Source organism: Bradyrhizobium sp. BLXBL-03, from assembly GCF_051853015.1.
GTDB classification, from domain to species: Bacteria; Pseudomonadota; Alphaproteobacteria; order Rhizobiales; family Xanthobacteraceae; genus Bradyrhizobium; species Bradyrhizobium manausense.
This window is the reverse complement of the sequence record NZ_CP182470.1, coordinates 3,559,585-3,672,255: the sequence shown is the minus strand read 5'-3', so window position 1 is coordinate 3,672,255 and position 112,671 is coordinate 3,559,585. Positions and strand designations below refer to the sequence as shown.

The 112,671-nt window shown below is 61.6% G+C and carries 110 protein-coding genes, 3 tRNA genes and 5 pseudogenes (2 of these 118 cut by a window edge); 64 read left to right on the top strand and 54 right to left on the bottom strand.

Annotated elements, in window-relative coordinates; translation table 11 throughout:
- The 6 genes from ACNJX9_RS17570 to ACNJX9_RS17545 all read left to right on the top strand — a co-directional run.
- A protein-coding gene (locus tag ACNJX9_RS17570) for an ABC transporter substrate-binding protein (protein ID WP_439409725.1) crosses the window boundary here: on the top strand, positions 1–516 show its 3' portion. The gene continues 459 nt to the left of window position 1, outside the view; only the last 516 of its 975 coding nucleotides appear in the window; its start codon lies off the left edge, out of view; the stop codon is at positions 514–516.
- A 7-nt stretch (positions 517–523) separates the two neighbouring features.
- Positions 524–1,336: an ABC transporter ATP-binding protein gene (locus tag ACNJX9_RS17565; protein WP_057745759.1), complete on the top strand. Its 813-nt coding sequence runs from the start codon at positions 524–526 to the stop codon at positions 1,334–1,336.
- Positions 1,333–2,088: an ABC transporter permease gene (locus tag ACNJX9_RS17560; protein ID WP_439409724.1), complete on the top strand. Its 756-nt coding sequence runs from the start codon at positions 1,333–1,335 to the stop codon at positions 2,086–2,088. The genes ACNJX9_RS17565 and ACNJX9_RS17560 overlap by 4 nt, the downstream gene beginning before the upstream one ends.
- Complete coding sequence (locus tag ACNJX9_RS17555; RefSeq protein ID WP_439409723.1) at positions 2,088–2,354, top strand: hypothetical protein; 267 nt, start codon at positions 2,088–2,090, stop codon at positions 2,352–2,354. The genes ACNJX9_RS17560 and ACNJX9_RS17555 overlap by 1 nt, the downstream gene beginning before the upstream one ends.
- Positions 2,355–2,860: 506 nt before the next feature.
- On the top strand, positions 2,861–3,121 hold the full coding sequence (locus ACNJX9_RS17550; protein ID WP_057745766.1) for a hypothetical protein: 261 nt from the start codon (positions 2,861–2,863) through the stop codon (positions 3,119–3,121).
- Positions 3,122–4,317: 1,196 nt separating this feature from the next.
- On the top strand, positions 4,318–4,560 hold the full coding sequence (locus ACNJX9_RS17545; protein WP_083514114.1) for a hypothetical protein: 243 nt from the start codon (positions 4,318–4,320) through the stop codon (positions 4,558–4,560).
- Here the strand turns inward: ACNJX9_RS17545 and ACNJX9_RS17540 are convergent.
- Complete coding sequence (locus tag ACNJX9_RS17540; protein ID WP_083514115.1) at positions 4,518–4,727, bottom strand: hypothetical protein; 210 nt, start codon at positions 4,725–4,727, stop codon at positions 4,518–4,520. The two genes, ACNJX9_RS17545 and ACNJX9_RS17540, sit on opposite strands and share 43 nt — an antisense overlap.
- A gap of 290 nt (positions 4,728–5,017) precedes the next feature.
- Here ACNJX9_RS17540 and ACNJX9_RS17535 point away from each other — a divergent pair, with 290 nt between their 5' ends.
- Positions 5,018–5,203: a hypothetical protein gene (locus ACNJX9_RS17535; protein ID WP_439410274.1), complete on the top strand. Its 186-nt coding sequence runs from the start codon at positions 5,018–5,020 to the stop codon at positions 5,201–5,203.
- Between the two features lie 168 nt (positions 5,204–5,371).
- Here the strand turns inward: ACNJX9_RS17535 and ACNJX9_RS17530 are convergent, their stop codons facing one another.
- Positions 5,372–5,839: a hypothetical protein gene (locus ACNJX9_RS17530; protein WP_439409722.1), complete on the bottom strand. Its 468-nt coding sequence runs from the start codon at positions 5,837–5,839 to the stop codon at positions 5,372–5,374.
- A 698-nt stretch (positions 5,840–6,537) separates the two neighbouring features.
- On the opposite strand from ACNJX9_RS17530, the gene ACNJX9_RS17525 reads away from it, so the two are divergent.
- From ACNJX9_RS17525 to ACNJX9_RS17510, 4 genes are all read left to right on the top strand, one after another.
- A complete protein-coding gene (locus ACNJX9_RS17525; protein WP_057745781.1) occupies positions 6,538–6,777 on the top strand; it encodes a hypothetical protein in 240 nt (79 codons plus the stop codon).
- A 987-nt stretch (positions 6,778–7,764) separates the two neighbouring features.
- Positions 7,765–7,953 (top strand): hypothetical protein, encoded by a 189-nt coding sequence (locus tag ACNJX9_RS17520; RefSeq protein ID WP_057745930.1) that lies wholly within the window; start codon positions 7,765–7,767, stop codon positions 7,951–7,953.
- Between the two features lie 437 nt (positions 7,954–8,390).
- A complete protein-coding gene (locus ACNJX9_RS17515; RefSeq protein ID WP_220002524.1) occupies positions 8,391–8,621 on the top strand; it encodes a hypothetical protein in 231 nt (76 codons plus the stop codon).
- Between the two features lie 56 nt (positions 8,622–8,677).
- The gene (locus ACNJX9_RS17510) at positions 8,678–8,863 is read left to right on the top strand and encodes a hypothetical protein (RefSeq protein ID WP_157083481.1); all 186 of its coding nucleotides are present in this window, start codon (positions 8,678–8,680) and stop codon (positions 8,861–8,863) included.
- Positions 8,864–8,883: 20 nt separating this feature from the next.
- Here ACNJX9_RS17510 and ACNJX9_RS17505 read toward each other — a convergent pair.
- Positions 8,884–8,957: transfer RNA gene (locus ACNJX9_RS17505), tRNA-Gly, on the bottom strand.
- Positions 8,958–9,279: 322 nt separating this feature from the next.
- Complete coding sequence (locus ACNJX9_RS17500; RefSeq protein ID WP_439409721.1) at positions 9,280–11,700, bottom strand: ATP-binding protein; 2,421 nt, start codon at positions 11,698–11,700, stop codon at positions 9,280–9,282.
- A 331-nt stretch (positions 11,701–12,031) separates the two neighbouring features.
- Here ACNJX9_RS17500 and ACNJX9_RS17495 point away from each other — a divergent pair, with 331 nt between their 5' ends.
- Positions 12,032–12,745 carry a substrate-binding periplasmic protein gene (locus ACNJX9_RS17495; protein WP_057745796.1) on the top strand — a complete coding sequence of 238 codons (714 nt, stop codon included), beginning with the start codon at positions 12,032–12,034 and terminating at the stop codon, positions 12,743–12,745.
- A gap of 22 nt (positions 12,746–12,767) precedes the next feature.
- Here ACNJX9_RS17495 and ACNJX9_RS17490 read toward each other — a convergent pair whose 3' ends face one another.
- Positions 12,768–12,953, bottom strand: coding sequence for a hypothetical protein (locus ACNJX9_RS17490; protein ID WP_439409720.1), 186 nt, complete (start codon positions 12,951–12,953; stop codon positions 12,768–12,770).
- A 205-nt stretch (positions 12,954–13,158) separates the two neighbouring features.
- Here ACNJX9_RS17490 and ACNJX9_RS17485 point away from each other — a divergent pair, with 205 nt between their 5' ends.
- From ACNJX9_RS17485 to ACNJX9_RS17475, 3 genes are all read left to right on the top strand, one after another.
- The gene (locus ACNJX9_RS17485) at positions 13,159–13,545 is read left to right on the top strand and encodes a YciI family protein (protein WP_057745801.1); all 387 of its coding nucleotides are present in this window, start codon (positions 13,159–13,161) and stop codon (positions 13,543–13,545) included.
- 190 nt (positions 13,546–13,735) lie between these two features.
- Complete coding sequence (locus ACNJX9_RS17480; protein ID WP_439409719.1) at positions 13,736–15,793, top strand: ATP-dependent helicase; 2,058 nt, start codon at positions 13,736–13,738, stop codon at positions 15,791–15,793.
- Positions 15,794–15,887: 94 nt separating this feature from the next.
- Positions 15,888–16,919 (top strand): LLM class flavin-dependent oxidoreductase, encoded by a 1,032-nt coding sequence (locus ACNJX9_RS17475; RefSeq protein ID WP_439409718.1) that lies wholly within the window; start codon positions 15,888–15,890, stop codon positions 16,917–16,919.
- 32 nt (positions 16,920–16,951) lie between these two features.
- Here ACNJX9_RS17475 and ACNJX9_RS17470 read toward each other — a convergent pair whose 3' ends face one another.
- The 5 genes from ACNJX9_RS17470 to ACNJX9_RS17450 form a co-directional block, all read right to left on the bottom strand.
- Positions 16,952–18,124: a hypothetical protein gene (locus tag ACNJX9_RS17470; RefSeq protein WP_439409717.1), complete on the bottom strand. Its 1,173-nt coding sequence runs from the start codon at positions 18,122–18,124 to the stop codon at positions 16,952–16,954.
- A 51-nt stretch (positions 18,125–18,175) separates the two neighbouring features.
- Entirely contained in the window at positions 18,176–20,260 is a 2,085-nt protein-coding gene (locus tag ACNJX9_RS17465; RefSeq protein ID WP_439409716.1) for a hypothetical protein, read from the bottom strand.
- A 61-nt stretch (positions 20,261–20,321) separates the two neighbouring features.
- Positions 20,322–20,906, bottom strand: coding sequence for a hypothetical protein (locus ACNJX9_RS17460; protein ID WP_439409715.1), 585 nt, complete (start codon positions 20,904–20,906; stop codon positions 20,322–20,324).
- Positions 20,907–20,922: 16 nt separating this feature from the next.
- On the bottom strand, positions 20,923–22,365 hold the full coding sequence (locus ACNJX9_RS17455) for a hypothetical protein (protein WP_439409714.1): 1,443 nt from the start codon (positions 22,363–22,365) through the stop codon (positions 20,923–20,925).
- A 78-nt stretch (positions 22,366–22,443) separates the two neighbouring features.
- Positions 22,444–23,322, bottom strand: a complete 879-nt coding sequence (locus tag ACNJX9_RS17450) for a hypothetical protein (RefSeq protein ID WP_439409713.1) — start codon at positions 23,320–23,322, stop codon at positions 22,444–22,446.
- A gap of 260 nt (positions 23,323–23,582) precedes the next feature.
- On the opposite strand from ACNJX9_RS17450, the pseudogene ACNJX9_RS17445 reads away from it, so the two are divergent.
- Positions 23,583–23,711: pseudogene (locus ACNJX9_RS17445) on the top strand (LLM class flavin-dependent oxidoreductase); the annotation flags it as partial.
- A gap of 165 nt (positions 23,712–23,876) precedes the next feature.
- On the opposite strand, the gene ACNJX9_RS17440 reads toward ACNJX9_RS17445, so the two are convergent.
- Positions 23,877–23,962: transfer RNA gene (locus ACNJX9_RS17440), tRNA-Tyr, on the bottom strand.
- 207 nt (positions 23,963–24,169) lie between these two features.
- Here ACNJX9_RS17440 and rlmB point away from each other — a divergent pair.
- Positions 24,170–25,000 (top strand): 23S rRNA (guanosine(2251)-2'-O)-methyltransferase RlmB, encoded by an 831-nt coding sequence (rlmB, locus tag ACNJX9_RS17435; protein WP_439409712.1) that lies wholly within the window; start codon positions 24,170–24,172, stop codon positions 24,998–25,000.
- Positions 25,001–25,291: 291 nt separating this feature from the next.
- Here rlmB and ACNJX9_RS17430 read toward each other — a convergent pair whose 3' ends face one another.
- Both ACNJX9_RS17430 and ACNJX9_RS17425 read right to left on the bottom strand, forming a co-directional pair.
- Entirely contained in the window at positions 25,292–25,798 is a 507-nt protein-coding gene (locus tag ACNJX9_RS17430) for a hypothetical protein (protein ID WP_439409711.1), read from the bottom strand.
- Positions 25,799–25,843: 45 nt separating this feature from the next.
- Positions 25,844–26,329 carry a hypothetical protein gene (locus tag ACNJX9_RS17425; RefSeq protein ID WP_439409710.1) on the bottom strand — a complete coding sequence of 162 codons (486 nt, stop codon included), beginning with the start codon at positions 26,327–26,329 and terminating at the stop codon, positions 25,844–25,846.
- 271 nt (positions 26,330–26,600) lie between these two features.
- Between ACNJX9_RS17425 and ACNJX9_RS17420 the strand changes: the two genes are divergently transcribed.
- Positions 26,601–27,023 (top strand): hypothetical protein, encoded by a 423-nt coding sequence (locus ACNJX9_RS17420; RefSeq protein ID WP_057745833.1) that lies wholly within the window; start codon positions 26,601–26,603, stop codon positions 27,021–27,023.
- 160 nt (positions 27,024–27,183) lie between these two features.
- Positions 27,184–27,258: transfer RNA gene (locus tag ACNJX9_RS17415), tRNA-Thr, on the top strand.
- Between the two features lie 331 nt (positions 27,259–27,589).
- Here the strand turns inward: ACNJX9_RS17415 and ACNJX9_RS17410 are convergent.
- The 5 genes from ACNJX9_RS17410 to ACNJX9_RS17390 all read right to left on the bottom strand — a co-directional run bounded on the left by ACNJX9_RS17410 (position 27,590) and on the right by ACNJX9_RS17390 (position 33,734).
- The gene (locus tag ACNJX9_RS17410) at positions 27,590–28,774 is read right to left on the bottom strand and encodes an ABC transporter substrate-binding protein (RefSeq protein WP_439409709.1); all 1,185 of its coding nucleotides are present in this window, start codon (positions 28,772–28,774) and stop codon (positions 27,590–27,592) included.
- Positions 28,775–28,883: 109 nt separating this feature from the next.
- On the bottom strand, positions 28,884–29,582 hold the full coding sequence (locus ACNJX9_RS17405) for an ABC transporter ATP-binding protein (RefSeq protein WP_439409708.1): 699 nt from the start codon (positions 29,580–29,582) through the stop codon (positions 28,884–28,886).
- Positions 29,579–31,420 (bottom strand): branched-chain amino acid ABC transporter ATP-binding protein/permease, encoded by a 1,842-nt coding sequence (locus ACNJX9_RS17400; protein ID WP_439409707.1) that lies wholly within the window; start codon positions 31,418–31,420, stop codon positions 29,579–29,581. Before ACNJX9_RS17400 ends, ACNJX9_RS17405 begins: the two co-directional genes overlap by 4 nt.
- 11 nt (positions 31,421–31,431) lie before the next feature.
- A complete protein-coding gene (locus tag ACNJX9_RS17395; RefSeq protein WP_439409706.1) occupies positions 31,432–32,307 on the bottom strand; it encodes a branched-chain amino acid ABC transporter permease in 876 nt (291 codons plus the stop codon).
- A gap of 95 nt (positions 32,308–32,402) precedes the next feature.
- The gene (locus tag ACNJX9_RS17390; RefSeq protein ID WP_439409705.1) at positions 32,403–33,734 is read right to left on the bottom strand and encodes a substrate-binding protein; all 1,332 of its coding nucleotides are present in this window, start codon (positions 33,732–33,734) and stop codon (positions 32,403–32,405) included.
- A gap of 254 nt (positions 33,735–33,988) precedes the next feature.
- On the opposite strand from ACNJX9_RS17390, the gene ACNJX9_RS17385 reads away from it, so the two are divergent.
- On the top strand, positions 33,989–34,561 hold the full coding sequence (locus ACNJX9_RS17385; RefSeq protein ID WP_439409704.1) for a hypothetical protein: 573 nt from the start codon (positions 33,989–33,991) through the stop codon (positions 34,559–34,561).
- 244 nt (positions 34,562–34,805) lie between these two features.
- Positions 34,806–35,066 (top strand): MarR family transcriptional regulator, encoded by a 261-nt coding sequence (locus ACNJX9_RS17380; RefSeq protein ID WP_439410076.1) that lies wholly within the window; start codon positions 34,806–34,808, stop codon positions 35,064–35,066.
- A gap of 94 nt (positions 35,067–35,160) precedes the next feature.
- On the opposite strand, the gene ACNJX9_RS17375 is transcribed toward ACNJX9_RS17380, so the two are convergent.
- The 9 genes from ACNJX9_RS17375 to ACNJX9_RS17335 form a co-directional block, all read right to left on the bottom strand.
- Entirely contained in the window at positions 35,161–36,819 is a 1,659-nt protein-coding gene (locus tag ACNJX9_RS17375) for a peptidoglycan-binding protein (RefSeq protein WP_439409703.1), read from the bottom strand.
- Positions 36,820–37,098: 279 nt separating this feature from the next.
- Positions 37,099–37,266, bottom strand: a complete 168-nt coding sequence (locus ACNJX9_RS17370) for a hypothetical protein (protein ID WP_439409702.1) — start codon at positions 37,264–37,266, stop codon at positions 37,099–37,101.
- A gap of 145 nt (positions 37,267–37,411) precedes the next feature.
- Positions 37,412–39,655 (bottom strand): alpha,alpha-trehalose-phosphate synthase (UDP-forming), encoded by a 2,244-nt coding sequence (locus tag ACNJX9_RS17365; RefSeq protein WP_439409700.1) that lies wholly within the window; start codon positions 39,653–39,655, stop codon positions 37,412–37,414.
- A 475-nt stretch (positions 39,656–40,130) separates the two neighbouring features.
- Positions 40,131–40,406, bottom strand: a complete 276-nt coding sequence (locus ACNJX9_RS17360; RefSeq protein WP_439409698.1) for a DUF5985 family protein — start codon at positions 40,404–40,406, stop codon at positions 40,131–40,133.
- Positions 40,406–40,663, bottom strand: coding sequence for a DUF5985 family protein (locus tag ACNJX9_RS17355; protein WP_439409697.1), 258 nt, complete (start codon positions 40,661–40,663; stop codon positions 40,406–40,408). The genes ACNJX9_RS17360 and ACNJX9_RS17355 overlap by 1 nt, the downstream gene beginning before the upstream one ends.
- Positions 40,664–40,665: 2 nt before the next feature.
- Positions 40,666–41,040 carry a hypothetical protein gene (locus ACNJX9_RS17350; protein WP_439409695.1) on the bottom strand — a complete coding sequence of 125 codons (375 nt, stop codon included), beginning with the start codon at positions 41,038–41,040 and terminating at the stop codon, positions 40,666–40,668.
- 171 nt (positions 41,041–41,211) lie between these two features.
- Complete coding sequence (locus ACNJX9_RS17345; RefSeq protein ID WP_439410075.1) at positions 41,212–41,724, bottom strand: PRC-barrel domain-containing protein; 513 nt, start codon at positions 41,722–41,724, stop codon at positions 41,212–41,214.
- Positions 41,725–41,809: 85 nt separating this feature from the next.
- Positions 41,810–42,025: a hypothetical protein gene (locus ACNJX9_RS17340; RefSeq protein WP_439409694.1), complete on the bottom strand. Its 216-nt coding sequence runs from the start codon at positions 42,023–42,025 to the stop codon at positions 41,810–41,812.
- Positions 42,026–42,102: 77 nt separating this feature from the next.
- Entirely contained in the window at positions 42,103–42,903 is an 801-nt protein-coding gene (locus ACNJX9_RS17335; RefSeq protein WP_439409693.1) for a Crp/Fnr family transcriptional regulator, read from the bottom strand.
- Between the two features lie 137 nt (positions 42,904–43,040).
- On the opposite strand from ACNJX9_RS17335, the gene ACNJX9_RS17330 reads away from it, so the two are divergent.
- Together ACNJX9_RS17330 and ACNJX9_RS17325 are read left to right on the top strand one after the other, a co-directional pair.
- Positions 43,041–45,134, top strand: coding sequence for an ATP-binding protein (locus ACNJX9_RS17330; protein ID WP_439409692.1), 2,094 nt, complete (start codon positions 43,041–43,043; stop codon positions 45,132–45,134).
- Positions 45,106–45,780, top strand: a complete 675-nt coding sequence (locus ACNJX9_RS17325; RefSeq protein ID WP_439409691.1) for a response regulator — start codon at positions 45,106–45,108, stop codon at positions 45,778–45,780. Before ACNJX9_RS17330 ends, ACNJX9_RS17325 begins: the two co-directional genes overlap by 29 nt.
- Positions 45,781–46,563: 783 nt before the next feature.
- On the opposite strand, the gene ACNJX9_RS17320 is transcribed toward ACNJX9_RS17325, so the two are convergent.
- Positions 46,564–46,686 (bottom strand): hypothetical protein, encoded by a 123-nt coding sequence (locus ACNJX9_RS17320; RefSeq protein ID WP_439409689.1) that lies wholly within the window; start codon positions 46,684–46,686, stop codon positions 46,564–46,566.
- 189 nt (positions 46,687–46,875) lie between these two features.
- Here ACNJX9_RS17320 and ACNJX9_RS17315 point away from each other — a divergent pair, with 189 nt between their 5' ends.
- Positions 46,876–48,126, top strand: a complete 1,251-nt coding sequence (locus tag ACNJX9_RS17315; protein ID WP_439409688.1) for a cation:proton antiporter — start codon at positions 46,876–46,878, stop codon at positions 48,124–48,126.
- 51 nt (positions 48,127–48,177) lie between these two features.
- Here ACNJX9_RS17315 and ACNJX9_RS17310 read toward each other — a convergent pair whose 3' ends face one another.
- The 4 genes from ACNJX9_RS17310 to ACNJX9_RS17295 form a co-directional block, all read right to left on the bottom strand.
- Positions 48,178–49,995 (bottom strand): chloride channel protein, encoded by a 1,818-nt coding sequence (locus tag ACNJX9_RS17310; protein WP_439409687.1) that lies wholly within the window; start codon positions 49,993–49,995, stop codon positions 48,178–48,180.
- Between the two features lie 104 nt (positions 49,996–50,099).
- On the bottom strand, positions 50,100–50,486 hold the full coding sequence (locus ACNJX9_RS17305) for a hypothetical protein (RefSeq protein WP_439409686.1): 387 nt from the start codon (positions 50,484–50,486) through the stop codon (positions 50,100–50,102).
- A complete protein-coding gene (locus ACNJX9_RS17300) occupies positions 50,470–51,327 on the bottom strand; it encodes an FAD-dependent monooxygenase (protein ID WP_439409685.1) in 858 nt (285 codons plus the stop codon). Before ACNJX9_RS17300 ends, ACNJX9_RS17305 begins: the two co-directional genes overlap by 17 nt.
- Before the next feature lie 1,298 nt (positions 51,328–52,625).
- Positions 52,626–53,345 carry a DUF4396 domain-containing protein gene (locus tag ACNJX9_RS17295; RefSeq protein ID WP_439409684.1) on the bottom strand — a complete coding sequence of 240 codons (720 nt, stop codon included), beginning with the start codon at positions 53,343–53,345 and terminating at the stop codon, positions 52,626–52,628.
- Between the two features lie 215 nt (positions 53,346–53,560).
- Here ACNJX9_RS17295 and ACNJX9_RS17290 point away from each other — a divergent pair, with 215 nt between their 5' ends.
- Positions 53,561–54,787 (top strand): ABC transporter substrate-binding protein, encoded by a 1,227-nt coding sequence (locus ACNJX9_RS17290; protein ID WP_439409683.1) that lies wholly within the window; start codon positions 53,561–53,563, stop codon positions 54,785–54,787.
- Positions 54,788–55,049: 262 nt separating this feature from the next.
- Here ACNJX9_RS17290 and ACNJX9_RS17285 read toward each other — a convergent pair whose 3' ends face one another.
- The 12 genes from ACNJX9_RS17285 to fdhD form a co-directional block, all read right to left on the bottom strand.
- Complete coding sequence (locus tag ACNJX9_RS17285) at positions 55,050–55,829, bottom strand: Crp/Fnr family transcriptional regulator (RefSeq protein ID WP_439409682.1); 780 nt, start codon at positions 55,827–55,829, stop codon at positions 55,050–55,052.
- Between the two features lie 99 nt (positions 55,830–55,928).
- Entirely contained in the window at positions 55,929–57,710 is a 1,782-nt protein-coding gene (locus tag ACNJX9_RS17280; protein WP_439409681.1) for a glycoside hydrolase family 15 protein, read from the bottom strand.
- 10 nt (positions 57,711–57,720) lie between these two features.
- Positions 57,721–58,794, bottom strand: a complete 1,074-nt coding sequence (locus ACNJX9_RS17275; protein ID WP_439409679.1) for an SDR family oxidoreductase — start codon at positions 58,792–58,794, stop codon at positions 57,721–57,723.
- Positions 58,795–58,806: 12 nt separating this feature from the next.
- On the bottom strand, positions 58,807–59,187 hold the full coding sequence (locus tag ACNJX9_RS17270; protein ID WP_439409678.1) for a sensory rhodopsin transducer: 381 nt from the start codon (positions 59,185–59,187) through the stop codon (positions 58,807–58,809).
- Positions 59,188–59,189: 2 nt separating this feature from the next.
- Complete coding sequence (locus ACNJX9_RS17265) at positions 59,190–59,630, bottom strand: PPC domain-containing DNA-binding protein (RefSeq protein ID WP_439409677.1); 441 nt, start codon at positions 59,628–59,630, stop codon at positions 59,190–59,192.
- A gap of 10 nt (positions 59,631–59,640) precedes the next feature.
- Positions 59,641–61,296, bottom strand: coding sequence for a GMC family oxidoreductase (locus tag ACNJX9_RS17260; protein ID WP_439409675.1), 1,656 nt, complete (start codon positions 61,294–61,296; stop codon positions 59,641–59,643).
- Entirely contained in the window at positions 61,286–61,954 is a 669-nt protein-coding gene (locus tag ACNJX9_RS17255) for a gluconate 2-dehydrogenase subunit 3 family protein (RefSeq protein ID WP_439409674.1), read from the bottom strand. The genes ACNJX9_RS17260 and ACNJX9_RS17255 overlap by 11 nt, the downstream gene beginning before the upstream one ends.
- Positions 61,947–62,843, bottom strand: coding sequence for a hypothetical protein (locus ACNJX9_RS17250; RefSeq protein ID WP_439409673.1), 897 nt, complete (start codon positions 62,841–62,843; stop codon positions 61,947–61,949). Before ACNJX9_RS17250 ends, ACNJX9_RS17255 begins: the two co-directional genes overlap by 8 nt.
- Before the next feature lie 43 nt (positions 62,844–62,886).
- Positions 62,887–63,981, bottom strand: coding sequence for an enolase C-terminal domain-like protein (locus ACNJX9_RS17245; RefSeq protein WP_439409671.1), 1,095 nt, complete (start codon positions 63,979–63,981; stop codon positions 62,887–62,889).
- A complete protein-coding gene (locus tag ACNJX9_RS17240) occupies positions 63,981–65,756 on the bottom strand; it encodes a thiamine pyrophosphate-requiring protein (RefSeq protein WP_439409669.1) in 1,776 nt (591 codons plus the stop codon). The genes ACNJX9_RS17245 and ACNJX9_RS17240 overlap by 1 nt, the downstream gene beginning before the upstream one ends.
- Before the next feature lie 187 nt (positions 65,757–65,943).
- Positions 65,944–66,327 (bottom strand): hypothetical protein, encoded by a 384-nt coding sequence (locus ACNJX9_RS17235; protein WP_439409667.1) that lies wholly within the window; start codon positions 66,325–66,327, stop codon positions 65,944–65,946.
- A gap of 136 nt (positions 66,328–66,463) precedes the next feature.
- Positions 66,464–67,321, bottom strand: a complete 858-nt coding sequence (gene fdhD, locus ACNJX9_RS17230) for a formate dehydrogenase accessory sulfurtransferase FdhD (protein ID WP_439409665.1) — start codon at positions 67,319–67,321, stop codon at positions 66,464–66,466.
- Between the two features lie 240 nt (positions 67,322–67,561).
- On the opposite strand from fdhD, the gene ACNJX9_RS17225 reads away from it, so the two are divergent.
- The 13 genes from ACNJX9_RS17225 to ACNJX9_RS17165 are packed head-to-tail and all read left to right on the top strand — an operon-like array spanning position 67,562 to position 81,551.
- On the top strand, positions 67,562–69,856 hold the full coding sequence (locus tag ACNJX9_RS17225) for an FdhF/YdeP family oxidoreductase (RefSeq protein WP_439409663.1): 2,295 nt from the start codon (positions 67,562–67,564) through the stop codon (positions 69,854–69,856).
- Between the two features lie 26 nt (positions 69,857–69,882).
- On the top strand, positions 69,883–70,536 hold the full coding sequence (locus tag ACNJX9_RS17220; RefSeq protein ID WP_439409661.1) for a cytochrome c3 family protein: 654 nt from the start codon (positions 69,883–69,885) through the stop codon (positions 70,534–70,536).
- Positions 70,524–73,376: a 4Fe-4S dicluster domain-containing protein gene (locus ACNJX9_RS17215; RefSeq protein WP_439409659.1), complete on the top strand. Its 2,853-nt coding sequence runs from the start codon at positions 70,524–70,526 to the stop codon at positions 73,374–73,376. Before ACNJX9_RS17220 ends, ACNJX9_RS17215 begins: the two co-directional genes overlap by 13 nt.
- A complete protein-coding gene (gene nrfD, locus ACNJX9_RS17210; RefSeq protein WP_439409658.1) occupies positions 73,373–74,740 on the top strand; it encodes an NrfD/PsrC family molybdoenzyme membrane anchor subunit in 1,368 nt (455 codons plus the stop codon). Before ACNJX9_RS17215 ends, nrfD begins: the two co-directional genes overlap by 4 nt.
- Complete coding sequence (locus ACNJX9_RS17205; protein ID WP_439409657.1) at positions 74,737–75,255, top strand: DUF3341 domain-containing protein; 519 nt, start codon at positions 74,737–74,739, stop codon at positions 75,253–75,255. Before nrfD ends, ACNJX9_RS17205 begins: the two co-directional genes overlap by 4 nt.
- The gene (locus tag ACNJX9_RS17200) at positions 75,252–75,782 is read left to right on the top strand and encodes a c-type cytochrome (protein WP_439409656.1); all 531 of its coding nucleotides are present in this window, start codon (positions 75,252–75,254) and stop codon (positions 75,780–75,782) included. The genes ACNJX9_RS17205 and ACNJX9_RS17200 overlap by 4 nt, the downstream gene beginning before the upstream one ends.
- Positions 75,779–76,849, top strand: coding sequence for a hypothetical protein (locus ACNJX9_RS17195; RefSeq protein WP_439409654.1), 1,071 nt, complete (start codon positions 75,779–75,781; stop codon positions 76,847–76,849). Before ACNJX9_RS17200 ends, ACNJX9_RS17195 begins: the two co-directional genes overlap by 4 nt.
- Positions 76,839–77,243: a hypothetical protein gene (locus ACNJX9_RS17190; protein ID WP_439409653.1), complete on the top strand. Its 405-nt coding sequence runs from the start codon at positions 76,839–76,841 to the stop codon at positions 77,241–77,243. Before ACNJX9_RS17195 ends, ACNJX9_RS17190 begins: the two co-directional genes overlap by 11 nt.
- A gap of 56 nt (positions 77,244–77,299) precedes the next feature.
- The gene (locus tag ACNJX9_RS17185) at positions 77,300–78,013 is read left to right on the top strand and encodes an SCO family protein (RefSeq protein WP_439409652.1); all 714 of its coding nucleotides are present in this window, start codon (positions 77,300–77,302) and stop codon (positions 78,011–78,013) included.
- Positions 78,010–78,951: a cytochrome c oxidase subunit II gene (gene coxB / locus ACNJX9_RS17180; RefSeq protein ID WP_439409651.1), complete on the top strand. Its 942-nt coding sequence runs from the start codon at positions 78,010–78,012 to the stop codon at positions 78,949–78,951. The genes ACNJX9_RS17185 and coxB overlap by 4 nt, the downstream gene beginning before the upstream one ends.
- Positions 78,944–80,617: a cytochrome c oxidase subunit I gene (locus ACNJX9_RS17175; RefSeq protein ID WP_439409650.1), complete on the top strand. Its 1,674-nt coding sequence runs from the start codon at positions 78,944–78,946 to the stop codon at positions 80,615–80,617. The genes coxB and ACNJX9_RS17175 overlap by 8 nt, the downstream gene beginning before the upstream one ends.
- Positions 80,614–81,258 carry a cytochrome c oxidase subunit 3 family protein gene (locus tag ACNJX9_RS17170; protein WP_439409648.1) on the top strand — a complete coding sequence of 215 codons (645 nt, stop codon included), beginning with the start codon at positions 80,614–80,616 and terminating at the stop codon, positions 81,256–81,258. Before ACNJX9_RS17175 ends, ACNJX9_RS17170 begins: the two co-directional genes overlap by 4 nt.
- Complete coding sequence (locus ACNJX9_RS17165; protein WP_439409647.1) at positions 81,255–81,551, top strand: cytochrome C oxidase subunit IV family protein; 297 nt, start codon at positions 81,255–81,257, stop codon at positions 81,549–81,551. The genes ACNJX9_RS17170 and ACNJX9_RS17165 overlap by 4 nt, the downstream gene beginning before the upstream one ends.
- 196 nt (positions 81,552–81,747) lie before the next feature.
- Here ACNJX9_RS17165 and ACNJX9_RS17160 read toward each other — a convergent pair whose 3' ends face one another.
- Positions 81,748–82,137, bottom strand: coding sequence for a hypothetical protein (locus ACNJX9_RS17160; protein WP_439409646.1), 390 nt, complete (start codon positions 82,135–82,137; stop codon positions 81,748–81,750).
- Between the two features lie 174 nt (positions 82,138–82,311).
- Between ACNJX9_RS17160 and ACNJX9_RS17155 the strand changes: the two genes are divergently transcribed.
- The 5 genes from ACNJX9_RS17155 to ACNJX9_RS17135 all read left to right on the top strand — a co-directional run bounded on the left by ACNJX9_RS17155 (position 82,312) and on the right by ACNJX9_RS17135 (position 87,091).
- Positions 82,312–84,666 carry a membrane-bound PQQ-dependent dehydrogenase, glucose/quinate/shikimate family gene (locus ACNJX9_RS17155; protein WP_439409645.1) on the top strand — a complete coding sequence of 785 codons (2,355 nt, stop codon included), beginning with the start codon at positions 82,312–82,314 and terminating at the stop codon, positions 84,664–84,666.
- A gap of 209 nt (positions 84,667–84,875) precedes the next feature.
- Positions 84,876–85,277, top strand: coding sequence for an RNA polymerase sigma factor region1.1 domain-containing protein (locus ACNJX9_RS17150; RefSeq protein WP_439409644.1), 402 nt, complete (start codon positions 84,876–84,878; stop codon positions 85,275–85,277).
- Between the two features lie 503 nt (positions 85,278–85,780).
- Positions 85,781–86,092, top strand: coding sequence for a hypothetical protein (locus ACNJX9_RS17145; RefSeq protein ID WP_439409643.1), 312 nt, complete (start codon positions 85,781–85,783; stop codon positions 86,090–86,092).
- Positions 86,093–86,623: 531 nt separating this feature from the next.
- On the top strand, positions 86,624–86,836 hold the full coding sequence (locus ACNJX9_RS17140) for a hypothetical protein (RefSeq protein ID WP_439409642.1): 213 nt from the start codon (positions 86,624–86,626) through the stop codon (positions 86,834–86,836).
- A 48-nt stretch (positions 86,837–86,884) separates the two neighbouring features.
- On the top strand, positions 86,885–87,091 hold the full coding sequence (locus ACNJX9_RS17135) for a hypothetical protein (protein WP_439409641.1): 207 nt from the start codon (positions 86,885–86,887) through the stop codon (positions 87,089–87,091).
- 15 nt (positions 87,092–87,106) lie between these two features.
- Here the strand turns inward: ACNJX9_RS17135 and ACNJX9_RS17130 are convergent, their stop codons facing one another.
- Both ACNJX9_RS17130 and ACNJX9_RS17125 read right to left on the bottom strand, forming a co-directional pair.
- A complete protein-coding gene (locus ACNJX9_RS17130; protein WP_439409640.1) occupies positions 87,107–88,210 on the bottom strand; it encodes a S1C family serine protease in 1,104 nt (367 codons plus the stop codon).
- Between the two features lie 100 nt (positions 88,211–88,310).
- Positions 88,311–88,745 (bottom strand): hypothetical protein, encoded by a 435-nt coding sequence (locus ACNJX9_RS17125; RefSeq protein WP_439409638.1) that lies wholly within the window; start codon positions 88,743–88,745, stop codon positions 88,311–88,313.
- 175 nt (positions 88,746–88,920) lie between these two features.
- Between ACNJX9_RS17125 and ACNJX9_RS17120 the strand changes: the two genes are divergently transcribed.
- Positions 88,921–89,151 (top strand): hypothetical protein, encoded by a 231-nt coding sequence (locus ACNJX9_RS17120; protein ID WP_439409637.1) that lies wholly within the window; start codon positions 88,921–88,923, stop codon positions 89,149–89,151.
- A gap of 243 nt (positions 89,152–89,394) precedes the next feature.
- On the opposite strand, the gene ACNJX9_RS17115 is transcribed toward ACNJX9_RS17120, so the two are convergent.
- Both ACNJX9_RS17115 and ACNJX9_RS17110 read right to left on the bottom strand, forming a co-directional pair.
- Complete coding sequence (locus ACNJX9_RS17115; protein WP_439409636.1) at positions 89,395–90,861, bottom strand: sodium:solute symporter family protein; 1,467 nt, start codon at positions 90,859–90,861, stop codon at positions 89,395–89,397.
- The gene (locus tag ACNJX9_RS17110) at positions 90,858–91,055 is read right to left on the bottom strand and encodes a DUF3311 domain-containing protein (protein WP_439409634.1); all 198 of its coding nucleotides are present in this window, start codon (positions 91,053–91,055) and stop codon (positions 90,858–90,860) included. Before ACNJX9_RS17110 ends, ACNJX9_RS17115 begins: the two co-directional genes overlap by 4 nt.
- Positions 91,056–91,397: 342 nt before the next feature.
- On the opposite strand from ACNJX9_RS17110, the pseudogene ACNJX9_RS17105 reads away from it, so the two are divergent.
- The 3 genes and pseudogenes from ACNJX9_RS17105 to ACNJX9_RS17095 form a co-directional block, all read left to right on the top strand.
- Positions 91,398–91,680, top strand: a pseudogene (locus ACNJX9_RS17105) (DUF3750 domain-containing protein); the annotation flags it as partial.
- A 204-nt stretch (positions 91,681–91,884) separates the two neighbouring features.
- On the top strand, positions 91,885–92,094 hold the full coding sequence (locus ACNJX9_RS17100) for a PRC-barrel domain containing protein (RefSeq protein WP_439410074.1): 210 nt from the start codon (positions 91,885–91,887) through the stop codon (positions 92,092–92,094).
- Between the two features lie 400 nt (positions 92,095–92,494).
- Positions 92,495–93,058 (top strand): annotated as a pseudogene (locus ACNJX9_RS17095) (SOS response-associated peptidase).
- Between the two features lie 56 nt (positions 93,059–93,114).
- Here the strand turns inward: ACNJX9_RS17095 and ACNJX9_RS17090 are convergent.
- Positions 93,115–93,636 (bottom strand): hypothetical protein, encoded by a 522-nt coding sequence (locus ACNJX9_RS17090; protein WP_439409633.1) that lies wholly within the window; start codon positions 93,634–93,636, stop codon positions 93,115–93,117.
- Positions 93,633–95,471, bottom strand: coding sequence for a DNA ligase D (ligD, locus tag ACNJX9_RS17085; protein WP_439409632.1), 1,839 nt, complete (start codon positions 95,469–95,471; stop codon positions 93,633–93,635). Before ligD (ACNJX9_RS17085) ends, ACNJX9_RS17090 begins: the two co-directional genes overlap by 4 nt.
- Before the next feature lie 176 nt (positions 95,472–95,647).
- On the opposite strand from ligD (ACNJX9_RS17085), the gene ACNJX9_RS17080 reads away from it, so the two are divergent.
- Entirely contained in the window at positions 95,648–95,917 is a 270-nt protein-coding gene (locus ACNJX9_RS17080) for a hypothetical protein (RefSeq protein ID WP_439409631.1), read from the top strand.
- 135 nt (positions 95,918–96,052) lie between these two features.
- On the opposite strand, the pseudogene ACNJX9_RS17075 reads toward ACNJX9_RS17080, so the two are convergent.
- Together ACNJX9_RS17075 and ACNJX9_RS17070 are read right to left on the bottom strand one after the other, a co-directional pair.
- Positions 96,053–96,975, bottom strand: a pseudogene (locus ACNJX9_RS17075) (Ku protein).
- A gap of 435 nt (positions 96,976–97,410) precedes the next feature.
- Positions 97,411–97,596, bottom strand: a complete 186-nt coding sequence (locus ACNJX9_RS17070; RefSeq protein ID WP_439409630.1) for a DUF3606 domain-containing protein — start codon at positions 97,594–97,596, stop codon at positions 97,411–97,413.
- Positions 97,597–97,748: 152 nt separating this feature from the next.
- Here ACNJX9_RS17070 and ACNJX9_RS17065 point away from each other — a divergent pair.
- The 5 genes and pseudogenes from ACNJX9_RS17065 to ligD (ACNJX9_RS17045) form a co-directional block, all read left to right on the top strand.
- Positions 97,749–97,851: pseudogene (locus tag ACNJX9_RS17065) on the top strand (DNA ligase); the annotation flags it as partial.
- A gap of 34 nt (positions 97,852–97,885) precedes the next feature.
- A complete protein-coding gene (locus tag ACNJX9_RS17060; RefSeq protein WP_439409629.1) occupies positions 97,886–98,377 on the top strand; it encodes a pyridoxamine 5'-phosphate oxidase family protein in 492 nt (163 codons plus the stop codon).
- A gap of 998 nt (positions 98,378–99,375) precedes the next feature.
- Positions 99,376–101,058, top strand: coding sequence for a PHP domain-containing protein (locus tag ACNJX9_RS17055; protein WP_439409628.1), 1,683 nt, complete (start codon positions 99,376–99,378; stop codon positions 101,056–101,058).
- The gene (locus ACNJX9_RS17050) at positions 101,058–101,621 is read left to right on the top strand and encodes an MOSC domain-containing protein (RefSeq protein ID WP_439409627.1); all 564 of its coding nucleotides are present in this window, start codon (positions 101,058–101,060) and stop codon (positions 101,619–101,621) included. The genes ACNJX9_RS17055 and ACNJX9_RS17050 overlap by 1 nt, the downstream gene beginning before the upstream one ends.
- Positions 101,622–101,633: 12 nt before the next feature.
- The gene (gene ligD / locus ACNJX9_RS17045) at positions 101,634–102,587 is read left to right on the top strand and encodes a non-homologous end-joining DNA ligase (RefSeq protein ID WP_439409626.1); all 954 of its coding nucleotides are present in this window, start codon (positions 101,634–101,636) and stop codon (positions 102,585–102,587) included.
- A gap of 25 nt (positions 102,588–102,612) precedes the next feature.
- Here the strand turns inward: ligD (ACNJX9_RS17045) and ACNJX9_RS17040 are convergent, their stop codons facing one another.
- Positions 102,613–103,437: a ribonuclease HII gene (locus ACNJX9_RS17040; RefSeq protein WP_439409625.1), complete on the bottom strand. Its 825-nt coding sequence runs from the start codon at positions 103,435–103,437 to the stop codon at positions 102,613–102,615.
- A gap of 71 nt (positions 103,438–103,508) precedes the next feature.
- Here ACNJX9_RS17040 and ACNJX9_RS17035 point away from each other — a divergent pair, with 71 nt between their 5' ends.
- From ACNJX9_RS17035 to ACNJX9_RS16985, 11 genes are all read left to right on the top strand, one after another.
- The gene (locus ACNJX9_RS17035) at positions 103,509–104,285 is read left to right on the top strand and encodes a hypothetical protein (RefSeq protein WP_439409624.1); all 777 of its coding nucleotides are present in this window, start codon (positions 103,509–103,511) and stop codon (positions 104,283–104,285) included.
- Positions 104,275–104,547 (top strand): hypothetical protein, encoded by a 273-nt coding sequence (locus tag ACNJX9_RS17030; protein ID WP_439409623.1) that lies wholly within the window; start codon positions 104,275–104,277, stop codon positions 104,545–104,547. Before ACNJX9_RS17035 ends, ACNJX9_RS17030 begins: the two co-directional genes overlap by 11 nt.
- Positions 104,548–105,769: 1,222 nt before the next feature.
- The gene (locus tag ACNJX9_RS17025) at positions 105,770–107,113 is read left to right on the top strand and encodes an extracellular solute-binding protein (protein ID WP_439409622.1); all 1,344 of its coding nucleotides are present in this window, start codon (positions 105,770–105,772) and stop codon (positions 107,111–107,113) included.
- 42 nt (positions 107,114–107,155) lie between these two features.
- Positions 107,156–108,184, top strand: coding sequence for an ABC transporter ATP-binding protein (locus ACNJX9_RS17020; protein ID WP_439409621.1), 1,029 nt, complete (start codon positions 107,156–107,158; stop codon positions 108,182–108,184).
- A 16-nt stretch (positions 108,185–108,200) separates the two neighbouring features.
- Positions 108,201–109,130, top strand: a complete 930-nt coding sequence (locus ACNJX9_RS17015) for a carbohydrate ABC transporter permease (RefSeq protein WP_439409620.1) — start codon at positions 108,201–108,203, stop codon at positions 109,128–109,130.
- A gap of 1 nt (position 109,131) precedes the next feature.
- Positions 109,132–109,977, top strand: a complete 846-nt coding sequence (locus tag ACNJX9_RS17010; protein WP_439409619.1) for a carbohydrate ABC transporter permease — start codon at positions 109,132–109,134, stop codon at positions 109,975–109,977.
- Between the two features lie 589 nt (positions 109,978–110,566).
- Complete coding sequence (locus ACNJX9_RS17005; RefSeq protein WP_439409618.1) at positions 110,567–110,797, top strand: hypothetical protein; 231 nt, start codon at positions 110,567–110,569, stop codon at positions 110,795–110,797.
- Positions 110,761–111,150, top strand: coding sequence for a hypothetical protein (locus tag ACNJX9_RS17000; protein ID WP_439409617.1), 390 nt, complete (start codon positions 110,761–110,763; stop codon positions 111,148–111,150). Before ACNJX9_RS17005 ends, ACNJX9_RS17000 begins: the two co-directional genes overlap by 37 nt.
- On the top strand, positions 111,151–111,603 hold the full coding sequence (locus ACNJX9_RS16995; RefSeq protein ID WP_439409616.1) for a hypothetical protein: 453 nt from the start codon (positions 111,151–111,153) through the stop codon (positions 111,601–111,603).
- Positions 111,604–111,624: 21 nt separating this feature from the next.
- On the top strand, positions 111,625–111,978 hold the full coding sequence (locus ACNJX9_RS16990) for a hypothetical protein (RefSeq protein WP_439409615.1): 354 nt from the start codon (positions 111,625–111,627) through the stop codon (positions 111,976–111,978).
- Between the two features lie 570 nt (positions 111,979–112,548).
- Positions 112,549–112,671 carry the beginning of a DUF4118 domain-containing protein gene (locus ACNJX9_RS16985; protein WP_439409613.1) on the top strand. It continues 714 nt past the right edge of the window, so the window shows 123 of its 837 coding nt (coding positions 1–123); its start codon is at positions 112,549–112,551; its stop codon lies beyond the right edge, outside the window.

Genomic DNA, 112,671 nt, shown 5'->3' with positions numbered 1-112,671 from the left:
GCCAAGAACGGACTGAAGGACGGTGACTACACCATCGATCAGCTCGACATGGGCCAGCACGTCAATGCGATGACCTCGGGCAGCTTCGACGGCGGATACACGCTCGAGCCGAATGCATCCATGATGATCAAGGCCGGCGTCGCCCGCTCGCTCGAGGCCGGCGTGATCTCGAAATACATCCTGGGCAGCGAAAGCGCCAATGCCTACGCGGCCGGCTGCGCGGTGACCAGCGACTTCGTCCAGAAGCGGCCGGATGTCGCCAAGCGCTTCGCTGCGGCCTGGGCCAAGGCGATCGCATTCATCAACGCCAATCCGGACGAGGCCCGCAAGCATCTCGCCAAGAACACCTTCACGCCCGATAACGTCGTCGACATGGTGCCGATGCTCGGTTACGTGATGGCATCGGACATGAGCAAGGAGCAGATCGCCGATCTGCAAACGCTGGCGGATTTCGGCGCGTCGATCGGCGTCATCCCCGAAAAGGTCGACGCCACCAAGTTCCTGCAGAAGTTTTGAGCCCCGCGTGAGCAGCGCCGTCCCGAGCCGGCCGACCGGCACCCACGACGAGTCGCACAGGACCGCGCCTCACGTCACCATCCGCGGACTTTGCAAGGGTTACACGGACGCCGTCATCTACGACAATTTCGATTTCGACATTCCTCGCGGCAAGCTGATTTCGGTGTTCGGGCCGAACGGATGCGGCAAGAGCACGCTGATCAACATGATCGCCGGCCTGGTGCCGATGGACGCGGGCGAAGTGCTGTTCGACGGCCGGCCGGTCAGCAAGGTCAAGTTCGGCTATGTCTTCCAGAACTATCGCGAAGCGCTGTTCCCCTGGCTGCGCGCCTTCGACAACATCGCCTACCCGCTCAAGCTGATGGGCATTGCCAAGCGCGAGCGCGACCGGCGCGTCGAGCGCCTGGTCGCGCATCTCGGCGTCAAGGTCGATCTGTCGCTCTATCCCTATCATTTGTCCGGCGGCCAGCAGCAGCTGGTCTCGATCATGCGCGCGCTGATCGTCGAGCCGGAAATCCTGTTCCTGGACGAGCCGTTCTCCGCGCTCGACTATGAAATGACGCTGTTCATGCGCGAGCAGCTGCAGCGCGTGTTCATGGAGACGGCGACGACCATGGTGCTGGTGTCGCACGACCTCGAGGAGGCCGTCTATCTGTCCGACCATGTTCTGCTGCTGTCGCGGCATCCGGCCCGTGTTGTCGAATTCGTTCCGTTCGACGCCCCCCGGCCGCGCACCGATCGCACCATGTCCGACCCCGGCTTTGTCGCCACCAAGGCGCATTGCCTGAAACTATTCCAGCGCGAGGTGCATCGCGGATGAAACGCGCCAATGCCCTGCTGCCGCTCGTCGGCATCGCCATCCTGCTGGCGATCTGGTCGCTGGTCAGCTTCCTCAAGCTGGTCGATCCGGTGCTGTTGCCCTCGCCGCTTGCGACTTTCCGCACGCTCTGGGAGGGCATGCAGTCCGGCAAGCTCGGAGTCGACTTCGTCCGGACGGTGGTGCGGACCATCACCTCGACGGCGATTGCCGCCGTCATCGCCATCCCGCTCGGCATCGTGCTCGGCTCATCCGAAAAGGTCTACCGCTCGGTCGAATTCCTCATCGACTTCTTCCGTTCGACGCCGGCCTCGGCGATGTTCCCGCTGTTCCTGGTGCTGTTCGGCGTCGGCGATCGCACCAAGATCTCGGTGGCGGCGTTCGGCGCGGCCCTGGTGATCCTGTTCAACGTCGCCTATGGCGTCATGAATGCGCGCAAGACGCGGCTGCTGGCGGCCAAGGTGATGGGCGCGTCGCGTGCGCGCGTCCTGTTCGACGTCATGCTCAGGGAATCGCTGCCACAGACCTTCGTCGGATTGCGCAACGGCGTGTCGCTGGCGCTGGTCATCATCGTCGTCGCCGAGATGTTCATCGGCTCGACCGACGGCCTCGGCCAGCGCGTGTTCGAAGCCCAGCAGCTGTTCGACATGCCCGCGATGTATGCCGCCATCTTCGCCGCAGGCGCGCTGGGCTATTCTCTCAACCTCATCTTCCTCATCATCGAGCGCCGCTTCGTCCACTGGGCCGGACGCTGATGGCCCACGGAAAGCGTCGGAAAGACGCGTCGGAACGCGTCAAGCAGCCCAGTGGTCACGGTGAAATCTGGCCGCTCGCCAAGTCTCTCGCCATGTCTATTGCCATGTCTATTGCCGAGTCTCTGAAAAAGCTGGAGCGGGTGAAGGAATCGAACCCTCGTATTCAGCTTGGAAGGCTGTGGCTTATTCATGGGCGCGAGAGACTTAGCTGTAAAACCGCTGTTATCCGCATCAAGTCGTATCAATGGGTTAGCGGCGTGGTGTAAAACTTGCCGCTCTTTCGGCCCTAGCTCTGAGACAGGAAGCTTTCCGAGAAATTGGTGCTGCCCAGCGCCACCCTGCGCGGGTCACTTTCGCTTGTTCGAGCCGTCTGGTGTGAACTGCCTCACACATCGCCGGCATAGCCCTTGCTAAGTCAATGTTCGGAATTGCACTTCCCAACGTTTTTAGAGGGATTGCAAAAATGACTATGTCTAAGGTTGCTGTCGCAATTTTCGCTGCCTGTCTCGCCCTCGGGCTTCTTCTGACGTTTGCATCAGATTTCGGCGCCGATTTGGCTCTCACGGCCATGACGTTTTTTGGATAATCGGTTAGAGACCCGCCGACGTGGCAGCCGGCGGGTCGCGTCGTAGCTTACCGCCTCAACCGCCGGCGATGGGTCATGAGCCGCTGCCGGTCGCCGTACGGTGAGACTCAGCGCCGGTGCTTCATGGTCTCGGGCGCTCGCAACAAGAAATCGACCACGGCTTCGATCGGGGGAAAGGAGAGTGAAATGGCGAAAGACGTCCTTTTTGACGTGGTCCGCACGCTGATTGCCTTCTCAATGGTTCTAAGCAGCACCAGCGCTCAGGCGCAAAACTGCCGACAATATCCCCCCGGCCCCTTCCGCCTTCAGTGCGCCGAAGCAATCCATCCGCAGCTCGAAGCAAAGAGAGAAAGGTGCAAAGAGGAGGCCATGTCCATGGGCCTCAGCCGGAGCGCGCTGGATTCCGGCATGAAGGATTACGTGCATGCGTGCATGCAACGCCGATAGCCTCTCAAAACCCACCAAGCTAGACAGGAATCCAGTCTGCCCAGATGCCGTTGATAACCGTTAGGCGATGCGGCCCCCGCTGGAGCGCGGCCCGACGATGTTCGCGCGGATTGGGTTTATGCCATGCTGATGATCGTGGTGCTTCTGGTCATCTGGCAGATTCTCGCTCCGCTTTGAGGCCGCCGCCGAATCCGGGAATTTCTTACGTCCCCGACTGATCTCTTCCCTGCGCCCAAGCCGATCGATGCTTCGGACCCCTGAATGTTTGCTGTCGCGAGAGGAGAGAATAATGCGCGTTTTGTCGGTAGCGTTCTTCGCAGTGGCTTCGCTAGCTCAGGCTCACGCACAAGATCAAGAGAAGGTCAAAAGGCCTGTGTCGGCCTGCAACTATATTACCGGCGTGGGGGATACGTACACAGTGCCCGCTGGTGAGGCGCTTTGCTGGCGCGTGCCGCCCCCATCATACAAAGAATACACACTGCTCCAGTGCGACGGGCCGTCGTTCCAGGAGCTTCGCCGGGTGAAGCGAGGCGATCCTCGCTGCAGCAAATTCGAGGAACGACAATAGATCTCGGCTCGATGCTGGCGGCAATCAGCGTCGCCAACACACCCCTTCAAGGCAGAATAAACTACCCCGGCTGAGGCGGTTAAGAAAGAACTGCGCTCGTGCGTTTTAAAACTAGCGCCACAGCAGGGTAGTTGCGTTTGGATATGCCGTCCCAGCGCGAGCGGCCTCCGCCTCGTTCTATCCTTCGCCGCCGACTACTCGGCAGACAAGAGGCCACAGCGTGGCGGGCTATCCGCCACAGCCTAAGCAGGCCGTGGGGCTGTCCAGCCATCGCCGGGTGGCCTCGTCGGTCCAACCGGGGACGGCGAAGCCGGGAGTCGCCACGCCTTGACCGGGAGGGACGAGTTGACTGTGGGGAACGAACACTTGCGGGCGCGCGCGCAATGGTGGTGTTGAGCGTTGCACCGTGGCAGCATTCCCCGCAACACTCAAATTAAGCAATAGGCCCAGGACCAAAACCGACCGCATCATCGCTGTTTCCAATCGAGCGTTCCGAGCCAGACATGTGGTTCGGACGTCAATCATCCCCAAGTGCTGATGGTTTCACCATCGTTCAATTCAGTGGGATAACGCTGTGATGCCAGACTGTGCGACCGAGATCTCTGGCGACCAATCTGCAGAGGGACCAATGACCGTCTTCATATACGTCAACACCGCCAAGCAGGTCGGCGACAAGGACCACATCAAGGTTTTCGCTACTGTGAATGCCGCGGAAATGTGGTTCGAGCAGAACGATCCGGAAGGCGTCGCTTTCGAATACGACGTGATCGAAGAGATAGGCCCCCAACGTGAACCGGTGGGCCGAAGAGGCCGCCAACCGAGGCGGCCTTACTCTTGCGGCGGCTGTAATTCGCTGCGGATCAGGTTCTGAACATCGGCGCGTTCCATTGGATCTTCATCCGGAAACGGCTCCTGCGCCTTGCGGCCCAAGATTGTGTCCGGAGCGGGCTCGCTCAGAAGTTCGCGCGACTTCTGCGCGACCTGGCGCATATGCTCTGCCTGATCGGCGTCAATGGGAATGGGTCGAAAGACCGGCATGGCGGCGCTCCCTGTTATGCAGGCGGAGCGCTCTCGGTCTCTCAGCCACCGACGCCTACGGGCAGAGCCTCGGCCGGTGATGGTCGTAAACTACCACAGACCGCTTGGTTCAATATTGAACTTGGGAACCCTGCTGGGGCAAACATGACCCCAACGGCGGCAGGAAAAAACGACGGCCGCGGTGTGCGCTTCTGAGCCTTGCCAGCCCGCCGCCGGGCTGGCGGAGCGGCCCCGGCCTTACCCCCAGCCCCAGCCGGGGCCGTCTCTCCGCAGTCAGTTGGAGTACGCGTATGCGTGCCTCGCCCTCGACCGTGCCGCTCGATAGACTGGACCGCGACATCTATCTGGTGCTTGAGGACTTCGGGGCCCGCGCCGGTTGCGCATGGCGCGAGCGGCTCGCGCTGCTTATGGGCACCTCGTTGCGCGGGGGACGCACATTTATCACGCGGACGGGACGCAACGAGGATCAGTTCTAGCCGACTGAGGAAGAAAAGACCTTCGCCACGTAACCTTGGAAGCCTAATGCTCGCTGTCCGTAATCCGCCGGTCCGCGGCGAGCCGTCGTCGCGAGCCTGGGCGGGTTAGCCCTGCGGATTGCGCGAAGAGGAATCCGCGCGGCGTAACCCGCCCTACGCCTCTGCGCGCTATGCGCCTTCCGTCTCGGGCTCCAGCTCCGGCCTCGGAGACTCGCCGACGGAGACTTCTGCCATTCTGCGCTTGACCTGTTCGCATGTCTTGCGAACGTCTTCGGTGAACAACGCGCATTCTTCGATGCGCTTGAATATCTTCCGTCCTTCTTCACGATACCCGGCCGCCGTTTCGCGCATGAAGGCTATCGCATCATGGACCTGCGCCGTCAGCGCCTCGCATTTTTGTGCGGCGTCGATCAACTCGGTGCCCATAGCCTCGATCTCCTTTGCGGCGGACTCATAGTCGCGAATGACCGCCTCCGCGCTGAGCGCGCCAACGCGCGTCACCCCCGCGGTGTGCTCGACATAATCAGGCAGAGCAATGGAAGCGACAGAGCTTCCCGAGCGTATCGAACTAATGTCCGCCTCAAGTTGAACTAGATTGACACCTTCCCGTCTGTGCAATGGTTGAACACTTGCCATGATTGACCCTCCCAAATAAGCACCCAGAACCCCAAACGGGACTCAGTGTATAACGGGGATAATCGGCATTCTAATCCGATGTATCCTTGACGGCCTCAACTTTGCCATTTTTTCCCAGCGGGCAGCGCTGCACCCAGCGATAGTGAATACCACAGGCGCTCAACCTTCGGGTGGCGCTTCGCGAAGATGGCAGATTTCGCAAGGATTCGGCGGATTGCCAATCAATAACGGGTACGGTGGTCAATGTTGAGCATGCTTTTGGACGCGATCTACGGCGAGGTCATTTCAGCCTCGGTTACCGGCACGAAGGCCCAGGGACCGACCAGCAGCGCACCTTCGAGCACCCCCGTCACGAGCGCTGCTTGGTTGCCGGAATTGATCGAGGCGCCGGATAACGTCGCTGCGCTTCCTCCTGCAAGGCGCGGTTGCGGCTTCCTAACGCACCAGTTCAAACTACGCTGCACTGAGTGGCTGCGAAGGGCCGCAGTGAGCTCCTTCGATCCGTCCTAGATGCGCTACTTTGCGCGCGACCTTTCGACGTCGTGCTGATGCCGCCCAGGACTTCCGCCGCCGCGCGCTCGTCAAGGGTTAGTTAGGACGATCTTCGCGTCTTGATGGGAGCCGTTGGCCCGCATGTTGCCAGTTACGGCTCAGGACCGCGCGGCGATCGTCAGTCCGTGCCAAACCGGAGCAGACAGATGGAGACGTCATCCCGTTTCGAGACTCACACCGACAAGACCGCTCTCAAAATGAAAGTGTTGGTTGCCGACCTTCAAAGGCGGATCGAACTGCTGGAAACCGACATCGCCCATGAAGAAGCGCGGACCCGGGTCCATGACGTCGCTGAGCCGACATACTCTACCCTTGCCCGAAACCTGCGGAATCGGCGGGACAACCTTCTGGCGACGATCGCAATCCTGAAGCGCCAGTTGGACTAAAGGGAGCGGCGAGCTGTCTGACGCCGAATTACATCCCACGACGCGCAGTAGCTCGCGCGCGTTCCTGGCGCCTTAGGGTTCGATAATTCGGACACGTCGGCGCGGTTGACCGATTGCCATTCTCAGTTGTTGAGGGACCTTCCGAAGGTTCGGCCGCCGTCGGAGCAGGACAATTGTCGGTAAGGATAAGATCCCGACCTTGTGCAAGCGACGGTCACGTTGCCGGACGTAAAAGTGAATACCTTAATGTGCTGCTTGGGCGGCTTGGTCACAAAGCACTGAATCTGGCTGTTACTGACTTGCTTCAGCTGCGAATTGGCCTTCACGTAGTTCAAAAATCCGGGACAATCGTTGGCGAAAGCGCTCGTCGGAAGGATGATGAAGATTGAAAGAATGAGCTTCATAACTCCTCCTGTGTAGATCGAGACCTCGGCTCCGCAGACCGAAAGGAGCACTGCAATCCCTCCAACGCTGGGACGCTGTGAAGCAGTTCACAAATGAGTGCACATATCCGCGAGCGTGAACCGGCGGGCCGCGCCCCATCAAGGGCCGCTCAGTTCAGCCTCCACCGTTCCTTGTGCAGCCGGTAGTTCATCCCAGAGAACGGTGGGGGTGCCGGGGTGAGGCTCGCCAAGCGAAGCCGGCGGGTGAAGTAGTTTTGGCGCCAACCCTCAGACTTGTCCCTCGGCGCGCGTTGGAACGTTTCGGCTCGCGCCGAGTCCTAGAAGTGCAATCGGTCCGTTGTTGCTTGTGGATCGAACAATGGAAAAAGCTCTCGCCTGCGTCATTTCGGCAGTCATCGTAGGCTTCGGCGTCTGGATTTTAGTCGTTGGCGTCGGCTCCAGTTCGCCTGCCCTGTGGACTGTCGTTGGCCTGGTCCCCATCGCGATTGGGCTGATAAGCGCTTTCGGTCCTTCCTGACAGGGCTCGGGCTACTTCGGGAACGGAATGACACCGAGATGCTTCGAGTTGAGTCCAGAGGCAACTATGGATCTGACTGAGGTCGAGCGCGCTTTCCTGAAGCAATTGTCCGCTGAGCCGTGGATCAGCACTCCGCTGTTCGATCATGAGATCGTCGCTCGACTAGTGGAGCTTGGTCTCGTCGAGGCCAACCCGCTAGCTTCAGGTGAAGTCGAGTACAGCATTACTGCCGCGGGCCGGGCCTCCTTATCCTAGACCTAACAGACGCGCCGCCTCATTGCGCTGGGGAAATCCCGCGACTAGGTCAGCTTGTCTGTGTTGTTCGAATCGATCCGCCGTGCTCGCTCCCAGTAGCTCAAATTTGCGGGCCTCACGCGCGTGAGCCAGTTCGTCTCAATGCTTCTGCTTGCCGTCACCTTGACCCTAACTTTGTGCTTCGGGGTTGCAGCATGGCGCCTGTCGACCAGCAGAGACGCCGACATTACCTCCACGATTCCGCACCAGGAATACGGCTGGCGCGCCGCACCAAGGGACTGAACGCCCTAATGCTCGACCCTTGGTTGAGAGGAGCGAGACTACGGCAATTTCTTTGCCGTAACTCTGCGACTCGTCTGCGGGACCATTAGGGTTCATGCCGCCGACCTAATGACGTTAGGCTGCCCGAGCAAGCACAAAATATAAGGGAGGGCGCGATGTCCATCGACGACCGCCACCGTGACAAGAACGGTGAGATCAGCAAGAAGCACGGCAACACCCTCATTCGCACACTGCGCAAGATTTATGGCAACACCTTTGCCGCCGGCCACCCGGAGACAGCAAAGTTGGCTGAAGTGCTCCATCATCTCAATGAGACATCGCTAAGCCAGCTGGTTCACGACCAAAAAAACGGGCACCTCGAAAAGAAAATCAGAAAAGTAGAATAGCTCGCCTCCGTTCGGCTTTCGATGTCTCCGATCTTCAGGGGATGGTCATCCGAACCATGCGTGGCCTGCTTGATGTCGCCGGCATCCCAATTCGATCGATCGCCGAGATCATGGCTTGGGACGAAGAGAGCGTTGAAAAAATCATTCGGCGGTACGTCAACCGCACGGCCTTGACCAAGGCGCTGATTGAGCAAATGAACGAGGCCGGAACAAAAACTGTAAAACCGGCTGTAAAACTATAGGCCATAATCCGGCTAAGCGTTGGAGCGGGTGAAGGGAATCGAACCCTCGTATTCAGCTTGGAAGGCTGCTGCTCTACCATTGAGCTACACCCGCGTAAGTCGCTCCCTAACACGGCCGGGCGGCGGTCTCAACTGCCGCGGGGGCGCTTTCGACGGCTTTCCGCCCGTGCGCACAGGGGCCGGTTCCGCACCGCCGCCCCTTAACAGGTACAGCCGTCCACCCTATATTGAGGGCTCCCGCAATCAACGAAAGGAGGTGATCCAGTGTCTTTTTCCAAGCGCTGTCACCTCGCTGGGATCGCCCGCTAGGCTCTAGCTAGGGCTTGGCATCGGGGCGCTCTCAGCCCTGGACCAGCGAGCAAGAAATCGGGCGCGACGGGGATTTCCCCGCCGCGCCTTTTCTTTTGTCGGGCCATTTACGCGGACCTCGCGCCCTTCTCAGAGCGCTCGCCCCCGAGCACCTCCCGGATCTTCCGCGACAGGTCGGCCTTTCGATAGGGCTTGCGCAGCAGCGCCACGCCGGGATCGAGCTGCCCCCCGTGGACGATCGCGTTGTCGGTATAGCCGGAGGTGTAGAGCACCCGCACGTCCGGCAGGCGGAGTTGGATGGCATCTGCCAATTCCCGCCCGTTCATGCCGCCGGGCATGATGATATCCGTAAACAGAAGATCGAAACTCGCGCCCCGGTCGACCAACGCCAGCGCGGTTGCGCCATCGTTGGCCGTCAGCGTGCGATAGCCGAGGCTGCCGAGCTGGGCGATGACGTAGCCTTGCACCAGCGGATCATCCTCGACCACGAGAATGGTCTCGTGTCCACGCGTCGGCGCCGGCATCGTCGCCGGCCCCGTCCTCGCCGTCGCATCGCCTGCCGATCGCGGCAGGAACAGCCTGATCACCGTGCCGCGTCCCTCCTCGCTCTCGATCGTGACGGTGCCACCGGTCTGCTTGGCGAAGCCGTAGACCATGCTCAGCCCAAGTCCGGTGCCGCGACCGACGCCCTTGGTGGTGAAGAACGGCTCGAACACGCGCTCGCGAATCTCGGCAGGAATGCCGTGCCCGGTGTCGGCCACCGCGATCATGACGTAAGCGCCGGCTTCGCCGTCATCATTGTCGGTGCCGTTGAATTCCCGGTTTGCGGTCTCGAGCGTGAGCCTGCCGCCATCCGGCATTGCATCGCGCGCGTTGACGGCGAGATTGACGATCGCCGACGAAAGCTGCGACGGATCGGCCATGGCCGGCCACGCATCGTCGTCGAGACGCATCACGATCTCGACATGCTCGCCGAGGGTCGGCCGCAGCAGCTTCGCCGTCTCGGCGACGAGAGCGTTGATATCGATCTCTCGCGGCTCCAGCGGCTGGCGCCGCGCGAAGGTCAGGAGCTGCGAGGTGATCTCGGCACCGCGCGCGGCCGCGTCGTCGATGAGCTGGGCGACCGCGGCGAGCTCGGGCTTGTCCGCCAGCCCTTCCTGGATGATCTCGATGGTCCCGGTGATGACCGTCAGCACGTTGTTGAAGTCGTGCGCGACGCCACCCGTGAGCTGACCGATCGCATCCATCTTCTGGGACTGGCGAAGCCGCTCCTCGGCCTCGCGCTGTGCGGTGAGATCGGTGGCCGAGCCGCGATAGCCCATGAAACGTCCGTCGTCGCCGAACACAGGCTGGCCGTTGACGCTGAAATAGCGCGGACGCCCGGCCGCATCGCGGCCGCGATATTCGAACTTCCGGAACGGCTCGTGACGATCCAGCGTCGCCATGTGGTCGCGCCATTTCTCCAATTCGGCGTTCTGCTCGAAGGCGGCATCCGGACGTCGCTTGCCGATCACGGCCTGGCGGTCCATCCCGAAAGCACCGGCCCGGTCCGAGATGTAGGTGAAGACGTGATCCGGTCCGGTTTCCCAGAACCAGTCGGAGGCGGTCTCGGCATAGTCGCGAAAGCGCTGCTCGCTCGCGCGCGCATCCTCTTCGGCGCGCTGGCGGATCTTCAGGTCACGATCGAGGATAGCATTGGCCTCGCGCAGCTCGTCATAGGCATGCCCGAGGTTGGCGCACATGGCATTGAATGCGTCGACCACCTTGTCCAGCTCGTCGGGGTCGGAAGGCGGCCGGCGCTCCAGATGCAATGGCGGAGGCGGCCGCGCCAGATTGTATTTGCTGACGGACTCGGCGATGGCGACCAGGTGCCGCGTCACCAGAAGGTGGAACATATAGATGATGAACAGCGAGACAAGGAACGTCTTTGCCGCCTGACTTGCCAGGATGACGAGGGCCCGGTTCAGCAATTGCTGATAGACGTCACTGAGCGTCGCCTCGACATGGAGCACGCCGATCGGGCGCGCGGTCCCTTGAACCATGTAAGTCAGAGGATAGTCGCGCGTGACGACCGAGCGGCGACCTCGTTCGCCGACGGCGACACTGATAGGATTGGGCCGATCGGCGATCTCGCGGACCTCGGCGGCGCGCAGACCAGGCAGCCGCAGGATTCCTTCGAGCTGAAGCTTGAGCTGGTTCTGGTCGAGACTCCACAGACTCTCGCCGAGGCTGCCGGTGGTGCTGCGACCGATCTCCCCGAGCCTTGTCTCGATCATGCCGACTTCGCGATCGTAGTCCAGATAGAGCTGGAGCGCAGTCAGGGTCAGCGTCACGAGCGATGAGAACAGCAGCACGGCCGCAAGCAGGCGTGGCCCGATACCGCTGCGCGACCAGTTGAATGCCCGCGACGACAAGGTCGCGAGCATCGGGGACGCGAATGCAGCTCCGATGCCGCTCAAATCCTGCTTCGCCGCCGCCGGCGCGACAGCGCGGCTGCGATCCGGACTCTCTTTACCTGCGTTGCCCATGCACCCCGTCCCGGAAAATGGCGGCACTCCTCTTCGGCCTGCCGATCGCAGCCGCACGCGATTTTACGATTTTGATCTCCCTCAGCACGCGGTGCGCGCAGCAATCCTGTCGGCCCTTGGGCGATCTGAGGTCGGCGGGGTCATATCTTGCGCCCAGCAGCAGGATGCCAGCGCAAACTACCACTTCGCGTGCTAGAATGTCATCGGTGATATCCCGGATTCGCGCCCATGGCGGGCGAGCGGTGAGCGTTCTGGCTTCGCGCAACCGCCATCTCCGGTAGATCACGCTCGTATCGGAACTCAAGGGTAGCAAAACGGCCGAGGCGCGCTCATGTGGCGGATCATCTTCGTCTGCCTGTCGCTGTTTGCAGCCGGCTCGGCCCAGGCGCAGTCGGTAATCCGGCTGGCCCGGATCGCCGACATCCCGGATCAATATGTCGGCGGCGAAATGCTTCGCTCCGTCTACGCCAAGCTGAACATCAAGCTCGAATTTGTCGACGTCCCCGGCAAGCGGGCGCTCGCGCTGTCGAGTGCCGGCGAGGTCGACGGCGAAATCCAGCGCATCGGAACGCTGTCGCGCGACTATCCGACGCTGCTGCAGGTGACGCCCGCGATCAACTACATCGAGCCGTCCGTGTTCACGACCAAACTCCATTTCGTCGTGGACGGCTGGAATTCGATCCGGGACTACCGCATCGGCATCGTCCGCGGCGTCGGCTCGTCGGAAGCCGGCACGCGCGGCATGGACCGTGTCACGGCAACAGCTGGCCTCGAGAATATGATCGCGATGCTCGATGCCGATCGTTTCGACGTGGTGGTCACCGACCTCTTCAGCGGGCTGGCCGCGGTCCGCAAGCTCAATCTGCAAGCAAGAATCTATCCACTCTCGCCGCCGCTCGAGCGTATCAGCATCTTCCATTACCTGCACGAACGCCACCGCGACCTCGTGCCGAAGGTTGGACAGGTGATTGCGCAGATGGAGGCGAGCGGCGAGTTGGCGGCGCTGCGCGAAGCCCTCGTCAAGCAGGTGCTGAGCGCGCCCTGACGATGCCGGCTGAAAGCGCGATTCAGAAGCCGAAGATGGCGAGCACGGACGGGCGTTTGCCGCGGCGGCTCTCGACGATGCGCTCGCCGCCATTCTCGACCGAGCTTCCGTAATAGCGGTGATGGCCTGCCTGGTCGTGCAGATCAGCCGGCTCCAACTTCCCCGCCCGCCGCGCGTCGCAGATGATCTTGATGGTCTGACCCGACATTGCCGCCTCCGATAGCCCTTTGATTGCTCTTGGTGGCCATCAGTCGCCCCGCCTTTGGCCGGCGTTCACGCCACCGGCCGGCAATCGGGTTTCAGAATGGTTTCGTCAGCATCGCCGCGACGCAATATTGGCGCACCGCTATTGCCGGCATCGGCGGCGGTGCTACATCCTTCCGGCGGCGCCCCCAAGAACGAGCGAGGTAACAATGCTTTACGCGATCCTGGCCTATCACGTGGAAGATGAGATGTTGTCCTGGACGCCGCAGCAGGACGCCGCCGTCGTGGCCAAGGTCATCGAGGTTCAGGCGCCCCTGCGGGCCAGCGGACATCTCGGGCCGGCCGCTCGTCTCGATGACACCAAAAAGGCCCGCACCTTGCGCGGCCCCGGTGCCGGCATCGTGCTGGACGGCCCGTTTGCCGAGACCAAGGAGCAGCTTCTGGGCTTCCACCTCGTCAACTACGACACGGATGAAGAGGCGATCGCGGCTGCACGGAAGCTGCGTGAGGTCAATCCGAGCGCGGTTTACGAGATCCGGCCCGTCAAGCTTTACGTGCCGGCCGATGGGTTCGGCGCGACAGCAACTGGGGGATGATGGACAGAAGCGCCATCACGACTTGCCGGACGTCGGCGTATCCATGCGGGGCCGGGATTCGGCCATGTCTGCAATCCCTCGGATTGGAACTTGAGCTGCCCTCTCCCCTAAATCCTCGCGCCACTCGCGTCCAGCCGCATTGCGATTCGCGCGGGGATCGTTGATTCTGACCGCTTCATCGGGGCGATTCGTGACGTCATATCTGGACACCCTCAATGCGGAGCAGCGCCGCGCCGTGGAGCATGGCGTGGCCGACGGCACGACCGTGGGCGCGCCGCTGCTCGTCATTGCCGGCGCCGGTTCCGGCAAGACCAATACGCTGGCCCACCGCGTCGCGCATCTGATCGTCGCCGGCGCCGATCCGCGCCGCATCCTGCTGATGACGTTCTCCCGCCGCGCCGCCGCCGAGATGGCCGGCCGCGTCGAGCGCATCGCGCGCAAGGTGCTGGGTGAGAACAATGCCGCGATCATGCGCGATGCGCTGACCTGGGCCGGCACCTTCCACGGCATCGGCGCGCGTCTCCTACGCGAATATGCCGAGCGCATCGGCGTCGATCCCGCCTTCACCATCCACGACCGCGAGGATTCCGCCGACCTGATGAATCTGGTCCGGCACGAGCGCGGGCTGTCGAAGACCGAGAGCCGCTTTCCAGCCAAGGGCACCTGCCTGTCGATCTACTCGCACTGCGTCAATGCCGAGATGGAGATCGAGAAGGTGCTCGGTCAGCACTATCCCTGGTGCACGGGCTGGGCGGCCGAGCTGAAGGGGCTGTTTGCGGCTTACGTCGAGGCCAAGCAGGCCCAGCACGTGCTCGATTACGACGACCTCCTGCTCTACTGGTCGCAGATGATGAGCGATGCGCTCATTGCAGAAGAGATCGGCGGCCGCTTCGATCATGTGCTGGTCGACGAATATCAGGACACCAATCGCCTGCAGTCCTCGATCCTTTTGGCCCTGAAGCCTGATGGACGCGGGCTCACCGTCGTCGGCGACGATGCGCAGTCGATCTATTCATTCCGCGCCGCCACCGTGCGCAATATCCTGGATTTTCCGCAGAGCTTCTCGCCGCGCGCCGAGACGATCACGCTCGACCGCAATTACCGCTCGACGCAAGCGGTGCTGGCGGCGGCCAACGGCGTCATCGGCCTTGCCCGCGAGCGCTTCACCAAGAACCTCTGGACCGATCGCACCTCCACCCAAAGACCGCAGCTCGTCACCGTGCATGACGAGACTGACCAGGCCCGCTACATCGTCGAGCAGGTGCTGGCCAATCGCGAGCAAGGCGCGCTGCTCAAGCACCAGGCGGTGCTGTTTCGCACCTCCTCGCATTCGGGTCCGCTGGAGATCGAGCTGACCCGCCGCAACATTCCGTTTGTGAAGTTCGGCGGGCTGAAATTCCTCGACGCCGCGCATGTCAAGGACGTGCTGGCCTTGCTGCGCTTTGCCGAGAACCCGCGCGATCGCGTCGCGGGTTTCCGCATCCTGCATCTATTGCCTGGAATCGGCCCCGCTACCGCGCAGCGCGTGCTCGACCAGATGGCAGAGAGTATGGACCCGCTGCACGCGCTCGCCCATCTCCCGGTGCCGGCGCGCACCGGCGATGACTGGACCAGCTTCGTCCGCACGGTCGAGAATTTGCGCTACTCGGAATGGCCTGTGGATCTCGAGCGCGTGCGTCTCTGGTACGAGCCGCATCTCGATCGCATCCATGAGGATTCCGAGACGCGCCGCGCCGATCTGATGCAGCTCGAGCAGATCGCGAGCGGCTATTCCTCGCGCGAGAAATTTCTGACCGAGCTCACGCTCGATCCGCCGGATGCGACCAGCGACAAATCCGGGCCGCCCCTGCGCGACGAGGATTATCTGATCCTCTCCACGATCCACTCGGCCAAGGGCCAGGAGTGGAAGTCCGTGTTCGTGCTCAACGTCGTCGACGGCTGCATGCCCTCCGATCTCGGCGCCGGCACCTCGGCCGAGCTGGAGGAGGAGCGCCGCCTGCTCTATGTCGCGATGACGCGCGCCAAGGACGATCTACATCTCGTCGTGCCGCAGCGCTTCTTCGTGCACGGCCAGGCCGCCAAGGGCGACCGCCACGTCTATGCCTCGCGCACCCGCTTCATCCCGGAGCAGCTGGTCTATCTGTTCGAGCGCGCGGCCTGGCCGAAGGCCGCCGCGGCTGGCCCGCGCGCTACATCGCAAGGACCGAAGATCGACATCGGCGCGCGGATGCGGGGGATGTGGCGGTAAGCCAACCAAACGGAAACCGAGCATTTCCGAAAGCGCGCTTGTGGTTCGACGCCCGGCACTTAACTGTCCGGCATTCCCCGCAGAGACCTGATCGATGACCGCACCGCTCGAATTCGGACTGGATACCTTTGGCGACGTCACCAAGGATGCCGCCGGCAACATGCTCCCGCACGCGCAGGTCATCCGCAATCTCGTCGACGAGGCGGTGCTGGCCGACGAACTCGGCCTCGACTTCATCGGTCTCGGCGAGCACCACCGGTCTGACTTTGCGATCTCATCGCCCGAGACCGTGCTGGCCGCGATCGCCTCGCGCACCAGGCGCATCCATCTCGGCTCGGCCGTGACGGTGCTGAGCTCGGACGATCCCATCCGCGTGTTCCAGCGCTTTGCGACGCTCGATGCACTTTCGAGCGGACGCGCCGAGGTCATCCTCGGCCGCGGCTCGTTTACCGAATCCTTCCCACTGTTCGGCTTCGACCTGCGCAAATACGAGGAGCTGTTCGAGGAGAAGCTCGATCTGTTCGCGGCCCTGCTGTCGCAGCAGCCGGTGACATGGCAGGGCAAACTGCGCCCGCCGCTGAAGGACCAGCTGGTCTATCCACCGGTCGAGAACGGCCAGCTCAAAACCTGGATCGGCGTCGGCGGCAGTCCGAAATCGGTGGTGCGCGCCGCGCATTACGATCTGCCCCTGATGCTTGCCATCATCGGCGGCGATCCCGAGCGCTTCGCGCCCTATGTCGATCTCTATCACCGTGCCTTCAAGGAATTCGGCCGGCCTGCGCAGCAGATCGGCGTGCATTCACCCGGCTATGTCGCCGAAACCGACGAGCAGGCGCGCGAAGAGCTCTGGCTTGACTACAAGGCCATGCGCGACCGCATCGGCCGCGAGCGCGGCTGGCCGCCGATGTCTAGCGACGAGTTCGTCAGCGAGGCCGAGCACGGCTCGCTCTATGTCGGCTCACCGGAAACGGTGGCACGCAAGATCGCGAAGACGGCCAGGACGCTCGGCCTCGCGCGGTTTCAGTTGAAGTACTCGGCGGGACCTCTGCCGCACGAGAAGTTGATGCGAAGCATCGAGCTCTACGGGCGCAAGGTGGTCCCGATGGTCAGGGAGATGATGGGGTAGTCCTTTGCGATAGGTCACCCCGGACCACCGTATCACCCGAACCCGCCCATATCGATGACCGTGAGATAGGTATCGATGCTGGCCTTCGCCGCGGCGGCCAGCGACTCGAACTGGCCCACGACGGTCTGCTCGGTGGAAATGGGACCACTGAGCGCGACGGTCTGTGAGACGGTCGTTCCCGCCGGGGGACGCGTTGGCTTCAACGAGGCCGTGGCCCCTCCGAACACGTCGTTCCACCAACCGGAATCGGCTGGAGCCGGCACCTCAGGACCGACATCGAACAGTTGCTCCTTTGCTGCGGCGATCGCAGCGCTCTTGACGGGGTTGCTCAATTCGATCCAGGCTTTCAAGCTCGGATCCACGCTTCGGCTGTCGCCTTCGGTGATGTGAGTGACGACCGCACCATTGCCGAGGCCCGTGCTGTAAGCCGTATTCGGGATGGCCCCTGCTATCGCGCGCGAATCGCCCTGTGGCAGAGCAGACGCGAATGCGTCATGAAGCTTTGCCGCATCAAGAACGATCTCCACTGACAGCTCGGCTCCGCCTGTGCTGAATTGTTGGGTGAGCGTGTTGGTCACGACAAACGGTGGCGAGGATCCGTTCCTGAGATTGCCGACAATTTCCTCCGTAGCCGCCGCGTTGCAAGACACCAGAAAGGTGGTGCGCGCGTGCATTTCGATACTTCCGATCTGGCTGGGTTGAACGGTCAGGAAGGCCGAACCGGGCTCAGGCCGCGGGACCGTGCATGAGACGGTGTTGTGCAAAATGGGGACCATGCGCAGCTCTGGATCGGGGTCGGCGCTCTCGTGGTTGAAGAGCGCAGCAATCCTGTCGGGCGGCGGCACCTGACGATGCGACATGAGCTCCGCCAGAATCGAATTGAGCATGGCGTCACCGAGCGCGAAAGTGGTGCTGAAAGTGCATGATCCACCAACGAATTCGACCTGGGGAGCACCGGCAACGCTGCTGCGCTTGACCATGGCTCTCATGGAGAAGTCAGGGCGACCCGAGCCTGGTCGACTGGCCAGGAAGACCCTTGCAGGCTGAAAATAGGATATGGCGGCCAGGCCTGCGTCCCTCAGCTGAACATTGTTGGCGTCCGGATAGATCGGAACATCGAGCCTGGCACCACGGCCATCGTCGAGGCTGATCGCAACGAAGTCGGGACCGAAAATCGGGCCAGCCGGAAGAACGTCGTCCGTCATGATCTGCCTCCTTTAGAACGCCGGGTTCGGCGCAACTCAGTCCGAATCGCCTCACGCGATCGTATTGTTGGTGATGGTCAGGGTGGGCTCGTCGACGAAATCGTGGGTGACGGTGACGGTGCGTTGGCTGCTGGACGTGGTGATATCCAGCGTGACTGTCGTCTCGAGGCCGGTGATGGCGGAGCCGACAGGGATCAACACGTTGACGAAGTCTATCGTGTGCGAGGCAGTCAGGGTCAGCCGTGGCACAGGCAGAGCAGGCGCTTCGGCAAGGCTGAACGCCACGTCGATGGCAGTGATCCCGGCTGCGGCGAAGTTGATCGCAGCGTGAACAGTGAGGGGATGCTGGACCTGCTGCACGGTTTGAGTATTGAACGAGATGAACTCGAGCATCGCCTTCCTGGGAATCGGATCGGGCACGACGAGGGAGCGGACGACTGCGACGGAGGTGGCGCCAGTTGCGTCTGCGCTCAACGTGGTCGACTGGCCCGTCGCAAGGACCTTGTCGTTGAGTGCGGTGACACCAAGCTGGGGCAACAGCGCAAATCGCTGCAGGGTGAGATCGAACCGGCCCTTGTTGGTGACCACGGCAGTGGGCGGCGATCCAGGCATGATAACGGAGGTGAGATCGTCGGAGCCGGCAGTCTGGTGCAGGTTCAGCGTCGCCTGGGTCTGAACCGGCTGGTTGAAAAAATCGTCGAGACGGACGGCCATGTTCGCGAACAGGGGTGCCTCCCCGGCCGTTTCGAGTTCGGCCAGGAACAGACTGACATTCGTGAGTGCAGGTGTGGCCTGGTCATCGGCGATGTCGACCGAGACCCTGACGGTGTGCGGGGTGATTCCGTCGGCGAACGCTGCCGTCGCCGAGGGAAATCCATTGAGCATTGACGGATGGCGCGGGTCCAGTCCATCCGGCAAGGTCAACCGCAAGCCGCGCCCTGCGGCCTCGGGCGCACCCGGCAGCGCGGCCGCGAGCCTGGCCCAATCAATCGGGTCCACCACCGGAGCAACGGTGAAGGTGAAGTGGAAGCGGCTGCCGGTGAGATTGCTCGATGGATCGATGATGGAATCGCATTTGGCGGCAAGGCCCGTGGCTCCGTGCACGATACCGTAGTTCATCGGCAGCGCGACGACGGTGCCGCTGACCTGGCCAAGATAGAGCCGCCGAAGCGACGGATATTGCGCCTGGACATCTCCCAGCGAGGTGAGCTCGCGATATTCCGAGCGGACGGTGGCGAATTCGCTGAGATCGCCGGCGTCGATGATGGGCCGGGTGTGGCCGTCTCGCGTCGTGATCCTGAACCGTGCGCGATAGGCATCGGTCGCGAAGGACAGACCCAGCGGCAGTGACCGCGTTGGCGGGGATGGAGGATAGTTCGCCGTCACCGGAAAAAAATGATAGCCGCCGGGGAAGACATTGAGCTGCTCGATCACTGGCGAGGTTCCGTCGCCGAATGCCTGGAAGTGCCAGCCATGGAACAATGGGGTCGGATGCGGAAACCCGACGTCGGGAATGACGGCGAACACCGTTTGCCAGGCGCTGTAGTTCAAAGACAGTTCGAGTGTCGCGCCGCCGAGATCGGTCAGCCGCTCGTAGGCCGCCTCTACGGCGCCCTGTGACAGAGCAAATGTCGCCAGGTAAGTGCCGTCGGATTGAGGCGTCACGGCGCCTTGCATGGTCAGCGGGTGCACCGAGCCGTCCTGAGCCGTGACCGGCACCGACAGAGTCGCGGCGGGATGCGGGTCAGGCACGATCGTCACGCGCGCCGGGGCGTCCGGGCTCGTCAGCACATGCTTGACGTTGGCGGGAATTTCAGTCCGGAACGAAAGTGCCAGCGTCGCCTGATTGACCGGCTTGCCATCGGGGGTGACTTCGCCTGCTTGCTGAACCACATCAAAGCGAAACGCCGGGTCCGCGTCGACCAGCTTGAAATCCGGCAAGAACCAGCCTCTCTGCCTGTCCGCCGACAGCAGATTAGCCGGAAACACCTCGTCCAGCCGCGGCAGATCCATTGCTCCCGCCGGCAATTTTATGCCACCCGCATCAGCGAGGGCGGTGCCGTTGCGCCTTACGATCCATGGCGCCTGCCTTGCGGCCAGGAACATGTCGAAGGCTATGTTGATCTCTTCTTCCACGGCATCCTCCCAAGCTGACGACAGCGCAGGCATGACGCGCCATGCCCAGGGGCAGAGCCGGTCACGCGGGTGCGGTCTGGGCCGCTTTCACATAGGCCTCGATAAGGGCCTTCTTGTCAGCGGGCGCGCTCGGCAACGGCGTCTTCAGCTGCGGGAAGTACTTGATGTGTCCTTGTGGGATCGCCACCGAAACAGGCTCGGGCGTCGAGTAGATCACCGGGTCATCGGTGAAATTGGGACCATCGACCTCGACCGTCATCGTGTACGTAAATTTGGTCTCCTGGATGTATTTGTCCGAGAATACCTCCCAGATGGCGTTGGTCACATTCGCCTTCGTCACCACGATCTCCGGGTAGGTATCGTTGCCGATCTTCGGCGTGATCGTGACGCTGACGTTCGGCGGAAGCTTGAGCGGCGTAACCGCAAACCGGACGAACACATATCCGACTGCCGCAGCGGTGAGAATCGGTCCATGATCGGTGGTGAGCTCTTCGATCTCGGCTATGGCCGGATCGTGCGGGGCGATCGACGGGGAAAGGTTCACCCGGGGGTCAAGTCCATCGAAGACAAGTTTGCGACGCAGTTTGACTTGGTCCTTCGGCCAACCTTGCACCGGGTTGTCCAGACGCAGGAAAGAATAGTTCACGAAATCGCTGCTGTTCTCAGCCTTCCAAATCGCCGGCGAAACAGGCCCCCTTGGGAACGCTTTGTCCCTGCACATAGTGCTGGCCCTGGTTCAGCATCCGCAGATTGACTTGCCCATTCTCGACCGGACTGGAAAAGTCGGGGTAACCGGCTTCGAGCTCAACAGCGACGAGCGGGTCCCGCAGGTCGGTACCATCCGGCAGCTTTTCGCCAAAGTTCACCGCGCAGGTGCCGACCACCTGAACTTTCTTGAAGAATTCGCCGATATCAATGACGAACAGGTACTTGTTGAGGTTGGCGCGCACCGCCGGCAGCAGGTCGTTGAGGTCTCCCGTCACTGCGGTTTCGACCGAGATGGTCTCGTCGAGGATCAGCGTCTGTTGGAAATGCACACCACGTCGCTCATGATCAGACTTCAGTGACACCGCAGCACCGCCGAAGACTTCGCTGAACCAGCCGCGCCCCGACGTCGCGGCCTTGGAGTCGGCCTTGGACGGGTCCCAGTCGAAGATCTCCTGCTTGACCAGATCCATCGCGGTCTTCTTCATGGCGTCGACATTCTCGTTGACCCACTTCGCCGTGGAGGCATCGAGAACGGATCCGTTCTGGGTGATGTGCGTTGTCACACCTCCTGAGGTGATGCACGAGGACCAGGCCGCGCTGGCGGAAATTTCGTCGACGCCGAGGAAGCCGCCCGCCTGGACCGCGAAGGAGAACGAGTCATAGACCTTGTCGACGTCGACATTGACCTCGACCGTCACGGCGTTGACGTAGAACGCCTCCTTGAGGATGTTGGTGACGGTGAATGGCGGCGAGGCGCCCGCCTTGAGCGCTGAGGCGATCTCACCCGCGGCGAACAGATTGCAGGAGATGAGAAAAGTGCTTATGCCGTGTTGCTCGATGCTGCCCTTCTGGCTGTACTGAGCGGTCATCAGGATCTTGCCGCCGGTGACGCTGGGGTCTTGCACCGCGCACACCACGGTGCTGTTGGTGATGGGCACGATGCCCAGCCCGGGGTCGGGGTCACCCGATTGATGATTGAAGAAGCGACCCAACCGCGGGATCGGCGCGGGGTGCTCGCGGCTCTTCAGTTTGGCGATGACACCTTCGATCACGCTCGGCGGGATCGCGAACGTGGTGGAGAACGTGCAAAAGCCACCGCCTATCTCGGTTGAGGCGCCGGCGAGCTCTTCAGGAGTTATGTTGGCTTCCTCCGAACCGAGACCTTTGAAGAGAGTCATCTCGAAATCAAAGTCTTGCGGCGAGCTCTGCTTGCGCGCCAGGAAGACCTGGGCAGGCTGGAAGTAGTACTGGGTGGGCAACCCGGCTTGCCTCAGCTCGGGATTGTGCGCATCAGGATAGACCTGGACATCAAATCTCGTTCCTGTCTCATCGTTGACCGTGACCACAACGAAATCGGGGCCAAACAGCGGTCCGACGCCGGAAATAAAATCGGCCATATCAAGCTCCTATGAAATATGAGTAGGCGAAAACAAATGCGTGCGTGAAGGCTCGGTATTTACTGCACGGCAATCCGGTCAGGCGCCGGTCGGCTGCGGCCAGGATAGATTGGGATATGCGGCGAGCAGACCGGCGTTGCCGTCGTCACCCGATTGCCTGCACGCTGCTGCCCACAATTCGGTGACCGCGGTCGCGGGATCTCCGCTGCATTTGGCAATCAGCAGCGTCACCCGGTTGCGAAGGGCGATCCCGCTCTGCCCGTCGGCGAGCTGGTCCTGGGCCTGCTTGCGGGCGTCATCCCACCACTGCTTGTCCAACGCGTCCTGGTCGGCACCCTGGAGGCTGCCGGAAAAATTCGGCTCCGGAGGGACTCCCATGGCCATCGCGTCATAGGCCACGGTGTAGCACCATGACCGCATGGCCGCTCCGCGCTCTTCCGTCTGGAGGGCTTTGATCACCGCGAGCAGCATCTTCACCGGCTGGATGAACCAGCTGGTTGGCGACAGTTCGCCCTTGAGCGCCTCGCCGAAAGCGGATGCAAGCTCGAACAGCGCGCCATACTGCTTGTCGACCACGGCGGCGACCCCGAACGCGCGCAGGATGCCCTTGGCTGCTGCCAGGTCGCGGATTGCACTCACCCCCTCGAGGACTTCGCTGAGCTCTTCGACTGTCGTCGGCGGTGGTGTGGGAGGATCATCGGATGAGCCGGACAGCGGCGCTCCCGTAGTAACGTCCAGCGGATTGCCATTAACGTCGTTGAGGGTCATGGTTCCGTCGGTCTCGATATTGAGAACCGCGAAGTCAGGGAAAGTGACCATTGCCCTTCCGTCGGATTCGTCGACGCGGACGGTACCGTCAGGCCAGGATGTCGTGACCGAACCGTCGTCGTTCTGAACGATAGATGCGCCGTCGCCATCGACGGGGCTAATGTGGGCGAGCTGCTCTCTGGTTGGCATGACTGATCACCTTTCTCGTATCGTCACTCCGCATGTTGACCGTCCGGAATGTTAGGAGCGCCGGACATCAATGCGTGTCGGCTAGCTCACACATGGCCCACTATTTCCAGTGTAATGAATGTCGGGCTGCAGCCAGTGATCAACATGCGGGCAGACCGCAATGATCGCTACCTTAGGTAAGCGCTAGAAAATCATCGAGGCGATCGCCGTCTCTGCCGGGAGTGGATCGAGAGTCTGCTGCGCGACAGCACCACAAGCCGGCCAAGACATTCGGCCTTGCGCGGTTTCAATTGAAATACTCGGCGGGACCGCTGCCGCACGAGAAGCTGATGAAGAGTATCGCGCTTTACGCGCGGAAGGTGATGCCGATGCTCAGGGAGATGATGGGGTGGCGGAAAGTTCGTCTTCGCTTACGCTCACCAGAGACTCTTCTTCGCGAACGCGTGGCCCGAACCCGACTCTTGTCCTGATCCGACGCCAAGGCTTCGGAGGGCATCCTGCTTCGCGCAGTGGAAGGCTGCAAATCCTGCGTAGCGCGTTAGCGCGAAGCAGGATGGTGGGGGAGGCAGGACTCGAACCTGCGAAGCCATGAGGCGGCTGATTTACAGTCAGCTCCCTTTGCCACTCGGGACACTCCCCCGCTCGACGGCAGCACAATCGGGCCGGACCTTGCCGGCGGACCGAAAACGGCCATGGAACGTGAAGGCCGCGACAGCCCGGATGGGGGCGCGACCGGGCGCGTTTATGGGCGAAGCTGTGGGGCAAAGTCAACCGAGGCGAACAGCTAAAATCGCCCTTGGAGCCACCCAAATTGCCATATTCCGGCACCCGTGACACAAGCGAGCCCATGAAGGACAAAAAATTTGCTCCGAGGGGGCCCCGCGGCGGGGCTAAACCCTTCAACAGAACAGGAAAATCGGCTGGCCGGCCGGCCTGGCGCGAACGCGATTCGCACCCCGACGGCCCCGTCATCCTCTATGGCTGGCACACCGTCACCATGGCCCTCGCCAACCCGCAGCGGCGGATCCGCAAGCTGACGCTGACCGAGAACGCCGCGCGGCGCCTGGCCGATGAAAACATCGCGAGCCCGGTCACGCCCGAGATCGTCCGTCCCCAGGAGATCGACCGCCTGCTCTCGCCCGACGCCGTGCATCAGGGGCTGCTCGCCGCGGCCGATCCCCTGCCCTCGCCCGACATCGAGACCCTGAAGCAGGAAGGCATGGTGCTGGTGCTCGACCAGATCACCGATCCGCACAATGTCGGCGCCATCCTGCGCTCGGCCGCGGCGTTCGCGGTGAAGGCGATCGTGACCACCGCCCGTCACAGTCCGGAAGCAACCGGCGTGCTGGCCAAGGCCGCCTCCGGCGCGCTGGAGCTGGTGCCCATGGTAACAGTGCAAAACCTCGCGCGTGCGCTGACCGCTCTGAACGAGCGCGGCTTCCAGACCGTTGGCCTCGACAGCGAGGGCAGCGAGGATCTCTCGGACGTGGCATTGCGCGAGCCGCTCGCCCTGGTGCTCGGCGCCGAAGGCAAGGGCCTCAGGCAATTGACGCGCGAGACCTGCAGCGTGGTGGCGCGGCTCGACATGCCCGGGGAGATCAAGAGCCTCAACGTCTCGAATGCCGCGGTGCTCTCGCTCTATGTCGGTGCTGTCAGGCTTGGCTTGATGAAGCGCTAGGCGCACATTCCGACGATGCCATAATACACCTGTTTTGCCCGACGGATCAACAGCATTTCGTTTTTTCTTAAGATTCGTAGCCCGGATGGAGCGCAGCGCAATCCGGGACCGTCGCACCAGAATCCCGGATTTCGCTGCGCTCCATCCGGGCTACGCTCGAATGATTTTTACTGGCGCGTAACCCATTGATCGCGCTGTCCGCGGCTACTGTGCATGGGGTTGTTTTGGAGACAAGGCAAAGCGCCCGTCCGCTGAGCGAACGGGCGCTTCTTTGGCTCAGCCGATCAGAGATCAGTAATAGCGCCGCAGCACGCGATGGCCGCCATAGTACGGCTGATAGCGATGGGCGTAGCCATAGCGCGGACCATAGCCGTAATGCGGACGCGGCAGATAGCCGTAGCGCGGGCCGTAGCCGTAGCGATACGGACGGTAGTACGGGCGGCGATAGGGATAGGCAGCCGGCGCTTCGACGGCAGCCGCGCGATAGCCATAGCCGTAGCCATAATTGGCGGGGGCGACGACCGCGTCTTCCTGGTAGGTCGGATACGGCGCGAAGGCGCCCGGACCGGTGTAGGTCGGACCCTGGTTGACGTAGTAGTACTGCGAGGTCGGCTGGGCGAGGCGCTCATAGCCATAACCGTAAGCAGCGCCGTAGCCATAACCACCGCAACCGGTGTTGCAGCCGGAATAGACCGGCGCAATTGGCTGGCACGGGCTGAAGCCGCAGGCCATGGCGGGCGCAGCGCCCGCAAACATCACGGCAGCCGCCGCGACCAGTCCCGAAATCATCTGACGCATTACTCTCTCCTGTTGATGTCCGTCTTGTTGGATTCCGACGTTTCTTTAGCCCGGCGGCCTGCCGGGCATTCCTGTGCGCGGCCGGGGCCGTGGTGGTCGCGGATAGTCGTTGATCTCGGGCGCCAGGATCACCGGCGGCGGGTTGACCGGCACATCCATTTGCGGCGGCAGCGGCGCGGACGATGCGCCCCAGCTCTGGTGGTAGCTGTCCGCCGGCTTCGGCAATTTGCGGTTCGCCGGCGGCTCGACCTCGAGGCGGCCGTAGCCGGGCTGCAAGCCCAGGCTCGGATAATAATGGCCGACATCGGAGGGCTGCCGTTCCGGGACGTACACCCCGCCATAGATCGTGGGCTGCACCTGGACGTTCTTGCCAAGGCCCCAGACGCCTTCGACCACGGCGTAGGACGCATCGATGTTGTTGATGATGATGGGCACGCCGGGACGGCCCGGCACGACGAGATCGAAGCCGCCGCCGGCAAAGGCCGTCGCGGGCAGTCCGATCAGAAAGATTGCGAGCGCAGATGCGCGCATGGAAGAGCCCCGGTTATCCGGCCCGCAAACTATCCGATCGCGACGCAGAGAGGGTTAAGGCCAGTTGAGCAAATTCAGGTAAGCCTAACGCGTAAGGATCTCGCGCTGCTCAAATGCTGCGACGCGCACTAGCGAAGTGTTAACGGCGGCAGACCTTGTTCCATTCACTCACGTGCGTTTGACCGACGTTTGCGGAAAATCAGCCTGCTGCTTCGGAACGACCGCTGCGGCACGACATTTAGCTCCCCGTCAATTCGAAGGGAGACAACTAATGACGATCACGAAACTCCTCGGCGCGACGGCGATTGCAGCAACCATGGTGACCGGCTCCGCGATGGCGCAATCGGTCGTCACCAATCCCGAGCGCTGCTCGGTGCAATCCACCGATCCCTCCTGCCAGAATCTCGGACGCCACGGATATCGCCATCACCGGGTGAGCTACCGACAGAGCAATGGCGACTGGAACAGGACTCACACCGGCTTCTGGCCGACCGACGTTGCGGGCGATGTCGCGGGCGCCGCGATCGGGACCGCCGGCGCGATTGCAACAGCCCCGTTCCGCGCCATGGACAACAGTTACGCCTACGACAATCGCGGTTGGGACACCCGCACCTATGCCCAGCGCAACGGGTTCGTCTGCACGCCCGGCACCTGGTTCAAGGGTGACGACGGCCGCCGGCATATCTGCCAGTAAGCCAAGCCGTTCAGGCAGCGGACAGGCGGCCCAGAGCCGCCTGTTTCGTGCCCGCGGGATCGCGCTCGGTTCTGGCACTTTCCGATCAAGTCTGGTATTGCGACGCGCGGGCGCGCAGCCCGGCGCATGCCGGCCCTCCGCCTGCCTTTCTCGAGGCGTCGCCGGCTTAGCTCAGCGGTAGAGCAGCGGTTTTGTAAACCGAAGGTCGGGGGTTCAATCCCCTCAGCCGGCACCAGTGTTTACAATGGCTTAGCTCCAAAATGTAGCCCGACTGGTTTCCTTTCTTCCCGAAACGGGACCCTCAGGGCTACAAGGGGCTACATTGGAGGCGACCACTGGACCAATACCACCGTTCTCGTGCACTCGACGATGGGCTTGGATCGGCAGCAAGCCTGCTCCGCCAACCCGTGTCCGACAGAGCGTCCTCGATCTGAAGCTGGCCGCTCTGATTGCGTCTCTGGAAACGCCTATGCTCAAGGTGCTCCGGGAAAGCAGTTCGCAAGAGATTGGCGCATCGTGGATGCTCACGTTTGAGCAAGCATCTTTTCAAGTCGACCGTGTGGCTATCAGTGCGTAACCAAGGGGCAAGCTGATTCGGACAACTTCCCGAAGGCCTCTTCGCCCGACATAGTCTGGACCAGCTTGTAATAATCCCAGGGCTGTTTGGACTCCTCGGGCTTCTTTACTTGCATGATATACATCTCGTGCTCCATCAGGCCATCGGCGCGGATCTTGCCGTTGCCGGTGAACACGTCATCAATCTTCATCTTCTTGAGCTCGGCCATCACCTTCTCTGAATTGGTCGAGCCGGCGGCTTTGACGGCTTTGAGGTAGGTCATAGTCGCCGAATAATAGCCCGCCTGATTCATTGTCGGCTCACGCTTGGTCTTTTCATAATAGCGCTTGGCGAAGGTGCGGGTCTTGTCGTTGAGATCCCAATACCAGGCAGTAGTGAGATAGAGGCCGTGTGCAGTCTTGAGGCCGAGGCTGTGAATGTCGCTGATGAAGGCGAGCAATGCGGCAGGCTTCATCGTCTTGGCGATGCCGAACTCGTCGGCAGCCTTGATCGAATTGGTGAAATCGTTGCCGGCATTGGCGAGTCCAAGCACCTGTGCGCCGGCATTTTGCGCCTGGAGCAGATAGCTCGAAAAATCCGATGTGGAGAGCGGAACGCGCACGGCGCCGATCACCTTGCCGCCATTGGCCTCGACTACTTTCGAGGCGGAGTCCTGCAACTGGGTGCCGAAGGCGTAGTCGGCCGTGAGAAAGAACCAGGTCTTGCCGCCCTGTTTCACCATGGTCTTGGCGGTACCGTTGCCGAGGGCCGTCGTGTCGTAGACGTAATGCACGGTATAGGGTGTGCAGTCCTTGCCGGTCAGTGACGCGCCGGCCGCGCCGATGGCAATGAAAGGAATCTTCTTTTCCACGGCGACATTGTTCATCGCCAGGCTGACTCCCGTGTTCGATCCGCCGAGAATCATCGTAACGCCGTCGCGATCCGCCCATTCACGGAACTTTTGGGCACCGACGTCGGGCTTGTTCTGGTGATCGGACACCATGAACTCGATCTTGTTGCCGAGCACGCTGCCGCCGAAATCATCAATTGCCATCTTCGCAGCCTCGACGCCACCGGGGCCGATCACGTCCGCATAGAGTCCCGACATGTCGTCGATATCGCCGATCACGACCTTGTTTTCTGCAGCGTGTGCTGCCGTCGTCGCTGCCACGCACGCAGCGAGCAACCAGGTCATTGTCCTTGTCGCGATGTAATTCATTATATGGTTCCTTTCATCTTGGACATTTGTCCGACGTTGCGTCAGCTCTAGACAGCGTCTGGTCCAGCACCGCCGATGGGAGCAACTAGACGCCTAAGTAGCGCTGCAGCAGCTCAGGCTGGGCCTTGAGCTCCTGCGCCGGGCCCTCGTGCACGATATGGCCGTTGTTGATGATGTAGATCCTGCTCGCCAGCGCCAGTGTCGCCGCCAGGTTCTGCTCGACCAGCACGATGGTCTGGCCGGCGGCCGCGAGCTCGCGGCAGGCCTTGACGAGATCGTGGACGATGACGGGGGCGAGACCCTCAAATGGCTCGTCCAGCAGCACGATCTTGGGATCGCGGACCAACGCCCGCGCGATCGCCAGCATCTGCTGTTCGCCGCCGGAGAGCTCGGTGCCGCGGTTGCTGCGCCGCTCCTTCAGCCGCGGAAACATCTCGTAAATGCGGCCGAGCGGCCAGCGTTTTGGCGCGGTGATGCCGGCAAGCAAGATGTTCTCCTCCACCGACAGGCTGCCGAAGATGCGGCGCTCCTCGTGCACGAGCTGCATGCCGGCTTGCGCGATCTTGTGGCTCCGGCGGCCGGCGATATCGGTGCCGTCGAACTTCACGGTGCCGCTACGCGGCGTTACAACGCCCATCAGGCTCTTCAGTGTCGTGCTCTTGCCGGCGCCGTTGCGGCCGAGCAGCGCCACGACCTCGTGACGTTCGACGCGCATGGTCACGTCGAACAGGATGTGGGAATCCCCGTAATAGCTGTTCAGGCCATTGACCTCGATCAGGCTCATGCGGCCATCTCTCCGTGCACGCCGCCGAGATAGGCTTCCTGCACTGCGGCGTTTGTCCTGATTTCCTCGGGCGTGCCGGAGACGAGCACGCGGCCCTCCTGCAGCACTGTCACCCGCTCGACCAGCTCGAACAGCGAATCCATGTCGTGGTCGATGATGATCATGGTTCGGCCGCGCGCTATCGATTTGAGCAGCTTGACCGTCTCGACGCGCTCGCGCGGGCTCATGCCGGCGAGCGGCTCGTCGAGCAGCAAGAGGCGCGGAGACGTCGCCAGCGCGAGCCCGATCTCCAGCCTGCGCTTTTCGCCATAGGCGAGCTCGGAGACGGGCGTGTCGGCGCGGCGGGTCATATTGACCAGCGCGAGCGTGTGCTCCACCTGCTCCGTCAGGCCCTTGACGCCGCCGAGCGTGCGGAACAGATCGAGCCGGAATTTTCCGCGCAGCTCGGCGAGGGCTGCGATCGTCAGGTTCTGCCGCACGGTCAGCCCGGTGAAGAGCTGGTTGACCTGGTAGCTCTTGGTGAGCCCGAGCTGGCAGACGTCGGTGACTTTCAATCCCGTGATGTCACGCCCCTCGAACACGATTTGCCCTAACGTCGGCGCGATTTCGCAGGTCAGCATCTTGAAGAAGGTCGATTTGCCCGCGCCATTGGGACCGATGATGCCGCGCAGCTCGCCCTGATTCACGCTGAAATCGATGTCACTGTTGGCGACGAGGCCGCCATAGCGCTTGGTGAGTCCGGTGGCTTTCAGGATAGGGCCGGAATAGGCGGGATGCTCGACCTCCTTGGCCCGCATCGGCGCGGGCGGAGCTTGCAGTGGCCTCTCGACCTCAGCCTCCTCCGTCTCCGGGGCCCTCCGCGCCCGCTTGCCCGAGACGAGGCCGTAGAAATCGACAAGACCGCCGATGATGCCGCCGCGCAGGAAGCAGACCAGCAGCACGAACACGACGCCGAGCACGAGCTTCCAGGCCGCGCCGAGACCCAGCGCAGACTGCAGGAAATCCTGCAGGAACAGCCAGACGGTTGCGCCGACCAGCGGGCCGAACAACGTGCCCCTTCCGCCGATCGCCGTCTGCATGACGAGCTGGCCGGAGGTGTCGAACGTGAAAGCGTCGGGTGGCATGAAGGCCTGGAGCACGCCAAGCAGGCCGCCGGCGAAGCCCGCATAGGCTGCGGCGATCACGAAGGCCGTCAGCTTGTAGCCGTGGATGTTGTGGCCGACCGCGGTGGCGCGCAGCGGATTGTCCCTGATGGCGCTGAAGATGGCACCGACCGGCGAGCGCACGATCCTGAGCGCAATGACAATGCCGACGAAATAGCACAGCGCGATGAACTGATAGAGCGACCAGCCGTCGGTGAAATGGATGGTGGTGAAGCCGAGATTGAAGCTCGGCATCGGCACGCCCGGCAGACCGTTCTCGCCGCCGGTGAAATCGGAGAGAGGATTGAACTCGACGAAGAAGAACACTTCCGCGATGGCCACCGTGATCATGGCGAAGTAGATGCCGGTGCGGCGGAGCGCAATCAGGCCGATCAGATAACCTGTCGCCGCCGCCGCGATCATGCCGATGATCAGCGCGCCCAGCACGTTGCCGAAGCCGGCGCGGGTCAAGAGGTAAGCGGCGACGAAGCCACCGGTGCCGTAAAAGGCGGACTGGCCGAACGACAACAGGCCGGTGAAGCCGAACAGGATGTCGAAGCCGAGGCCGAAAAGGCCCCAGACCAGGATCCGGTTCACCGTGTTCGGTGCGAAGCCGAAATGAGGCAGCACGAAGGGAGCCACGATCAGGCCGATGGCCGTCAGTGTCTCTATCAGGAACGGGCGTTGCTTGAGCATCAGCGGATCACTTATTCGCGGCCCTGCACGCCGAGCAGGCCATGCGGTCGCACCACGAGCACGAGCGTCATCGCCGCAAACAGCATCACATAGGCATAGCCGGGGTTGAACATGGAGGTGACGCTGATGATCTCGCCGGCGATCAGGCCACCGAGAATCGCGCCGGGGAACGAGCCGACCCCGCCGATCACCACCACCACGAAGGTCTGGACCAGGATGTCGTCACCGATGCCAGGGGTCAGCGACACCACCGGCGCATTGACGATGCCGGCAAAGCCCGCCGCCATCGCGCCGATGCCGAACACGATCATGAAGACGCGGTAGACGTTGATACCGAGCGAGTCGACCATCACCGAATCCTCGATGCCGGCGCGCACGATCATGCCGAGCCGGGTGCGGTAGAGAATGATGAACAGCGCGCCGAGCGCGACCGCGACGATGCCGACCACGGCGAGGCGGTAGGTCGGATAAAACATGAAGCCGAGATTGGTGATGCCCTGGAATAGCGCCGGCGGCGGCACGATCTGCGACTGGCTCGAAAAGATCAGGCGCACGAGCTCGACGAAACAGATGCCGAGCCCGAACGTCACCAGCAGCTGGTCCTCATGTGGGCGGTGATAGAAGTGCCTGATAATGACGCGCTCCATCAGGACGCCGAGCAGCATCACGAACAGCGAGCCCGCGACGACCGCGAGGATGAACGATTCCGTGTACTGGTAGGTGACGAAGCCGGCATAGCCGCCGATCATGAACATCGCGCCATGCGCGAGGTTGAGCACGCCGAGCGTGCCGTAGATGATGGTCAAACCGGAGCTGATCAGCGCGAGCAGGGCGCCGAGCGCCAGCCCGTTGAAAAGCTGCGAAACGAGATTGGGCCAACTGATCATGCATTAATCGCTGTCGTGACGCGGCGTCGCGTCAAAAAAAGGCGACGCCGCAGGTCCGGAGGGCGGCCTACGGCGTCACAGGGGTTAGTTCGGGATCAGGTGTAGTCGCCGAGATGGCAGCCGAAGGCATCCGGCTTCTGCATCAGGCCTTCACCCGGGACGATCTCGACGACGTCGTACCAGTCTTCCTTGTTCTTCATGTCCTTCTGCTGCTTGCCCTTGACGATGATGACGGGACGGACGCACTGATGATCCTCGGGGCGGTAATGCACGTCGCCGACCAGCGAGGGAATGGTCTCGCCCTTCTCATAGGCCTTGATCACATCCGGCGGATCGAAGCTGCCGGCTTCCTCGCACATGCGGGCCCAGTGCGCGAAGCTGACATAGGCGTTCTCGGCGCCCCATTCCGGTTTGTAACCGTACTTCTTCTCGAAGGCCTCGTTGAACATCTTGGCTAGCGGGAACTTGTCTTCGATCGTCCACCAATAATCGGTCGCGGCATAGACGCCCTGCATCAGGCCGCCGGTCTCGCGTGCGATGAAGGGCACCTGGTAGGGCACAACCAGCTTCATCTTGTCGAGCACGCCGAATTGCTTGGCCTGCTGGGTCGACAGCACCGCGTCGTGGCCCCAATTGACGTTGATCAGTACGTCGGCGCCGGAATTGGCGACATTGAGCAGATAGGACGAGTAGTCGGGCGCGCCGAGCGGCGCAACCTGGTTGGTCGCGGTGGTCCAGCCGGCCCCCGCCAGGAAATCCTGCATCGACTTCGTCACGGTGTGGCCATAGGTGTAGTCGGGCGTCAGGTACGCAGCCTTCTTGCCCTTGCCGAACTCCTTCACCATCACCGGTCCGATCGCGGCAGCCGCGGTCTGGCCGAAGAAATTCTGGCGGAAGCCGTAGCGAACGCAATCCTTGCCGGTGGTGTCGTTCGAGCCGGAGATACCGCAGACGAAGATCACGTGCTCGCGCTGGGCGAGCTTGTTGAGCGCGACCGCGACGGCGCTCGAAGTGCCACCGGTGATCATGATCGCCTTGTTCTCGCTGATGAAGCGCTGCTGTGCCTGAACGGCCTCGTTCGGCTTGGCCGCGGAATCCGCAACGCCGAACTTCAGTTCCTTGCCGAGCACGCCCTTGCTGGTCTTGGGTGAGATCTTCTTAATCAGCTCGTGTCCTTCATTGATGTGCTCGATCGCGAGCTGATAGCCCTTGAGCTCGTCCTCACCCTGCACGGCATAGGTGCCGGTGCGCGGCACCGAAATTCCTATAAAGGCGGTGGAACCCGAGACACCGGCGGGATAGGTGCCGATCGGTTTATCCTCGGCAAAGGCCGGCATCGCCGGCAGCATCGAGCCGCCAATGAGACCGGCCGTGGTCTGGAGCAGGCTACGGCGCGAGAGGCCGCGACGGATGATATCGTCAGTCATGATCATTTCCTCCGAATGTCGTTCCTGCTTGCTGGCAAGACACGATTTGTCCGGCTGGAACCGACCCTGAGGGGCCGTCCGCGCCGGGCACGTCACGTCCGCGTGTAGCTCTTGGACATAACCATTGCTCGTGAAGCCCCTCTGTCAATTTGTCTTTGGTCGAACGAAAAGAATTATCGCGTGAAAACATCTCGGAACACGATATATATTAGTCTTTGTGAGTAGACTGCTTGGCGGAATCAGCGAGGCAAACGATGCGGCAGACGACGGCAAGCGTTCGAAAGAAACGATCTTGGTCGCAGCAGACGGAGCGTCAGGAGCCTTCGTCTGCCGGGGAAGCAGTCGACCAGCGTACGCTGACGCAGTCCGGTCAGGCCTCCCGCGAGCCTTGCAAATGGCTGGCCAGCGAACGGAGACCGGCCCTTGGCTCAGTTCAGGTCAAGCACACGCCGACGCCCATGAAGCGATTGAGTGTGCGTGCTCAGAATGTGCTCAAGGAACTCGCCGTCGAGCTCACCGGTGAACAGCAGCCGAAAGGGAATTGGTCGCCGTCGCGCGAATTGCTGCTCGCGCTGACGGCTGAGCGCCTCGCGACTGCCCGCAATTGCGGCCCCCACACTCTGCGGGAGATCGTCGACTGGGCCCAGGGCTGCGGTGTGACGATCAAGCCGGTGATCCAGCCGGGCGGGTCGCTGTCGCAGATGTGGGGCGAACTGATCGCCAACGCCTCGGCCGGCGCATTGACCAGTGCCGAGATCGTCGGCGCGCTCGAGCGGTCGATCCGGGCAAGAGTGTCCGCATTCCGATCGCCTTTCAGGTCGTTCTAGTTAAAATCCTGCTGTCCAGTATCGAATAGACTGCCAATAGCTGTGCATCGCTCGAGGAACTGCCTGACAAACCACCAAGCAATACTTTAGACTAATCCCGTCTTGCGGGCGGCGGTTGGAACGTCATGGGATGGTTCGCCTGAAGAAGGCGCAGCGGGTCGAAAAAACGCCGCGCACTCGGCGGGCGGCTCGCCGCGCCATGCGAGAGTCCGACTACGTGGCGCTGGCCCAGTTCCGATTTTAAATTCGGAGCTTTCTCGCGTTCAGCGAAGCAGCCGCCGCGCGGCAAGGACTAACCCCGACGCAGCATCAGGCACTCCTCGGCATCAAAGGGTTTGTTCCTGCAGGGCCGGCGACGGTGGGGGACGTCGCACGGTTTCTCCTGATCCGACATCACTCAGCTGTCGAGTTGATCAATCGGCTGGCCAAGCTTCGACTGATTAGCCTTGTTGCGGACCCCGAGGATGCTCGACGCGTGCACATCAAGCTGACCACGAAAAGGTGAACAGAAGCTTCGGGCATTGTCGCAAAAGAACCTTGAGGAGCTTCGTCGCGCGAGGGGCCCAGCCGAAGCAAGACCCCTTGCGCGCGGTCGCCGCCTATTTCTTGCTCGAACCCGAATCTGTCGACGCGCCCGCCGGCGTACTACGGTTCGCAGACGCCTGATTAGCTTCCGACGAGCTTCCACTCTGCGACGGCTGATTAGCCTGACCAATCGTATTCGACTGATTAGGTGGTTTCTGTCCCGTCGTTGAAGACGGCCGGTTCTGCGCCTGGCCGGAATTCTGGCTGGACGCCTGCCCGGCCATATTCTTCTGGTTCGACGGCAGCGTCGTTGGTGCGGTGCCGGCGTTTTGCTGGTTGGACGGTTGACCCGCTTGGCCTTGAGCGGAGCCGGTCCCGGATTGTCCCTGAGCGGCGGCGGCTTGGCTGCCTGCGGGTTGCTGGGTCTCAGCCGAGTTCTGGGCATTGGCCGACGAGGATTGTGACTGGATCCTTTCGGTTGCCTGCTGGCTCAACCGGCTGGAGACGCCAAGCGACGATACCGTGCGCATATCGATGTTGCCCGTCACCGCGATCCCTTGCTGCCGCTGATAGACGGTGACTGCCTCGCGCGTCTCCGGGCCCCAAATGCCGTCCGCCTCGCCATGCAGAATGCCACGGTCGATCAACACGCGTTGGATGACGCGAATGTCGTCGGCCGGCAGATCGACGACCGCTGCAGTGCTGCTGCCGCTGCTCGCGCCGCCACCATGGTTGGCACCGCCGGCGAAGTGGGCATTAGGACCGACCGGCACCACGTCGACGATGCGACGATCACGGTCGACAATCACGACCTCGTCTTCCACGACGAAGAAGCTATCGTTGCGATATGCGGGGAAAACATCGATCAGCGCCGGATAAGTCGAGACCGAGGCGACCGTCACGCTGGAAGGGACGGCGATGCCGGTGCGAACCTGGAAATTGATCGCGTTCGCATTGACGTGCGGAGCCTTGCTGGTCTGCAGGACCGACTGTTGCAGCGTCGTGCGCTGCTCCGCCGTCACCTGCTTGCCACTCTGGGTCTGGGTGCTTGCCGTGGCCTGATGGACCTGACCCTGCGCGTCAGTGCCGCCCTGTGCCGCGTCCTGGCTGCCCGAGCTCGAATTCTGCTCCTGTGCAGTTTGGCCGGGTCCGCTCTGCTGGTTGTTTGTCTTGTTATCAGCCTTAGCGTCGCTCTTGCCCTTCTCCTGCGTACGGCCGTCCGCTCGCTGCTCGCTGTCACGGTTGGACTTGGTCTGACCGGCTGCTTGATCCTTCTCCTCTTGGCCGTGTTGCTGGACACGGTCCTTACTACTATCGCGCTCCTCCGTGCTGGCTGCATGCTCCTTGCTGGAGTCCCCTGAGTGGCGCCTATTTTCGCGGTCAGCCGTCTGCCCGTTGCCGCTCTCCCGCGAGCCTTCGGCGCGGCCACGCTCATGCGAGCCGGATTGTTGGCTCTGCGCGCGACTGGCCTCGCTGCTTCCTGCGGAGGGGGCTTCGGCCCGCCCAGTCTCGCGAGATTCTGATCCTCGGCCTTGTGTCATTTCCTCGTGGTGGGAAGCGCCTTCCCGACCGGAAGCGCCGCTGCCCGTCCCACCGGCATGGCCATCCGACATTCCTTTTTCAACCGTTCCGCTCCCCGCCGCTCCTCCGCTCACGCCCTGCGCAGAGGCAAGGCCTATGCTGGCGAGCACTATCGCTGTCGTGGCCAAAAACCTGCTCTTCATTCCTTTCATAGTGCAAATCCTCCTCTCGGTTGTTCGCTCGTTCCAATTGGATGAGGCGGACATATCGACGCCGCTCTGCAATGCGGATGTCCGCCGCTGAGCAACCGGCCGAGGAGGGGATCGTTCCTGGTAGCTAGGACCTTGGCTAGCTTCCCGAAAGTCCGCCGAAATTGATCCTCGGGCGCTTCGCTACACGCAAGACAGCGCATGCCAGACAATGGCAACATGATTGTTAGGTACGAAAACGGCAGAAGACTCCGGGACGCCGCTCGGCAAGCGATCGACGGCCTATCCTGTGAGCAAACCCGACATCAAAGCGGCCGCGCCAAGACCGAGAAACGAAAGGATGACCGGCGGATAGAGGACCACCGCTGCTTCGAAACGTAGAAATTTCGGCTGTTCACCCGCGCGGTTTGGGCGTCCGATCAGGATCAAGACGGCAGCAGCTGCGATCATGACAGTTCCGATAACGACATTGATGCCCGTCTTGCTTTCCCTGCCCCGTCGCCAGGTGTTCGTGAACCATAACGTGCACGCTGGCTGCTTGCCGTGGAAAGAAGGACGGTGCGCTATGGTACCGTGTTTCTTCGAAAGATTGAGTTCAGGGAACAGGGCAAATCAGTTCAGCGTCCAGTCGGGCCTTGGCAGCTAGACCAAGAACACGCTCGCGGGTCCGACTTCTCGCCGCGTCAACCAGCATTGTTCCTGCCCAGCGATACACGTTATGCTCCTTGACTTGCTGCCGCATGAGCTTCATTCGCTCGGCCTGTTCCTGGACCGGCATCATCAGTGCGACTTCAATCGCCGACGCCATTTCTTCCGTGTCATAGGGATTGACGATGATCGCTTCGGACAATTCTCGCGACGCGCCAGTGAAGCTTGACAAGATGAGGACCCCGGCATTGTCCTCTCGCGAGCTGACGAATTCCTTCGCAACGAGGTTCATCCCGTCGTGCAGGCTGCTGACGACGCAGACATCGGCTGCTCTGAACAAGCGAAAGACGTCCGAAGGCTCGTAATGCCGCGCGATCAGGTGAATCACGGGTCGGCGACCGGGATGCCGCTGATTTATCTCGGCGGCCAGCGCCTCTGCTTCGGCTTGGAGCTTCGAATATGAAGTAAGTTTGCTGCGCGTCGGCGCGGCGACCTGAACGAATGCAAGCCGGTCTCTCCAGGCCGGATTTCGCGACAGGAGCGCATCCACGGCACGCATGCGGTCAAGAATGCCCTTGGTGTAATCGAAACGTTCGACGCCGACGATGAGCCGGGTGCCTTCCTCGAGCCCGAACTGCGCGACGACACTGGATCGGCATTCCGATGGAGCAGGCAGCTTCTCCAGCTCTCTCGGCGGCCATTCGATCGAGATTGGATAGGCGCGGATCCCAGTCTCGTGTCCCCCAAGAGTGACCGCCTGCACCTCGCGATCGATCCTACTTTCCACGAAGCGATCGACACCCTCGATGAAATTGTTGCAGTGGAACTGAGTATGGAATCCGATAATCGTGCTGCCGAGCATTCCCTCGATGATCTCCCGCTTCCATGGACATATGCCGAAGGTCTCTGCATTCGGCCAGGGAATGTGCCAGAACGTGATGATCGTCGCCTTCGGCAAGCGCTCGCGGATCATTCTCGGAACGAGCGCGAAGTGATAATCCTGGACCAGCACGACGGGGTCCTCGGAACGCGCCTCCCCGACGACGGCATCGGCAAAGCGTTGGTTGATCTGACGGTACATCTGCCAATCGCTCAGCCTGAATGTCGGCCGCACAAACACGATGTGGCACAACGGCCAGAGCCCTTCATTGGCGAAACCGTAATAGTAGCCGTCCTGCTCTTCCTCGGAGATCCATATCCGTCGAAGCGTATAAGCAGGGGCAGCCTCGGGCACGCGGATTCTATCGTTCTCGTCGACGGCCTCCCGATCGCCGCTGCCGCTGCCGTGGGCGATCCACGTGCCGCCGCAGGCCCGCATGATCGGCTCCAGCGCCGAAACCAAGCCGCTTGCCGGCCGCTGCACCACCCTCCCCGTTTCCGACGCGTTGTGGATGTAGGGCTCCCGATTGGAAACGACGAGAACCTCGGCCCCCGGCAAGATGCCTTTCAGCACCTCTTGAAGCGACTTTGGCGTCCACTCAACTTGGTTCGTATGCGGGACGTGATCGGCATGGCGCAACAGCTTGTGAATTTCGCGATCAATCGACGAGCCTCTCAGCTCCAGCGCCCCTCCTCTAGCACCTTGACGCACCTCATCGACCGCGCGTCGAAGGGCGTCCATCCACCCTCGCATCATCAGAACGGCGAAGATGATCGTGCCGACGGTCAGAACCAGAACGACGCTGGCAAGCGCAGCGAGGAGATATGCCAGCACTTGGCTGGATCGTGCGGCCGCGAAGCTGAGATCGGTCAGGATGACGAGATAGGACCGGCCCCGGCTGCTTTGGACCGGGAAGGCAGCGACGAGGATCCGCCGCCCGCCGCTGCTTATGCTCGCGAAACTTTCGCTATCGGACTTGGCAGACTTCTCGCAGGAAAAGTTCGCCGGCATTTCCGGCGTCGGCGCGATCAACGATCCTGCCGGATCGCAAAACCCGACCGCGAGAATCTTCTTGTCGAGGGCCACCCGCTTAAAGAGATCCGCGAGGCGATCCCAGGCCCGGTCTTCCACGTCACGGCTAAGCAACGGCCCGATGGCGTTGAAAACCAGCCTGGATCTGGCCTCGACATCGCTGCGCGACCACTGCTGTACGATTCCACCGGTAAAGGGGGATATACCGAATGCCACGATCGCGGCTACCGCCAAGCCGAAGATGCCATAGCGGAAGAACTGCTTATACGATATGGGCATCGCTCCGACTTTACCCCAGCCGCTCCCGGAAAATTGCTCAGGCCTCACATCGAGCGCAGCTGTCGGGGCACATCAGAGTTGCCTTATCTGCTAGATGACATTGTATGGCCGGCCGCCAAACCGGCCTGGTCGTTAACGGGGCTCGACAACCTGCTTGCCCGGCGTGATGCCACCGCGCTCTGCGTTGCAGCTAAGACAAATCGTGCGCGCCACCTGCGCCCCCCGGACGGCCAGTCGTTCATGCCTGTGTGGCGTCCTTTCCTCGCAAGACAGGCAGTACGCCTGCGGAAATGCGTTCTGTCCCGATTGGTTAGATGTGCTGATCATGAAATCCCCCCACCGCATTATCTTGCCACGGCCACCATTGATCAATCGGGAGACAAGGCAGATCGGCGTCAAATGGTACGGAACTGTACCAACTAGTTCGACGCCACGCCAATCTCGAGCTGCGGCCGCCCGGCATGAGATGCACGTCTCATTCTCGCTTCTTCGGCAACGCGTTCTTCCCAGCGATGGAAAGTGCAATGAGGGTGAACGTGATCAGCCGCGGGATAAAGTATATGGGCTCGCTCGCATTCGTCACTTGCACCACCGCCAAGACGAACCTCGCAACGGCATCGATCGCAAAAGCTGCGGCGAAGAACAGGAAAAGGAGGTCCGCGGTCTTACGCCAGAACTTCAGAAAATATATGCTCGCCAGAAGCGACGCGAAGGCCGTCGCTCCCGATAAAACTGGATTCAGATGGTCCATCACTCTGCCTCCCACACCATGCCGATCAGCAAGACGGTCATCGCGAAAAGCCCTATCGATAGACGCAAGGTGGAAAGATCGATCTGAGGAAATACGATCTTGTCGATCCACAGAGCAGCATTTTCCAGGGTCAGGCCCGCGAAGCAGATCGCACTCCATAGCAGCAGTTTCGACCTGCTACCGACATATGCCCGAACAAGCAGCCAAGCACAGAAGCCGCTCGTGATTGCGCAAAGACTGTAAATCACCGCGGCCATCGCTAGTCCTTTCGAATCCTGAAGGCGTCGGAGAACTCCTGGATGCGACGCGGCTTGCCGTGAATGATGTTGGTGATTCGGATCAGGTGGCGCGAATATGCCCTCGCCAGGCGATCCACCACGGGCCGCAATTCGCTTTGGGGGGCAAACGTGTAGATCTCTCCGTCGCTGCGCAGAAAACCGTCCCGCTTGAGGGACGCCAAAGCATTGGCCATCTCCGCCTTGCCTGCGTAAAGGCGCGCAGCAAGAGTTTCCATCTCCCAACTCTCATTGGGCCATTTATGGAGAAACAAGAGAGCTTCCAGCTGCGCCACAGAGTGGATGTAGCGGCGCACCAGCTCCGTTACGTCTTCCGACAGCTCTTCATCAAGCATCATCGACCTCAGCCAGCGCCGTGCAAGCTGATCGATTCAAACTGGAAGTTCAAGACTGCATTCGTATCAACGCAAACGAACTAGATCACACTCTCGAGGACAGCCGAAAAGGCGGCGCCCTCCTCGATGGCACCGCCTCACCAGCCAGCGATAAAAGTGCGACCGTGATCGATCTCAGTACTTGAATTCTGGCATCTTCTTCAGTTGGTCCTTGTCGGCATTCAGCACCACGTGATCGGGATACCAGTTGCCATTGCGATTTGCCGACGTCGACGCGCTTCCCGTCGTCACCGAGCCTGCGTTTCCGGTCTTGCCGGCAGCATCGTTCGACGCCGTATTCACCGGTTCTTTCGAGAATTTCAGCTGATCGAAGGCTACGGCAACATTGTGCTCGCCCATTCCAAGAAAGCCGCCCACCCCGATCACCACTTCGGCAACCCGACCGCTGGAATCCAGGATCAGATCGTTGATGTCGCCGATCTTCTCATTGCTGTTGTTGTAGACGTTCACGCCGACGAGTTTCGATGCACGCCATTCGCCTTGCTTGTGCATTGACGCAGTCGAAGCGGTCGTCGACTGCAAATTGGGTGCTGTAGCAGTCGTACCATTCTGGGCGGCCTGCGCCATGGCCGGTGCGGCCAGCAGCATCGCTGATGCAATAATGCAGAGCATTTTTTTCACAACGATTTCTCCTTCTGTTGTCGGATCATCGTCAACTCGTGTCGCGATCGGAAGTTTCGTATCGCCCGATTCGAGCTACGCCGGCGCACCTTCATCCGACCAGCTTGAGGCGGCTGCGCATCTTTTGGCGAAGCATTGCGCGTGTGACGGAAGGATTGCAAATGATGAACTCGACCATGGCGATGATGTCATCTCTGGTCCGATGGCAGCCGGGGTTCTCGTAAGCAGCGAGGATTCGTTGGGCCTCCTCCAAGGCGGCCACCAGGACCTCAGCGTCAGTTCGCATCTTGATCTCTTGCGACGACATTCCCCGCCTCTTTGCTAACCTATTACGAACTGTCGGCACTGTTCGCTACCGTACGAGTGAACCAGACCGCAGCTGCGCTACCGAGAATACGCGATACGCAGGGGCGGCACCGGACAAGGGCGGTTGTGCGCCGCGAGAATGATGCTCTGACAATCGCACGACATCGTCTTGAGCCTAGTCGAATCCATCACAACCAATCCCGCTCTCCTACATGTGATCACACCTTCGCGCACCATATCTCCCAGAGCAACAGTAACCCCGGCGCGCCTGACCGCGAGCGCATTGGCGATATAGCTGTGCGTGAAAGGCACCTCGAGAGACCCGAACCTGTCACTTGCGACCAGCAGCCAGCGCGCCAGACGCTGGTGCAGCGAGTGCCTGGCATTGCAAGCCGACAATTGCGAGCTGTGAATCAGCGTCGCCTGCACATAGCCGAGAAGCAGCTTCTCGATCTCGACGTCTCGTTTGATCAAGGGGATCAGCTGCTCGGACGGGATACGCAGCGCTTGACCCGACACTCGTACGCTGCAGCGATGCGGCGAAACTTGGATACCGAGGACAAGAGGCAAGCCGACGAAATCCTTCCTTCCGAGGGTATGGATCTCGACGGGCGAGCAGTCGCCTGCCCGGGTCGTGACGGAACATCCGCCCGACTCGATGAAGTAAGCGTATCGCAAAGGTACGCCGCGATCGTGGAGAACTTGTCCCTTTTTCAGAGGCACCGTCTCGCAGCTATCGAGCAGGCGAGACCGCGACGACGCCGACAGCCGTGCCACGAGCTCGTTGCGGCAAAGGTCGCAAAGAGCGTCATGTTCGCTGGGCGGCCCCACGTTGAGTTTGTCATCGAGCAACAGCCGCGGCGCTGATGAATGTTCCATGTCAAGCCAGATTCTAGACCGCAACAATGAATGCCTGTAGCATGAGACGGATCGAGGCATCCTGCGAGTCAGGGTGACCATCGGCCGTGTCGGGAAAAGCCTGACTTGCATCAGAAGCATCGAGGAAGTGCCGAAACGTGGTCGTTTCGCTGTCTCATTTTAAGCCTGCCAGCTTGGAACGGCCGGCGTCGAGCGCCCGGCGCGCGGCCCGCCGCCCCCTGATCCTTGTCTTTATTGCCGCAGCCATGCCCTTGGCGCTTTTTGCAGGGTGGGTCGTATTTCTCAACGCTCAGCAACAACGTCGTGGCTCTCAGACGGCCGCGGTGGAGACGCTGGACAACGTCGTCAACCGCTTGGCTTCCGAAATAAGTCTCCAGCTCGAGATTGCCGAAACTCTTGCAGCTTCCGCCACGCTCGATAAGCCGGATCTTGATGCATTCTATCGCGAGGCCACCCGCATCAACGAAGCGCGCCTGCTTTGGCAGACGATCCAGCTCGTCGATCCCGATGGAAATCAGGTGCTCGACGTTAGCCGCCCGCTCGGAGACGGAATGCGCGTCACCGCCGATCGCGAAAATTTCGAGCAGATCCTGAAGACGAGGAAGCCGGCGATCGGCGGAATTGGCCCCCGAAGTCCTCTCACCGGCAAGCGCGTGGTTGCGGTCAGGGCCCCGGTCGAACGCGACGGGCAGTTGAAGTTTGTGTTGACCGTGGCTCTGGTGCCCGATGCGATCAACCAGATCTTGAAAAGCGCAGGAGCACCGGCAGGTTGGGTGGGCTTCGTCGTCGACGGCAAGGGCAATATCGTGGCCCGGACCTTCGGCGAGCAATCCGAACTCGGGCAGTCCGCAAGCGCCACGGTGCGCAAAGCGATCGCCTCCGCGCCGGAAGGAAATTACGTCAAGACCACACCCGCCGGCGACCAGGTCGATTCGATCTACAAGGTCATTCCAGGAACCAGCGGATGGTCGGTTCATTTTGGAATACCGACGCAGGAGCTCAACGGTCCGGTGCAGCGCTCTGCGATGTTTCTCGCCGGCGGAGGAGTCCTGAGCTTCGTACTGGCCCTCACACTGGCGTGGTACACGATCCGCGACATCTCGCTTCGCCGGCGAGAGCAAGAGGCGCAGGCAGCATTGGCGCTCAGTGCCAGTGAGGAGCGACGCAGGCTGACGATCGATGCGGCAGACCTCGGCGTATTCAGTTGGGATTTTACGACCAGAGAAGCGCTGGTATCGCCCCGCGCACGCGAGATGCTCCAGATCGAAGGCTCGCGCTCCGACGGCGACATGAGCCTGCCCGTCGAGCGGATGCTGAGCGGCATCGATCCTGCTGACCAACAGAAGTTTGAGGCGTCGCTGCTCAGTTGCCGTTCGGGTAACGTCGCAATCGCCGATTTTCGTACCGCTCCACCTCATGGCAGGTGGCTGCGAGCCAGCGGACGCCTCTCCAGGCTCGACGAAAACAATCTGGACGTTGTATACGGGGTCATCCTGGATATCGATGAGACCAAGCGAGCCGAGCTGGAACGGCAGCAGTTGCTCCGACGTCTTTCGGAGGCGGAGGAGAACGAGCGCCGTCGGATCGCAAGAGAGCTCCACGACCAGATCGGCCAGACGGTCACGGGGCTCCTTCTCGGCCTGAAGGGCCTCGAGCCGTTCTTCGGCGCAAGCCAGAAGCGCAAGCTCGGTTTGGAAAAGCTCAATTGGCTGCAAGGGCTGGCAAGGGGGATCGGCCGGGATATCCATCAAGTCGCCGCGGATCTGCGGCCGACGGCTCTTGACGATCTCGGCCTGTACAAGGCTCTCGAAGCGTTTTGTGCCGAAATCCAGCGCCGGTTCGGGATGAGTGTCGATTTTCAACCGCTGGGCAAAAGGAATCGCCTCGGCCAGGACGTCGAAATAGCGGCCTATCGGGCGGTCCAAGAGGCAGTCAACAACGTGGTCAAGCATGCCCGCGCGCGAAACGTCAGTGTGGTGATTGATCGGCGGGCAACAGAGCTGAGGATCGTCGTCGAAGACGACGGCAACGGCTTCGACCTTAAGGGGTTCTCCCGTAGTGACGGCCGCCATGCAAAATTGGGCCTCTCCGTCATAGAAGAGCGCTTGACGCTGTTGGGCGGATCGTTGGCGATCGAATCCGAACCCAGCCACGGCACATCGCTATTCATGAGAATTCCGCTGCCAGTAGAGGAGATGGGCTATGTGCCCGATCCGGATCACGTTGACTGACGATCATCCGCTCGTCCTGGCCGGTATGAAAGCCTTGCTTCAGGACGTGCTGGACATCGAAATCGTTGGCGAAGCCACCGATGGACAGACCGCGCTCGACGTCATCCGGCAGACCACACCCGACATTGCCATCCTGGATATTTCGCTGCCGGGCGTCAGCGGGCTGGCAGTCGCCCGCACGCTGGCAACTCAATTGCCCCAGGTCCGTCTGCTCGCGCTGACCGTGCACGAGGATCACGCCTACGTCCAACCCATGCTGCAGGCGGGAGCCCGTGGCTATCTGTTGAAGCGCTCGGCGGCCGACGAACTCGAGCGCGCCGTCCGCGCGATAGCCGGAGGCGGACTGTATCTGGACCCCGCAATCGCGGAGAAGGCTCTTCCGTCTAGGCAGGGCGCCCATTCGTCTTCGGGCACCGCCGCAACCAGCGAATTGACTCCGCGCGAAAGCGAGGTTCTCAGACTGATCGCACAGGGTTTCAGCAACAAGGAGATTGCCAATCAGCTGAGCATCAGCATCAAGACAGTCGAAACCTACAAGGCGAGGGCCGTGGAAAAACTTGGGCTGTTCACGCGGGCCGACATCGTGCGCTATGGCGTCGCATTAGGGTGGCTAGGTCATCCTGGGAAAGGCGTGGATCAAGTCTGAGCCATCCCGGCGAAGTATATGGCGGCGATTGACGTCAGGACTTTCCCGACCAAGTGCGCTCATCTCCCGACTGCCCATTTGTGTCGCGCAGACTATCTTTTTTGTGCGAGTTACACCAACGCTGCTCGTGTGATGGGACCGGCCGTCGCGGCTCCGCCCACTGGAGCCGATCAGCTAACGGGGGCACGTATGAGAAACGTACTGTTCCGAGGCCGCATGGGGCGACGGTTGTTTGCACGCTACGAAAAGTTACCCAAGCTTGCGGGCCGGCAGCGGTCCCACGTCGATGAGAGCACGGTCAGAACCGCCGGCATTTGCCTCGCTTGCGTCTACGTTGCCTGCCTGCTGTTCTCGGCCTTTGCTGTTGCTTGATTGCAAAACATCGAACCGACTATCGGCCATAAACGTCGCCGGATCAGCTTTTGAAGTCCGACGAGACAGGAGACTGTCTCATCATGGATACTATGTGGGCGCTGCTCCTGCTCGGCATGTTGGTTGTGGCCGTCGGCGCTGTGGCCTTGAAGGTCGCGGCTCGACGCTTATCGCGGGCTTTGCGGCGTCAGCTTCCGACGTAAGCACGTTGCCTTCAGAGCACAGCTGACTTTCAACAACATCTGCCCGCTTTGTGCGAAGCTCGTCAGTTTGGAGGGCCGCCGCATCGGCGGCCCCCTTCGTTCGCGCCTATCGACAGAGACGCACGTGCTTGACGATTCGCCGACCGTGATACCCGCGCTTGACTATGGTCTTCACCGTGCAGAGCCTCCGATGATGGTGATGATCATCCTAGAGCGTCTCGCTCGCTGCCGTAGCGTCGACCGGAGGTGCCGCCGTCGCGTTCGCATGAACCAGGAATTGTGTTGCCCCAAGCGAAGCTGCATCCGCGAGACCATAGGCGAGTTTCTTCATGATTTTTCCTTGTCGTATGCCCACATTGGCAGTTCAATGTTGATCCAATGAATGCGGAGTGAATGAGGATGTAGTCAATATACGTCGCGATCATTCATCGCGGACGCCAAACACAACGCGCCGATATCCCGACGCGCCAAGTGTGCGATTGAGACGCGCCGAAACTCTCGCAAGAACGACGGAACACCTGTGCCCTCATTGATGGATATCGCCGCCGTTCTGCTGACGCTCTCAGCAGCCTTCGGTTGGCTCAATCACAAATTCCTGCCGCTGTCCCGCAGCGTCGGCCTCCTCGTGATGAGTGTGCTGACATCATTGCTCATGATCGGCCTGGATGCAGCAATTCCTACAGTTCACCTGCTGGAGCAGCTTTCTGACGGGCTTCGGCAGATCGACTTTGCGGAAGTCGTAGTCAACGGCATGCTTGCATTTCTGCTGTTCGCCGGCGCTCTCCACGTGGATCTCGAGACACTCAGGAGCCGTGCATTTCCGGTGCTTCTTCTGGCTGTTTTCGGCACTTCAATCTCGACGGCCCTTGTCGGACTGATGTTCTGGACCATTTGCGGGTTCATGGACCTACCCGTCTCGCTGGCGTGGGCATTCGTGTTCGGCGCCTTGATCAGCCCGACGGACCCTGTCGCCGTCCTCAGCACGCTTCGCAACACCAACGTGCCGAAAGAGCTGCAGATCGAGACGGAGGGCGAGGCGTTGTTCAACGATGGGGTCGGGATTGTTCTGTTCACGATCATGCTTCGCTTTGCCGGCCCCGGTGACGGCGCTCAAGTGTCCGCTGCCGATGTCGCTGAGTTGCTGGTTCGCGAAGCTGGTGGCGGAATAGCGCTGGGATTGGTGACCGGCTATGTTGTCTATCGCGCCATGCGGCTCATCGACGATTATGCGATTGAAGTCCTAATCTCTCTCGCGCTCGTGACCGGAACCTACGCACTTGCGCTACATCTGCACGTCAGCGGCCCCCTCTCTATGGTCACCGCAGGTCTGCTCATCGGAGACCGCGGACCGCGATATGCAATGAGCGAGACGACCCAACGCTATCTCTTCGCGCTCTGGACGCTCATCGACGAGATCCTCAACTCGGTCCTTTTCCTGCTTATCGGGCTCGAAACCTTGATATTGCGCTTTGATGTCCGCAGCTTCGGTCTCGCGGCAGCCACCGTTCCCATGGTTCTCTTCGCCCGGTTTGTCGCTGTGTCAGTCCAGCCGTTTCTGTTTGGATGGACTCAGCTGCTTTCCCTGCGCAACGCTCCCTTTCTCACTTGGGCCGGCGTTCGAGGCGGGATTTCCGTCGCACTGGCGCTTTCGGTGCCGGATAGTCCGGCCAAGGCCGCCATCCTGGCTTCGACCTATGCAGTCGTCTTGTTCAGCATCATCATTCAAGGCTCGACTTTGGGATGGGTCGCAAAGCGGACGGTAGGACAATAGGTCTCGGCTCAATGGCCTGAGCGCCGGGGCGACGCGGCTCGATTATGGGGCTCAATCCTCGTAGCTGTCGATGACGGCATCTGCAATCACCCTTTTCGTGAGGACGCCGACGATATCGCTCACCCGGGGGCGCGAAGCGGAGCGGACAACGACCGCCGCACCCGCCCGATGGCGTTTCAGCCTGGCGAAAACTAAGCTCAAGAGGTCCTGGTCGCGGCAAATGACCATCCGCCGCTCGACGAAATGCTCGACGACGAGAGCCGGATTCGACTGCGACTCCGGCCATAAGCCCGAACGCGGCGGAATGAGCCCCACAATCCGACCTTCGCGCTCGACAATGATAGGAAGTGCGTGATCGATATCTTCTGCCGCCATTGCCTGTTCGAGTGTGGTGCCAACCCGGGCAACGATAAAGCGCTTCTCCATTATGTCTTGAGCCTGCTTCACGAGATAGAGATTGATATGTCGTTCTTTGGGAATGCGATGCCCGCGGTGCCGCAGTTTGACCGTGTAGATCGTTTCGTTGACGAGGGCCCTCCTGACACCCGCCGCCAAAGCCACCGCGACGATCACAGGAACGATGATTGCATAATCACGGGTCATTTCGAAAATCATGACGATTGCAGTCATGACGCCTCCCGTCCCCGCGCCGACAATCGCCGCCATCCCGACAATCGCCGCCGAAGAGGGCGTCAGCCCCGAATGCGGCAATATCGGACCGCTTGCGGCGGCAAAAGCGGCCCCAAGGGTAGCGCCGAGGTAAAGCGATGGCGAAAAGATTCCACCCGACGCCCCGCAGCCCAGACTGACCGTAGTCGCGAGCAGCTTCAGCACGAAAAGCAGCGCCAAGAGCCCCGCCGCGGCCATCTTGTGATCCAATATCTCCTGAATGACCGAATACCCCACCCCGTCGATATACGAGTGTCCGAACGTATGGGTCATCAGCACCATCATCAGACCAACGGAGGACATGCCAATGATGTTCTGCACATACTCGTTCTTGGATAACCTCGGAAAACCGTCTTCCATCAACACGAGCAGACGGATGAACGCCCAGGCCGCGGCTCCAGAGATTACGCCGAGCGTGATGAATGCTATCGCTTCCTGCCCATTGAACGATGCAACCATGCTGAACGGGACATCCGGCACTGCAAAGGCCGGATCCGGACCGATCAGCACGCGCCCGATGGTGGTCGCAGCGCCTGTGGCGACGACGACCGGAAGGAATGTCCGGTTCGACACTTCCGGCAGGAGAATTTCAAGAGCAAACAGCACGCCGCCGAGCGGAGTGTTGAAAGTTGCGGCAATGCCTGCACCGGCACCGGCGGACAGCAGCGTGATCCTTTGCCGGGTTGAGAGACCAATGAGCTGGGCAAAGGCTGAGCCGAGGGCGGAGCCTATCTGTATGATAGGCCCCTCGCGGCCGACGGCGGCGCCGCTTCCGATGGAAACCGCTGACGCCAACGCTTTTACCAAAGCGACGGAGCCGCGAATTTTTCCGCGCTTGTAGAAGATGGCGTCCATCACTTCCGGTACGCCATGACCTTTCGCCTCCGGAGCGAAGCGCCTGACTAGAAAGACGACGATGAGACCGCCGATCACTGGAGCAAAAAAGACATACGCACCGAAAGGACTGGGACCCTGGCTGATGTTTGCGTCGTAAACGATACTTAGCGCGCCCTTATACGAAAGGTTGTGCACGACGCTGATCAGAGCGCGAAAGCCAACGGCGCCAAGTCCAGTCATGACGCCAATGACCAAGGCAAGACCACAAAGAGCGAGAAGGCTGACCTTGCGCTCCTCCGCAGACGAGTTGACCCGGCCTCCGATCAACGCCTTTTTGGCGCCGTAAGTCAGAACTGAAGGCATCTCGTCCCTATTGCTCACGATACAACGTCATCAACTGCTGGCTCCGAAAACCGGTTCCTGGTGACGAATCGGGCTAATTCGGTCGCAGCGCGGCCGCTGTAGTTCTACATGCTGATAGTTGGGTCTCTGTGTTGGGCGCGCATCTGGTGCTCGGGCCAGCGATAGCTGGGGAGTTCCAGCTCGTCGGCGATGTCTCTTCCGATTACCAATCTTACCAACCCGGGTACGGAGAAACTCCGGACCACGAGGTTGCGAAAGATCATCCCCAAGGGCGTCCGCGGCGCCAGCGCTCCGGCAAAGCGTTGGGCGCCACGCTGCTTTCGTTCGATATAGCCCCGCATCAGGGTCTCGTAATGAGCAAACGCCTCGGTATATCGGTCACCAGCGTCAGCGAGTTCGCCGGCCAACACATAGGCTGAAATCATCGCCAACGCCGACCCCTGGCCTGCCAGCAGCGATACGCAGAAGGCTGCATCACCGATGAGAGCCACCCGCCCTCGTGACCAATTCGGCATCCATCTGACTGACGGCGTCGAAGTAAAGCTCGCCGGCGCGCTCGAGTTCGGCAAGCATCCGATCGCACTCCCAGCCATCTTCGCCATAGATTCTTCGCAGGAACATCTTCTGCGCCTCTGGCGCTTCCGGCAACGTGGTGCGATCGGCGGCGAACACGAGGAGAAACAGAGTCCGATCGTCGCGCAGCGTGAAGCGACCGATCATCCGTCCCGGTTGGCCGTGGATCAAATAGACGTCTTCGTCGCGCGGTCGATAGCCGCGAGCCTCAAAGGCCGCCACCACATAGCCCAAATAGCGCTCGAACTTCCTCTGCGGTCCAAAGACGAGCTTGCGCACCGCCGAATGCAGTCCGTCGGCGCCAATGAGAAGATCGAACCTGCGCTTGCCACCATGCTTCAGCTGGACCTCGACGCAATCGAGTTTCTCTTCAACGAGCGTGATCTCGTCTCCAAAAATGGCTTCAACGTCGCCGTCGATCCGCTCATACAGCAGATGCGAGAGGCGACTGCGCTGAAGGGTGATGTATCGTCCGCCTGTCAATTCGGCGAAGACGGCGGTACCGAAGCCCGCCAGCCGATGGCCGGCTTCATCCACGATCCTCAACTCTTGGACGTGGTAGCCGTCGCGATTGATTTCGGCAAGTAATCCCATCCGCTCGGCAATGGTGTAGCCCAGCCCCCAGAAGTCGATGACATAGCCCCCGCTGCGCAGAGCAGGTGCTCGCTCAAGGAGTGTTGGTTCAAAGCCCGCCTCCCTCAGCCAATAGGCAAGGGTCGGCCCTGCGACCCCGACGCCTGAGATTAGAACACGCCTCATGCGCTCTCCTTATGACTCTATCAGCCATTTCAACGCTCAGTCTGGCCCCCGGGCCGGGGCCTGGGGATCCAAGTTTTGCGTCACGGCAAGAACAAGTGAGGGAGCCACGGAGTAGTATGATGAAGCCTAGCGACGCCTAGACCGGTAGCCAGCTCAGTCCGAGGGTGGCGCCGGTTGGATTCAGAGGAGGACGATCTCTCTCCCGCCGGTACTCACGATACTTTCCCAGACGGTTCTGGGGACGCTTTTTGGTCTGATCGGATTGATCGTGGCCACGCCTTTGATGGCCGTTTTGCTTGTTGCCGTCCGCATGATCTATGTCGAGGCCTTCTTGGAGCGTGAGAGTAAGCAGGTCACATGACCAAGAACACCTTCAAACCGTGCGAGCGGTATTGTAGTTGGTACGGTGTCGTACACTCCCCAATCTGCCATCGGCGATCGGCGCGACATAGTGTCCGCGGCTCTTGACTCTAGAAGCCAAGATCGAACGCTGATGTTGAGACCGCACTCTGAAATCACAGGAGCCACAGATGCGGAGACTCACACTTGCCCTTTCTCTCGCCGGTTTGATCGCGATCTCTCCACTCTGCAGTACGCAGGCCGCACCATTGACAGCGCTCTCGGCGGCGGCGCGCGCGCCGGAGCTTCAGTCGGCGGTGCAGGACAATGTCACACAGGTGCGCTGGCGTGGCGGCTGGGGGATCGGCGCGGGATTACTTGCGGGAGCGCTGATCGGCTCCGCCATTGCTGGCCCCTATTATTATGAGCCGCCGTACTTCGGCTACCGGTACGCCTACAGCCCATATGGTTATCGTGGATACTATCCAGCATACACCTATACGCCTTACTGGGGCGGATATGGCTGGGCCCCGCGACCGTACGCCTGGGGACCGCGCCCTTGGCGTTATAGCTACGGCTGGTCGGCTCCGAGGCCGTGGGGATATACGGTCCGGCGCCTACACCCATGGCGTCACAGCTACGGCTGGGCTCCAAGGTCCCATCGCCATCATCATCGCGGCGTAATCCGCGCGCATCATCGGTGGTAACTCGTCGATCTAACGCCAAGGTGCCCGGCGCCCAACGCCAGCGGACGCGCGTTGGGCTGGCCGCGCTTCCGCAATATGTTCAATGCCCTCACTGCCCCGCGCCGTGCCATCGACAATAAGCCCTGATTTTTCGGAGCCCAATGTAATCGCGAAAATATGCTGCAGCAGACTACAATTTCGAGAGAGCGGTCGGTGAACTTTCGGCGAAGAGTTCGGTTGCGTTCCGTAACACGTGCGCGGAGTTCACCAATCCTACATTCGCTCTTTGACGCCGGCTTCTATCAGGTACCAATTCACAGGATAACTCGTGAGAAATCCCGCGATCATCGCGATCTGCATCATGAACCAGAACTCCGGCATTGACGGCTCCAGCCTCACACTGAAGACATTCCTGAAGATCACGAACTGCGCAATCGCCATGAATCCGTACATGCCGACTTGCCATGCGGTCAGGGACAACGTGTCTGCCTTCACGGCTTGAGCAATCCCCGCCATTGGCGACAAGTCGCGCATTGGCTTGATGGTGAAATATTGAAAGGCGACGCCGAGCAAGAAAGCGAAGAGATAATCTACGATCCAGACCGCAAACATTTTTTCTGAGAACAGGGTTTTCCAACCAGCCCAGATCGCAATGACTGGAAACGCAAGCGCGAGACTTTCAGCGATAATGTCGCCCAGAGTACATCCGGCTCCACAGTGCATGGCACCTTTGGCGACCATGACGGGAAACGGAGTCGGCTTTCTTCCGTTTGATGGCTTGCCCCTAGTCGCATCGCGCGCCGCGAGGCGTCCAAACCTGTAGTACAGCCACAAGGTCAGTACGGTACCGAACAGACCGTTGACTGGCCAGACAAGATTCATGATCCACATCCGCTGGGGATGGCGCATTGTGTCGATCGCAATGAAAATTGTGCATGCAAATCCGAGGACCAGACAACCGAGCGCGAGAGCGTGGAGCCAGTGCGGAACCATAAGGACATCTCCCTTTGGAGAAACGAACGACCTCCATTTCAATTCGTTCAATGCGACTGGGCGCCGCTGCAGCATCTCCGCGAAAGGTTGGGCGTCATCCGCCTCAGCGCCCGCCCAGAATCAGTTGACTTCCGCGACATGCGGGTCGGACTGGCCGGGCGGCTGAGCGATTTTGCGCCATCGAAATGCAGGGGTCATTCAAAGGAGTGTAACAGATGATTACTACCCCCAAGCGCTTCAGCGCACTGGTTGCGCTCATTTCCCTCGCCGCCTCGATGGGATTCGCCGAGGCGGCTGGTAAGAACTACGACACGGGCGCGACTGACGCGGAGATTAAAATAGGCAACATCATGCCCTATAGCGGACCAGCCTCTGCCTATGGAATTATCGGGCGTGTCGAAGCTGCCTATTTCCGCAAGGTGAACGACGAGGGTGGCATCAATGGCAGAAAAATCGACTTTATCTCGTACGACGACTCCTACAGCCCGCCAAAGACAGTTGAGCAGGCGCGCAAGCTGGTCGAAAGCGACGGCGTACTGCTGATCTTCAATTCACTTGGTACGCCGACGAACAGCGCAATCCAACACTACATGAACCAAAAGCAGGTTCCGCAGCTGTTCGTAGCAACTGGCGCAACAAAATGGGCAGATCCTGAGCATTTCCCTTGGACCATGGGTTGGCAGCCGAGCTATCAGGCTGAGGCCCGCATCTACGCTCGCTACATTATTCAGCAAAAACCCGACGCGAAGATCGCCGTGTTGTATCAGAACGATGACTACGGCAAGGACTACTTGAAGGGGCTAAGCGACGGTTTGGGAAATAAGCCAGGCATGATCGTTGCGAAGGACAGCTACGAGGTGTCTGAGCCGACGATTTCGTCGCATATCGTCAATCTGAAGGCCAGCGGTGCAGATACTCTTTTTGTGATCGCAACACCCAAATTCGCCGCGCAGTCGATCAAAGAGGTGCGTCAGCTCAAATGGGATCCCTTGTTTATTCTGAACAATGTGAGCGCCTCCGTCGGCTCTGTTCTCAAGCCAGCTGGTCTGGAGAATGCCAAGGGCCTCATTTCGGCGGCCTACATGAAAGACGAGACCGATCCGAAATGGTTGAACCAACCCGACTCGAAGGAATGGGCTGCGTTCCTCGACAAGTACATGCCAGAAGCTGACAAGACGGACGCCGGAGCGGCGGTTGGATATGCGGTTGCGCGTACGCTCGTTCACGTAATCAAGGCGTGCGGAGACGATCTCACCCGTAAGAACGTCATGAAGCAAGCAGCAAATCTCAAGAGTTTCGATCCCGGCCTGCTTTTGCCCGGAATAACAATCAGCACCAGCGCGTCCGATTTCGCCCCCATTCAGCAACTTCAACTCATGAGGTTCAATGGCAAGTCGTGGGAGTTGTTCGGTCCCGTGATGAATGGCAGCACGGGCTCGTAGGCTCTCTCAAAATGGGCGGCCTCCTGTTGTTCTGCAGGGGGTCGCACAATTCTGATGAAAGGCGTCTGACAAGTTCGAGATCCGCAGACGGTACATGCAAAGTGACACTGAGGCCCGTGGTCGGCACAAAAGCCGGCTGTTCCATTGAGACTTCTCTCTTCACTCTTGGAGGTGGTGGTTGCCGTCAGCTGGCAGTAATGGCATCAAGCCATCTCTCTTGCCGTGGAACGTGGTTCGTCAGGCCCAACCAGAAATTTAATCTTTACTCTTGCAGGCAACAGCCGATCTGGCGATCATACTCGCGCTGTATCAATCCAGAACACGAACATGCCAGCTGCTCCAGCTGAGCCCGGTCGACCAGAGTTATGGCGGCCCGTGTGTTGCGAATGATCCCAGCCTGTTCGAAGGTTTCGAGGCACTCACTGACACTGGCACGACGAATCCCGAGCAATTGAGCTAAGACGGCATGCGTGATCGGCAATTCGCTGGAGTCCATCGCGTTTGCCGCAACGAGAAGCCAGCGGGCAAGTCGCTGCTTCACGGAATGGAGCGAATTGCACGCACCCACTTGCGCCGTCTGAAACAAGACAAGGTTGATGTAACGAAGGATCATGCCACGAAGAACCACAAGGTCGTGAAGGGCCTCGTGGAAAGCGGCCACGGGAATTCGCAGCGCCGTTCCGCCCACCTGAACGACGCGGCGGTGCGGCGGCGTCGGATCGTCCGGCGCCAGCACGGAAGGGGCCCCGATCATTCCCTCGGAGCCGACCAACCACGCCTCGACAAAGCGACTGGATTCAACTTTGGCGGAGACTGACACGAGCCCATTTTCAAGGAAATAGACGTGCTCCATCGGCAACCGCCAATGATGAAGGACCTGACGGGGCTTGAGCTCGATGTCTGTCCCGATCGAGCGAAGCGCAGTCAGCTCCGAGCTTGGAATGCAACGCAACAGCTTGTTCGATGCAGCCTCGGTCGGCCCGAGGCCTTTAATGGCAATCGACCGCAAAGGAAGAGGGCCCTTCGCCTGACCATCCTGCATTGGAGCTGTTTCTCGATAACCCGGGGACCGACTGGAACCGCCCCGGCTCTGGGGAGAGTACGCTGTCGGACCGCCGCGGTTCCTCTTTGACATGTACGACTATTGTCCATGTCCATCACCCGGGTTCGAGGCCTTATTCTCCAATCGAAGAGCGGCGCGGACCAACGCCAGATGGCTCAGTCCCTGGGGAAAATTGCCAGCAAGCCGTCGATCCCGGACGTTGAACTCCTCGGCCAAAAGTCCTAAGTCACTGCGGGCTCGCAAGAGATGCTCAAAGGTCCTTTCCGCTTCTGCGCGTCTTCCCTGCATGAGCTGGCATTCGGTAAGCCATCCGCTGCACGCAAGGAATGCGCCCTCACGGATTGCGCTTGACGACCGGCGGTGGACGTAACCCTCGTGGACCAGTTCGCGTTCTATCGCGGCGATCGTCCTTGCGACGCGCTCGTCCGTGACAGGCAAAAATCCCACCAGAGGGAGGTTCAGCAAGCTCGGATCCAGTCCATCAGACCCGTAGTATTCGACAAATGCCCCCCGTTCGGGGTCGACTCCCTTCTCGCATATTTCGCGATGCATCCGGTTCCGCAGGCCTATCATCCGGTCAAGGAACGAGTCGTCTGCGGTCTGGTGCAGATCGCGGCGGCGAACGAACCGATCCACCGCGACCCAGGCGGAGACCTTGGAATAGGTATAGTGCTGCGGACTTCCTCTCAATTCCCACAACCCATGGCCGGGCCGGTCCCAGACCAGCTCGACGTGCGCGATCACGGAAGCGACCAGATCGGCTTCACGTTCGGTCGGCGCTACGCCCGCTTTCGCTGCGGCAGCCACGCAATCCAGGAGTTCGCCGTAGATGTCGACCTGTCGCTGCGCCGCAGCGGCATTTCCAATTCGCACCGGTTTTGCGCCTCTGAACCCCGGCAGCCAGGGTGCGGTCCATTCCTCCAAGCGACGCGAGCCGTCGACCCGGTACATGATCCTGATCTTGTCGGGTTCGCCACCCGCAGCGCGGAGAAGCCAATCGCGGAACGCCTTAGCTTCATCGAGATAGCCGGCATCAAGCAGAGCCGTTGTCGAAAACGCTGCATCGCGCAGCCAGCAATAGCGGTAGTCCCAATTCAGGTCCTCGGCCGGTGCCTCGGGCAGAGATGTGGTTGGAGCGGCAATCATGCCGCCCGTGGAGCGAAAAATCATCGCCTTGAGCGTTAGGAGGGAGCGTCTGACGGCCTCTGGCCATCGTGTTTCAATCGAGAACTTCGCGATCCAATTGAGCCAATACTCCTCCGTCTTTCGCAGCGCTGCCCCCGCGTCAAGCGGCCGAGGTGGTGCACACGTTGCGTTGCCGTATCGGAGACAAAATGCGATCTGCTCGCCTTCACTCACCTCCACTTCCGATACGATACAGGAGCCTTGCAGCGAAAGCTGTGCCGGTGCATGCAGAACGACAACATCCGGTCCCACGAAGGCGACGGCCTGTTGTCGATCGATCTCAACTGCAGGTCTCAAGGATCCATAGTCGAAGCGAAGATCCAGCTCGCTGCGCAGCTTGACCTTTCCCGCAAGGCCCCGAACGATCCGGATCACGGCAGAGGCGTTGTCCTCGATAGGCATGAAATCGATCAGACGGACACGACCTGTCGTCAATTCAAACTCCGTCTCGAGGATGAGCGTATCCGTGCGATAGCGGCGATGCGATGAAGTGCCGGCTTCGACCGGCTTGAGCTTCCAACAACCATGCGCGTCCGTGCCGAGCAAGGCCGCAAGGCAGGCGTCCGAATCGAAGCGAGGCCAACACAGCCACTCGATCGAACCGTCGCGATGAACGAGGGCAGCAGTCTGACCGTCTCCGATCAGGCCATAATCCTCGATGAACTTCGTCGGCACGAGGAAGCTCTCATCCAAGTGGGGCGTTGCGTTGACGTCGACGATATCCGGTTCTCGGGCTTCGAGAGCCGCGACCTGCCGCCACGGCCAAGGCAGCTGTCCCCAACAGCGCCACGATCGGCGCAAGCCGCAACATGCTTGCCGGCCCGGCAAAGACGCTATCGGTCGCCTCCGAAGCGAAGCTCCCCCTGGTGCGATGAAGGCCGCGTACGGGCTGCTCGAGGTTGTCCCGCCGGCTTGGATCGATCGGGCGATCCGTCTGTTGGCCACTGATACAGGTTTGTGCGAGATAGCGATCCAGCCCCCCCGGCAAGATCATGTTGCCAAGAATAACCTTTAGGGTGCTGAAACCGATCCAATACTCCCTCGCCGGCCTTTGAGCTGCATCGTACACTGTATTCGCGATGACCTCGGGCTCGACCACGGGGGCCACCGGCCTCGGCGTCCGCGGCATATGCGCCCTCGCCCAATCAAATTGCGGCGTGTTGACCGCCGGCAGCTGGAGCATCATCAAATTGATCCTGCTCTGCTCGTGCCTCAGCTCGCTTCGCAGCGAATCTGTGAAACCGCGAATGGCGTGCTTGGCCCCGCAATATGCCGACTGGAGCGGTATGCCTCGGTAGGCCAGCGCCGATCCGATCTGGATGATCGTGCCCCTGTTTGCAGGCCGCATGTGGCGCAGGGCGGCCATCGTTCCGTGCACGAAGCCGAGATAGGTTACCTCGGTGACACGGCGGAATTCATCGGGCGTCATTCGCCAAACCGGCGAGAACACCGTCACCATCGCGTCGTTGATCCATATGTCGATCGGACCCAGCGTCGATGCGATACGGTCCGCGGCCGCAAAGACGGCGCCGGCATCCGCGACATCCAGAGGCATCACGACCGCCCGTCCTCCGACGTCCTCGATCTCGCGCCGCACATCCTCGAGAGCTTCAGCATCTCGGGCGATCAGACCGATGGAGTAACCGGCACGGCCGAAACGATGGGCGATGGCCCGGCCAACCCCGGCGGATGCCCCTGTGACCACGACAACCGGACGGGGACGGACCGGCCCCTCACGCAAGTTCGCTTCGCCATCCATTAGGACACCTCCTCACTGCGGTACGGCCGGGTAGGCAATGGTCGACAGCAGCGCCATCCCTGGCTGGCGGGAGTCGAGCCTGGTATGCTGCACGATCACCGGCTCGCTCGCCTCGATAATTGAAGCGTAACTCGTATCGCGCGGAACCGGTTCGGGGTCCGTCAAATCGTTGAAACGGAGATGCAGAGTTCGCTTGGCCGGCACCTTCACCCGGTAGGGACCGACCGGAGCCCTGTTCTCGAAGAAGAGCGTAATTCGGACGTCTGCGTCGCGATCGCCCGTGTTCAGGAAGCACGCCGCCTCATGGGACACGAGATCGTGCGCGTCGCTGACGCTGTCGCTTGGGATATAGCCTTCCGGGATGGCCCACATTGTGCGACCGATGCTTTGCATTGTCATCGCTCCAGCTTGATCAGCGCCAGCCCCGTCGCGGGATCGTGCGCTTTCTGAAGATGCGCGGGGTTCTCGGTTACGATCACCTCGAGAGTGGGACGCACCCGACCCAATCCAAGGTGGCCGGCGAGAGCGGTGCCGTCGCGCCGTCCTGCAACGAGATGGACGTGCACTGAAGGTTCGCCCGACGGCGAATCCGCGATATCGCCGACGAGCGAAGCGACCTCCACTTGTTCGTCCACGCGGTTCTCGAGGTACGATTTCCTCTCCCAATCGAAATATTTCAGCACAAGCCTGCTGAAGGCTCCGATGCCGGTGATTTGGGCTGCAGAGATCCGCTGCGCCACTGCAAACGACTTGAGGCTTTCCATTGCCTCGTCGCCGCTGTCGAGGACGACTGCAAAGGTTCGCTGCGCGTCGTCGTTAAGGAGCTTGTGCCTCATCGGTATCCTCCTAGTTCAATCCGATCTCTCCCAATCGGGACAGAGCCCGAATTCGATCCGCCGTGCGGCAAGCGATCGCCTGGATCGTGAGCGACGGATTCGCGCCGCCCACCGTCGGAAACACCGAGCCGTCGCAGATCCACAGATTGGGAATATCCCAGCTGCGGCAATCCGCATCGACGACGCTGTTGTCCGGCCGATCGCCCATCCGGGCCGTTCCGTTGAGGTGACAGGTGTCGTCTTCCTGCACCCACAAATTCCTGGCGCCGATGGCGCCCAGAGCGCGGCTCATGAAGGCGATGGAGTGATTGATCAGGCGCTTGTCGTTGTCGCACCAGGAGTAGGTCACGCGCGGAATTCTCAGCCCGTATTGATCGACTTCGTCGGCCAAAGTGACGCGGTTGCCTTCCTGAGGCAGCATCTCGCCAACGATCTTCAAGCCCACGACGTGGTTATAGCGCTTCATCGCCTCGACCAGTCGCGTCCCCCACAGACCATGCGCCGTCGCTTGCGTGTTGGCCCACAGCTGCGGAAGGGGGCCTTGGCTCATGTAGGCGTAGCCACCAAAGAAATCCTTGCCCTCATCCTCGTAATTCCAGTGCTCGGTGATAGCGAGGGACGGAGGTCCCTTGTACGAGCGGACCTCCTCGTCCATCTCGCCCCATACCGCCTGGTTTGCCTGTGCCATGAGGTTCTTGCCGACAAGTCCGGAGCTGTTTGCCAGGCCGTCCGGAAACTTGTCGGTCGCGGAATTCAGCAGGAGCCGCGGCGTTTCGATCGCGTAGCCGGCCACCACCACGTTGCGCGCCTTCTGGAAGCGCCACTCGTTCTGGCGGTGATAGTGAACACCGACGGCGTGGCCATTCGCGTCGGTCTCGATCCGGCCGACCATGGCGAGATCCCGGATCTCGGCGCCGGCGGACAAAGCGCGCGGAATCCACGTCACGAGCGCGCTTTGCTTGGCATTCGTCGAGCAACCGGTCACGCAGAAGCCGCGATAGACGCAAGGGTGTGCGAGGCCGCGCGGCGCAGAGAGGGTTGCGAGCGGCGTCTCGGTCCAGCCGATACCAAGGGCTTCGCAGCCGCGCGCGAGCGCGCGGGCAGCAGCATTGAGCGGATGGGCCCGATAAGGATAGCGCGGACGCGGCGGTCCCCAGGGGTAGTTGACAGGGCCGGAGATCTTGAGGGCTTGCTCGACCTCCGTGTAGTAAGCCCACATCTCGCGCCAATCGAGCGGCCAGTCCGCACCATAACCAAGCTTGGTCCTGGCTTTGAACCATTCCGGCCGGAACCGGAGCGACACCATCGCAAAATGCACCGTCGAGCCTCCGACGGCCTTGCCGCTGTTGTTGCTTCCGAGCTGCAGGGGATTGTCGCCATCGACGATACGATCGTCCGTCCAGTAAAGCTTGGTTTGCTCGGACTCGTCGGAAGCGAAATCCTCGAGCGGCCGGAAATAAGGGCCGGCATCCAGGGCAACCACAGAGAAGCCGTATTCGGCCAGTTTGCAGGCGAGCGTCGCGCCGCCGGCCCCGGTTCCGACGATCACGAAGTCGACCATTTCGTGATCGGCGTATTGCTTCATGCTGACCCAGCCGCCGGGGCGGAACACGTCCGGTGCGCGGCCGTTGCGGGCACGGGGACTATGCCGGGGATCATCGGACATTGCGATTGATCCTCAGAGCGTCAGCCTCCCGGCCCGGCTTGGCCTCGGCCGCCTCCCAGGGATCGCGATCATTGAAATCGAGGCGGACGTAGCCGCGCGGGCTGGCGGGGCCACCCCACCCGATTTCGCTCCAGGCCATCGGATGGGAATAGTACGCAAGAACGATGTCGCGCAGCAGGCGATGTTTGAAGAACGTCCGCGACGGCATGCCCGACCATGCGGGCGACTTCAATTCGCCCGCCTCGCAGCGCCTTAGGAGATCGTCCTGATAGGACCCGGCGATTGCTGCGAAGCCACGGTCGTGGCGGGCTCTGGCCTCGGCATCAAGGGCCCTCAGTCCCCTTCGCCAAGCTTCCCCGTCGCGCGGCAGGCCGGCTGCGCGATAGCCGTCCAGAATGCCCTCTTGCAGCTTCAGATCCAGCAGCGCAGCAACTGGAACAGGCGATTTCGCCGCAGGTTGCGGCACGATGCGATCGGCGACAGCCGTGAGGATTTCGAACTCGTCCGCGGTCAGGAATTGCGGCTTGCCAGCTGCTTTCAAGCGAGCCGCGATCACCTCCCTGGTCTTGTCGTTCCAGGATAGACTCCGCCATTTCGCGAGGACGTCATAACCGGGGTATGGGTCGCCTGCAGCCCGCTCGCCCTTCCGCTCAAGCATCTCGTGCCTCCTTCATCAGCTCGAGCGCGGCGAGCCCGGCCAATGCGAGGCCTGCGAAACTTGGCGGCGCCGGGAGCGGCGGTCCGTTGAGAATATTCTGGCTCCAGTTGCGCCAACCGCCCATGTTTCGCGAGATCCCGTACGCGTGGAAGCCCACCCCCGCAAAGCCCATCGCAGTGAGCAACCGCATCCACCATCGCGCGAGGCGGCGTGTCCGCCGTTCGCGGTTCAACGCAGCACCGGCGAGTAGGCCGGCCCCGATGGGCGGGAGAGTGACGGGAAGAGTCATAAAGGGGTTGTGAAAGGCTCCGCGAAAATGGAGCAGCCCGGCTTCTCCAGTCGTCCCGAGCAGCCCCAGTGCCGTGACCGTGGCGATCGTCTCGCCCGCCGGCAGGTTGAAGACCCGATGCGGGCGGCGACGTCCATTGGCGCGCACCCGTTCCGAGCAAAAGCCCAGCACTCCCGAGAGCAGAATGGCCATAGGTGCGCCGAGGGGAGCACCGTAAAAGAGGTTCTGCCAGCTCCACCCGCCCGCCTTCTTGGTCACGTTATAAACGTGAAAGCCTGTCCCAAGCAGGCCGGTGGCAGCTGCCAAAAGGTACGACGTATCACGCGCTTGATGCGCGACCGGGCGCCTGTCTGCCGTGCCGTGCAGGCTCATTGTCAGCGTCAGCCCGGCGACCACGAGCGGGATGAGCATGGCCTTGTTCTTGAACGAACCCCGGTAATGCTCTACGGCGCTGTCGGCGAGCACCGACGCAGCCAAGGTGCCTGCCGCACGATTGAGCCTTCGAGCCGCAAGAACGGTCTCGGCCTCGCGCTGGCCTAAGCGGAAAAACGAACGAGCTGCGGAACGCAGACCGGCCTGCTCGCGCTTCGCCTCACCCAACACGGCTTGGGAGAAGCCACCTGTTCTCCCTCTTCTCAGCTGGTTAGATCGCATAGCGTGCAGCATCCGCATCCTTGAATATCAGACCATTGCCCGGCCGCGACAGGTCGGGCCGGATCGCGCCATTGCGTGGAGTGGGCGCGCCATCGAAGAGCATTTGCTCGATCCGAACGTGGTCGTGAAACCATTCCAGATGCCGGAGCCGCGGCGCCGCGCAGGCGGCGTGAAGATGCAGAGCGGGTGCGCAATGGCCCGACAGGTCGATGTGGTGCGCCTCGCAAAGCGAAGCTATCTGCAAGAACCCCGTCACGCCGCCGCACCGCGTAATATCCGCCTGCTGCACGTCGACGGCACCGGATCCGAGCATCACGCGAACATAGTCGGTTGTATATGCATACTCTCCCGCAGCAACGTCCATGCCCGCCGGGGTACGGGCACGGACCGCACACAAGCCTTCAAGGTCGTCCGACGACACCGGCTCCTCGAACCATTTGACGCCGTGCTGTCCGAACACGTCGGCAAGTTGAAGCGCCTGCTTCACCGAATAGGCGCCGTTTGCATCGATGAACAGGGCGGCGCGCTCGCCGATCGCGCGGCTGACGACGCGTACCCGGTGCGGATCGAGATCGGGCTCGGAGCCCACTTTCATCTTGACGTGCTTGCAGCCGTCGTCAGAAACCCACCCGCCGAGCTGATCCGCCAGCTCGCTGTCGGAATAAGTCGTGAAGCCGCCGCTTCCATAAATCGGGACGGCCGTACGGTAGCTTCCGAGGAGCTGAACCAGCGGCACATCCAAGAGCCGCGCCTTCAGGTCGTACAGCGCCGTGTCGACGGCTGAGATTGCGGTCGCAGCAAGCCCTTCGCGGCCCAGATTGCGGACGGCGGGCTGCATCGCGCTCCAGACTGCCTGAGGCGCCAACGCGTCCTTCCCACGGACGATCGAGGTGAGCTTCTCGGCGATGAGGGCGACGATGCTCCGATCGGAATACGTGTAACCGATCCCGGACTTGTCACCGGCTGCAATCTCGACCAGCACCAGTGTTGTTGAATCCCAACTCATCGTCCCGTCCGCTTCGGGTCGATCGGTCGGGACCTCGAAGGCGCGCGCTTTCACCGCCTCGATCGTAACCTCGACCATTATCCTTTCCCCGGCAGTACGGTCGTCAACAATTCCTTGGCGCTGTTCTTGAGAACGTTCCCAAGCTCCGGCTCGGACGGAATCATACTGACGAAGTTTTTGGCGTCCTTCAGGGTGATGTGCGGCGGCAGGGGGGGAACGTTGGGATCGGTGTATGCCTCGAGTACCACCGGACGATCGGCCGATAGCGCTTCGTCCCAGGCGGCACCCACACGTTCGGGATCGTCGACGAAGATGCCCTTGAGACCAATCAACTCGGCATAACGATGGTACGGAAAGTCCGGGATGCTCTGGGTCGACAGCGTCTTCCCTGCCCCGAGTTGTATCCGCTCCTCCCAGGTCACTTGATTGAGGTCGCGGTTATTGAGGACGAGGACGATCAGGCGAGGGTTTGACCAGGTTTGCCAATACTTCGAGATCGTGATCAGGACGTTTAGTCCGTTCATTTGCATGGCGCCGTCGCCCATGCAGGCGATAACTGTCCTGTCCGGATAAGCCATTTTGCCCGCCAGGGCGTAGGGCGTCCCGGCACCCAATGAAGCCAGGCCTCCGGACAACGAGGCTTTCATGCCCCGACGCATTTTCAGGTCGCGGGCATACCAATTGGCAACCGAGCCTGAATCCGCGGTAATGATCGCGTTCTCAGGCAAACGGGGCGAGAGCTCCCAGAATACGCGTTGCGGATTGAGCGGCTCCGCCGAATCCATGGCGCGCTCTTTGAGCGTCTGCCACCATTCCCGCACGCCCTCCTCGATTTCACCACGCCATGAAGATTTTTGTTTCTGCTGAAGATGCGGCAGCAGCGCCTGCAACGCCACGGAGCTGTCCCCGACGATGTTGACTTCCATAGGGTAACGCAGGCTCAACCTGGCGCCGTCGATATCGATCTGAACGCCGCGCGCCGCGCCGGGCTTCGGCAGAAACTCGCTGTATGGAAACGCCGAACCGACCATCAGCAAGGTGTCGCAATTCTTCATGAGGTCCCAACTCGGCTTGGTGCCGAGCAGTCCGATCGAACCGGTTACAAAGGGGAGTTCGTCCGGAAGGGCTGCCTTTCCAAGGAGGGCTTTGGCCACCCCCGCCTGAAGGCGCTCGGCCACGGCGATGACTTCATCGGTCGCGTTCAAGGCGCCTGCGCCAACCAGCATCGCAACTTTCTTGCCGCTGTTCAGGACCTCGGCGGCGGCGCGCACCAGATCCTCGTCCGGTCGCCTCGCCGGCTCGGCATATCCGACGCCCGTGTGGGTCGCACCATGCGCGAGAGGCGGATCCTGGTAATCCAGCTCCTGAACGTCTTTCGGTAGGATCACGCAGGTAACGGCGCGCCTGTTGTGAGCAATGCGCACGGCCCGGTCGATCAGGTGACGCACCTGCTCGGGCACGCTCGCTTGCGCGACGTATTCGGCAACGTCCTGAAACAGCACCTGCAGGTCGACTTCCTGCTGATAGCTCGCCCCGATCGCGCTCCTTGCCTGCTGGCCGACGAGAGCGACCACGGGGACGTGGTCCATCTTGGCGTCGTAGAGCCCGTTGAGAAGATGAATTGCGCCAGGTCCTGAGGTCGCGTAGCAAAGTCCAACCTGACCTGTAAACTTGGCGTGACCGGAGGCCATGAAAGCGGCCATCTCTTCGTGCCGTACCTGCACGTACTCTATTTTGCCCTTCGCACGCTCGAGAGCAATGTCCAACCCGCCGACGCCGTCCCCGGGGTACCCGTAAACCCGGCTTAAGCCCCATTCGGACAGCCGGTGCCAAACATATTCACTGACATTCATTGGATTTTCTCGATAGTTCTGGCGCGGAGGATGCCCGAGGCAACGTCCAAGATCGCCGTAACGTTTCACCTCGGCAGCGCCCCTCATCACAATGTTCGTACGGTCGCGTACGTCACGGGGCCCGCCCGCAAGCAGCGAACATCGCAGAGCAATGTCTTGCCGCGACGTCCGCCGCGAGTGCGAGAACTTACTTCGAATTTGCGTTGTTGCTCGAAGGGCTGGAGCCCGTTGTCCCGTGAGAGCTGCTTGCGGAGCCCGATCCGGTCGTCGTCGTGTTCAACGCTTCAAACACCGACATGCCATGCGGGCCGATCGTCATCACCATCGGGTTGCCCTCCTTTGTTTTGGCCTGGACGACAAAGGATTCGGCCACGACTTTGATATCAGTGAAGCCTGCCTTCTGCAGATCGTCCTTTATTTTCTGCGCTGCCGCGGTCTGGCCCGAATTGGAAGCGCTTTGTGAATTGGTCGACGATTGCGAGTTGTTTGTAGAATTCGTGCCCGTTTGAGCGAGCGCCGGGCTGGAAACCGTTACTGCGAGCAACAGAGCCATCAAACGTGTGGTCTTCATCAGTTGTCTCCTGTGGGTTGGATGTGGAGTACTGCTACAGCGCTGGCCGGCTCTAGTCGTTCCTTGCGAACATTCGGGGGGATACAAGGTCGGTACGAAAGCGCACGAAGGCGCCAACGTCCCTACGCTGCTCGATTCAGTTGGACTGGGATCCAGGGGCAGCGAGCTCGACAGCAGCGGAAACGCGCGCGCGCTCTTCAAACATCAGTCGACTGGCGTGGCTGAAAATTTCGTAGCCATCGTCGCGCGCGACCGCAACGAGCGTGACGCCGGCCCGCTCGGCGGTCTCGATCGCCAGTGAAGTTGGCGCGGACACGGCGACGAGGAGCGGCGCACCCATTCGGGCGGTTTTCTGCACCAGTTCGACCGAGACCCGACTGGTCATGAGAACAGCGCCCTGCGCCGTCTCCAGACCGGCCCTGGCCACCGCACCAGCGAGTTTATCGAGCGCATTGTGGCGTCCGACATCTTCTCTGGCCAGTCGGACGTCATCGCCGTCCCAGAAAGCCGCGGCGTGCATCGCACCCGTCGCCTGATGATGTGGCTGAAGTGACCGCAATGAGCGCATTGCCTTCAGAATGCCGAAGGGACGAAATCCAGCTTGCGTGGATATGAGCGCGGGCTGCGCACAGGCCTGCTCAAGACTTTCAACCCCGCACAAACCGCAGCCGACTGGGCCAACCATCGCTCTCCGCCTATTGGCGAGGCGACTGGCGTCCGCATCTCGGAGCCAGATGCGCACTTCGCATCCGAGTTCGAGTTCGACAAGCTCGATGCTGACGATATCCTTGCGGCCCGCCACGATACCCTCGCTCAAGCTAAAGCCGATACCGAAGTCGACGAGGTCGACGGGCGAGGCCATCATCACCGCATAAGTCGAGCCGTTATAGGTGAACGCTATCGGACACTCTTCCGCGACCCTTCGCGAGGACGGTATGGGATCGCCCCCCCGCCACAGCAGTTCCGGTTTGTCTAGGCTGCAGCGATCATTCATGGCCGGCTCCGGGACAGTGTCTGAGCAACCCCTGCCGCCCACCACAGTTCCCCCGATATTCATGTTCGCTTACGGGCCTACGCGTAACCTGATCAACGTGTTGCGACAGCTAAATCTTTGTACGTTAGCGGGCGGACTATCGCTCGCGAACATCCGGCCGCTTCACGCGCCGAGGAACCTGCATGACCAACATACGTTGGCGATGCGTTGGCTGGGTGGGTTCCAAAGAGAAGCAAGATCATGGCGCGACCAAACGAAGCCGGTGACGAAAATGCCGAGACGGTTCACTACGATGGTCCAGCCGGCGGATGGGGCTCTCTCGAGGGGATCGCGCGCATCTTCGGCAAAGAGTGGGACTCGCCGGCTGCGTTAAATACCCTCCGTCGGCAAAATAAGCCGAAGGGCTTCATGTGTGTCTCGTGCTCTTGGGCAAAGCCGGCGGACTACCACACCTTCGAATTCTGCGAGAACGGCGCCAAGGCGACGCTATGGGAGCTGACCTCCCGGCGCTGCACGCCGGAATTCTTTGCAGAACACACGGTGACAGAGTTGCTCTCATGGAAGGATTACGATCTCGAGCAGCAGGGTCGCCTGACAGATCCGCTGCGTTACGACAGTGCCACTGACAAATATGTGACCTGCTCCTGGGATGAATCGTTTCAGGGCATCAGTTCCCAACTGAAGGCGCTCGATCCTAAGTCGGTCGTGTTCTATTCATCGGGCCGCGCCAGCCTTGAAACTTCCTACCTCTATGCCCTGTTCGCGCGGGTTTACGGCAACAACAACCTGCCTGACAGTTCGAACATGTGCCACGAAACGACGTCCGTCGCGCTCAAAAAGCTGATTGGCGCCGGCGTTGGAACTGTGGTCTTCGACGACCTCAGCAACTGCGATGCAATGTTCTTCTTCGGGCAGAATACTGGATCGAACAGCCCGCGCTTCCTGCACCCACTCCAGGACGCGGCTAAGCGCGGTGTCCAGATCATCACCTTCAATCCTGTGCGCGAAAAGGGCCTCGAATTCTTCATCAATCCCCAAAATCCGACGGAGATGCTGACCGGAAAAACTACCCAGATCAGCAGCCAGTACCACCAGGTGAAGGTCGGTGGCGATATCGCCGTCATCGTCGGAATCTGCAAGCATGTCTTCGCCGCGGACGACGCGGCCAAGCATCAAGGCAAGCGGGTCATCGATGCTCCCTTCATCGAGCAGCACACGCACGGTTTCGAAGACTTCGAGGCCAAAGTCCGAGCGACTTCCTGGGAGGAAATCGAAGCCGCTTCTGGCCTGAGCCGAGCGGTCATCGAGGGGGCCGCGCAGGTCTATGTCGACGCAGACCGCGTGATCGGCATCTATGGGATGGGCCTGACCCAGCACGTGCACGGATTCCAGAACGTGGCGATGCTCGTCAACATGCTGCTTCTGAAGGGAAACATCGGGCGAGACGGCACCGGGATCTCGCCGGTGCGTGGGCATTCTAATGTGCAGGGTCAGCGCACCGTCGGCATCTCGGAAAAGCCTGAACTTGTCCCCCTCGACAAATACGCCAAGCAGTTCGGGTTCGAGCCACCGCGCGAGAAGGGCTTGAATACCGTTGAAGCGTGCGAAGGCGTTCTCGCCGGGAAGGTCAGGGCCTTCGTCGGATTAGGTGGAAACTTCGTGCGAGCCATTCCCGAGCGGTCGAAGATGGAAGAGGCTTGGCGCGGTTTGGACCTGACTGTTCAGATTGCGACCAAGCTCAACCGCAGCCACCTCGTACACGGCAAAGCCGCCTATCTGCTGCCGTGCCTTGGCCGGACCGAGGAGGATCTGCAGGCAAGCGGGCAGCAAGCCGTGACTATCGAGGACACTTTCAGTTGCATTCAGGGCTCGATCGGGCTGCGCAAGGCAGCAAGCGAGCATCTCAAATCCGAGGTGGCCATCGTCGCTGGGCTCGCCAAGGCGACCCTGGCCCCCAATCCGAAGCTCAAATGGGATGAATGGGTCGGCAATTACGATCTCATCCGCAACGAGATCGCCGAGACTTATCCGGACGAATTTCACGACTTCAACGCGCGGATGTTCACGCCCGGCGGATTCTATCGCGGCAATTCGGCCCGCGAACGGATCTGGAAGACTGAAACCGGCAAGGCCGAGTTTACTGCCCCGGAGACGCTCAGTTCGACCGGCTTTTCTGATGCGCCCGGGCGCTTCCGACTGCTGACCATGCGCAGCAACGACCAGTTCAATACGACGATTTACGGCTACAGCGATCGGATGCGGGGCATCGAGGGCACCAGAGACGTGCTGTTGATGAACCCGGACGAAATCGCGCGCGCCGGCCTCCAGGAAGGGCAGATGGTCTCGCTGGTCAGTGACGCCGAGGATGGTGTCACGCGAGAGGTCGGTCCCCTCAAGGTAACGCCGTTCAAGCTGCCTGACGGCTGCGTCGGCGCCTACTATCCGGAAATGAACCCGCTTATCCCGCTGTCTCACCACGACATACATTCGAAGACGCCGGCCGCAAAATCAGTTCCTGTGCGAATCCGCGCGTGAACGTCTTAGCGCGGCTGGGGCGATAAATGCAGCTCTTTCGTCCCGGCGCAAACACGATTGCGATCTTGATCATGGCGGCGATTGGAGCAGCGCCGGTGCTTGCGGTTGGACTGTCCTACGAGGTGATGCGATCACCCTATGTCACTAACCAGAACATCACCCGGAATCAGCCGGTGCCGTTCAGCCATGAGCATCACGTTTCCGGTCTCGGACTCGATTGCCGCTATTGCCACACCTCCGTGGAGAAGGCGCGCTTTGCCGGCATTCCTCCGACCGAGACTTGCATGACCTGTCATTCGCAGATCTGGACCAATGCGCAGATGCTGGCGCCGGTACGGGAGAGCCTTGCCAAAAACAAGCCGATGGCGTGGACGCGCGTCAACCGGCTTCCGGACTATGTCTATTTTGATCATTCGATCCACGTCGCAAAAGGAGTGGGATGCACCACCTGTCATGGTGACGTCGGACAGATGCGGCTGACGCGACCAGCAGCTCCTCTTACGATGCAATGGTGCCTCGACTGCCATCGCAACCCTGAGCCTCACTTGCGTCCTCGCGAGGCGGTTTTCGAGCCGAAATGGCAGCCGCCCAAGGACCAGGCCGAGGTCGGGTCGAAGCTTGTTGCAGCCTATCACATCAACACCGGCCATTTGACGGACTGCACCATATGCCACCGCTGAAGGAATTGCCGACGCGGCCAGAACCAACTCGGCGCAGCAAGCTGAACAGACGCCAAGCGCTCAGCCTGCTCGCGACCGGCATGGCGAGTAGCCTGGCGGCTTGCAGCAAGCCGGATGAGCACATCCTGCCCTATGTCAAAATGCCGGAGAGCATCGTTCCCGGCGAACCGCTGAAATTTGCCACCACGCTCGGGCTTGCGGGAATCGGGCGCGGCGTCATCGTGACCGCGATCGACGGCCGTCCGATCAAGGTGGAAGGCAACCCGCGTCATCCCGGCAGTCTCGGCGCCACCGACGTTTTCGCCGAGGCCGCCGTGCTGTCCCTCTACGATCCGGACCGGTCGCGCACCATTCTGCGCGATGGCGCAATCGCCTCGCGCGAAGCGCTGCAGGGCGCACTCGTTACTCAGCTCGCCGACGCCCGCAACCGCCAGGGCGACGGCCTGCGCCTGCTGACAAGCCGCACCACGTCGCCGACCGTTCTCCGCCAGATCGACGCCCTGCTCCAGGCGTTCCCCGCGGCGGCGTGGCACGCCTACGAGCCGACCGACGACGACAACGCGCGCGAGGGCAGCCAGCTTGCCCATGGCCGGCCCCTTCACGCCGTGACCGATCTCGCCAAGGCGCGAGTAATCGTCGCGCTCGATGCCGATCCCATCGGACACGGGCCCGACCAGATACGAAACGGCCGCGGCTTCGCTATGGGCCGAAGCGAGGCCAACAGCTTTTCGCGTCTCTATTGCCTCGAAAGCGCTTTCACGCTGACGGGTGCGAAGGCCGACGAACGGCTTGCGCTGCACCCAGACGCCATCGAGCGCTTCGCGATGAGCCTCGCGGGAGAGCTTGGTGCAGCTCGAGGTACGGGCGAACTTCCCGATCGCCAACGCGAGCTGCTCCGCAAGATTTCGGCGGACCTCGGCGCACACAAGGGCGAAGCGGTCGTCATGGTCGGACCGACCATGTCGGCGGAGGTGCATGCGCTGGCCCATTGGATCAACGCGCAGATCAATGCGCCGGTTCGTCTCATCGAGCCGATTGATCGCACGCCGTCAGGCAGGCAGGCCGACACGCTCGAACAGCTCGCGGGCGATCTCGTCGCGGGGCGCGTCCGCCAGCTCATCATCGTCGGCGCGAACCCGGTCTACGACGCGCCCGCCGATCTGCAGTTCGGGGCGCGGGTACAGCGAGCGCCGTTCCGGCTGCACATGGGGGAGTATATCGACGAGACCGCGGCCCTCGCAACCTGGCACGTGCCGCAGCACCATCCGCTCGAAGCCTGGTCGGACCTGCGCGCCAGCGACGGCACTGCGAGCATCGTCCAGCCCTTGATCCGGCCGCTCTACGGCAGCTACGGCGTCCACGAGCTGCTGGCCTGGCTCACCGGGGAGCAGGATGCGAGCGCGTATGATCTGGTGCGGCAGACCTGGCAAGGCGCGGCTTCCGGCGACTTTGAGGCGTGGTGGCAGCGCGCGCTGCACGACGGCCTCATTGGCGGCACAATCGCCGCAGCCGTCGCGCTCGCTGCCCCCCCGCAACCGCCCATGCCAAGCGGCGAAGCGCAGGACGCTCACGCCGGAGACATCACCCTTGTCTTGCGCCCCGATCCCTGCCTGTGGGACGGCTCATTCGCCAACAATGCGTGGCTGCAGGAATGCCCGAAACCGCTGACCAAGCAGGTCTGGGGCAATGCGCTCGCGCTGCATCCCGAAGACGCGGCCAAGCTCGGGGTTGCCTCCGGCGATATCGTCACGATCGGTGCCGGCGACCGTACGCTCGATGTGCCCGTTCTGACCGAACCGGGGGCCGCCGCCGGGGTCGGCACGCTCACGCTCGGCGCAGGTCGGCACAAGGCGGGCGCGATCGGTGACGGCGTCGGCGCCAATGCCTATGCGCTGAGAAGCGCCGAGCATCGCTGGCGCGTTCCGGGCGTCTCGGTCAAGCGGACCGGACGCCGGGAGCCGATCCTCACCACGCAGAACGTGGTGCGAACGCCCGACGATGTCCGCGAACTCTATCCATTGTACCAGCTCGGCCATACGCCAGCCGCGGCGGCTTCGGACGACACGCCGAGCCTAATGCCGCACAGCGTCGGAGCAAGCGATGGCCACGCCTGGGCGATGGTGATCGATACGTCGGTTTGCATCGGATGCAACGCCTGCGTGGTGTCGTGCCAGTCCGAGAACAATGTTCCCGTGGTGGGGCCAGAGCAGATCGCGATGGGGCGCGACATGCACTGGATGCGGGTGGATGTCTACGATCACGGCGCCGCGACCGGATTACCGCTCGGCTTTCAACCGGTGCCCTGCATGCATTGCGAGCATGCGCCATGCGAGCCGGTCTGCCCGGTCGCGGCCTCCGTCCACGATCATGAAGGCCTGAACGCGCAAGTCTACAATCGCTGTATCGGGACCCGTTTCTGCGAGGCGAACTGCCCGTACAAGGTCCGGCGCTTCAATTTCTTCGGCTACGCCGACGGCGAGGAATACGCCAATCTCGGCGCGGACTCCTATCGCGGGCAGAAGAATCCGGAGGTGACCGTTCGCGCCCGCGGCGTCATGGAAAAGTGCACCTACTGTGTCCAGAGGATCAGTGCGGCGCGGCGCAGCGCGGAGCGCGAGAATCGTGCGCTCGGTCCGGACGATGTGCGCACCGCCTGCCAGAACGCCTGCCCGACACGTGCCATCAGCTTCGGGGACCTGAACCAGGCTGAGGCCGAAATCAACCGCGGCAAGGCCGACCCGCGTCACTATGCCCTGCTCGGTCACCTCGGCACGCGTCCGCGCACTACTTATTTGGCCGACCTGCGCAACCCCGCGCCTTCCGCGGAGGGGCGGACATGAGCGACGTCCTTGCGCCGCGACAGCCGCCCGCGCATCGCTGGATTTCGGCGGAGCGCGCCGACGACGTCGCGATCACCCAAGCCATCGCCGACCCGCTGTTCACCGGGTTCGGCAAGCGATGGTGGCTCGCGCTCCTCGCCACCATTCCCTTCGTGCTCTGGCTGCTGGTCGCGATCGTCTGGCTGTTCTATCGCGGCATCGGCATATGGGGCATCAACTCCACCATCGTATGGGGCGTTGCCATCGCCAACTACGTCTGGTGGATCGGCATCGGCAACGCCGGAACCCTGATCTCGGCGATGCTGCTGCTGACGCGGCAGCGATGGCGCGCTTCGATCAACCGCTTCGCGGAAGCCATGACGCTGTTCGCGGTTGCGATCGCCGGGCTTATGCCGATCATCCATCTAGGCCGGCCGATTTACGCGTACTGGCTCGCCCCCTATCCGAACACGATGGCCCTGTGGCCGCAATGGCGCAGCGCGCTGGTCTGGGACTTCTGGGCCATCGTCAGCTATCTGCTGTTCTCGATCCTGTTCTGGTACGTCAGCCTGATCCCCGACCTCGCCACCATGCGCGACCGCGCGCCGCGCCGGGGAGCCCAGCTTCTCTACGGCGCGTTCGCGCTGGGCTGGCGCGGCTCGGTGCGCGAATGGTCGCGCCTCCAGACGCTCCACACAACGATGGCTGCGCTCGGCGTGCCGCTGGTCTGTTCGGTTCATTCGATCGTCGGCCTCGACTTCGCCGCCAGCCTCATGCCCGGCTGGCAGGAGAGCATCTTCCCGCCCTATTTCGTGGTCGGCGCGATGTATTCCGGCTTCGCGATGGTGGTCGTGCTCGCAGCGGGGATCCGGTGGGGGCTCAGCCTCCAGGCCATCATCACGCCCCGGCATTTCGACGCGATGGCCCGCATCCTGCTGATGGCCTCCATCGTGATGTTCTATTCCTATGCGACCGAGTGGTTCATGGGTTGGTATGGCGGCGAGCACGCCGACCGCGCCGTCGTGCAGTTCGAATTCACCGGCACCTACGCGCCGCTGTACTGGGCGCTCCTGGCCTGCAACTGCCTGGTACCGCAGCTCCTTTGGTGGCCGTTCGCGCGACAGTCGCTGCCGGTACTCATTCTTGTGGCCATCGCGATCAACATCGGAATGTGGCTCGAGCGTATCCTGATCGTCTGGAACACGCTGTCGCACGGCTACATGCCTTCGCTCTGGCGCAGCTTCCATTTCACGTTCTGGGACTGGAGTTTCCTGATCGCGCCGCTCGGCCTCTTTGCCTTCCTGTTCCTGCTGTTCATGCGGCTGATTCCGGGCGTGTCGATGTTCGACATGCGCGAGCTCGCTCACGAGGAGGCCGCCGCATGACCGCGACGCTGGTGGCGCAGTTCCTCGACGCCGAAAGGCTGCGAGCGGCGCTGCGGCGCGTGAAGAGCACGGGTCATGCCACGTTGGACGCCTTCACCCCCTACCCGATCGACGGGCTGGCCGAACAGCTCGGCGTCGCGCGCTCGCGCATCAGACTTGCGATGCTGATCGGCGGGCTCACGACCGCGGCTTTCGCCTTCGGCCTGCAATGGTACAGCGCCGTGATCGATTATCCGATCGACAGCGGTGGGCGGCCGCTCAATTCCTGGCAGGTCTTCCTGCTCGTGCCGTTCGAGGTCGGTGTCTTCGCCGCCGCCCTTGCCGGCGTGATCGCCTTTCTCCGATCGTGCCGCCTGCCGCGGCTGCACGATGCGCTGTTCGAGATTCCGGGCTTCGAGCGCGCAACGCAGGATCGCTACGTCCTCGTCGTCGCGTCCGAGGCCGATCCCAACGACTTGCGGACGGTGCTCACCGAAGCCGGCGCCGTCGTGGTGACGGAGCTGCGCACGCCATGACGATCCGCCGGCTGCTCTGTGTGGTGATGCTCGCGGCTGCGCTCGGCGGCTGCGGCGATCACTCGATGACGCAGCAGAACCGCTACGGCACGTTTACCAAGGCAGCGCTGTTCAAGGACGGGACCGAAGCCCAGATTCCCCCGAAGGGCGCGATCGCGCAGGGCGAGCTCGATCGCGCGCAGCAGATCGCGATGCCGCCCGCCGTTGACATTGCACTGCTGGCGCGCGGCCGCGAACGTTTCGGCATCTACTGTTCGCCCTGTCACGGGCTTTCCGGCTACGGCGACGGCATGATCGTGCAGCGCGGCTTTCCCGCCCCGCCCTCGTTTCACTCGAGCCGCCTCCGGCAGGCCGACGCCCGGCACTTCTTCGACGTGATCACCGACGGGTACGGCGCGATGTATTCCTATGCGGCCCGAGTGGAGACGCACGACCGCTGGGCCATCATCGCCTATATCCGCGCGCTTCAGCAGTCGCAGCAGACCGATGTGGCCGAGGTCCCGCAGCTGAGGAGCAAGCTGCCATGATCGCGGCACTGCATCGGCAGACCCTCGCCGCAGTGGGCAACCGGCATACGGCGGCTGGGCTTGCGTTGCTGACACTTACGGCCCCCTTGGTACTCTTTCTGGGGCGGCTGGGTGTTTATCCGCCTCTGCTGCAGGGCTGGTTGCTGGCTTTCGCCATCTGGAGCTGCGTCCCGGTCGGCAGCATGAATCTGCTGCTCATCCACCGGCTGACCGGCGGGGTCTGGGGGATCGCCGCTGCACCGGTCCTGCGTCCCCTCGCCGCCATGATGCCCCTCGTTGCGATCGCGTTCGTCCCCGTCCTCGGCGCTCTGCCGTTGATCTATCCGTGGGCCGTGAAACCCGGCGAAATCAAGCCGGACGTCGCGGTTTGGTATCTGAGCCAGACGTCATTCATCCTGCGGGCGGTGGTCACCCTGGCGGGGTGGTCGGTTCTTGCGGTGATCTTTGCGTCCGGTCTCGGCGGGCGGCTGCTGGCCGGGCTCGGCCTCGCCTTCTTCGGGCTCACCATCAGCATGGTCGCGGTGGACTGGTTTCTGTCGATCGAACCCCATTACGTGTCCACCGCTTTCGCGTCGATGATCGCGATCCAGCAGTTGCTTGCGGCTCTCGCCGTGCTGGGCGTTGTCGGGATCGGGAATGTGGGAGGCCGGGCAAGGAGTGACATTGGCAAGCTGCTGATGGCGACGCTGCTGGGCGTCGTCTATCTCGCCTACATGACATTCGTCGTGGCCTGGTATGGCGATCTGCCCCACAAGGCCGAATGGTTCCTCAAGCGCGGCACCGACATATGGGCTGCAGTTCTGATGGCGACCTTTCTTATTGGCGCGGTTCTGCCGTTCACGATGCTTCTGTTCGCGGACGTGCGCGCCAGCCGCGCCGGCCTGCGTGCAGTTGGTGTTCTCCTGCTGCTCGGGACCGGCCTGCACTTCGCCTGGCTGATCCTGCCTGCTTTCGCCCGGCAGCCCGCCGTTGCCCTCGCCGGCCTTGGTTCGCTCGTCATCCTGACCGCTTCTTCCGTGCTGTTCGGTCGAGGCATCACATACGCATGGGGGCGCCATGCCGGCTGAGGAGATGGGACATCGCGCGCTACCGCAACCGGCCGATGTTGACAACCGCGTTGTGCTGGCAGTCGTCGGCGGCTTCCTGCTGTTCGTGGCGGCGGCGATCGCAGGACTCCTGCTGTTTCTGAATGCGCAGGTGCCAAGCGACTTCGTTCCGCGCGTCGAGCGGCGGTTTCCAGCGCCGGAGCTGCAGACGTCTCCGCAGACCGACCTCGCGCGGTTCGAGGCCGAGCAGCAGGCCCGGCTTTCGGGTTATGCCTGGGTGAATCGCGACCATAACCAGGCGCGCATCCCTATCGACGAGGCGATGCAGCTCGTCGCGGCCCGCGGCGCGCGCGCCTATGACGCGGTCGAGGTCCACCCCGATCAGCCGCCCACTGCGAGCGGAGGCAAGCCATGAGGCGGGCTCTCCTCGTTCTCGCGCTGGTGCTATGGCCGGCGCTCGCGCAGGCTGGATTGACCGAGCAGGAGATCGGGCGCGTCGCCTTCGACCCGCCGGCCGATGCACATGTTCCGCTCGCCTTGCCATTCACCAATCTTGACGGCCATGCCGTTTCGGTTCGCGATGCGATCGACGGCCGCCCGACGCTGCTGATCCCCGCCGACTTCACCTGCCGGCAGATCTGCGGGCCGGCGCTGACGATCGCCAGCTCTGCCTTGCGGCAGACCGGCCTTGCCGCAGGACGCGACTACAGCCTCATCATCGTCGGGATCGACCCGCGCGACAGCCGCGATGACGCGCGGCGCTTCACGGAGGGACAGACCGGCCAGGCCGGGACAGCGGTCCTGACCGGAACGTCGGACACGATCCGCACGCTGCTCGACAGCATCGGTTATCACACGGCGGTGGACCGCAGCCGCGACGCCATCGCGCATCCGGCGGCGTTCGTCACGCTCGCACCGGACGGCCGAGTCGTTCGGGCGCTCTCCAGCCTGGCGCTGCAGCCCGGCGATCTGCGCCTCGCGCTGCTCGAGGCCGGCAACGGCCGCATCGGCGGGCTCCCTGGCCGGATCGCGCTGCTGTGCTACGGCTTCGATGCGGTACACGGCATCTATACCAGCAGGATCGCCGCGATCCTGCAGCTTCTCGGCGCCACAACGATCGCCGCCATGGCCGGGCTGATCGGGCTGTTGCTGGTGCGCGGCAAACGACGCGGAGCTTCGGCATGAACTCGCCGTTCAGCCTGCCGGAGGCCAGCACGCACGCCGTCACGGTCGATCACATCTTCTACCTCCTGCTGGCGCTGTCCGCTGCGACCGTCGTGCTGGTGTTCGGGCTGATCCTGCTGTTCGCCGTGCGCTACCGGCGCGGATCGAAGGCCAAGCGCGGTCCGATGCCCGAAATTCTCAGCCGCGAGCTCGAAATCGGCTGGACGCTCGCGACGCTCCTCACCTTCGCCTTCCTGTTCTGGTGGGCCTCCTCCGCCGATCTCAGCAGCCTCGCTGCGCCGTCGAACGCGTTGGAGATCCACGTGGTCGCGAAGCAGTGGATGTGGAAGACGCAGCATCCGGGCGGCGCCCGCGAGATCAACGCCCTGCATGTGCCGCTGGATCGACCAGTCCATCTCATGATGACTTCGCAGGACGTGATCCATTCCTTCTTCGTGCCGGCGTTCCGGGTCAAGAAGGACGTGCTGCCCGGTCGTGACACCGATATCTGGTTTCAGGCGAGCAAGAGCGGCACGTTCCCACTTCTGTGCGCCGAATATTGCGGCACCAACCATTCGATGATGCGAGGCAAGATCGTGGTCATGCGCCAGGATGACTACGCCCGGTGGTTGACCCAGCAACCTGAAGGCGACGACCTCGCGCATGAGGGCGCCAAGCTGTTCGTGTCTCAAGGATGTGCGGGTTGCCACGCGACCTCGTCCAACGTTCACGCACCGCGTATGGCGGGCCTCTATGGCAGCGCGGTGCAACTGGCGGACGGTCGCACCGTTTCCGCCGACGACGCCTATATCCGCGATTCGATCCTGCAGCCGAAGCGCGACGTCGTGGCCGGCTTCGAGCCGATCATGCCGAGCTTCAAGGGGCTGCTCGATGACGGCGAGATCCAGAGCCTGACCGCCTATATCCGCTCGCTCGGGGAGGAGCAGCAAAATGACTGACGCCCTGCTCGCCGGAGAGCTGCCGCTGCCGCCGCGCCCGGACTATCTCCGCCACAGTTCCACGATCCGGTCCTGGCTTGCCACCACCGACCACAAGCGCATCGCGATCCTCTACGCCGTGACCATCACGGTCTTCTTCTTCCTGGGCGGCGCTGCGATCACGGCCGTGCGTCTCGAACTGTTTCAGCCGAACGGCTGGCTGATGACTTCGGACAGCTACAACAAGCTGTTCTCGTTCCACGGCATCATCATGGTCTGGTTCTTCCTGGTGCCGTCGATCCCTAACACGTTCGGCAACTTCCTGCTGCCGCTGATGATCGGGGCGCCGGACGTCGCCTTCCCGCGTCTCAATCTGTTCAGCTGGTACCTGACCATCGCGGCTGGCGGGTTCACCGTCTACGCCCTCGTCGCCGGCGGCGTCGACACCGGCTGGACGTTCTACACGCCCTATTCCTCGATGTTCTCCAACACCCACGTGTTTGCGGCGGCCGCCGGCGTATTCGTGGTCGGCTTCGCCAGCATAGCCACCGGCGTCAACTTCATCGCCACCACCCACATGCTGCGCGCGCCGGGCATGACCTGGTTCCGGCTGCCGCTGTTCGTCTGGGCGATCTACGCGACGTCGCTGATCATGGTGCTCGCAACGCCCGTGCTCGCGATCTCGCTGCTGCTGGTGATCGCCGAGCGGGTGTTCGGCATGCCGATCTTCGATCCCGCACGCGGCGGCGACCCGATCCTGTTCCAGCACTTGTTCTGGTTCTACTCGCACCCGGCCGTTTACATCATGGTCTTGCCAGCCATGGGCGTTGTGTCCGAGATCATTCCCTGTTTCGCGAGACGGCGGATCTTCGGATACGACTTCATGGTCTACGCCATGCTTGCGATCGCCGGCGTCGGCTTCTTCGTCTGGGGGCACCACATGTTCGTATCCGGGCAGTCGGCCCTGGCGAGCCTGGTGTTCTCCTTCCTCTCCTTCATCATCGCGGTGCCCTCCGCCATCAAGGTCTTCAACTGGACCGCCTCGCTCTATCGCGGCCAAATCAGCTTCGAATCTCCGATGCTCTATGCGCTCGGCTTCGTCGGACTGTTTACGACCGGCGGGCTCTCCGGACTTTTCCTAGCCTCGATCCCGGTCGATATCCATGTGACCGATACCTATTTCGTGGTTGCTCACTTCCATTACATCATGGTCGGCGGCTCTGTTTCCGCCTTTTTTGCCGGCCTGCATTTTTGGTGGCCCAAAGTGACGGGCCGGCTCTATCCGGAGAGCTGGGCGAAGTTCGCCGCCATTCTCATGTATGCCGGCTTTAATATGACGTTCCTGCCGCAATTCTTTGCCGGTTATCTCGGCATGCCCAGACGCTATCACACCTATCCGGCGGAGTTTCAGATCTACAACGTGATGTCGTCGGCCGGCGCGGCGGTGCTTGCGCTCGCCTATTTGCTACCGCTCGGCTATTTGACGTGGTCGCTCTTTTACGGCGGGAAGGCCGCCAGGAACCCGTGGGGCGCCACCGGCCTCGAATGGACCACGAGTTCGCCGCCGCCGCCCAAGAATTTCGACCGGCAGCCCCGCATCGACCGCGCTCCCTATGACTACCACGCCGAAGGCATGTCCGCCGGGACGGATGCTCCGGAAATGCAGAACGCGAGAGAAACGCGATGAGCGATGAAAGTGCACTGCTGAGAGAACCCTGGTTCGACTTCGGCCGGCAGCGCGAAGCTGGCAAGTTCGGCATCTGGGCCTTCCTGGCCAGCGAGACGCTGTTCTTTGGTGCATTGTTACTGACTTACACCGTGTGCCGGATCGAGCACCCGGACGCGTTCGCGGCCGCAGGCCGCCAAACCAATGTCTGGTACGGTACGATCAATACCGCCGTGCTGTTGACCAGCAGCCTGACGATGGCGGTCGCCGCGCAGGCGGCCGAGGAGTCTGCGCGATTGCGACGGCTTGTCCTCGCGTGTCTCATGATCACGGCGATGCTTGGTCTCGCGTTCATCGTCATCAAGGGCTTTGAATACAAGGAGGACATTGACAAGAACCTGGTACCGGGAGCCGGATTTGCATTGCCTCAGCCCGGAGCACAACTGTTTTACGGATTCTATTGGCTGGTCACGGGTGTGCACGCGATCCATCTTTCTATCGGCATTGGGCTGGTCAGCCGTTTGGTCTGGGTGCTCTACCGCCGCGAACTCCCTGCGAAGGACAATCCCGAGATCGAGGTCACGGCCTTGTATTGGCACTTGGTCGATATCGTATGGATTTTCCTCTACCCGCTCATCTACTTGCCGGGACGCGCGTCGTGAGCAGGCGAGGCGCATCAGGTGACATCAGCCGCCTATGGGTGAGGAACCTGCTGATCTGGGCCGCGCTACTCGTTCTTCTGCTGCTCAGCCTCATCGCGGCTTACATCCCCATGGGCCGCATCACGACAGCAAGCGGCATCGTCATTGCCATGGCAAAATCGACATTGGTCGTCCTGCTCTTTATGGAACTTGCCTCAGCGAAGGCTTTGATTCGCCTCGCGGCAATCTCGGGGCTTGTCTTTCTGATCGCGATGTTCGCATTGACCTTCGCTGACGTCCTCGCACGACCCTGAGCGCATGACCCACTCGGTGAGCAACTATACCGCCGGTCGGACCAAGACGCTTCGATGCAGCCAGGTCCAAAGGCAGATTCGAGGAAAAGGAGGACTTTCCGCCCTCGCGGACGTGACTGCACCAGTTCGCTTCGGGGAGGCGTGCTCGTGATGGAAGCACGGCGTAGGACGTTACCCCAGACAGGATTCAATCCCCTCACGAACTTTGAAACTCCTTCATGTCGAGCCGCAGGCCGGCTTTGCTTGCCCGATCTGTCGTGACGTAAGGCAGGCCATAGTAGCTGAGTTTCGGGCTCCACCGCCCGGTTTCACCAGGGTAAGGAAAGGCGTAGGTCCCTCCGCCGGCAGACGCTTCGCGGGATATCACGACTGCCGCAAGCTTGCCGCTGCTGTCGGAAACCAGATCGGAGACATAGCCATAACCTTGCCCCGCCTGCAGCCGCGCGTAATCATCGATGACTTTCGAAATCGAGAACTCGTGCGGCTCTGCCGGTGCCTGACCGGGATCGACAAAAAGACCGTATTCCCGCGACCTCAAATCGGAGAAACCGGCAACGACAGCTCCTTCGTGAAGCGGCCGCAGCACTCGCTTGAAGGGATCCGCGAGATGAACTCGGGCTCGTCATAGTTCGCAAACGTACTCACTTGTTGAGGAACCAAGGTATTGGGCTCGCCTTAGATCTTCAGCAAAAGTATGGGTACCGGCATGGCTCAGACGTATCGCGCAGCAGACTGGGCAGGATTCATTCTCGGAGGCGTCATGATCCTCATCGGCCTCGTACTCGGGGCCGGCGGCGCGTGGCTGCTGTGGTTGGGGGGTTCGTTCTATTATCTGCCCAGCGGACTCATGCTGATCGTCTCGGGTGTTCTGTTGGCGCGCCAGCGCGTCGAAGGCGCATGGCTTTACCTTCTCCTCTTCCTGCTCACCCTCGCATGGGCGTTCTGGGAAGTTGGCGCCAATGGGTGGGCGCTGGTCCCGCGGACGGTCGGTCCGGGTGTGTTGCTGATCTTGGTTCTGGCGCTCACCCCGAAGCTCCACCCGATCCGTCACCAATATGAACCTGCGGCGACCATCGTGGTCGGATTGCTTCTGTTGGTGGCTACCGCTTTGTTGATGACGGGGGCCTTCAGGCCGGCAAGCGCCGCACCGTCTGTGATGCCGTCGCCGACAAACGCGATGGCCGATCCTTCCCCTCTGAAGGCTGGCGCCGATTGGCCTGCCTATGGCGGCAGCTACAGCGCGCGCCGCTATTCGCCGCTCGACCAGATCAATGCGACCAACGTCGCTAAGCTCGCCAAGGTATGGACTTTCCATACCGGCGACCTGCCGACAAAGAACACGAAAGGCACCTACGGCGCGGAGAACACGCCGCTCAAGGTGGGGGATACACTCTACGTGTGCACCCCCAAGAACCTCGTTCTTGCCGTCGACGCCAAGAGCGGCAAGCAGATCTGGCGATTTGACCCGCGTGTCCCGGACGAGTTCATTCCGTACACCGCGGCTTGCCGGGGTCTCGCCTATTACGAGCTTCCGAATGCCCATCAGGACGCCGCCTGCACCCAGCGCATCATCGAAGGCACGCTCGATGCGCGCCTCATCGCGATCGATGCGAAGAACGGCAAGCGCTGCGAGACATTCGGCTATGACGGACAGGTCGACAGCGCGACGGGCGTTGGCCGCCACGATCCCGGCATGTTCGCGATCACGTCGGCGCCGACGATCGTTCGCGGCGTGATCGTCATCGGGCACGAGGTGCTCGATGGCCAAAAGCGGGACGCTCCCTCCGGTGTGATCCAGGGATACGATGCACAAACCGGCGCCTTGCGCTGGGCCTGGGACATGGTCAAGCCGGACGTAGGCGCGCCGCCGCCGATGGGACAGACCTATACCAGGGGCACGCCCAACATGTGGACGACCGCCTCCGGCGACGAGGAGCTGGGCCTCGTCTATTTGCCGCTCGGCGTTTCGGCCGTCGACTATTGGAGCAGCAGCCGCTCGGATCGCGAGAAGGAATTCGCGACGTCCCTGGTCGCGCTCGATGTCACGACCGGCAAGCCGGCCTGGCACTTCCAGACCGTGCACAATGACGTCTGGGACTACGATCTCGGCTCGCAGGCCACGCTGGTCGACTTCCCGACCGACAAGGGCGCGCCGGTACCCGCGCTCGTGCTGCCGAGCAAGCGCGGCGACATTTTCGTGCTCGACCGGCGCACTGGCAAGCCGCTGGTTGGCGTCGAGGAGAGACCCGTACCGCAAGGCGGTGTCGAGCCGGCGCAGCGCGCCAAGACCCAGCCATTCTCGCTTTACCACACACTGCGGAAAGCCGACCTCACCGAGCAAGACATGTGGGGCATGTCGCCGATCGATCAGATGATCTGCCGCATCCAGTTTCGCCGGGCAAGCTACAACGGCATCTTCACGCCGCCCACCGCGAGCCCGCACTGGATCGAATATCCGGGCTACAATGGCGGCTCCGATTGGGGCGGGATCGCCGTCGATCCCGTTCGCGACGTCATCATTGCCAACTACAACGACATGCCAAACTACAACCGGCTGGTACCACGCGACGAGGCGAATCGTCTCGGTTGGGCGCCTCGGGACCAGGCGCGCGGCGAAATCGGGGGACAAGAAGGCGCAGGCGATCCGCAGTTCGGTTCGCCCTACGCCATTAACGTGAATGCCGGGTGGCGGCTGCCCGGCACCGGATTGCTGTGCAAGCAGCCGCCCTACGGCGGAATCCGAGCGATCGATCTGAAGAGCGGTAAAACGCTCTGGGATCGTCCATTGGGAGCAGCGCGAACGAACGGACCGTTCGGCATCCCGTCGATGCTGCCGATCACAATCGGCACGCCTAATAACGGTGGTGCTGTCGTGACGGCCGGCGGGCTGATCTTCATCGCAGCGACGACCGACAATCTGATCAGGGCAATCGATATCAAAACCGGAAAAACTGTCTGGAAGGACGTGCTACCTGCCGGCGGCCAAGCCACGCCGATCACCTACGAGGCCGGCGGCCGCGAATATCTCGTCATCATGGCCGGCGGTCATCATTTCATGGAGACGCCAATCGGCGATTCCTTGATCGCCTACTCGTTACCGAGCACCGGCTCCTGACCGTTGGTGGGCAGAGGAGCTCGACGAGGCTTGGCTTGAGCTGGATGATTGTGGGGCTACTTGGGCTGGCGGCCGGTTTCATCCCCGGCACGCCTGGCAAGACGACCGTGTCGATGGGCCGATGATCGGTCCCCCACCGTACCAATCCAACGAACAAACGTTGCCGGAGTGTCGTTAAATGCCAGCAGAGGCTCTAGAAGGAATGGGATATGCAAGTCTCGAGATCGAATGGTTCCCCCGCTTCGATTTTGGAGCTGGGCCGACAGCGCGGTAAATTGAGCACAGCAGACCTCCAGGAATTGCTTCCCATCGCGTCGATGTCGAGCCTGGAGATCGCGAGAACTATCTCCGATCTGGAGGATCAAGGGATTGAGATCACGGTCGACACGGATTTGCTTGCAGGGCGGCCGCGAACGCCGACCCAATCACAGCTCGCAGCCGATCCGATACAGGTTTGCGCTGGAAAGAGCCAGACGCCGGATTGCAAGGTGGGAAATGTCTCGACCCAAGAAACTACAGACGATGCGCGCGCTGGCAGATTAGAAACCATGTCAATCGCAATCGCTGGATTAATCGTCTGTGCTGCCGGGATCTTACTCGTTTGGGCTTGAACGCGGAAAGGAGTCAAGGAAACAGCGAAAAACGCAAAAGTGACCCCGATGGCCGCCGAAACGCTGGTGAAGGCAGGTTTGCTACCGCTTGGGTTGGCAGGCGTAGCAATCACCGGGCACCCGTTCGGTTCAAAACCGCTGTCGACAGGAACACCCAGCACCAGGATGATGGTGATGGCTCTGGTCTGTAGAGCTTTCTCAGACGAGCTATACTGACGTTGTAGCCGAACCTGAGGAGGATGAGGTCAGGGGTCCTCGCTAGGGCAGCGGTTGCAAGAGGCGAAATCATTATCCACAATGATGCGTGTGATGGCGCAGGCTCGCCGACATTGCCTCACGTGAAGGCATTCCGACGGCGCTCTGCCGCAGTGATATCTCCACTCCGCGTAGGCAATCGAAGTCATCACCTCTTGAGCAACCATACCCGCGTACATTAGTTGCCAGATATGGCTTTCGTCTCATCACAGCAGCGCGCTTCGGCCGCCTCTCCACGCGTACCTCCCGTGCTCGACCCGGAAGTCCCGATCGAGACGACCGACCAACTGCGCATCGCAATTGATCAGGGCGGCGGCCGCGATAAGGTGGATGCGGCGGATCCCAGCGCGGCTCCACTCGGGACGGACGATGAAGCAGCCGGATCGCCAGAGAACGCAGCGCAGGTCCGCCTAGCTGCTGCGCAAGAGGTGCGAGGCCGGCGTGCCGCAGAGCGGCAGCGGAATTCTGGCATCGGCAGCGCCTGGTGGCTGATCGGATATTCCGTGTTTATGGCTTTGAGTATCCTCGCCTATCTGTTCTGGGCCCGAACCTCGCGCTAGGGGGTGCCGTGCTGGACTCCCATTACAGGTCCGACCGCTCCGGAAGCACCAAACATCGAAATCACCCACAATCACCCTGCCGCCACCCACGAATGAGGAAACTGTAACGAGAATCCCAGCGCCTGACGGCGATGGAGAATGAACTGGCCCAACTACCGATTTCGGCCCGGAACGAGCTGCCTGACATGATCGCCCTCTTCAACAGCGGGCGGCGGACTAAGGCTCCGAGCAGAACACTAGGCAGCTTCACCAAGCGGGCTTGCTGATCTCCGTCGAAGCGCCTGCGCAAGAGCCTGTCATCGCAACCAGTCACCTTGGAAAGTCTGCCCTGCCGGCCTGATCCGCGACTGGCAGCTGCCGGACGGACGCGCCCGCGTCCAGGCCCCCGCCAAAGGAGATGCCAACGACGTCAACGTCCTGCGAAGATTCGCCGAGGCCGTTCTTGCCGCCGAACCGAGCGCGGCGGGAGCGGCAATCAGCTATTGCGAGTCGGCTCGGACGGTGACGAGGGCATTCGTGGAGGCAGGAGCGATGGCGCTGGTCGCGATCGCCGTCCTGCTTGCGATTGCCTTGCGGCGCGTTACCGATGTCCTGCTGACGCTCATCCCGCTGCTTGTGGCCGGCACGCTCACCCTGGAGCTCTCCGTGCTGCTCGGTCCGCAGCCCAATTTTGCCGATATCGTCGCGCTTCCGCTCCTGCTCGGCGTGGGAGTGGCTTTCAAGATCTACTACATCATGGCTTGACGAGCGGGCAAAACCGGGCTGCTGCAATCGACGCTGACGCGAGCCGTGGTGTTCAGCGCCCTGACGAACGCGGCTGCGTTCGGCAGCATGTGGGCTTCCAACTACCCCGGCCTGTCGAGCATGGGAAAAATGATGGCGCTTGCGCTCGCGTGCACGATGGCGGCGGCTGTGCTGTTTCAGCCGGTGCTCATGGGGCAACCACGCCAGATCAAGCCTCATTCGGAGGTGCCGCCTCTGCGCGAGGCGGCCGAATAGCTTCAGCAAACGGCCTCATCGCCGGGCGAGCTGAGAGATGTCAGCGATGGATAAGTTGACCCTGCGGGTTCGACCTGCGCGGTCGATGGTTAGCTCGATCTGTTTGCCGATCCCCTCATCGTCAAGGATGGAAGTCAGTTCTTCCATGCTGTGGACCGGCTTGCCGTTCGCTTCGGTGATGACATCCCTGATCAGTCCACCCTCGCTCACGCCTTCAATTCCGGCCTGTGCGGCCGGAGAGCCCGGTAGCGTTCGGAGGATGATCACACCGTCAATTCCGAGGCTTGTGGCTTCCTCCTGTTTTGCTGCCACGACGCCGATGCCCGCCAGCGGGACATGTCCGTTGCGGATCAACTCGGCCGCAACCCGATTCACGATGTCGACGGGGATGGCGAATCCGATTCCCGCCGAAGCACCGGAGCCGGAGAGAATAGCACTGTTCACCCCGATCAGCCGGCCGGCGCTGTCGAGCAGCGCACCGCCGGAATTTCCCGGATTGATCGGTGCGTCGGTCTGTATCATCCCCTTGACCTCGCGGGCAGTGACCGACGGCAGTCTGCGACCGAGCGCACTCACGATCCCTGAGGTCAAGGTCTGGTCGAGACCATAGGGGTTTCCGATCGCAAACGTGCTTTGGCCTACCTGCAGATCGGCCGAGCGGCCAACAGCGATGGGATGTAGCGGCGAGTTGGGCCGCTCCAGCTGAAGAACGGCGAGGTCGTAATTTGGCGCCGCGCCCACGACACGCGCTGCGACGAATTCGCCGGATGTGAGACGAACTCCGATCTGTGCGGTGCCATTGATGACGTGATTGTTAGTGATCACGTGCCCCGCAAGGTCCCATACGATGCCCGAACCGGACTGGACTACGCTTTCCTGTTCGTCGGAGAGCATCGATGCGCTAGGCGTGCCGCGAGCGAACACGTGGACGACCGAAGGGGACACGGTCTTGAACAGCCGGACCGTCGCCTGCTCGCTTGCAGCGAGGTCGGCCCGGGGTGTGACAGTGCGTGGAGCAGAAGCGGAGAACCACAGCGCCGACACAAAGGGCTGCATCACCCAGATGGTTGCCAAGGCCAGCAACCAAACGATGGCCAAACGCAGAAAACGAACGGGCACCCTGACGCCTCCTTGCCCGCATCTCAATCTCAGGGCACCCTGATCGTTCCTTGCGGCCGTTCAGAACGGCGCGCCGCGCGTTGGCCGCGCCGGAAGCGGCTTACTTCTGCGGGCCGGAACTGTTGGAACTCGCCCCCCCAGAGCCCGAATTGCCCGGCGTTGCGCCATTGGCGCCCGATCCCACAGTTCCCGCATTTGAACTGCCTCCCGTCATGGCTTCGAACACCGACATGCCATGCGGACCAATGGTCATGACCACGGGATTACCATCCTTGGATTTCGCCTGCACCACAAAGGACTCGGCCACGACCTTCACATCGGTAAAGCCTGCGCTTTGCAGATCCTTCCTGATGCTCTCGATCGCCGCCTTATTCTCCATGTTGCCATTGCTCGGGGCAGTGTCGCTCGGGCTCTTCTGGTCGTTGGCGGCGGAAGCCGCATCAAGCTGGGAGCTATTGGCCGGCGCCGCGGTTTGAGCAAACGCCGGGATTGCAAGGCAGGTGAACAGCGCTGCTGTAGCGACGAAGGTTCTCATCAGACTTCTCCTGGATTGTTCTTTGGCCCCTCGGTCCACAGACCGTAGAAGCGCGCTGCAGGGACAATCGTTCCTACGGCATTAGAAGGAGATCTCGCTCGCCACCTGACATCCCGGTACTGTTGATAGGAACGCTTGCTTGCTCCGCGGCTTGTGGCTCCGAGGAGAACTGAACATGACTTATCCGAACGACAACTATCCGAACGACAACCGGCTCGTGACCAACATGAACCGACGGAACAACTGGGGAGGCTGGGCGGCCCTAGCCGTCTGCGTGATCCTGGTCGTTGCAGCCGCGGTCTATTATTCAGGCCGGCACAATACGACCGCATCGAACCAAAGCACTTCGCCGCCAACGACGACTACCGGATCGGCCACGAGCAATCCGGCAGCGCCTAAGAAATAGGGCGCGCATTCTGGTCGCTCGTGAAGGTGAAACGTTGGCCTGTTCGCGAGGGCCTCTGGCTGGTCGTCGGGGATGCATTCACGGTTTGAGTGCTCCGCCCAAAGCGGAGATCGCCCCAAAGAAGCGCATGCGCCTATTCTGGCCAAATAGCCTCGATTGGCGCAACACATCGGTTATTCTTCGCACCCAAATATTGATTGCTTGGCGCAGATCGAGTGAAGATCGTCTAAACAAGTTGTCATGCTATTCCGCGGCAACGCGCGCGGAGTCGGTGGCTTGCTGGGTCGCGGCGCTCACTATGATCAGCACGATGAAATTCAAGATAAGCGCAACAATGCCTATGTTGAGGTCTTGGATCTGCGGCGGCAACCATGGCAGCTTGTGGAAATTCAAGCCGGTCAGGCTGACGACGGCAACGGTGGCAACGCCGGCGACAATGCCCGCCATGGCGCCTTCCCGCGTCGCGATGTTGCGTTTTGCGAGGCTGAGCACGAGCGATGGAAACAGCTGAGTGACCAGACTGTAGCCCATCAGCAGCAACGCCACGATGGTCTCCCCACCCTTCAATGTGAAGAACACCGCGACCAGCGCCACCACCGGCACCAGAAGTTTTGCCAGCAGAGACACTTTTCGGTCGTTAGCCGACGGATCGGCGGCGCGATAAAGATTGTTGGCGATCAAGGTCGCGGCGGTCATCAGGATCATCGATCCAGGTACCAGCGCGGTCAACACGCCGGTTGCGCCGATCACACCGACAAACCACGGATCGAATGTCTTCACCGAGAGCTTGAACAGTGCCAGATCGATGTTGGGGCCAGTCAGCCCCGGAACTTGAAGGATCGCTGCGAATCCGACAAAAAACACGAACAGCAGGATGAGTTGATAGAGCGGCAGCACGATCGCGTTCTTGCGAATGACCCTGGCGCTCCTCGCCGTATAGATCGAGCCGAAACTGTGCGGCCACATGTAGAACCCAAGCGCCGTGAGCAGCACAGTCGAGGAGAACCACCACAGGCTTTCGCCGTGCGGCGGCAGCACGGTGAATCCTGGCTTCGCATGCTCGATCGCCGAGAACATCGACGCCAGGCCGCCGTAATAGTGATAGGGTAGGTACACTCCCAGGAAGATGACGACGACGAGGATCAGGAGATCCTTAGCGACTGCAGTCCAGGCTGAGCCGTGCACGCCTGAGACCATCACATAGGCGGCCACGACAATTGCGCCCGTCCAGATCGCGACGGTGGAAGAGATCGCCCCATAGCCGGCGACCTCGACGATGATACCGAGCCCCTTGAACTGAAGAACAAGGTAGGGAATCAGCGCCACGATATCGACGATCGCGACGATGACCCCCAGTGTCGGGCTATCGTATTTGCGCACGAAGAAGTCCGATTGGGAGTAGAGCCGGTGCTCTTTGGCATAACGCCAAATCGGCGGCAGCATGAAATAGGACAGCACATAGGCCAGCGTGCCATAGGCGAGAATGTAATAAGCTGGCGCACCCTTGCCGTAGGCGTAGCCGCTGCCCCCGAGGAAAGTGAAGGTGGTGTAGATTTCTCCGGCGAGCAGCAGGAACACGAAGATCGCCCCGAAGCCGCGCCCGCCCACCGTCCACTGTTCGAGGTTCATCTCCTTGCCGCGGCGGGCGAGAAAACCCAGCGCGAGCGCCAGCAGCGCGGCGGCTGCAATGAAGGGCAGCGCGCCGTTCACTTGTCTTCTCCCCGATTGGCGGGATCAGCCGCGTAGATCACGGCCATGATGAGCGACGTGATCAGGATCCACATCACGATCCAGGCCAGCAGAAACGGCAGGCCGAGGATCAGGGGATCCAGCCGGTTGACGAAGAACGGGCCGATAATCAGCGCGACGAACGGAATGATTGCAATCCACCGGATGTTGCGCATGGACGAGCACTCTTGTTCCCGGTGAGAACAGATGCATTTTGTGAAAGTTCCTGCGCGTGAGGAGGGCTCGCAAATAGCGGGCGACTTGCGGGCGACCAGCGCCACCCTCATGGCGCGCTGCCGATGCTCTCCTGACTGTCCTAAGTTTATCTGCCGGTGTGCCAATTAGACCAGCCCATTTGGCGCCAATGCACAGGTCCGCCTGACCAATAGGGCTGAACTGGGACTTCTACACACCGTGACCTAGCACCTCTGCGCCTCCGAACTATATCTTTGCCCATTAACCCGTTCGCATCCCCCCGTTGAAGAAACCCTTGCTCGTCTTCCTTTGTATTCGCGCCTATCGCAGCGTCGGCGGCTCGCTATTATTGGCTCGGCGATGGCCGGGACAACTGGCAGACAGCAGATCGCTCCAGCGCTGGCCTGTTGCCGTTGGCGTCAACGCATCCAGAAGCGCTGATCCGAGTGTTCGCCGCACGCACCGTACGCTGGCGCAGCATCTTCGCTGTTCACACCTGGATCGTGGTGAAAGGAAAAGGACGCGACGTCTTACACCCGATACGATTATACGGCATGGGGCGATCCGATCCGCACCAACGGCTTCGTGCCCGACGGCCGTAGGTTCGCGTTCCTAATTTCGCAGCGCACGATTAGAGGCGCCGCTCATACTTGGCCATTCCCTGGGCGTTATGGATGCGCTCACGTTTTCGACAATACGCCGACTTCAGTCCATGTTTGGTCTGTTTTGCCTCCGCTTGGCATGATAGGCGGAGCGCGCAATATCCTCTCGGAAATTGCGCTGCTTCCTGAAACGCTCGAAGGTTTCGTAATGCCGCTGGTGAAGGATCGCGCCTTGACCATCCTTCGCGAATACGAGCAAGCAAAGGATGAGCTGCTTGGCAAGGCCGCTGTTCTCACCGATGGTACGGCTGGAACTGTCGACGGGCTAATGCTGGACGAGCTTCACGGGCTTCGCGTCTCGATTACTGGGCACATCGGCAAGTGGCCGATTTCGAAGATCAAGATGATTCAGCAATAGCGCTGGAGCGGCTTCTCGCGCGCTAGGAAAATCTCGCTTGACAAACACTTGACGGTGCAATGCGAGACCACACTAACCCCCGTCGGCTTCTCTCTGGTCAGATTCAGCGCGATTATGGTTCATGTCCCCGCGCATTGTTCCTATCCCCCGGTCAGCGACCTGAGAAAAGCTCAGGCCAAAAGCGTTCGTTCTGCGGACGGTCTCCACGACACCTATTTCGAGCAATCGAAACTGGTGCGGAGCGCTGCGGAGGCCAAGATCCGCGAAGCCGAAGGAGCGACCTGGCCTGGACCGAATTTCAGCTCACCAACCAGAAGCGTGCCGCGGATGATGCCGATGACGCAACGCCGGTCGTGGCGAAAACGACCCAGGCCATGAGAATGACCGTTCGCAATCGCGCATGTGCCCTTTGTCGAGAAAAATGACCGATTCTCCTCGCACCATCACCGACGCCGACACTGCGCGATGGGGAATGCCGTCCTTGTCAAAAGCGCTCATGGATGCGACCAAGAAGCGCGCTGAGAAGCTGCAAGCCAAGGGAAGACGGTCGACTTCAAGGAATTGCTGCGGATGGAACCCGATGGTGGCACGACGAACATCCGGAACGTCAATAGCAAGCACTGGACCCGCTGGTTAGGCGTTGAAAATCGCTGCGTGGTGCCGTTCAACAGCTTCAGCAAATTCAACAAGGCCGAAGGCGGCGACATCTGGTTCGCATTCGATGAATCTCACCCCCTCGCCTGCTTTGCTGGCATCTGAACCAACTGGACGTCCGTCCGAAAGGTCAAGGAAGGCGAGACAACGAATGACCTTTACGCATTCCTGACGACTGACGCCAACGCTGAAGTCTTCGCTGATGGCCGCGCCTCCGGACGAGGCCCTGAAGTTGCAGCGGCCCCTTCCGAACGGCACGCTCCGGATCGTCGCCCGCGGCGTGAAAGAAGATCCCGCGCCGCCCGCCTAATTGAGGGACCCGCCGGCGGCTAAGCTAACCGTAGTCGACTGCCACCAACCGCCCATTCAGCACGCCGAAGCTGTCCCGCTTGTATTCCGCAGGTACCATCCCCGCGTCGGGCTCGGCATTCCCGAGCACGAGCGAATGGAGCGGCTGGCCGAGATCGCCCTGGTGCCGGCCCCCGCTAAGGCATCGAAGTTCTCCTCCACATACCATTCGCCCCGCGTGACGAACGCGCGGTAGTTCAATTGTTGCCACTCCGCGTCGGTCAGCGGTCTGGCACGCGGCATCACGAGAAGAAACCCACCCGGATTCGAAAAGCTGACCGGACAGAGCTCGGGCCAGCGTTCTGCGGCGAATTTCGTTTCCTGCATGTTGCTCAGCAGCCCACGCAACAGATAGTCCCACCACCAGTGCCGCCCGCCCCAGGTCCATCTTCCAGGAAGCTTTAAAACCTGGCAGCGCGTGAGAACGATGGTCCGCACCGCACCGAATCGGCGAACCGGGAGAAAGCGTTGCATTGCGCGCCGCACTCGGCTGGCTCTGCGCAGAGGCTGTGCGCCCGAGAAAAACTCGCTGATGCTCATGCGCGGGTGCGCTCCCTTCTGCTTCGAGCGGCCTGCCGGAACGGATGCTGCATCGTGAATGCGTCCGGTGGGATGCCGGCTTCGACACGCGCCCAGGTGACCGGAGCGGCGATAGGGAAATTCGCCCGCGCCCGGGGCGAATAGGTGCCGATCGCGGTGGTGCCACGACCGTTGCGCAGATAATCGAGGAAGATCATGCCCGTGCGTTTCGCCTGAGCAGACAGGATGTATCGATCCGGGAAGCGCGAGGCCAGGTCGGCAACCAGGCGGCGGGTAATCCTGTGCGCCGCGTCATGGCTGATGCGGTCCTGAAGCGGCGCCATCAGATGGATTCCCTTGCCACCCGTGAGCTTCGGCCAGGGGTCGAAGCCTTCCTCGCGCATCAAGTCGCGCATCAGCAGCGAGCTTTCGACGATCTCATTCCACGCAATGCCTTCACCAGGATCGAGATCGACCACGATGCGGTCAGCCCGCTCGATGTCGTCTACGGTCGCATTCCAGGGATGCAGTTCCACGGCTCCGATTTCGACCAGCCCGAGCAGGCCTTCCAGGCTGTCGACCCAGAGGCGCGTCCCCTCTCCTCCCTCACGTTTGCGAATGCGCAACTGGTGCACGGCCGCCGGTAGATGCTTCGGCAACGGTCCCTTGTGATAAAAGGTCGTGCCGTGCACATGCCGCACCAGCTTCAGCGGCCGATGCCCGAGATGCGGCAGAGCCTTCTTCCAGGTTCGGGTCCAATAGTCGGCGAGTTCGTCCTTCGAGGGAGCAACAGCATCCGGAAGAAGCTGCAGGATGTTTTCACGGGGCACCCCGATCCGTGGGCGGGCGACTGACGAGGGAGCCAGGCGCGGCGCGCGAACCTTGGCCGGCGCGAGATCGTCGCGAAGGCCCTTGAAGACGGCGGCCCGCAACAGACCGTCGTCAGTCAGCGCTCCGTATTCGACCTCGGCATTGACCTCCGGCTCGAGCCACGTCGCTTTTGGCTTCTTGACGGGAATGCTGAGAGGCGAGGTCTTGCGGATCAGCGGATCGATCCGTTCCCGCAGTTCGCGGGCACTCGCCTCGGTGTAGCCGGTCCGAACCTTGCCCGCATAGAGCAACTTGCCCTCTTCGCGCCGCCCCACATACAGCGAAGCGACCTTGCGTGGACGGGCACCAAGCTTCTCCACGAATGCGACGATCGGAAAGGTTTCGCTCTTCTTGCACTTGAGCTTGATCCACGCCTCCTGGCGCCCCGAACGGTAGGGAGCGTCGAGCCGTTTCGCGACCAAGCCCTCGAGGCCCATCCTGCACGCATTCCTGAAGATCTCATCACCGTCCGCCTGGAGATGTTCGACAAAGACGAAGGTGTCCGGAGCGTCCGTCAGCACCTGCTCAAGAAGAGCTTTCCGGCGCTCGAAAGATGCAGCTCGCAGATCGTAGCCGTTGAGATAGAGCAGATCGAAAGCGTGGTACCGCAGATGGCCGCTGTTCCGCCTCCCGAGCTCACGTCTCAGCTGCTGGAAATCGGGTAGCCCGTTGCTCCCGTACACGACAGCTTCGCCATCGATCACGGCGGATTTTGCCTTCAGGCGACTGGCTGCAGCGGCAATCGGGCCGAACTCCGCAGTCCAGTCGAGTCCGGTCCGAGAGTAGACCTTTGTCTCGTCGGGCCGCAGATGGAGCTGCGCCCGGTATCCATCCGCCTTGATTTCGTAAGCCCAGACATCTCCGTCCGGAGGGCGGGCGCGCTGGGTGGGATCACAGAACTCGATGAATGCAGGACTCGGAGCCTTCCGCGCGCCGGGGACGCGCGCAAGCGAAGGAGACCTGGAACGCAACGCTACAGCACACATGCGGACTCAATGGAGGCGGCCGGTCGTGGTTCCGACCGCTCGGCCGTCGCGAGCGCCACACACAGGATATGCGGAACAGGTGCAAAACCAACCTACCGCGATTTCGAATCTCTGCCTTGTGTTAGCAGCGCGGAACGAACGAGCGGACGCAAGGATTCGCCCGGTAGGAGCGATCGATGCTGATGACGAAGGAAAGACGGCCGGCGATCCGCACACTGGGCGGCTGGGCGACCAGCGTATTGCAGGAGGCCGGCGCCATTCGCGAGTGCGAGGAGCATGGCTGGATGCAGGACCGGGACGACCCGCATGCCCGGGAGCACGCCTTCGAGATCGCCCGGCAAGAACCGCCGAACGGCTTATCGCCCGAGGCGGCCGTTGCGGAAGGACGAGATGTCCTGGATGGGATCGGCAACACCTGCCCGGAGTGCCGGCCCGAAGGTGATTAGGCTGTTTGGTCGGGCCACGGCTGTAGGCCGTTCGAGGTCGGGCGGTTTCAAGCCCGGTCTGGGCAGCTCCACCGCTGCCGCTCGAGACCATGGTCACAGCAGCCAGGGCGCTTCCGGTGATGAACACGCTCGCCGTCAGGCCGACTTCCGCTGCGGCCTGGCCGACGGTTTCTTCGCCACAGCCTCCTTCGGCTTCTTGCCTTCGATTGGCATCAACATTTCCTTTTGCGCGGATGCCGCCTTGCGCCCCTTCCTGGCGGGCTTGGCGGCCTCCGCCGGCGCGGCTTCCTTGCCGACTGATCGGCGTAGCGCCTCCATCAGATCGACGACGTTGGTCGCGGCCGGCTTGGATTTCGGAGTGATCGCCTTGCCGGCGCGCTTCTGGTTGATTAGGTCGATCAGCGCGGTCTCGTAGCGATCCTCGAACTTCTCGGGCTCGAACCGGCCCGCCTTCTGGTTAACGATGTGCCTGGCTAGGTCGAGCATATCCTTTGTGACCTTCACGTCCTGGATTTCCTCGAAATACTCGGCCTCGCTGCGCACCTCGTAGGGGTAACGCAGCAGCGTGCCCACGAGCCCCTTATCCAGCGGCTCGAGCGCGATGATGTGCTCGCGGTTGGTCAGCACGACGCGACCGATGGCGACCTTGTCCATCTCGCGGACGGTCTCGCGGATGACGGCAAAAGCGTCGTGGCCCACCTTGCCGTCGGGGCGGATGTAATAGGGCGGATCAGGTAGCGCGGGTCGATGTCGGCCCTATCGACGAACTCGTCGATCTCAATGGCCCGCGTGGACTCCAGCGCGATCTCTTCGAGCTCCTCTTTCGAGACTTCGATGTACTGGCCTTTCTCGAACTCGTAGCCCTTGACGATGTCTTCGTTCGGGACCTCGTCGCCCGTGTCGGCGTCGACCTTGAGATACTTGACGCGGTGGCCGGTCTGCCGGTTGAGCTGGTTGAAGGAGATCTTCTCGCTCTCAGAGGTGGCCGGATAGAGCGCGACCGGACAGGTCACCAGGGACAGACGCAGGAAACCTTTCCAGTTGGCGCGGGGAGCCATTTACGCAGAACTCCGGTTCGAGGACCTAGATTCAAGACGAACGAGGGTGACCGGTTCCGACATGCCGTCCCCCACCCGAGATTTCACCCGGCGCGCCTTGAAGCGCCACGAGAATCCGGGAGCGGCTCCCTTGACTCGGTTAGAACAACACAGGACATAGGTGGATGAAAGCCGCTCCCGACGGCGTTCGCGCGGACAGGAGGCCCTTCGCCCGGCGACGTCGCCGAAGCCAAGCTGATCCGGAAGTTCGGCGAGGTACCGGACGATCTCAGCACTCCGTAAGAGAACGTCGCCGAATTGGTCGAGCTGCTGCGCGCTCACCCACCCGAGCGCGGGGTCGTGCTGCGAGGATAAGGAGGGCCAACAAGACGTCTCTTAAGGTATGCTTGATCCCGAGGGGAGCGCCGCGAACTGAAAGAGAACCGGCCGCTCGCTTCAGCGTCCCAGCCGTTTCTCGACGCGCTTGCGGCTGTTGCCGACCTTCTTCACGGCTTTCTTCACGGCAGAGGCTGATCGACCGGTTTTCTTCGCTTCATAGCGGACTTCATGGTCCTGTCCTTTGGCCACCCGTGCTCGGTCCTGCTTCCGTCCACGCGCGGTCTTCTTCTTCGCTGCGGCCATCGGCTCCTCCTCTTGCGAACGTTGACATTGATGCAACGCCGCAACGATTCGCGGGTTCCCGAAACTAATCCTGCGGTCCCGGCTTTGAGGCGTATGTGGCGTGGAGTTGCTTGCGTGGCGCTTCAGCGGAGTAGAAGCGGATGGCCCCCAACGGGTTCTGGGTCGAGTCCAAGCTCCTTGCCGAGATCGAGTACCGCGCCTAGTCGGAAGGAAAGGTCCGGCACGTTGTTCAAGGGACTGCGGGAGGACCTCTGACAGTCGGCATAGACCGCAAGAAAGGAGGTATGACATGAAGCAGAAAGGCGACAACAATCGCGTGTGGGACATCATCGAAAAGGCCGGCGTGTGCATGCTGACGACGCAATTCGGGGGTGGGCTACGTGCGCGCCCCCTCGAAGCAAGGCCCGACCGCAACGCCGGCTTGATCTTCTTCGTTACGGACATCCATAGCCCGAAGGAGGATGAGATCGCGTCCGCTCCCGATGTCGGTATCGTCTTCATCGATGCGGATGAGAAAGCCTACCTCTCGATCACGGGCCGTGCCTTTGTCTTACGCGATGTCGACAAGACGAAGGCGGTGTGGCGGAAGACCGACGAGGTATGGTGGCCCAACGGTCCGGGCAGTCCGGACGTGAGCTTGCTCCGGATCGAGCCTTCCACGGCGGAATTGTGGGATGGGCCGGCAAGTGCAGCGGTCACCGCCTTCGAGTTCGTCAAGGCGAGGCTGACAGGGCAGGAGCCGAACCTCGGCGAGAACCGGAAGTCAACCGTCAAGATGTGAGCAGGGCGGAGGCCTTACAACAGGTCACGGCCGATGCACGAACGATGATCTTGTCCTGCCGGAAGTCCGTCTCCAGCCACGCCGGCAGCCCATCCACCAGGACTCATCGAGTGTTTCAGTCAGGACTTCGAACACGATGATCTCGTCACGCACCGTTCTGTCCCCCTCCCGGCTCAAACCCTGGGCGGGAGACCGGGTGAATGCCGTCAATCCTCCGAAGCGCTCGGTCAGTCTGTCGCGGAGCGCTGAAAACCTCTCGGGATCGAACGGCCGGCCTTCGTTGTCGTTCAGGGGAAGAAGTATCTCGACCAGGTGCAATGGAGAGAATTCCTTCAGAACCGCAGCATTCCGAACATGAAAAGCAGCGCGACCGTGATGACGGCGGAGATCAGCAGAGAGCCGAAACAGCCCAGGCGGTTAGAAAAGAAGAAGAACATAGCCTGCCGTCGCGATCGGATGCGACGCTAACCAGCCGAACCCGAAGTCGTTCCGGAAAGCCGATCGCACTCCTGCCGCGTCAGGGGACCCCGGACCGGCTGTCCGATAAATGTCGCGCTTGGGGCTTTCGTAGAGACCTCTCGCGTCATGCCGTTCAAGAAATGTGGCCTGGCGCCATTCCCGATAGGTGCCCTGTAAGAACCAAGCCTCAGCCGAGGCGTTGAGTCACTGATGTCGGACGCTTTTGACTATTTCCGTGCCCATGCCGTCCGGGCCCTTTGCAAGGCTCGAAGAATGCGTCGCGGAAGAATGAAGAACCTGCAGATGATGGTAGGTAGAGTGTATCACCTGCTCACCAAGGAGGCCGCATACGGACCGAACCTACAGCATCTAGACGAGTTTCGGGCCGCGCAGAAGCTCGAGAAGTCGCTCGAGTGATGGCGTCGCGGTCGACCAGCCGGTGGACGTGCGAAGGCGTCGCGGACGCAACAACTCCGTCTCGATTGATGGCGCACGTACAAACCCCTCGGAAGGATAGGCCGCAAGAGGAGGAGCGTTGAGTGCCGGCCGCTGACACCCAAACTGTGGTCAAGCTCCTACGAGAATACGCGCAGCGAACCGCGTTGCGCGGAGGCAATCCGTACCGTGCCAAGGCGTATTCCCGCGCGTCGGACAGTCTCGCCGCCCTCGCAATTCCGCTCCACGTCATGATCGAAGAAGGCCGGCTCACGGAGATCCCGGGCGTCGGTGATGCGATCGCGGACATCATCGCCAAATTGCACCGGACCGGAAGCCATCCGAGCCTGGAGAAACTTCGCAAGGAAGTGCCGGCCGGCGTCCTGGAAATGCTGACCGTGCCTAGCCTTCGTCCAGAGAAGGTGCTGCGGCTCTACAAAGATCTGGGCATCGGCTCCCTCGCCGAACTGGAAACCGCCGCCAAGGAGGACCGGATCAAAAAAGCCAAAGGGCTCGGCGCCGCGCTGCAGACCAAGATCCTGCAGAACCTGGCGATGGCCAAGAGCGGCGAAGGCCGCCTTCACCTTCATCGCGCCGCCGCGCTGCTCGCGCACGCCAGGGACTCGATCCGCAAGTCCCGCCCCGAGCTCGAGCGCGTGACGATCGCTGGCGACTTCCGCCGCGGCTGCGAGCTCGTCGACGATCTCGCGATCGTTGCGGAAGCACCAAAAGCGGCGAAGACCTCGAAGGCGCCGGCGGCGGATGGATTACAAGTCCGCATCTCCGATCGAAAACACTTCGGCGCCGCGCTTCTCTTCGCCACCGGCTCCGCGGGCCACATCGATCAACTTCAGGCGCTGGCCGCGGAGAAAGGATTTCGTTTGGATGCCGACGGCTTGCACAAGGGGCGCACCCTAATCGCCGGCGAAGAGACCGACATCTACCGCGCTCTCGGGCTGCCGTTCATCGAGCCGGAGCTTCGGGAGGGTCGCGGCGAGGTCGAGCTTGCCCTGAGGGGCAAGCTGCCGAAGCTGGTCAACGATCAGGACCTTCGTGGAATCCTTCACTGCCACACCGACGCCTCGGACGGGACCGAGACCTTGGAGACAATGGCCAAGGCCACGCGCCAGCGCGGTTTCGAATATTTCGGCGTCGCCGATCATTCGAAGTCCGCCCACTACGCCGGCGGACTATCGGTCGAGGAGATCACCGAGCAGCACCGGGAAGCCGATCGCTTGAACAAGCGGTTCGGCAAGGATTTCCGGATCCTCAAGGGCATCGAGTCCGATATCCTGGCCGATGGCTCGCTCGACTATCCGGATGACGTGCTGGAGCGCTTCGACTTCGTGGTTGCCAGCATCCACGGCCGCTTCAAGCTAGACCGCAAGGCGCAAACGCGGCGCCTGCTACGTGCCATCGCCAATCCTCGCACCACGATCATCGGCCACATGACCGGTCGGCAGCTCCAGCGCCGGCCAGGTTACGAAATCGACATTGAGAAGGTGCTTCGGGCCTGCGCCAAGCATGACGTCGTCGTCGAGATCAACGCTCACCCGTGGCGGCTCGACCTGGATTGGCGTTGGCACCAGGCGGCCCTCAAACTCGGCTGCATGATCAGCATCAATCCGGACGCGCACTCGATTCCGGAACTCGACCACATGCACTGGGGTGTCGAGATGGCGCGCAAGGGCGGCGTGCCAGCGGACCGGGTGCTCAACGCGATGAGGCTGCCGGAGATCACGCGCTACCTCCGCCAGAAGCGACGCCCGCTCTCCCGGGCAGCCTGATGCCGGAGGCGCATCATCTCTCGCTCGAGGGAAAGGTGGTGGCGGTCGCCGCCAATCGCGGGCACCACTTCAGCAAACAGGTCCAGGAGCGCATAGTCTTGGTGGCAGGCCACGGCATCGAAGGCGACGCCCACGCCGGCCCTTTCGTCCAGCATCGCTATCTGGTCCGCCGCAGACCCCGCCTACCCAATCTCCGGCAGGTCCACCTGATCCCATCCGAACTGTTCCTGAACCTCGGCAAAGCTGGCTTCTCAATCGCAGCGGGAGACCTTGGTGAGAACATCACCACCGCCGGCCTGGATTTGGAGCGGATGCCGCTCGGCACCCTGATCGAAGTGGGGCCCACCGCCCTCGTCGAGCTGACCGGTCTCCGGACGCCCTGTGTCCTGATCGACCGCTTCCGGCCTGGCCTGAAACGGCAGGTGCTCTCGTCGGCGGAAACGGGCCCTCCATTCAAATCAGGGGTGCTGGGCGTGGTTCGGGCCGGCGGACCGGTCGCGGCGGGCGATGCCGCACGGATTCGCCTTCCGTCCTCCCCCCTTCGAGCCTTGCCAGCATTATAGAAAGACCCGGCCGTGGCCCGAAAATCGACCCTGCCTCTTCGCCTGCAGCCCATGCTGGCCACGCTGACGGATTCACCGTTCGACGATCCCAACTGGGTCTTCGAAGACAAATTCGATGGTTTCCGCATGGTCGCGGAAATACGGCGTGGTCGGGTCGCGCTCTACAGCCGCAACGGAAAGATCATCAGCCACTCCTACATCGAAGTCGCGAAGGCACTGGAGGGGGTGAAGGCGGACGCCGTGATCGACGGCGAACTCATCGCGATCGGGAAGGACGGCGTATCCCATTTCCAGTTGCTTCAAAACGCCCTGCGGCACGAGGCAAAGCTTTTGTACTGCGCGTTCGACCTCATGTTCGCAGACGGCGAGGACCTGCGCGCGCTGCCGCTCCTTGAGCGCAAGAAGCGGCTCAAGGCCATTCTGCCGCGCCACAAGCTGATCGCGTTCAGCAACCATCGTAAGGCTAAGGGAACGCAGTTCTTCGCAGAAGCCGAGCGGAGACATCTCGAAGGCATCATCGCGAAGCGCGCCGATAGCCCGTACGTGTCCGGACGGCGGTCCGCCGACTGGCTGAAGGTGAAGACCGCGCAGCGGCAGGAGGTGGTGATCGCCGGCTTCACGGCCCCGCGGCGAACCCGTCCCTTCTTCGGCGCGCTCGTGCTGGCGGTGCGGGAAGATGATGCATGGCGGTACGTCGGCCACGTCGGCACCGGTTTCAGCCATCAGGTTCTCGAAGAGCTTCACGGGAAGCTCATGAGGCTCAAGACAGCCAAGTCGCCCTTCCCTGCCAAGGTGAAGGATGAGCGGGTCACGACCTGGGTGCGCCCTTCCCTGGTCGCGGAAGTGAAGTTTGCGGAGTGGACCAGCAAGGGCGAGCTGCGCCAGCCGGTCTATCTCGGCCTGCGGTCCGACAAGAAAGCCAAAGATGTCGTTCGCGAAAGAACTTGGTCGCGAAAACAACGCTAAGACGCAGCGTACAAGCTGATGTGGTTCAAACTGCTTCGCGCTCGGATGCAGAGGGCCATGGCGGCAGCGGCGGTAACCCGAGAGCCTTGCGTACAGGTCCAAACGACTTCCGGTGGGCTGCGCATGCGCCAAGCCGAGCAAGCGCATCGTAATGAGCCGGCACAGGGTAACCCTTGTGATCCGCAAATCCGTAGCCGGGGTAACGCACGTCGAGCGCCCGCATGACGGTGTCGCGCTCCACTTTCGCGAGAATGGAGGCGGCGGCGATGCTGGCGGACTTGGCGTCGCCCTTAATGATGGCCTGCTGAGGGATATCGATTTCCTTCAACCGCTTCGCATCGATCAGCAAGCGCTGCGGCGTCAAGCCAAGGCCCCGGACGGCACGCTGCATAGCCTGGATGCCTGCCCAATAAATGTTAATCGCGTCGATCTCCTCGACGTCAACGAACGCCACGCACCAACTCTCTGCCTTTTCCTTGATCTCTTTCGCGAGTTCTTCGCGGGCTCCGGCGTCGAGCTTTTTCGAATCATCGATTCCGATGATCCGCGTACCGGGCTTGAGAATCACGGCGCCAGCGGAGACCGGCCCGGCGAGAGGGCTCATTCCGGCCTCGTCCACGCCCGCCACAGCATGAAGGCCGTTCTCCCAGAGAGAGGTCTCGAAGCGGAGCATCTTGCGGAGGCGCTGCCCCTCGGACCTGTTTTCGAAGCGGCGCTTATCGATTGAAGCCAAGATGGCACGGGCTCCCGCGCGGGTGTCGGCCCGCAAGATCTGCTCCACGCCGGCCTTCAGTGGTCTTTTCTCGACGACATAGCGCTGACGCAACATATCGAGTGAATATTGGGACATATGGGCCCTCGCGAAGACTGGCTTTTGGGAGCATGTCGGCAAAATTTGTGGCGATTGTCTGAAGTTAGACCATGCCGCGCTCCCCAATTCTGCGGCGCCTGATCGAAAGGAACCGGCCCGGCTCCCATATGATCTGCACAGCCACGGAATTTACAACTCGCACCTACGGCCCGGCGGGCGGAACCAACCGGTGTCTTCATCCTTTACAACTGGCGGAGCCTCGAATCCCAGCGGCGCTTCCGAGGGACAGGCCCACGCTCCGACAGACCAGCAACGAAGAACTGATCCTGGACCGCACCGCCGAGGTAGCGGCCACCATTGCGGAAGAAGGGCTTCGATACGTCAGCGACTCCGCTCCCGGCTACACGCGCAAGCGGACCGGAACCACCTTCAGCTATTACGACAAGGACGGAAAGCGCATCACCGACTCCGCCATCATCCGGCGCATCGACTCCATCGGCATCCCGCCGGCCTACGAATCTGTGTGGATCTGCCCCTCGCCCAACGGCCATATCCAGGCGACCGGGCTCGATGCGCGGGGCCGCAAACAGTACCGCTACCAAGCGAAATGGCGCGAGCTGCGCGATCAGAACAAGTATGAGCATATCGTCCAGTTTGCTGCCGCGCTGCCCGCACTTCGCGAGCGGGTCGCCGCCGACATGAAGCGGGACGGATTGCCTCGCGAGAAGGTGCTGGCCACGATAGTCAGTCTTCTGGAGAAGACATTGATCAGGGTCGGCAACGCCGAGTATATGGGCTTACCACCATGCGCCGCAAGCACGTCGCTGTCGGCCGCGGCGTCCTTCGGTTCGACTTCACGGGCAAGTCGGGCAAGCATTGAAGTATGACAGCCAGGCCGAGGCGAAGCGCAACGTCGTCGCCGCGATCGAGAGCGTCTCGAAGCAGCTCGGTAATACACCAGCGATCTGCCGCAAATGCTACGTACATCCGGAGATCCTGAACGCCTATATGTCCGGCGACCTCGTGAAGATGATCGAAGCCAAGATCGCGCAGAAATTCAAGCGCCAGTATGCCAAGCTCTCGTCTGACGAGATCATAGTCCTGGCATTTCTCCGTAAGCGGCTCGATTCTTTGGAGGCCACCACCTAGCTTCGCGTGCCAGCGCCGGAGGCCTGCCTCCTCCTCAATGCTTCTGAGCACGCCTTACTGGCGGGAGCCCTCGTCGAAAGAAACGCGCCTTCGGTTCAGATGCAGGGGCTGAGCGTCTCCGGGTCGGCGGACCAGTCGGGTCCGGGACACAGCGCGCTGAAGAGCCCGGTGCACAACTCGATTGCTTGGGCGCGATCAAGTACTCGGGTCCGGCATGGCCGCAAACAAGGTAACGGCGGTACGCTTGGGGCTGGGGAGGCAATTGACGGTCCGGGACTACAAGCCGCCACGCACAGCTGGCGGCTTTTCTTTGGCCACGATGTCAACTCAGGAGCCGCTTGCTCTGGCTCGTTCACGTGCCTCGCGGCGTTCCCGTCGTTCGCGCCTTCGCTTGGCACGGTCGGCAGGCAGCCGGAGCGGAGGAACGGTCGCTATTTCGGGTGCCGCTTCGTGATCGATTGAGACCGCTTCGATTGGTTCGGGCGTCCCCGACCGGGCTTCCATGACTTCCAGCACGGCTCGCCCTTGGCGGTGATTCTGGGCCGGCTTAGCCGGCCTCCCGATGCTGATGATGCGCGGAATCTAACAGCAATCAAAACCAATGTATCGTACTCCGACGTAAGACACCTGTCTGATGTCCCAAAAGGTACGCTTCAGGCGTTTCGTCCAAAGGTCTATCTCAGGGTTTAACCTATGTGTCTGCAACCATCTAGCTAAGAGCTTAAAACCTTTCCCATCAGCAGAAGGGACACGCTATGGGAAAGAAGCGGAGGCGGTTCAAGCAAACTGACTCGCTCGAAACACGGCTCCTGCAATTCGCTGAAGACATGCGGAACCGGGCGCAGCGAAAACCACCCGGCGATGAGCGAAACTCGTTGCTCAAGCGAGCCTATAATGCAGATCAAGCAATCGACCTGGAGCGGCAGCTTCGTGCATGAAAAACAACCGTACTCACTGCACTCGCTGCCGCAGCGGGGTGGCAACACAGGTAGCGGTCAGCGACCACTGGTTATGAGATCACGGCCTTGTCAAAGCCAGCGCAATGCAGTCTTTGATGCCAAAGGTTGTACGGCAACGTACCAATCGAGCCAATTTGGAAAGACCGCTGGCGCCGTAGGATTATAGTGGATTTGAAAAACAACGATCCCAGAGTAGAGCTAGACTCATCCCTCTCTGGATAAGCCTTCTCCAACTGGCGACGCACACACAGGAGGGAGTCCAGATGCCAACGGGCAAGTATTTGCGCGTCACACGACGCCGTTTCCTGCAACAGACCGGTCTTACCTTTGCCGCCGCTTCGGTGCCGTCCGTTTCCGCGCCGTTCATTTCCCGCGCGCTGGCCGACACCAAATCCCTCTCCATCGTGCAGTGGAGCCATTTTGTCCCGGAGTATGACAAATGGTTCGATGCGTTCGCAAAGGACTGGGGACAGAAAAATCAGGTCGAGGTCACCGTCGATCACATCCCGGTCGGCAACGTCGCCGCCCGCGCGGCAGCCGAGGCTTCCGCACAATCGGGTCACGATCTGTTCGGCTGGAACGGCGCAGGCGGGGCGCATCTCTACCGCAAATTCCTGGTCGACGTGACGAGCCTCGTCGAGGCGACCGAGAAGAAATACGGCAAGGTCAGCACGATCGGGCGGCAGATCGGCTACAACCAGGACGACAAGACCTGGTCTGCGTTCCCCGATTTCTACATCAATTTCCCCGTCATGTACCGCAAGAGCATGTGGGACGAGATCGGTATGAAGCCGGACACGTGGGACAACGTGCGGTCCGGCGGCGCCAAGCTGAAGGCCAAAGGCCATCCGGTCGGCATTTCGCTCGGGCACAGCAACGACCCGAACACGACCTGGCGCGGCCTGCTGTGGAGCTTTGGCGGTGCGCTTCAGGATGCCGATGGCAAGAGCGTCGTGCTCAACAGCAAGGAGACGGTCGAAGCCGTCAAGTACGTCACCGCGCTGTACAAGGAGGCGATGACGACGGAAGTGCTGTCGTGGGACGACTCCAGCAACAACCGATATCTCGTTTCGGGCATCGGCTCGCTGATCATCAATCCGATTTCGGCCTACCGGACCTTCCAGAAGGCAAACAAGAAAGGCGCCGACGACACCTTCGTGATGGCTCCGCCGAAGGGACCTGTGCGCCAGATCATGGGCGGCGCCTCCGAGTTCTACGGCATCTGGAAGTTCGCCAAAAACAAGGATGGCGCAATCGAATTCCTCAAATACTACGCCGACCATTGGCCTGAAGCGTTCAAGGCGAGCGAAGGGTACAACAATCCCTGCTTCGCCAACCTCGTGCCGAAGCCGATGCCGATTCTCTCGAACGATCCGACCTCGGCGCCGAATGAGAAGCTTGCCGTACTCCAGGAGTCCGAGCAGTGGTCGGCTTCGCCGGGATATCCGGGGCCGTCCTGGCCCGCCGTCGACGAAGTCTACAACGACTTCGTCATCTGCGACATGATGTCGAAAGCGGCAACCGGACAGATGTCCGCCGAGGATTCGGTGAAATGGGCGCATCAGCAGGCTGAGGCGATCTTCACAAAGTGGCACGGGAAAACCTGAAGCCGGACTGCGCAGCGACGTGCGTTAATCTCAGGAGGTCCGATGGCAGCGGTACTGGCGAGGGACATTGTCAAGAAATTTGGTGAGGTCCCCGCCGTCAACGGCATTTCGCTTGCGGTGCCGGATGGCGAATTCATGGTGCTGCTCGGCCCCTCGGGCTGCGGCAAGACGACGTTTCTGCGCATCATCTGCGGCCTCGAGCAACAGACGAGCGGCGATCTCCTGATCGGGGGCAGCCTCGTCAACGACATCCCGCCACGCGCGCGCGGTGTTGCGATGATGTTTCAGAGCTACGGCCTCTATCCGCATTACACCGTCCGCAACAACATCGCCTTTCCGTTGCGGACGCAGCGCGTGCCCGGCGAGGAAATCCGGAAGAAGGTCGATTGGGCCTCGCGGTTGCTCGACATCGGCCATCTTCTCGACCGACGGCCGCGCCAGCTCTCGGGCGGCGAGCGCCAGCGCGTTGCCCTTGCCCGCGCGCTTGTTCGCGAACCGACGGCGCTTCTGCTCGATGAGCCGCTGTCCAACCTCGACGCCAAACTGCGCACCCTGGCTCGGCAGGAAATCAAGAATTTTCAGCAGAGCGTCGGCCTCACCACCGTCTATGTGACCCACGATCAGGTCGAAGCCATGGGGATGGGCGACCGCATCGCGGTCATCGATCATGGACGTATCCGGCAGGTGGGAACGCCAACCGAAATCTACGAGGATCCCGCCGACCTTTTCGTCGCGACCTTTGTCGGCGCGCCGCCGATGAACGTCGTGACGCACAACGGCGGCGGCTATTTGGGTTTCAGGCCGGAGAATTTCCTGCCCAGGAACATGATTGAAGATGGCGGCGCGACCGAATTCTCGTTTCGCGTCGACCGCTCCGAATATCTCGGGTCCGAGCGCATCGTTTACGGTGTGATCGCTGATTTCGATTCAAGCCAACCAATCACGGCGAAGTTGCCGCCGGCCCACGTCGCCGAAGCAAGCATTCATCCCGGGGAATGGCATCCGTTCGCGGTGAAAAACGGCGCCTTGCGTCATTTCGACGCCAGCGGCAATCGCAGTACTCGCCACTGAACCAGAGCAATCGCCGATGGCCGTCATTGCAGAGCCCATTGCGAAGCCAGTTTCACGCTTTCACTTCGTTCTCGACCGTCGCGAAGTGCTGGAAGCGATTTTGGTCGCGCCGGCGGTCCTGTACGTCTTGCTGCTAGTCGGTCTTCCGCTGCTGCTTGCGATCTATTACTCGGTCAGCGCCTACACGATCTACGACCCGACCTGGAGGTTCGTTGGCCTGGCCAATTTCGAACAGATCCTGCAAAATCCGACGTTCATCGAAACCTTGGGCAATACCTTCATCTTCACGTTCGGGTCGCAACTGCTCGGCCTCGTGCTCGGAAAGTTCGGCGCCTTCCTGCTGTTGCGACCCTTTCGGGGCCGCAAGATCGTGCGGGCATTGATCATCCTGCCCTTTGCGGTGCCGGTCGCGCTCGCCACGATCGCCTGGCAATGGATGTTCGATTCGCTCTACAGCGTGATCAACTGGAGCCTTATTGCGGCTGGCTTCCTGACGCGCGAAGATGCGCCGAACTGGCTCGGCGATCCCTACCTTGCGATGCTGTGCATTGTCATCATCAACGCCTGGCGCTTCTTTCCATTTGCGATCGTGATCTTCCTCGCCGGCATCACCGCGGTTCCGCAGGACGTGATCGACGCGGCAACGGTCGATGGTGCGGGCTTCTGGCGCCGCAACTACCAGATCATCCTGCCGATGATCCTACCGATCATGGCCATCGGCCTGATCTTCGGCATCGTGTTCACGTTCACCGATCTTTCCATCGTGTTTTTGCTGACCATGGGCGGTCCCGGCGGCGCGACCTCGGTGCTGGGATTTGCGGGCTTTCAGACCGGCATCGTCTCCGGCGACGTGTCCCACGGTGCGGCTATCTCGCTGTTCATGCTGCCGGTGCTGCTCGTCGTGGTGATCTTCATGCTGCGCTTCATTCGTCGCCGGGAGATCTGACATGTCGTCCCCCGTTTCTCGCTCGATCCGCGAAACTGGTTTCTTCCTAGGCGTCACATTCTTCGTGATCCTGGCTGCGTTTCCGTTCTATTGGATGGTGATCACGGCTTTCAAGCAGAACAGCGACCTTTACGACATCACCAACACCCCCTTCTGGTTCAACGAGCCGCCGACGCTCGAGCACATCAAATACCTGTTCGAGCAGACCTTGTTCACGCGCTGGCTGCTGAATTCGCTGGTCATCGGCCTCTGCGTCACCGCGATCACACTGGTCACCGCGGTTCCGGCCGGATACAGCCTTGCCCGCATGACCAGCAGAAAGGGCGAAGCTCTCGGCATCATGATCTTCCTAACCTACTTGGTCCCTCCAACCCTACTGTTCCTGCCGCTGTCGCGGATCATCGCCGTCCTCGGTCTGCAAAACTCGATGTGGTCGCTGGTGTTGGTCTACCCGACGTTCACGATCCCATTCTGCTCCTGGCTGTTGATGGGATTCTTCAAGGCGCTGCCGGTCGAGATCGAGGAAGCCGCAATCGTCGACGGCTGCAGTCTTTTCGGCGCCTTCATCAAGATGGCGATCCCGCTGTCGGTGCCGGCAATTTTGACGGTGGTGATCTTTACGTTCACCCTGACGCTTCAGGAGTTTGTCTACGCGCTGACCTTCGTCTCGTCATCCGACCAAAAGCCGATCACGTTGGGCGTCTCGACCGACTTGATCCGCGGAGACGTGTTCTTCTGGGGTGAGATCATGGCGGGTGCCCTGATCGCCGCGGTGCCGGTGGCTATCGCTTACAATCTCTTTCTCGATCGCTTCATCGCGGGTATCACGGGGGGAGCCATCAAGTAAGCTGAGTTCGTCGGAAGCGGGGAGTCGGCCTCCTTGCTGCAAAAATTGTTGACGCGAAAACTCTTTAGCTTCCCATCGAAACAGAAAAGTAATCTCGGCTCATTTTTAGCGGTTGCATTTTATCCCGAGGTGTCGGAAAAAATTCCTGCGGAGCTGTGGCGATGGCTTCCGCAAATTCGGTAGCGTTTCGCTTGTACCGCGTCGCGACGTTTGAATCGAATTTGTGGAAACTGAAATGTCTCTCCGCCCTCCAGAGCGAGCGCTCGACTCGGATCTAGGCGAGCCAGCTTGCCTCGTCGATGATGCCGTCGGAGAATTGGGCCTCACGCCGCTTGCTCGCTTGATGGCCGCTCATCTGCTGACGCAGCTGGCGCCTCCTGCCTCCCGAACGTACCGGCCCTTTCACCACCAAAGACGCTCTCCGCCACTGAGCGGGACTGCACGATATTCGGTCTTTCAGAACTTGACGATCCCGGACGGTGCTGCGGCAGATTGCAGGCAAATCAGCATCCCTCTCCCCGGCTTCTCTCGACAAGCTCCGCCCGGCGCCGTGCGCCCGGGGCGCGTCTTGTGGGGAGCCTGGCATGACGTGGAGGAACTCAAGATTGCGTTCGAAGCGATGCCCGCCGAGATTCAGGACGAGCTGAAGCGCATGCGCTCGTCCGGGCGCGGCCTGCTCGGCAAGGTTACGACCCAAATGATCGTCGACCGGCATCTGCCTCTGCTCGTCTGGTTCCGTAAAGAGCTTCATGCTGACCATACCGTACTGTCCATGCTGCTGCCTTGCATGGCATCTCGGGTCCCGACGGCGAGCCGCTGACCGTCGGCACGGTGTCGTCGGCGTTCAGCCGGGCGGTCAAGGCTGACGAACTTAGCAAGTTCCAAGCCGGGACCGAGAACCCGGTCAAGGCCCAGAAACGAGCACGCCCAAAGCGCTCCGCGGCGGCGCCAGCCTCTGCCCCGCGCCCCGCGCAGCACCGGCCCGTCTTTGACGTCGAGGCGAACAGCTTCGACAGCACGGCGGCGTCCGCGCCGCCGCGGGTGTCCGTTGCTCTGGAGCCGCTCGCGCTGACGACTATCGGGGAGGTGCTGTCTCGTCACCACGATGGTCCCGAGATCCGCCGCGCCGGCCATGCGCGGCTGATGTTGATCGACCCCACCCAGGAGGACTAAATGCCCGACGACGAAATGCCCGTCCACGACGCCCCCAACGTCGATGCCCCGCTCGCTCGCTTCGCCCTGTTCTACCGCTACAATGAGTTCATTTCGACCGCGAGCCACGTGGGCAAGACGATGCTCGCAAACTTCCAGGCACTCTTGCTTCGTCAGCTCGGTCACAAGGTCGTGGTGGTCCGCATCGAGTCGAAAGCGGTCCGCTCCCCCCTCACCGATATCCATATCGCGTCAGAAAACTTCGCCGATGCCGCCCGCTTGCCGGGCGGTGAGGCCGCCGTGCTGCGGCCCTTGTACGAGGCGGTGGAAAGGGCGGCGCAGGACGAAGAGCAGCCCACTGTGATCGTCGACTGGAGCGGCGGCTCAGCGCGCATCGCGCCAAGATCTACGCCGCGACCCGGTTCGACGACCGCCTCGCCGACGTCGGGATGCGCGGCCGTACGATGGTGTTGAGCACCAGCCCTGTCGGACAGGATGCGCCAGGCAGGAGAGCTCATCGAGCAAACCCGAACGATCACGCCGGGCCTGGATGTGGCGCTGGTGCTCAATCGCCGCGCCGGAAACTTCCGCTTCATCGAGGGCCCCGACGAACGGCGCATCTACGACGACCTCCTGAAGGCTGCGCGGGGCTGTCCGGTCGTCCCGATCGCCCCAATCACCGGCGAAATCTGGAAGGTTTGCGAGGCCGCCGGGCTGTCAATGATCGACGTCATCGAGCTGCCGCTCCGCGAGCTCGCCAATCGGCTGGGCGGCGAGAATGCCTGGCTGGCCGCCGCCTTCCAGAGCCAGTCGCGCGCGAGATCCAAAAGGTCCTCTGAAGCCAGTTGAGACAGAAGTCACCTGTGTCTGACGCATGAAAAGCATGGCAGGCTAATTCAGGATCAATCGAGCATCTCCGGAGGACGGGCCGGAGGCGTAATCAGCAATGCGCGGCCGCGCGCGGCCCGGTCGGGCAGCGTCCGGCCGCCCCCGCCGAGCCGCACGCCCGCGAGTTCGCCTTCGCTATCGGCAGGCTCGATACTCAGCCCGCGGTATGCCCGGAGGATGCCGTGGCTACAGCGCTCAAGGCCTCGGGTTCGATCGGCGATACCTGCCCGGAATGCCCAACGTAGTCTTGATTGCCGCGACCGTTTGCGCCTCTCGGCTCGCTGCTGCTTCCGGAGGCCCTCCCGTTGCGTGGGAATACGCTCGGCGGATCCAGGTTCGCCAAAACGACCTCATGCGGACGGCCAGGCGCGAAAATCGGCTCTTATGAGATTCCTATAATACCGCACGCCTTGCACCATGGATTCTATATGCCGTGCGGCCGATTTTGCCGGGGACTCATAGTCACCACGGCAGCGAAAGCACCTACCGCCCTGGCAAGCGCGGCTTCGGGTGCCTGCGGGAGCAGAACCGATGAGTGATCTCGAATCGAAGCTGCAGGCGGGCATCACTACGGCGACTGATGCCGATGCTCTGTCGGCGTGGGCGCGCTATCCTGGCTCAATCGCGATGACGGCCGTCGCGACGGGAGTGGCA

Coding starts and splice junctions, on each gene's coding strand:
- ACNJX9_RS17295 (WP_439409684.1), bottom strand. CDS start 53,345: ATGGTTCCGCACTGGCTCCACGCTCTCGCGCTCGGTTGTCTGGTCCTC.
- ACNJX9_RS17155 (WP_439409645.1), top strand. CDS start 82,312: ATGATCCTCATCGGCCTCGTACTCGGGGCCGGCGGCGCGTGGCTGCTG.
- ACNJX9_RS17340 (WP_439409694.1), bottom strand. CDS start 42,025: ATGTCGTCGCAAGAGATCAAGATGCGAACTGACGCTGAGGTCCTGGTG.
- ACNJX9_RS17455 (WP_439409714.1), bottom strand. CDS start 22,365: ATGGCCGATTTTATTTCCGGCGTCGGACCGCTGTTTGGCCCCGATTTC.
- ACNJX9_RS17350 (WP_439409695.1), bottom strand. CDS start 41,040: ATGATGCTTGATGAAGAGCTGTCGGAAGACGTAACGGAGCTGGTGCGC.
- ACNJX9_RS16990 (WP_439409615.1), top strand. CDS start 111,625: ATGCGCCAGGCAGGAGAGCTCATCGAGCAAACCCGAACGATCACGCCG.
- ACNJX9_RS17545 (WP_083514114.1), top strand. CDS start 4,318: ATGACCGTCTTCATATACGTCAACACCGCCAAGCAGGTCGGCGACAAG.
- ACNJX9_RS17255 (WP_439409674.1), bottom strand. CDS start 61,954: ATGCTTGAGCGGAAGGGCGAGCGGGCTGCAGGCGACCCATACCCCGGT.
- ACNJX9_RS17015 (WP_439409620.1), top strand. CDS start 108,201: ATGGCCGTCATTGCAGAGCCCATTGCGAAGCCAGTTTCACGCTTTCAC.
- ACNJX9_RS17310 (WP_439409687.1), bottom strand. CDS start 49,995: ATGCCTTCAGTTCTGACTTACGGCGCCAAAAAGGCGTTGATCGGAGGC.
- ACNJX9_RS17360 (WP_439409698.1), bottom strand. CDS start 40,406: ATGGACCATCTGAATCCAGTTTTATCGGGAGCGACGGCCTTCGCGTCG.
- ACNJX9_RS17215 (WP_439409659.1), top strand. CDS start 70,524: ATGCCACCGCTGAAGGAATTGCCGACGCGGCCAGAACCAACTCGGCGC.
- ACNJX9_RS17535 (WP_439410274.1), top strand. CDS start 5,018: ATGCGTGCCTCGCCCTCGACCGTGCCGCTCGATAGACTGGACCGCGAC.
- ACNJX9_RS17410 (WP_439409709.1), bottom strand. CDS start 28,774: ATGACCTGGTTGCTCGCTGCGTGCGTGGCAGCGACGACGGCAGCACAC.
- ACNJX9_RS17290 (WP_439409683.1), top strand. CDS start 53,561: ATGATTACTACCCCCAAGCGCTTCAGCGCACTGGTTGCGCTCATTTCC.
- ACNJX9_RS17300 (WP_439409685.1), bottom strand. CDS start 51,327: ATGAGGCGTGTTCTAATCTCAGGCGTCGGGGTCGCAGGGCCGACCCTT.
- ACNJX9_RS17450 (WP_439409713.1), bottom strand. CDS start 23,322: ATGCCAACCAGAGAGCAGCTCGCCCACATTAGCCCCGTCGATGGCGAC.
- ACNJX9_RS17405 (WP_439409708.1), bottom strand. CDS start 29,582: ATGAGCCTGATCGAGGTCAATGGCCTGAACAGCTATTACGGGGATTCC.
- ACNJX9_RS17110 (WP_439409634.1), bottom strand. CDS start 91,055: ATGCGCAACATCCGGTGGATTGCAATCATTCCGTTCGTCGCGCTGATT.
- ACNJX9_RS17190 (WP_439409653.1), top strand. CDS start 76,839: ATGCCGGCTGAGGAGATGGGACATCGCGCGCTACCGCAACCGGCCGAT.
- nrfD (WP_439409658.1), top strand. CDS start 73,373: ATGAGCGACGTCCTTGCGCCGCGACAGCCGCCCGCGCATCGCTGGATT.
- ACNJX9_RS17120 (WP_439409637.1), top strand. CDS start 88,921: ATGACTTATCCGAACGACAACTATCCGAACGACAACCGGCTCGTGACC.
- ACNJX9_RS17470 (WP_439409717.1), bottom strand. CDS start 18,124: ATGACGGACGACGTTCTTCCGGCTGGCCCGATTTTCGGTCCCGACTTC.
- ACNJX9_RS17090 (WP_439409633.1), bottom strand. CDS start 93,636: ATGAGCATCAGCGAGTTTTTCTCGGGCGCACAGCCTCTGCGCAGAGCC.
- ACNJX9_RS17335 (WP_439409693.1), bottom strand. CDS start 42,903: ATGGAACATTCATCAGCGCCGCGGCTGTTGCTCGATGACAAACTCAAC.
- ACNJX9_RS17040 (WP_439409625.1), bottom strand. CDS start 103,437: ATGTCCCAATATTCACTCGATATGTTGCGTCAGCGCTATGTCGTCGAG.
- ligD (WP_439409632.1), bottom strand. CDS start 95,471: ATGTGTGCTGTAGCGTTGCGTTCCAGGTCTCCTTCGCTTGCGCGCGTC.
- ACNJX9_RS17365 (WP_439409700.1), bottom strand. CDS start 39,655: ATGCCCATATCGTATAAGCAGTTCTTCCGCTATGGCATCTTCGGCTTG.
- ACNJX9_RS17540 (WP_083514115.1), bottom strand. CDS start 4,727: ATGCCGGTCTTTCGACCCATTCCCATTGACGCCGATCAGGCAGAGCAT.
- ACNJX9_RS17240 (WP_439409669.1), bottom strand. CDS start 65,756: ATGAATGTCAGTGAATATGTTTGGCACCGGCTGTCCGAATGGGGCTTA.
- ACNJX9_RS17265 (WP_439409677.1), bottom strand. CDS start 59,630: ATGAGGCACAAGCTCCTTAACGACGACGCGCAGCGAACCTTTGCAGTC.
- ACNJX9_RS17515 (WP_220002524.1), top strand. CDS start 8,391: ATGTCCATCGACGACCGCCACCGTGACAAGAACGGTGAGATCAGCAAG.
- ACNJX9_RS17025 (WP_439409622.1), top strand. CDS start 105,770: ATGCCAACGGGCAAGTATTTGCGCGTCACACGACGCCGTTTCCTGCAA.
- ACNJX9_RS17235 (WP_439409667.1), bottom strand. CDS start 66,327: ATGAAGACCACACGTTTGATGGCTCTGTTGCTCGCAGTAACGGTTTCC.
- ACNJX9_RS17510 (WP_157083481.1), top strand. CDS start 8,678: ATGCGTGGCCTGCTTGATGTCGCCGGCATCCCAATTCGATCGATCGCC.
- ACNJX9_RS17560 (WP_439409724.1), top strand. CDS start 1,333: ATGAAACGCGCCAATGCCCTGCTGCCGCTCGTCGGCATCGCCATCCTG.
- ACNJX9_RS17220 (WP_439409661.1), top strand. CDS start 69,883: ATGCAGCTCTTTCGTCCCGGCGCAAACACGATTGCGATCTTGATCATG.
- ACNJX9_RS17285 (WP_439409682.1), bottom strand. CDS start 55,829: ATGCAGGATGGTCAGGCGAAGGGCCCTCTTCCTTTGCGGTCGATTGCC.
- ACNJX9_RS17125 (WP_439409638.1), bottom strand. CDS start 88,745: ATGAGAACCTTCGTCGCTACAGCAGCGCTGTTCACCTGCCTTGCAATC.
- ACNJX9_RS16995 (WP_439409616.1), top strand. CDS start 111,151: ATGCCCGACGACGAAATGCCCGTCCACGACGCCCCCAACGTCGATGCC.
- ACNJX9_RS17200 (WP_439409656.1), top strand. CDS start 75,252: ATGACGATCCGCCGGCTGCTCTGTGTGGTGATGCTCGCGGCTGCGCTC.
- ACNJX9_RS17060 (WP_439409629.1), top strand. CDS start 97,886: ATGAAGCAGAAAGGCGACAACAATCGCGTGTGGGACATCATCGAAAAG.
- ACNJX9_RS17550 (WP_057745766.1), top strand. CDS start 2,861: ATGGCGAAAGACGTCCTTTTTGACGTGGTCCGCACGCTGATTGCCTTC.
- ACNJX9_RS17320 (WP_439409689.1), bottom strand. CDS start 46,686: ATGAAGAAACTCGCCTATGGTCTCGCGGATGCAGCTTCGCTTGGGGCA.
- ACNJX9_RS17170 (WP_439409648.1), top strand. CDS start 80,614: ATGAGCGATGAAAGTGCACTGCTGAGAGAACCCTGGTTCGACTTCGGC.
- ACNJX9_RS17150 (WP_439409644.1), top strand. CDS start 84,876: ATGCAAGTCTCGAGATCGAATGGTTCCCCCGCTTCGATTTTGGAGCTG.
- ACNJX9_RS17260 (WP_439409675.1), bottom strand. CDS start 61,296: ATGTCCGATGATCCCCGGCATAGTCCCCGTGCCCGCAACGGCCGCGCA.
- ACNJX9_RS17430 (WP_439409711.1), bottom strand. CDS start 25,798: ATGCGTCAGATGATTTCGGGACTGGTCGCGGCGGCTGCCGTGATGTTT.
- ACNJX9_RS17035 (WP_439409624.1), top strand. CDS start 103,509: ATGCCGCGCTCCCCAATTCTGCGGCGCCTGATCGAAAGGAACCGGCCC.
- ACNJX9_RS17555 (WP_439409723.1), top strand. CDS start 2,088: ATGGCCCACGGAAAGCGTCGGAAAGACGCGTCGGAACGCGTCAAGCAG.
- ACNJX9_RS17205 (WP_439409657.1), top strand. CDS start 74,737: ATGACCGCGACGCTGGTGGCGCAGTTCCTCGACGCCGAAAGGCTGCGA.
- ACNJX9_RS17520 (WP_057745930.1), top strand. CDS start 7,765: ATGGATCTGACTGAGGTCGAGCGCGCTTTCCTGAAGCAATTGTCCGCT.
- coxB (WP_439409651.1), top strand. CDS start 78,010: ATGAACTCGCCGTTCAGCCTGCCGGAGGCCAGCACGCACGCCGTCACG.
- ACNJX9_RS17425 (WP_439409710.1), bottom strand. CDS start 26,329: ATGCGCGCATCTGCGCTCGCAATCTTTCTGATCGGACTGCCCGCGACG.
- fdhD (WP_439409665.1), bottom strand. CDS start 67,321: ATGAATGATCGCTGCAGCCTAGACAAACCGGAACTGCTGTGGCGGGGG.
- ACNJX9_RS17010 (WP_439409619.1), top strand. CDS start 109,132: ATGTCGTCCCCCGTTTCTCGCTCGATCCGCGAAACTGGTTTCTTCCTA.
- ACNJX9_RS17080 (WP_439409631.1), top strand. CDS start 95,648: ATGCTGATGACGAAGGAAAGACGGCCGGCGATCCGCACACTGGGCGGC.
- ACNJX9_RS17070 (WP_439409630.1), bottom strand. CDS start 97,596: ATGGCCGCAGCGAAGAAGAAGACCGCGCGTGGACGGAAGCAGGACCGA.
- ACNJX9_RS17270 (WP_439409678.1), bottom strand. CDS start 59,187: ATGCAAAGCATCGGTCGCACAATGTGGGCCATCCCGGAAGGCTATATC.
- ACNJX9_RS17400 (WP_439409707.1), bottom strand. CDS start 31,420: ATGCTCAAGCAACGCCCGTTCCTGATAGAGACACTGACGGCCATCGGC.
- ACNJX9_RS17385 (WP_439409704.1), top strand. CDS start 33,989: ATGCGGCAGACGACGGCAAGCGTTCGAAAGAAACGATCTTGGTCGCAG.
- ACNJX9_RS17140 (WP_439409642.1), top strand. CDS start 86,624: ATGGCGCTGGTCGCGATCGCCGTCCTGCTTGCGATTGCCTTGCGGCGC.
- ACNJX9_RS17245 (WP_439409671.1), bottom strand. CDS start 63,981: ATGGTCGAGGTTACGATCGAGGCGGTGAAAGCGCGCGCCTTCGAGGTC.
- ACNJX9_RS17420 (WP_057745833.1), top strand. CDS start 26,601: ATGACGATCACGAAACTCCTCGGCGCGACGGCGATTGCAGCAACCATG.
- ACNJX9_RS17325 (WP_439409691.1), top strand. CDS start 45,106: ATGTGCCCGATCCGGATCACGTTGACTGACGATCATCCGCTCGTCCTG.
- ACNJX9_RS17490 (WP_439409720.1), bottom strand. CDS start 12,953: ATGTCGGGTCAGACCATCAAGATCATCTGCGACGCGCGGCGGGCGGGG.
- ACNJX9_RS17355 (WP_439409697.1), bottom strand. CDS start 40,663: ATGGCCGCGGTGATTTACAGTCTTTGCGCAATCACGAGCGGCTTCTGT.
- ACNJX9_RS17395 (WP_439409706.1), bottom strand. CDS start 32,307: ATGATCAGTTGGCCCAATCTCGTTTCGCAGCTTTTCAACGGGCTGGCG.
- ACNJX9_RS17375 (WP_439409703.1), bottom strand. CDS start 36,819: ATGAAAGGAATGAAGAGCAGGTTTTTGGCCACGACAGCGATAGTGCTC.
- ACNJX9_RS17370 (WP_439409702.1), bottom strand. CDS start 37,266: ATGATCGCAGCTGCTGCCGTCTTGATCCTGATCGGACGCCCAAACCGC.
- ACNJX9_RS17530 (WP_439409722.1), bottom strand. CDS start 5,839: ATGGCAAGTGTTCAACCATTGCACAGACGGGAAGGTGTCAATCTAGTT.
- ACNJX9_RS17500 (WP_439409721.1), bottom strand. CDS start 11,700: ATGGGCAACGCAGGTAAAGAGAGTCCGGATCGCAGCCGCGCTGTCGCG.
- ACNJX9_RS17050 (WP_439409627.1), top strand. CDS start 101,058: ATGCCGGAGGCGCATCATCTCTCGCTCGAGGGAAAGGTGGTGGCGGTC.
- ACNJX9_RS17390 (WP_439409705.1), bottom strand. CDS start 33,734: ATGACTGACGATATCATCCGTCGCGGCCTCTCGCGCCGTAGCCTGCTC.
- ACNJX9_RS17175 (WP_439409650.1), top strand. CDS start 78,944: ATGACTGACGCCCTGCTCGCCGGAGAGCTGCCGCTGCCGCCGCGCCCG.
- ACNJX9_RS17475 (WP_439409718.1), top strand. CDS start 15,888: ATGACCGCACCGCTCGAATTCGGACTGGATACCTTTGGCGACGTCACC.
- ACNJX9_RS17195 (WP_439409654.1), top strand. CDS start 75,779: ATGATCGCGGCACTGCATCGGCAGACCCTCGCCGCAGTGGGCAACCGG.
- ACNJX9_RS17225 (WP_439409663.1), top strand. CDS start 67,562: ATGGCGCGACCAAACGAAGCCGGTGACGAAAATGCCGAGACGGTTCAC.
- ACNJX9_RS17525 (WP_057745781.1), top strand. CDS start 6,538: ATGGAGACGTCATCCCGTTTCGAGACTCACACCGACAAGACCGCTCTC.
- ACNJX9_RS17485 (WP_057745801.1), top strand. CDS start 13,159: ATGCTTTACGCGATCCTGGCCTATCACGTGGAAGATGAGATGTTGTCC.
- rlmB (WP_439409712.1), top strand. CDS start 24,170: ATGAAGGACAAAAAATTTGCTCCGAGGGGGCCCCGCGGCGGGGCTAAA.
- ACNJX9_RS17275 (WP_439409679.1), bottom strand. CDS start 58,794: ATGGATGGCGAAGCGAACTTGCGTGAGGGGCCGGTCCGTCCCCGTCCG.
- ACNJX9_RS17020 (WP_439409621.1), top strand. CDS start 107,156: ATGGCAGCGGTACTGGCGAGGGACATTGTCAAGAAATTTGGTGAGGTC.
- ACNJX9_RS17100 (WP_439410074.1), top strand. CDS start 91,885: ATGCCGCTGGTGAAGGATCGCGCCTTGACCATCCTTCGCGAATACGAG.
- ACNJX9_RS17495 (WP_057745796.1), top strand. CDS start 12,032: ATGTGGCGGATCATCTTCGTCTGCCTGTCGCTGTTTGCAGCCGGCTCG.